Source organism: Streptomyces sp. ASQP_92, from assembly GCF_025399895.1.
GTDB lineage: Bacteria > Actinomycetota > Actinomycetes > Streptomycetales > Streptomycetaceae > Streptomyces.
The window spans coordinates 971,130-1,085,678 of sequence record NZ_JAODUA010000001.1 but is presented as its reverse complement, the minus strand read 5'-3'; the positions used below and the strand labels follow the sequence as shown (position 1 = coordinate 1,085,678).

Below are 114,549 nucleotides of genomic sequence, written 5' to 3'. Positions count from 1 at the left end.
CGCCGAGGACTCCCTGCCGGGCTCGCTGATCCGCGCCCTGCCGGCCCGCGCGGCCTTCGCCTATCTGGCGGGCGGGGGCGGCCACAGCATCCCGTACGAGCGGATCGACGCGGCGGCCGATCTCGGCATCGAGGTGTCCGCCGCCTACGAGCCCGGCGACCCCTGGCCGGCCGAGGTCCGCAACCTGCTCGCCTACGTCCTCGTGGTGCGCAGACGCTGGCCGGAGACGCTGGAGGAGTTCCGGCGCATCGGGCCGTACGCCACGTCCTTTCCCTGGCTGCATCTGGCCGCCGATCCGCTGGGCCAGTTCCTGGAACTGCGCGAGTTCGTGCGCTGCGAGGTCGCCGGGAGCACGCCCTGGGGGCGGGAGCGCCAGAAGCCAGGACGAGCTCGCTCCGGCGGCCATTACGCTTGAGCGTTGTGACCACCGCACGCCTACCACTCTTCCCGCTCAACTCGGTTCTGTTCCCCGGCCTCGTCCTGCCGCTGAACATCTTCGAGGAGCGTTATCGCGCCATGATGCGCGATCTGCTGAAGACGGGCACCGACGCATCCGGCTCCTTGGGCTCCGAGGGTGAGGCCGGCGACGAGCCGCGCCGTTTCGCCGTCGTGGCGATCCGGGACGGGCGGGAGGTGGCGCCGACCGCCCCCGGACTGCCCGACCAGACCGCCCAGCCCGAGAAGGGGCCCGCGGCCGGCTTCGGCGCCGACCCGATCCAGGCCTTCCACCGGGTGGGCTGCGTCGCGGACGCCGCCACGATCCGGGAGCGCTCGGACGGCAGCTTCGAGGTCCTGGCCACCGGCACCACCCGCATCCGCATCCTGTCGGTCGACGCGAGCGGGCCGTATCTGACCGCCGAGGTCGAGGAGCTCCCCGAGGAGCCGGGCGAGGAGGCGGGCGCGCTCGCCGAGGGCGTGCTGCGCGCCTTCCGCGCGTACCAGAAGCGGCTCGCGGGCGCCCGGGAACGCTCCCTGGCCGGCACCGCCGACCTCCCCGACGAGCCCTCCGTCGTGTCCTATCTGGTCGCGGCGGCCGCCGTCCTGGACGTCCCGGCCAAACAGCGTCTGCTCCAGGCCCCGGACACGGCGACGCGGCTGCGCGAGGAGCTGCACCTGCTGCGCGCGGAGACCGCCGTCATCCGCCATCTGCCGTCGCTGCCCGCGGTGGACCTGACCCGCACGCCCACCAGTCCCAACTGACCCAGGGCCCAACCGACCGACCGGAGGGCCGACTTGGCCAAGAAGAAGCAGCAGAGCGGGGGCACCCCGGCGACGGTGGCCCTGACCGCGGCCGGCACCGCCTTCACCGTGCACGCCTACGCGCACGACCCCGCCTCCGCCTCCTACGGCGAGGAGGCGGCGCAGGCGCTGGGGGTGAGCGCGGAGCGGGTGTTCAAGACCCTGGTCGCCGACGTGGACGGCGAGCTGACGGTGGCCGTGGTCCCGGTGGCCGGATCGCTCGACCTCAAGGCGCTGGCCTCGGCGGTCGGCGGCAAGCGGGCCACGATGGCCGACCCGGCGGCCGCCGAGCGGACCACCGGCTATGTGCGGGGCGGCATCTCGCCCCTCGGCCAGCGCAAGCGGCTGCGTACGGTCCTGGACGACTCGGCCTCGGCGCACGCCACGATCTGCGTCTCGGCGGGCCGGCGCGGCCTGGAGGTCGAGCTGTCCCCCGGGGATCTCGCGGCCCTCACCGGGGCGCTGCTCGCCCCCATCGGACGGAGCTAGCGCGGGGGGCGGGAGCCCGGCGGATTGTCGCCACCGGAGCCCACCGGAGCCCACTGGAGCCCATCGGAACCTTCGCGGGGGCTCGACGCGGGCCCCGTCCTCGACTAGACCCCGAGGACGGGAGGTACGCCCATGTCGAAGCGGACCCGCAAGCGCAAGTGGCGCGTCAGAAAGGGCCAGGCCAACCACGGAAGGCGCCCGGCCTGAGCACGGTCGTCAGTGGCCGGCCGAGTCCGGCTTTCCCAGGCCCGGGTCCAGCGGCGGCACCTGCCACACCGGATCCGGGTCCCGGGGCCCGAACAGGGCCGTGAGGCCCAGATGGACGGCCATGGCGGCGACCGGCCAGGCCAGCAGCGCGCCCTTGGCGTCGAGTTTCAGCGGTGCGTCGAAGGTGACGCCCTGTCCGGCCGCCTTGGCCGCGGCCACCACGTCCTGGTTGGGGCCCAGCCAGATGCCCAGGCGCCAGGCGAGTACGGAGGCGAGGAGCGCGCCGACCGCGAGCGCGACCACCGGGGCGATGCCGCCGTTCCTGCGGAACAGGAAGACCGCGGCTGCGCTCAGCACGCCGAGTCCGAGCGCCAGCAAGATGAACGTTCCGTCACCGCCGATCGCCTCCTCCCCCTCGGTGTCCTTGAGGAAGACGGCCTTGTCGTCGGCGATCAACGGCACCCGGGGTGCCAGCCACAGCCACAGCAGCCCCAGCGCCACCCCGGCCACCGTCACCGCGGCGGCGATGATCACCGCGTCCCGCAGTTCCTTCTTCATGGCGGCCGCCTCCTCGACGGCTGCGGGGTGCGAACCCGCGGCGTGCGTCTGCCACGGGTCGTCGCCCGGTGGCTGCTGATGGGGCGGTGTCAGAGGTGCGGTCACCCTGACATCGTGCCAGGCGTGTCCTGCGGCTGCCTCACCGGACCGCCGCCCGGCGGTAGGCCCACGCCGCCACGGCGAGGGAGACGACGCCGACGGCTGCGCAGACCCCGAGGTCGAGGCCGACCAGAGCCCAGTCGGGGTGGGTGTCGAAGCTCCGCGCCAGGGCCTCCACGCCGTAGGTGGAGGGCAGCAGATCACGGGCGTAGGCGATGGGCCCCGGCATCCGGCCGGCCGGCAGCACTCCGAGCAGCAGCGCCGCCGACATCCCCAACTGGCCGAAGAGGGTGGCGAGTTCCTGGCGGGGCGCGAGCAGCCCGAGGGCCGCGCCGAGCCCGGAAAGGGCGGCCCCGGCGAGCGGGATCACCGCCGCCAGGATCCACAGGTGCCCCATCGGAAGCCCGAACAGGACGCAGCCGAAGACGGCGGTGACGGCGGTGCCCGGCACGGTGAAGGAGGCGTACGCGGCGGCCGTGCCGAGCACCACCGACGCCGCCGGCACGGGCAGCGTCGCGTAGTGGTCGAGGCCGCCGCCGGCCCGTAGCTGGCCGAAGTACTGGGCGAGCAGATTGAGCGCGACGAAGGCGACGACGAGCACGCTCGATCCGGCGACCACCGAGCGGGCCTCGCTCCCGCCGTCCACCACCCCGCGCATGAGGATCATGATGCCGACGGACTGGAACGTGGCGACGAAGAGCAGCGGGATCCGGGCGACCCGGGCCCGCGAGAGCTGGGCCCGGTAGACGGCGGCGAGCGCGGGCAGCAGCCGGGCCCGGGGGGCCAGCGGGGCGGCGAGCGGGGCGTCAAAGTGCTGGGTGGCACCGGCCGGGGCCCGCTCGGCCACGGCTTCCATGCCGCTCTCCACAGGAATGGCGCTCACGCCTTCACCAGCCCTTCCGTGCGGCCGCCGAGGGCGAGGTAGACGTCTTCCAGGCTCGGCGTGGCCAGGGTGAAGTCGTCGAGGGCCGCGAAGGCGGGGCCGCCGGTGACGGTGGCGACGGCGGCCCTGGCCCGCTCGGGGCTGAGCCGCAGCGTCCAGCGCCGCCCCGACTCCTGGGCCGACGCGCGCAGCGCCGCGACCTCGGGGACCTCGACGGGAGCGCGGTCGCGCCACACCAGCTCGACCCGCACCTCGTCGGCGACCCGCGCCTTGAGCCCGGCGGGGGTGTCGCAGGCGATGACGCGGCCGCGCTCGATCACGGCGACCCGGTCGAGGACGGTCTCGGCCTCGATGACGTTGTGGGTGACGAGGAGCACGGTCGCGCCGCGTTCGGCCCGGCGCCGGTCGACGGCCGCCCACACGGCGCGCCGGGCGACCGGGTCCATGCCGGTGGTGGGTTCGTCCAGGACGAGGACGGGCCGCTCACCGACCAGGGCGGCGGCGACACAGGCCAGTCGGCGCTGGCCGCCCGAGAGCTTCTTGAGCGGCCGTCCGGCGATGTCGTCGAGGCCGAGTTCGGCCAGTACGGCGTCGCGTTCGGCGCGGGCTTCGCGCAGGGTGAGTCCGCGCAGCCGGCCGGTGGTCTCGGCGGCCAGCGCGACGGTGAGCTCGTCGAGCGCGGTGGACTCCTGGCCGAGGTGGGCGATGAGGCGGGCCGCGCGTTCGGGGTGGCGCACCAGGTCGTGTCCGAGCACCTCGACGGAGCCGGAGTCGGGCCGCATCAGCCCGGTGAGCTGGCGTACGAGGGTGGACTTGCCGGCGCCGTTGGGGCCGAGCAGGCCGAAGATCTCGCCGCGCCGCACCTCCAGGCTGATCCCGTCGGTGGCGCGGACCTCGGGCGTACCGGGCGCACCTCGTCGGCCCCTGGTCGCGGGGTACGTCTTGACCAGGCCCCGCACCGCGCAAACGGTGTCGGCCCGGGCCGCTGCTGTGCCGGTACTCACGGGGAACGAGCCTAAGGGGTCCGGGGACCCGTCCGGTCCCGGGGGCGGCTTAGCGCTCGGCCCGCGCCGCCCCGCGACGGCCGCGCTACTCGCCGGCGGGCTGGCGCTCGGCGGCGGCCCGTACGTCGATCTCGCGCCAGAAGCCGGCCCGGATCGCGTACCGGTCGTGCTCGTCGATCTGGTCGTCCTTGTGCGCCAGGAGGCCGAACCGGGCGGCGTAGCGCAGGAGTTCACCGTCGATGCGGTGCGGGATGCGCGGGTACATCGTGGACAGCTTCTGTACGTGCGAGGGCTCGGGGAGGCGTTCCATCCAGCGCCGCGCGAAGACCTGGCCCACTTCGTAGGGGTCCCCGCCGACCGTGGTGATGTCCTCCTCGCGGTCCGCCCAGCGCTGCTCGGCGCTGGTGAGCTGGGCCAGGGTGGGCAGCGAGGCGGTCTCGGGGGATTCGCCGAGCGCGGAGCCGGGCCGCTCCACCCAGCCCTTGTCGGAGGACCAGCGCAGGGTGGCCGAGGCGGGCACGGACGCGGCGGCCGGGGTGCTTCCGGGGCCGCGCAGGGAGGCGAGGTCCTTCGGGGTCGGCACGCCCTTGGCGCCGCCCGGGGCGGGCACGGAGGCGCCGTTCTCGCCGGGGGCCTCGGGCGCCGCCGCGGTGCCGTTGCGCGCGGCGGCGGCCTGGGCTTCGGCGGCGCGTTCGGCGGAGGCGGCGAGCGCCGATTCGGGCAGCGGCGCGGAGAGGATCGCGGCGATCTCGGGGCGGGGGGCCGGGGCGGGGGCGCAGATGCCGGTGAGGTCGCGGGCGCGGACGGCCTGGGTGATCCAGGCCCGGTCGAGCACCCGGCGCTCGTCGGCCTCGGCGACGAGGTCCTCGGACTGGTTGTAGTCGCCGTCGGCGGCCTGCACCGCCCAGAGGTGGACGGCGACGCCGTGTTCCTTGGCGGACATCAGACCCGGCAGCAGATCGCCGTCGCCGGTCACCAGGACCACGTCCGAACAGGCCCGGTTGCGGGCGAGTTCGGTCAGCTCGGCGTGCATCGCCGCGTCCACGCCCTTCTGTGCCCAGCGGCCGTCGCTGCGGGTCAGGGCACCCAGGCGGACCGTCACTCTGGGCATCACGCGCAGCCGGCGGTGCTCGGGCTGGGGCACCCGGTCGGGCGCGCCGTCGAACCAGTAGATACGCAGGAGCGGTTGCTGGGTGTCGGCCTCGGCGCGCTCGCGGAGCCCCTGGATCAGGGCGGCGTGGTCGACGGTGATGCGGGAACGGGCCGGTTCTCCGGCGAGCAGACTCGCGGCGGCACCGAGTAGGTAGCCGGCATCCACCAGGACGACGCAGCGGTCCATGCGTTCCACCCTCTTTCGGGAACGGAAAAGCCGAAGACATAAGAAATCAGGAGCGGGAAATCGGGAGATCACCGAACGGGATTCGGGTTTCCTTCGAGTCTGCCCGACCGTGCGGGGGTTGAGCACCGGAACTCGATCATCGGCGTGGCGGATTGGGGTGTCACACCCCGCTCACGCACGGTAATGATCCGAAATGCGCTCTTTGTCCGTGTGTGTGAGTCTGACAGCGGCCCTGGCCCCGAGTTCCCACAGGAGGCAGCACCATGGCCAAGAACAAGAACCGCAAGTCGGACAGTCAGCAGGACCGCTCCAGCGCCGCCGAGCGCGGCGAGCAGCAGGCGAAGTCCTCCGCGATGGAGGCCCAGGCCATGCCCCAGGCACAGGCCCAGGGCAGCCCGGCGGATGTTGCGCGTAAGCACCAGCGTCGCTTCGGTCATAACTAGCCGTCATTGCGAGCGAAAGAAGGGGCGCACCCGACGGGGTGCGCCCCTTTCTCGTACCGTCTCCCCCGCGCGGGAGGTGCCGGAGCTCAGCCGGCCAGGCAGGACGGGCCGAGCAGCACCTTCAGGTCGCCGAAGAGGGCCGGATCGGGCTGGACCCGGTGCCGGTCGAGCCGCAGCACGGTGGTCGAGCGCGGGCCCTGGAGCTTGATCCGCACCTCGGTGTTGCCCCGGTGGTGGCCCAGGATCTCGCCGAGCCTGCTGACCATGGGCGGGGTGACCTTCACGGTGGGGATGGTCAGGACGACCGGGGCGTTGGTGCCCGCGGACGACAGGTCGGGGACCATCAGCTCCATCGCGACCAGGCGCGGGATGTCCTCGCGCTTGTCGAGCCGTCCCTTGACGAACACCACCGCGTCCTCGACGAGCTGTGTCGAGACGAGCTGGTAGGTCGCCGGGAAGAACATGCACTCGATGGAGCCCGCCAGGTCCTCGACGGTGGCGATCGCCCAGGCGTTGCCCTGCTTGGTCATCTTGCGCTGGAGGCCCGAGATGATGCCGCCGATGGTGACGATCGAGCCGTCCGAGTAGTCCCCGCCGGTGAGCTGGCCGATGCCCGCGTCCGCCTTGTCGGACAGCACGTGCTCCAGGCCGAAGAGCGGGTGGTCGGAGACGTACAGGCCGAGCATCTCGCGCTCCTGGGCGAGCAGATAGGACTTCTCCCATTCGACGTCGCCGAACTCGACGTCCAGGCCGAAGCCCGGCTCGTCGCTGCCCTCGTCCATGCCTCCGAAGAGGTCGAACTGTCCCTCGGCCTCCTTGCGCTTGACCTGGACCACGTTGTCGATCATGGGCTCGAACTGGGCGGTCAGGCCCTTGCGGGTGTGGCCCATCGTGTCGAAGGCGCCCGCCTTGATGAGGGATTCCGTGGTGCGCTTGTTGCAGGCGGCGGCCTCGACCTTGTCCAGGTAGTCGGGGAAGGAGGCGAACTTCCCCTTCGCCTTGCGGGAGCGGATGATCGAATCCACCACGTTGGTACCGACGTTGCGCACGGCCTCCAGGCCGAACAGGATCACGTCGTCGCCCTGGGCGGCGAAGTTGTGCACCGACTCGTTGACGTTGGGCGGCAGCACCTTGATGCCCATGCGCCGGCACTCGTTGAGGTAGATGGCCGACTTGTCCTTGTCGTCCTTCACCGAGGTGAGCAGCGCCGCCATGTACTCGGCCGGGTAGTTGGCCTTCAGATACGCGGTCCAGTAGGTGACCAGGCCGTACGCGGAGGAGTGCGCCTTGTTGAAGGCGTATCCGGCGAACGGGACCAGGACGTCCCACAGCGCCTGGATCGCGGCGTCCGAGTAGCCGTTCTTGCGGGCGCCGGCCTGGAAGAGGACGAAGTTCTTGGCCAGCTCCTCGGGCTTCTTCTTGCCCATCACGCGGCGCAGGATGTCGGCCTCGCCCAGTGAGTACCCGGCGACGATCTGGGCGGCCTTCTGCACCTGCTCCTGGTACACGATGAGGCCGTAGGTGAGGCCCAGGGTCTCCTTGAGCGGCTCCTCCAGCTCCGGGTGGATCGGAGTGATCTCCTGGCGGCCGTTCTTGCGCTCGGCGTAGTTCGTGTGCGAGTTCATGCCCATCGGGCCCGGCCGGTACAGGGCCGAGACGGCGGAAATGTCCTCGAAGTTGTCGGGCTGCATCTGGCGCAGCAGCGAGCGCATCGGGCCGCCGTCGAACTGGAAGACGCCGAGGGTGTCACCGCGGCAGAGCAGTTCGAAGGTCTTGGGGTCGTCCAGCGGAAGCGAGAGCATCTCCAGGTCGATGCCCTTGTTGGCCTTCACCATCTTGACGGCGTCGTCCATGATGGTCAGGTTGCGCAGGCCCAGGAAGTCCATCTTCAGCAGGCCGAGCGACTCGCACTGCGGATAGTCCCACTGCGTGATGGTGACGCCGTCGGTGTGCCGCACCCAGATCGGCGCGTGGTCCACGATCGGCTCGCTGGACATGATGACGCCGGCCGCGTGCACGCCCATCTGCCGGACCAGGCCCTCGACGCCCTTGGCGGTGTCGATGACCTTCTTGACGTCCGGCTCGTTCTCGTACATCCCCCGGATCTCGCCCGCCTCGCTGTAGCGCGGGTGCTTGGGGTCGGTGATGCCGGAGAGGTCGATGCCCTTGCCCAGGACGTCGGCGGGCATCGCCTTGGTGAGGCGGTCGCCCATCGCATACGGGTAGCCGAGGACGCGCGCGGAGTCCTTGATGGCGTTCTTCGCCTTGATCTTGCCGTAGGTGCCGATCATGGCGACCTTGTCGGAGCCGTACTTCTCCGTCACATACCGGATCACCTCGACGCGCCTGCGCTCGTCGAAGTCGATGTCGACATCGGGCATGGAGACGCGCTCGGGGTTGAGGAACCGCTCGAAGATCAGGCCGTGCGTGATCGGGTCGAGGTCGGTGATGCCCATCGCGTACGCCACGATCGAGCCGGCCGCGGAGCCTCGGCCGGGGCCGACGGCGATGCCGTTGTTCTTGGCCCACATGATGAAGTCGGCGACGACCAGGAAGTACCCGGGGAACCCCATCTGGATGATGATGTCCATCTCGTACTCCGCCTGCTTCTGGCGGTCCTCGGGGACACCACCCGGGTAGCGGCGCTCCATGCCGACCCGGACTTCCTCCTGGAACCAGGTGACCTCCGTGTAGCCCTCGGGGATCTCGAACTTCGGCATGAGGTTCTTGGCCTCGAACATGCCGGCCGTGTCGATCTGTTCGGCGACCAGGAGGGTGTTGCGGCAGCCCTCCTGCCAGGCGTCCGAGGAGTCGATGGCGTACATCTCGTCGGTGGACTTGAGGTAGTAGCCGGTGCCGTCGAAGCGGAAGCGGTCCGGGTCCGAGAGGTTCTTGCCGGTCTGGATGCACAGCAGCGCGTCGTGCGCGGTCGCCTCGTGGGCGTAGGTGTAGTGCGAGTCGTTGGTGACCAGCGGCGGGATGCCGAGCTTCTTGCCGATCTCCAACAGGCCGTCGCGGACCCGGCGTTCGATCTCGATGCCGTGGTCCATCAGCTCCAGGAAGTACTTGCCCTCGCCGAAGATGTCCTTGTAGTCGGAGGCCGCCTGCATCGCCTCGTCGAACTGGCCGAGTCTGAGCCGCGTCTGGACCTCGCCCGAGGGGCAGCCGGTGGAGGCGATGAGCCCCTCGGACCACTGCGAGATCGTCTCCTTGTCCATCCGCGGCCACTTCTGGAGCCAGCCCTCGGCGTACGCGTCGGAGGAGAGCCGGAACAGGTTGTGCAGGCCGGTCTTGTTGTGCGCCCAGATCGTCTTGTGCGTATAACCACCCGAACCGGACACGTCGTCGCGCTTCTGGTGCGGCTGTCCCCACTGGATCTTGCGCTTGTTGCGCCGCGACTCGGGGGCCACGTACGCCTCGATCCCGATGATCGGCGTGACGCCCGCCTTCTTCGCGGAATGGAAGAAGTCGTAGGCCCCGTGCAGGTTGCCGTGGTCGGACATGGCGATGTGCGTCATGCCCATCTCGTTGCAGGCCTCGAACATGTCCTTGAGCCGCGCGGCACCGTCCAGCAGCGAGTACTGGGTGTGGACGTGAAGGTGCGTGAACGGTGTCTTGGACGTGCCAGTCACGGTTGGGGCCTCCAGCGGCAAGGGGGTCTCGTGGAGCGGGGGGACAGCCTCGGAGTCTACGTCGCCCCGCCGACAGTCGAGGGGGAACCGCGGCGCCGAGCACCTCGCCGAGAGGCGACGGCGGGGCGGCCCGCGGGCACTCCGGGGTACGGTCGCGCGTTGGAAGGGGCACACCCTGTCCCAACGTGACGCAGGCAGTACGTACCAGGAGGCACCCAGCGATGTCGGTCCCGCAGCTCAGCGCTGAGACGCGCGGCGAAGAGATACTCGCCGTTTTCGAGACCGCGTTCGGCGAGCTCCTGGCCGCCGACCCGGCCGCTTTCCGGGTCAAGTTCCGCAAGATGGCGGCCTCCGCGTTCGCCTTCTACCGGGGCACGGCCTGCCTGTTCTACGCCGACCTGGAGAAGGAGCGGCACGGCGGCCCCTACCTGGACGAGCGCACCGGCCGGGTATGGATCCACGGCGATCTGCACGCCGAGAACTTCGGCACCTACATGGACGCCAACGGGCGCCTGATCTTCAACGTCAACGACTTCGACGAGGCGTACGTGGGCCCCTTCACCTGGGACCTGAAGCGGCTCGCCGCCTCGCTGGCGCTGATCGGCTACACCAAGGCACTCGGCGACGAGCAGATCACCTCCCTGGTGCGCACGTTCGCCACCGCCTACCGCGAGCGCATCCACGCCCTGGCGTCCGGCGCCAAGGATGACGAGGTGCCCCCGTTCACCCTGGACACCGCCGAGGGCCCGCTGCTCGGCGCGCTGCGCGACGCCCGCGCCCGCACCCGGTTCGCGCTGCTCGACTCGATGACCGAGATCCGCGACTACGAGCGCCGGTTCACCGAGGGCGACGGCTCGATCGAGCTGGACGCGGCGACCCGCTACAAGGTCCTCGCCGCCTTCGACGGCTATCTGGAGACGCTGCCCGAGGAGAGCCTGGTGCGGCCGGACTCCTACCGCGTCAAGGACGTCGTGGGCCGGCGCGGCATCGGCATCGGCTCGGCGGGGCTGCCCTCGTACAACATCCTCCTGGAGGGGCACAGCGACGCCCTGGAGAACGACGTGGTGATCTACATCAAGCAGGCGCAGACGCCTGCGGTGTCGCGGCACATCACGGACCCGGCGGTGCGCGGCTACTTCGAGCACGAGGGGCACCGCACGGTGATCTCCCAGCGCGCGCTCCAGGCCGCCGCCGACCCGTGGCTCGGCTGGACCGAACTGGACGGCGCGGGGCAGCTCGTCGCCGAGGTCTCGCCGTACGCGGTGGACCTGGACTGGTCGGACATCGACGACCCCGACGAGATCGCGGCGGTCGTCGCCGACCTCGGCCGGGCCACCGCCACGATGCACGCGGCGGCGGACGACGAGAGCGGCCACTCCGAGCTCGTGCCGTTCTCCACCGAGCGCGCCATCGACGCGGCGATCGCCGCCGACGAGGAGGGCTTCGGCGATCTGCTCGTGGACTTCGCGCACTCCTACGGGGCGCAGGCCAGGGCGGATCACCAGATCTTCGTCGACCTGTTCCGTAACGGTCGGATCCCGGGTCTGTAGTCTCACCGAACTCTCAGGCACGGCTCACAGCCGGACATGGCACACTCACCCGCGATGGACATATCCGGGACGCAGCTCAGGGCGGCACGCGCGGCGCTTTTCACGGCGCTCGTCGTGACGCTCTCGGCCGCGTCCCATGTGCTGCTCTCGCGGGTCCCGCTGCCCCTGTCGCTGGTGTCGGCGGCGGCCGGCGCCGTGTTCGTCATCGCGTACGCGCTGGCCGGCCGCGAGCGCGGCTTCTGGGCGATCGCGGGCGCCCTCGTCCCGCTGGAACTGGCCGCCGACACTTTGTTCACCACGGGCCAGCACGTCTGTTACGGCCCGGCGGGGGGTCCCGTCGCGGGCGCCCTGCGCGCGGTCGGCTTCGACGTGCTGTGCGGCGGCGGAGCCCTGGGAGCGGTGTCCGGCCCGGCCGACGCGGCGACGATGCCGGCCCACCCGGGGCCCGCCGTGCCCTGGCTGCTGCTCGCCGCCCATCTGACGCTCGGGCTGCTCGCCGCCCTGTGGCTGCGCCGCGGTGAGGCGGCGCTGGCCCGGCTGCTGCGCGCGGTCGGCGCGTTCGCCTTCCGGCCGCTGCTTGTGGCCGTCGCCGTGGTGCGGGCCGCCGCCGATCGCCCGGGCCCGCTCGCGCGCCCGGCGCACCACCGGTCCGGCCCCTCGCCCACCCGCCTCCTGGTGCACTCCCTGGCACGAAGGGGACCGCCCCGCCGGTCGCTCGGCACCGTCTGAGCTCCGAGCACCGCAGTCCCCCGTCGTTTCCCTCTGCCATCCGGAGAAGAAGATCATGAGTTCCCGCAACAGCCAGGCCAACAAGGCTGCCGCCCGCGAGCGGCTGCGAGCGGAGCGCGAGCGCGAGGCGAAGCGGGCCAAGACCCGTCGCCAGGTCATCGTGGCCGTGTCCGTCGTCGGTGTCCTCGCCGTCGCGGGCGGCGCCGGCTACGCGATCATGCAGGCCATGAAGCCCAGCGCGTGGGAGGCCGCCAAGGACAAGGCCCTGGTGAAGCCCGCCAACTCGGGCAACGACGGCACGACCGTCGTCATCGGCAAGCCCGACGCGAAGAAGACCCTCGAAATGTACGAGGACCCGCGCTGCCCGATCTGCTCGCAGTTCGAGCAGGCCGTCGGCCCGACCGTCAAGAAGGACATCGACGCCGGCAAGTACAAGATCCAGTTCATCGGCGCCACGTTCATCGACAACGGCAGCCCGGGCACCGGTTCCAAGACCGCGCTGAGCGCGCTGGGCGCGGCCCTCAACGTCAGCCCCGAGGCGTTCCTGGAGTACAAGTCGGCGCTCTTCTCGGCGAAGTTCCACCCCGAGGAGACGCAGGACAAGTTCAAGGACCGCCAGTACCTGATCGACATCGCGGACACCGTTCCGGCGCTCAAGGGCAACGCGGCCTTCGACAAGGCGGTGAAGGACGGCACCTACGACAAGTGGGCGCTCGTCATGTCGGACAAGTTCAACAAGAGCGGCGTCCAGGGCACGCCCACCCTGAAGATGGACGGCAAGAAGGTCACCGCCGAGGGCTCGGACAACGCGCCGTCCGACCCGGCCTCCTTCACGGCCGCGATCGACAAGGCCCTCAAGGGCTGAGCCGGTCTCGTCTCCCTGAGTCACCTGCCTGACGGGCCGTCCGGACTCCCGCTCCCGGACGGCCCGTTCGGCGTTTCTACGCCGCGTCGTCGAGGCTCTCCAGGAAGCCGAGCGCGGTGCGCCAGGTCAGCTCGGCGGACGCCTCGTCGTAGTCCGGCAGTTCGGGGTCGGTGTAGAGGTGGCCGGCGCCCGGGTAGCGGTAGATCTCCACGTCGGCGCCGGCCCGCCGCATCTGGAGGTACCAGGAGTTGAGCCAGTCCGCCGACTCGAACGGGTCCGGGTCGGCGACGTGCAACTGGACCGGCAGCTCGTCCACGGCCGTGTTCTCCGCCATGTCCGAGGTGCCGTGGAGCAGCAGCAGACCGCGGGCCTTCTCGTCGCCGAGCGCCAGGGTCTGCGCGATGGATCCGCCGAGCGAGAAGCCCGCGTAGACGAGCCCGCGCTCCGAGTAGGGGGCGGCGGCGAGAATGGCCCGCTTCAGGAGCTCCTCCTTGCCGATCTCGTCCTTGAGCCGGGCCCCCTCCTCGGTGCTCTCCGCGGTGCGGCCCTCGTACAGGTCGGGGACGTGCACCTCGTGACCGGCGGCCCGCAGCCGCTCGGCGGCCTCCCGCACGGCGGGACGCAGACCGAGCACGGAGTGGAAAAGCATGATGTTCATGAGGACATCGTGCCAGCCGCGGCCCGGGAGACGAGGAGGGTGCGCGTCCGGTGATCGTCGGCGGCGCGTTACGGTCGGGGCATGGAGAACGTACTGCGTCCGTTGATCGTCATCGGCGGCTCGGTCGTGCTCACGCTCGTCGTAGGGTGGCTCGCCGACCGACTGTTGCGCCGAACCGACGCCCGTCACCGGGACACCCCGCTGTGGGGTCTGCTGCGGCGCTGCCGCATACCGCTGAACCTCGTCCTGCTCACCGCGATCCTGCGGGGCTCCTACGACGAGATCAAGTGGCGGCCGGTGCAGGAGCACAGAGCGGGCCTCGGCCAGTGTCTGACGCTGGTCCTGATCGGCGCGAGTTCCTGGCTGGTGGTGCGGATCGCGACGGCCGTCGTGGAGTCCTCGTACACCCGCTACGCGAGCTCGACGCGCGACCCCGCCCGGGTGCGCCGGGTCCGCACCCAGGTCACGCTCATCCAGCGGGTGGTCAGCGCGATCGTCATCGTGGTGGCGCTCGCGGCGATGCTGCTCACCTTCCCCGCGATGCGGGCGGCGGGCGCGTCCCTGCTGGCCTCGGCGGGCATCGTCGGCATCGTCGCCGGTGTGGCCGCCCAGTCCACCCTCGGCAACCTCTTCGCCGGGCTCCAGATCGCTTTCGGCGACATGGTGCGCATAGGCGACACCGTGGTGGTCGACGGGGAGTGGGGCGTGGTCGAGGAGATCACGCTCACCTATCTCGCCGTCCGCACCTGGGACGAGCGCCGGCTGACCATGCCGGTGTCGTACTTCACCAGCAAGCCGTTCCAGAACTGGTCGCGCGGCGGCGTCCAGATGACCGGCACGGTCTTCTTCCACCTGGACCACTCGGCGCCGCTGCCCCTGATGCGCGAGCGGCTCACGCTGATCCTGAAGGAGTGCCCGGCGTGGGACGGCCGGGACTTCTCGCTCACCGTCACCGACACCACGCCCTCCACCATCGAGGTGCGGGCCGTGGTGACCGCCAAGGACGCCGACGACATCTGGACGGTGCGCGTCACCGTCCGCGAGCAGATGGTGGCGTGGCTGTGCGCCGAGCACCCGTACGCGCTGCCCAGGATCACGACCTCCTCGGCCGGGCCGCGCACCGAGGACGGCGGCGGGCCCGAGCGGACTTCGCCGCGTCCGGCGATCGAGGACGAGCGCGGGCGGCCCTGAGGCCGGGCCGGCGCCGGGAGGTCACTTCAGGCTGCGGACGTCCAGCTGCCGCAGCACCCGGTCCACGATCTCCGGGTCCGCCCCCGGCTCGCTGCGCGCGGACAGCACCTCGTGGCGGGCGGCGGACATCATCTCGCGCTGGATGCGCTGCACGGCCCGGATCCGCTCGACCCGCTTCGCGTACGCCTCGCGCCGCTCCTCGTCGACCATGTCGGGGCTGATCTTCGCGCCCACGTCGAACGCGCGCCGGTGCAGCTGCTCCATGACCTCCTCGGGCAGCTCCTCGACGTCCTGGATCTCCTTCAGACGCCGCTTGGCGGCCTTGGCGGCCCGGATCGCCAGGTCCCGCGCCAGCACCCGCTCGACGTCCGTGTCGGCCCGTACGCCCAGCTTCCGCACCAGCCACGGCAGGGTGAGCCCCTGGAAGACCAGGGTGGTCATGATCACGGCGAAGGCGATGAAGACGATCTCGTCGCGGTCGGGGAAGGGCGAGCCGTCGGCCGTCTTCAGCGGGATGGCGAGGGCGAGGGCGACGGAGGCCACGCCCCGCATCCCGGCCCACCACATGATGATGGTCTCGCGCCAGGACGTGGGGATGTCCTCGTCGTAGTCGCGCTTGGTGTGCAGCCGCTTGGCGAGCCAGGTGGCCGGCAGCAGCCACAGCAGCCGTACGCCCACGACGACGCCCACCACGACCGCGGCCCAGCCGAACATGTGCGTCGCCTGGCCGGTCGCGGTGCCGAAGACATGGTGGAGTTCAAGACCGATCAGGCCGAACGCCACCCCGGTGACCAGGGTGTCGACGATCTCCCAGAACGTCGCCCCGGCGAGCCGGCCCTGCACGTCGTCGGCGTCCATCGTGTGCTCGGCGAGGAAGAGCGCCACGGTCAGCACGGCGAGCACCCCGGAGCCGCCGAACTCCTCGGCCAGTACGTAGCCGACGAAGGGGACCAGGAGGGTGAGGCCGATCTGGAGGGTGGGGTCGCCGAGCAGGCCCATCAGCTTGTTGGCCACCCAGCCGAGCGCGAGGCCGACGGCGACGGCCACCACGGCGGAGAGCACGAGTTCACCGGCGGCCGACGCCCACGAGAAGCTGCCGCTCACGACGGCCGCGATCGCCACGTGGTAGAGCACGATCGCGGTGACGTCGTTGAACAGGCCCTCGCCCTCCAGGATCGACACCAGCCGGCGCGGCAGCCCGAGCGAGCCGGCCACCGCGGTCGCGGCGACCGGGTCCGGCGGCGCGACGAGGGCCCCGAGCGCGACGGCGGCGCCGATCGGCAGGCCCGGCACGATGGAGTTGGCGACGGCCGCGACCGCCGCCGTGGTCACGAAGACGAGCGCCACGGCCAGCAGGAAGATCGGCCGCACATTGGCCGTGAACTGCCGCCAGGAGGTGCGCTGCACGGAGGCGTAGAGCAGCGGCGGCAGCACCAGCGGAAGGATGAGCTCCGGCTCGATGGACACATTGGGCACGAACGGGAGCAGCGCCATGACGATCCCGCCGATCGTCATCAGGACCGGCGCGGGCAGCTTGAGCCGCTCACCCAGCGGGACCGTCACCACCGCCCCGAGCAGGAGGACGAGCAGCAGGGCGAGCTGGTCCACGAGTTCCCCTCCGGGCGGTGCGGGCCTGGGCGGCCTTGACGATCAAGACCTCAAGCGTGCCACGCAACCCGCCCCAACCGCCCATCGGGGAGCAAAGGGTCCGGCGGCGGTGCCGCTGGGCCACGCCCGTCGCGAACCCGGGAAGGGGGTTACTCGCTCTCGGCGCGGATGGCGTCCAGGGCGTAGCGCAGATCGGCCGGGTAGTCGCTCTCGAACTCGACCCAGCGGCCGTCGGAGGGGTGCTCGAAGCCCAGCTTCACCGCGTGCAGCCACTGGCGGGTCAGCCGCAGCCGCTTGGCGATGGTGGGGTCGGCGCCATAGGTGAGGTCGCCGACGCAGGGGTGGCGGTGGGCCGACATGTGGACGCGGATCTGGTGGGTGCGCCCGGTCTCCAGCTTGATGTCGAGCAGCGAGGCCGCGCGGAAGGCCTCGATCAGGTCGTAGTGCGTGACCGACGGCTTGCCCTCGGCGGTCACGGCCCACTTGTAGTCGTGGGTGGGGTGGCGCCCGATCGGGGCGTCGATGGTGCCGCTCATCGGGTCCGGGTGGCCCTGGACCAGGGCGTGGTAGCGCTTGTCGACGACCCGCTCGCGGAACTGCGCCTTGAGCGAGGTGTAGGCCCGCTCGGACTTCGCGACGGCCATAAGGCCCGAGGTGCCGACGTCGAGGCGGTGCACGATGCCCTGGCGCTCGGCGGCGCCGGAGGTGGAGATGCGGTACCCGGCCGCGGCGAGGCCGCCGATGACCGTGGTGCCGGTCCAGCCGGGGCTGGGGTGGGCGGCGACGCCGACCGGCTTCATGATCACGACGATGTCGTCGTCGTCGTGGACGATCTCCATCCCCTCGACCGGCTCCGCGACGATCTGCACGGGGGCCGGCGCCTGCGGCATCTCGACCTCCAGCCAGGCCCCGCCGTGCACGCGCTCGGACTTGCCGACCACGGCGCCGTCGACCTGGACCTTCCCCGCCGCGGCGAGCTCGGCCGCCTTGGTACGGGAAAACCCGAACATGCGGGAGATGGCGGCGTCGACGCGCTCGCCTTCGAGGCCGTCGGGAACGGGCAGGGTGCGGATCTCGGGAATCGTACTCACCCGTCGAGTATGCCTTGCCGCACCGACCCCGCCCGCCGCGCGTCCGGCGGGCGGGCGCGCGACCGGGCACCGGGGGAGGTCAGTCCTTGTGGAGGGTGCCGTCCGGGTCGAGGCCGCGGAAGGAGAGGATCACGATGAGGATGCCGCCGCAGACGATCGCGGAGTCCGCCAGATTGAAGACCGCGAAGCCCTTCGGGGCGATGAAGTCGACGACCTCGCCCTTGAAGATGCCGGGCGAGCGGAAAACGCGGTCCGTGAGGTTGCCCAGCGCGCCGCCGAGCAGCAGGCCGAGGGCGATCGCCCAGGGCAGGCTGTAGAGCTTGCGCGCGAGGCGGGCGATCACCACGATCACCGTCGCCGCGATGATCGTGAAGATCACCGTGAACGCCTCGCCGATCCCGAAGGCGGCGCCCGCGTTGCGGATCGCGTTGAGCTGGAGCAGGTCACCGATCACCTCGATCGGCTCGTGGTGCTCCAGCCTGGCCACCACGAGCATCTTGCTGCCGAGGTCGAGAAGGTAGGCGACGACCGCCACCGCGAACAGCACGGCGATCTTCCGCTTGCCCTTCGGCCGGTCGGCGGGGGCCGCCTGCCCGTCGGCCCCTTCCACATCCGGCGTACCGATGATGCGCTCCGCCTCTGCCACGTGAGTCCCTCAACCGACTAGGTGCCTGACTGAGCACGAGAGTACGGCACACCTCCGCGGGGCTCAGCCCCGCCGTTCCTGCTTCTGCTTGTCCTCCACGCACAGGGTCGCGCGCGGGAACGCCTGCATCCTGGCCTTGCCGATCGGGTTCCCGCAGACCTCGCAGTACCCGTACGTCCCGGCGTCGAGCCGCTCCAGGGCGTGCTCGGTCTGCTCCAGGGTCTCGCGGGCGTTGGCGGCCAGCGCCATCTCGTGCTCGCGGGTGATGTTCTTGGTGCCGGTGTCCGCGTCGTCGTCACCGGCGCCGTCGCCGGAGTCCCGCATCAGGCCGGCCAGGGCCGCCTCCGAGGCCTCGATCTCGCTGCGCAGCCGCAGCACCTCGCTGGACAGCTCGTTGCGCGCCTCGGCGACCTCCGTCGGCGTCCAGGGGTCCTCGCCCGGCCGGACGGGAAGCTCCCCAGGGGCGGCCGTGGCGACGGCACGGGCCGCCGGCACCGCCGACGCCGCGGCGGTCCTGGCCGCCGTTGCCCCTCCCGCAGTCTTCTTCGCAACCACCTTGTTGGCTCCCGTCTGTTCCGCGGCCGCAGCCGCCCCCTGGGCCGCGGTCGCGGCCTTCTTGGCGCCCGCCCCGGCAGACTTCGCCGGAGCCGTCTTGCCGGTCGCCCTGTCGGACGCGGTCCGGGCCGTCCCGGTTGCCTTGCCGGCCGCGGTCTTCCTGGCGGCGGCCTTCTTCGCCGTCGCCTTCTTCGCGCTCGCCGCCTTCTCGGCGCCCGCTCCCCCGGCCTGCTCCGCCTCGCTGCCCGGGTCCGCGTCCTTGGCCGCGGTCTTCTTGGCGGTGGTCCTGTCTGCGGACGCCTTCCTGGCGGTGGCCTCGTTGGCGGGCGTCTTCTCGGTGGTGCTCTTCCTGGCGGAGGACTTTCTGGCGGGGGTCTTCTTCGCGGTGCTCTTCCCGCCGGTCGTCTCCTCGGCCGCCGAGCCCGTGGTGGCACCTGCGACAGCAGGGGTGGCACTGGCTCTTCCGGACGCCGTTGTGGTCTCTACGGCGGTCTTCTTCGCCACCATGGCCGCGGCCCCTTCACATATTGTGATCTTGCTCGCGAATCGTGCTGGGACGATAAATCGACCCCAGGCCCGCGGCAACGGGGCACGCCGCCGGTTCGCCCCGCCCCGGACCCGCGGAAGGACGAACCTGCCTCGGTTGTGCCCAGCTCCCGGCCCGGTAATCCGCCGGACGGGCGGCGCCGGAGTCCGCCGCGCCCCGTGTGGCCATTCGGGTCACGCGCGCCCCCGCGCCGGGGCCCGCCGAAAACCGGTCGGCCGCCTCCCGCCGGGCCCCGTACACTGGCCGCAGCGAGAGGCGTGGACGGGACGAGTAGCGGCGTACGCAGCCCAGAGCGATCCGGGGACGGTGGGAGCCCGGAGGCGAGCGCGCGGCGAAGATCACCCCCGAGCCGCCGGAAGAACGACCCCGCATCCCGGGGTCCAGTAGAACCGGCTTCGCGACCCCAATGAGGGGGCGGTGTGCGCGAGCACCACCGCCAAGGAGGGTGGTACCGCGGGAGCGCGCACAGGGCTCTCGTCCCTCCGACGGAACCGCACGACGATCCGCCGGAGGATGACCGGATGTCGCAGTACCGCCAGGTGCCCGCCCAGGTAGACCTGCCCGCCCTCGAGCACGCCGTGCTCGATTTCTGGGAGCGCTCCAAGGTCTTCGCCCAGAGCCTCGAACAGTCCGAGGGCCGCCCCGAGTGGGTCTTCTACGAGGGCCCGCCCACCGCCAACGGCATGCCGGGCGCCCACCACATCGAGGCCCGCGTCTTCAAGGACGTCTTCCCCCGCTTCCGCACGATGCAGGGGTACCACGTGGCCCGCAAGGCCGGCTGGGACTGCCACGGCCTGCCCGTCGAGCTGGCGGTCGAGAAGGAGCTCGGCTTCACCGGCAAGAAGGACATCGAGGCGTACGGCATCGCCGAGTTCAACGCCAAGTGCCGCGAATCGGTGACCCGCCACACCGACGCCTTCGCCGACCTGACGACGCGCATGGGGTACTGGGTCGACCTGGACGACGCCTACCGCACCATGGACCCGCAGTACGTCGAGTCCGTCTGGTGGTCCCTGAAGGAGATCTTCAACAAGGGCCTGCTGGTCCAGGACCACCGCGTCGCCCCCTGGTGCCCGCGCTGCGGCACCGGCCTCTCGGACCACGAGCTGGCGCAGGGCTACGAGACCGTCGTCGACCCGTCGGTCTTCGTCCGCTTCCCGCTCACCTCCGGCCCCCTCGCGGGCGAGGCGGCCCTCCTGGTGTGGACGACGACGCCGTGGACCCTGGTGTCCAACACGGCGGTCGCGGCCCATCCCGAGGTCACCTACGTCGTCGCCACCAACGGCGAGGAGAAGCTCGTCGTCGCCGAGCCGCTCCTGGAGAAGGCCCTCGGTGAGGGCTGGGAGGTCACCGGCCCCCGCTTCACCGGCGCCGAGATGGAGCGCTGGACCTACCAGCGCCCCTTCGAGCTCGTCGAGTTCCCGGCCCCGGCCCACTACGTCGTCAACGCCGAGTACGTCACGACCGAGGACGGTACGGGTCTGGTCCACCAGTCCCCCGCCTTCGGCGCCGACGACCTCCTGGTCTGCAAGGCGTACGGCCTTCCGGTCGTGAACCCGGTGCGCCCCGACGGCACCTTCGAGGAGGACGTCCCGCTGGTCGGCGGCGTCTTCTTCAAGAAGGCCGACGAGAAGCTGACCGAGGACCTCTCGGAGCGCGGCCTGCTCTTCCGCCACGTCCCGTACGAGCACAGCTATCCGCACTGCTGGCGCTGCCACACGGCGCTGCTCTACTACGCGCAGCCGTCCTGGTACATCCGCACCACCGCCGTCAAGGACGCGATGCTGCGGGAGAACGAGAAGACCAACTGGTTCCCCGACTCGGTCAAGGAAGGCCGCTTCGGCGACTGGCTGAAGAACAACATCGACTGGGCGCTGTCCCGCAACCGCTACTGGGGCACCCCGCTGCCCATCTGGCGCTGCGAGGAGGGCCACCTCACCTGCGTGGGCTCGCGCGCGGAGCTGACCGAGCTGACCGGCACCGACCAGTCCGCGCTCGACCCGCACCGCCCGTACATCGACGACGTCACGTTCACCTGCACCCACGAGGGCTGCTCCCTGGACGCGGTGCGCGTGCCCGAGGTCATCGACGCCTGGTACGACTCGGGTTCGATGCCGTTCGCGCAGTACGGCTACCCGCACCAGAACAAGGAACTGTTCGAGTCCCGCTACCCGGCGCAGTTCATCTCCGAGGCCATCGACCAGACCCGCGGCTGGTTCTACACGCTGATGGCCGTCGGCACGCTGGTCTTCGACAAGTCGTCGTACGAGAACGTGGTGTGCCTGGGTCACATCCTGGCCGAGGACGGCCGCAAGATGTCCAAGCACCTGGGCAACACCCTGGACCCGATCCCGCTGATGGACCAGCACGGCGCCGACGCGGTGCGCTGGTTCATGGCGGCCGGCGGCTCCCCCTGGGCGGCCCGCCGGGTCGGCCACGGCACCATCCAGGAAGTCGTCCGCAAGACCCTCCTGACGTACTGGAACACGGTCGCCTTCCAGGCCCTGTACGCCCGCACCAGCGGCTGGGCGCCCAGCGCCGCGGACCCGGCTCCGGCCGACCGCACGGTCCTGGACCGCTGGCTGCTCGGTGAGCTCAACTCCCTTGTGGAGGGCGTCACTTCGGCCCTGGAAGCCTACGACACCCAGCGGGCGGGCAAGCTCCTGTCCTCCTTCGTGGACGACCTGTCCAACTGGTACGTACGCCGCTCGCGCCGCCGCTTCTGGCAGGGCGACAAGGCCGCGCTGCGCACCCTGCACGACGTGGTCGAGACGGTCACCCGCCTGATGGCCCCGCTCACCCCGTTCATCACCGAGCGGGTGTGGCAGGACATGGTCGTGCCGGTGACCCCGGACGCCCCGGAGTCCATCCACCTCTCGTCCTGGCCGACGGCGGACCGGGCGGCGATCGATCCGGCCCTCTCGCGGCAGATGGCGCTGGTACGCCGCCTGGTGGAGCTGGGCCGCGCCACGCGTGCGGAGTCCGGCGTCAAGACCCGCCAGCCGCTGTCGCGCGCGCTGGTCGCGGTGGCGGGCTTCGAGACGCTCTCCCCCGAGCTGCACGCGCAGATCACGGAGGAGCTGAACGTGACGTCCCTGGCCTCGCTCTCCGAGGTGGGTGGCTCACTGGTCGACACCACGGCCAAGGCCAACTTCCGGGCCCTTGGCAAGCGGTTCGGCAAGGGCGTCCAGGACGTGGCGAAGGCCGTCGCCGCGGCCGACGCGGCGGCGCTCTCGGCCTCGCTGCGGGACACGGGCACGGCGTCGGTCGAGGTGAACGGCGAGTTGGTGGCGCTCGCCCCCGACGAGGTCATCATCACCGAGACTCCTCGTGAGGGCTGGTCGGTGGCCTCCGACTCCGGCGCCACGGTCGCCCTCGACCTGGAGATCACCCCGGAGCTGCGTCTCGCGGGTCTGGCCCGGGACGCGATCCGGCTGATCCAGGAGGCGCGCAAGAACAGCGGGCTCGATGTCGCCGACCGGATCGCGGTGCGCTGGACGTCCTCCGACCCGGAGGTCTCCTCGGCCCTGACGGCCCACGCGGGTCTCATCGCGGACGAGGTTCTGGCCACGGATTACGCGGCCGGTGAGGCGTCCGCGGGCTATGGCGAGCCCTTCACCGACGAGGGCCTCTCCCTCACGTTCCACCTCCGCAAGGCGTAGCCCCCCGGACAGGGCCCGCCCCGGCTACCCGGGGCGGGCCTTCCCCGTCCCTGCGGCGCTCTCCCACCCGCGCGCCCGTGCGGGGTGTTGGTCGGTTCCGGGGCGTTCTCCCACCCACCCACCCGTGCACCGGGGTTGGAAGGTTCCGCCCCTCCTGGGGCTCCGCCCCAGACCCCGTTCGCGCCTGAACGGCGCTCGTCCTCAATCGCCGGACGGGCTGAAGGTGCTGGCCGGCACCGAGCAGTTAAGGGGCGCGGGGAACTGCGCGAGAAGCGAGCACGGCGGCCCGCAGGACCGAGACGGGCTGGGGGCGCGGGGAACTGCGCGAAAAGCGACCACGATCCGCAGCCGACCGAGGTTTTTGGGGCGCGAGGAACTGCGCGACCAGCCACACACCGCCCGCGGACGTAAAGCGGCCCCAGGGGCGCGGGGAACTGCGCAGAAAGCGGTCGGGCCGCCGCCAGCAACCCGGTCGTCGGGGAATCCGGGGCGGGGGCGGAGCCCCCGAGGTGTTCGGGGGGTGGGGGCAGAGGACCCCGGGGGCCGGGAATGGCGAAGGGCCGGTACTGGGGGTTACCCCAGTACCGGCCCCGCAGCCTGCCGACGGCTACGCACGCGTCACGCGCGTAGACCCCGTCAGTTGTCGTCCTCGTCGATCAGAAAGCCCCGCATGGGCGACGGCGCCTGCTGCATGGGCGAGGGCCCCTGCGGCCGCACCGGCGCCATCGGCTGGGTCATCGCCGGCGACATCTGCTGCTGGCCGCCGTAGGACGGCCCGCTCGGCATGGACTGCTGGCCACCCATCGACTGCTGGCCACCCATGGGGTGCCCCATCGCACCGGCACCGGCCGACGCCATGGACCCGCTCATCTGCGGAGCCGGCGGCAGCGAGGCGGTGGCCGGAGTGCGCGGCGGCGCGAGCGAGTCGTCGGCCTGGGTCTCCAGCTGACGCAGCTGGGACTCCAGGTAGGACTTCAGACGCGTGCGGTACTCGCGCTCGAAGCCCCGCAGGTCCTCGACCTTGCGCTCGAGCGTGGCGCGGGCGGACTCCAGGGAGCCCATCGCGACACGGTGCTTCTCCTGCGCGTCCCGCTCCAGGGCGTCCGCCTTGGCACGGGCGTCGCGCTCCAGGCCCTCGGCGCGGGACCGGGCCTCGCCGACGATCTTGTTGGCCTCGGAACGGGCCTCCGCGATCGCCTGGTCGGCGGTCTGCTGCGCCAGGGAGAGCACACGGGCGGCGCTGTCGCCACCGGGAGCCGGGGCCGGCTGGCCCATCTGCTGCCCGTGGCCCATGGGGCCACCCATCTGCTGGCCCATGGGGCCCTGGCCGAGCTGGTTCTGACCCATGGGGCCCTGACCGAGCTGGTTCTGGCCCATCTGGTTCTGACCCATGGGGTTCTGGCCCATCGGACCCTGACCCATGGGGCCCTGGCCCATCGGACCCTGGCCGTGCTGGCCCTGCGGGCCGTGGCCACCGGGGCCGGCGGGCAGCTGCGGCGCGCCGCTGGGCAGCTGGGGCGGGCCGCCCATCTGCTGCTGCTGCTGAACCTGCGGCGGACCCGATATGGCGGCGGGTACGGGGGCGCCCGGGCCTCGGCCGTCCTGCGGCTCCGGCTTGCGCATGCCCTGCTGCTGCTGGTTCTGTGCGGCGGCGCGAGTGGCGGCGGCCAGCTTGGCGCGCAGATCCTCGTTCTCGCGCAGCAGTCGCGTCAGCTCCGACTCGACCTCGTCGAGGAAGGCATCGACCTCGTCCTCGTCATAGCCTTCTCGGAGGCGGACGGTCGTGAACTGCTTGTTCCGCACGTCCTCGGGGGTCAGCGGCATCTCTTCTTCACCTCTACGTAGTCGTCGGCAGTCGGCAGGACCGAATCGTTCACAACCTGACCACGATGCTGATCAGGATGTAGACGATGATCATCAGAACGAAGAAGGACAGGTCGAGTGCCACGCCCCCGAGACGCAGCGGCGGAATGAACCGCCGCAGAAGCTTGAGCGGTGGATCGGTGACAGTGTAGGTGGCCTCAAGAACGACCACCATCGCCTTACCGGGTTGCCATGAACGGGCGAACTGGAAGACGTAGTCCATGACGAGCCGGAAGATCAGCACGATGAGGAAGCACATCAGCGCGATGTAGACCACCTGTAGTGCGACGCTCATCCCGCGCTTCCCTCTCCCCTTGCCTCAAGCTCCGGCCTGGTCTCGGCCGGTTCGTTCCCGGTGTCGTGTCTCAGCTCTGGTTGAAGAATCCGCCCTCTGCGATGCGGGCCTTGTCCTCCGCCGTGACATCGACGTTAGCAGGAGACAGCAGGAACACCTTCTGCGTCACGCGTTCAATGCTGCCGTGCAGGCCGAAGACGAGACCGGCGGCAAAGTCGACAAGTCGCTTCGCGTCGGTGTCGTCCATCTCGGTGAGATTCATGATCACCGGAGTGCCCTCGCGGAAGTGTTCCCCGATGGTACGGGCCTCGTTGTAGGTCCGCGGGTGCAGCGTGGTGATGCGGTACGGCTCCCGCTCGGACACGACCTTGGGCATGATCACCGGTGCGTTCTTCTCCAGGCTCGGACGTTCAGGTGTGATGGACGCCACGGGTGCGATTCGCGCCGGTCGTCCGCTTTCAACCGATAGCTGAACCGGTTCTCTTGGCGCCGGAGGCTGTGCAACTCGTACCGGTTCGTCCCGTTCGTCCTGGAGCGAGGACTGGTGCGGGGGCTGATGCCGCCGACGGTCGCGCTCCGGTTCGGGCTCGGGTTCGAAATCGTCGTCGGGGTCGAACCCCCGGCCGTCGTACCCATCGTCCTCCACGAGGCCGAGGTAGACCGCCATCTTGCGCATCGCGCCGGCCATGCTCAGATTCCTCCGCTCTGTGGTGGATCGCTCCTGTCGCCAAGTGGCAGCGTCACCAAGGGCCCACGATCCACGCGGTCTGCCCACCGAAGAGTGGGAATGACCATATTTTCTGCTGTGGTCCGACTTCTTCGCGACGTTACCCGAGCCGGGGTCGGTCTCCGAGTACCGCCGTTCCGACGCGTACATGTGTCGCTCCGGCCGCGACGGCCTCCTCGAGGTCCGCACTCATCCCTGCTGACACCATGTTCGCAGCCGGATGGTCCGCGCGCAGGCGGGATGACAATTCCAGCAGCCGCTCGAAGGCGGCCCGTTGCCGGCCGGCGTACTCTCCGGCCAGCGGCGCCACCGTCATCAGACCGTCGAGCCGGAGCCCGGGCGCCTCGTCGAGCAGCGCGGCCAACTCCCCGATCCCGTCCGGACCGACGCCTCCGCGCTCCCCCCGCTCGCCGGACTCCGCGTCGAGGGCGACCTGGATCAGACAGCCCAGTTCGCGCTCGGCCCGGACGGCCGCGGTGGAGAGCGAGGCGATCAGTCTGGCCCGGTCGACCGACTGCACCGTATCGGCATAACTCGCCACCGAACGAACCTTGTTCGTCTGCAACTGGCCCACGAAGTGCCAGCTCAGATCGAGGTCGGCACAGGCGGCGGCCTTGGGGGCCGCGTCCTGGTCCCGGTTCTCCGCGACATGCCGTACGCCCAGTTCGTGCAGCAGGCGGACATCGCTCGCGGGGTAGGTCTTGGTGACCACGATCAGGGTCACATCCGCCCGCTCACGCCCGGCCGCGGCGCAGGCGGCGGCGATACGTTCCTCCACCTGTGCGAGGTTCGCGGCGAGTTCGGTCTTGCGATCCGTCATGAGTCGTCAGTCCAGCCAGACATATCCGGCGAGCCGCCCAGTGGTGCGGTCGCGGCGGTACGAGAAGTGGTCGGGCGATTCGAGCGTGCAGACCGGCGAGGCCTCCCGGTCGGTGACGCCGAGAGCGGCGAGCTGTGCGTGCACCCCGGCCGTGACGTCCACCGCGGGCGTGCCCCAACTGGTCTGTGACCAGGCGGCGGGCTCGATCTCTGCGACCTCGGCGCGCATCGGCTCGGGCACCTCGTAGCAGCGGCCGCAGACGGCGGGTCCGGTACGGGCCACGATCCGGGCCGGGTCGGCGCCGAGCGAGACCATCGCCTCGACGGCGGCGGGCACCACGCCCGCCACCATGCCGGGCCGGCCCGCGTGCACGGCGCCCGCGACCCCCGCCACCGGATCGGCGAGCAGGACCGGAGTGCAGTCGGCGGTCAGTACGGCGAGCGCGGTCCTGCGACGGCTGGTCACCACCGCGTCCACCGCGGCCGGGTCGCCCGGGGCGAAGGGGCCGTCGACGACGGCGACATCGCGTCCGTGCACCTGGTTCATCCAGACCACCCGGGCCGGGTCGAGCCCCAGCTTCCCGGCGGCGCGCTCGCGGTTGGCGCGTACCGAGACCGGGTCGTCGCCGACCGCACCGCCGAGGTTGAGCTCCTCGTACGGAACGGCGCTCACCCCGCCCCACCGGTCGGTGAAGGCGAAGTGCGCGCCGCTCACACTGCCCTGCTCTCGTATCACTTCAAGAGACCGCTTCGAAAGGTCACTTCGCTCACTTGAGGAAGTCCGGAACGTCCAGCTCCTCGGCCTGGCTGTCCGGGTAGGGACGGGCCGTCGGGATGGCCGAGGGGGCCGGGGCCTCGCTGACCGGCGCGGGTTCGACCGGAGTCGGGGCCGCCGGGGGCTCCTCGCGGGCCGGCACCGTGTTGAGGCCGCCGAGCGGGCGGGAGGTCTCGGCGGCACGCGAAGGGGCGGGCTCGTCGCGCTTGTTGGAGGCGGCGCCGAGCACCGTGTCCCGGCGGGCCGGCGGCTGACCGCCGTCGAAGCCGGCCGCGATGACCGTGACGCGCACCTCGTCGCCCAGCGCGTCGTCGATGACCGCGCCGAAGATGATGTTGGCCTCGGGGTGGGCGGCCTCGCTGACCAGCTGGGCCGCCTCGTTGATCTCGAAGAGACCGAGGTCCGAACCGCCGGAGATGGAGAGCAGCACACCGCGGGCGCCGTCGATGGACGCCTCCAGGAGCGGCGAGGAGATCGCCATTTCGGCGGCGGCCACCGCGCGGTCGTCGCCGCGGGCCGAGCCGATGCCCATGAGGGCCGAACCGGCCTCGGACATGACCGACTTGACGTCGGCGAAGTCGAGGTTGATGAGACCCGGCGTGGTGATCAGGTCCGTGATGCCCTGGACACCGCTGAGCAGCACCTGGTCGGCGGACTTGAACGCGTCCAGGACGCTGACCTGGCGGTCCGAGATGGAGAGCAGCCGGTCGTTGGGGATGACGATGAGGGTGTCGACCTCTTCGCGGAGTTCGGCGATGCCGTCCTCCGCCTGGTTGGCCCGGCGCCGGCCCTCGAAGGTGAACGGGCGGGTGACCACACCGATCGTCAGAGCGCCGAGCGAGCGCGCGATGTTGGCGACGACGGGTGCGCCGCCGGTGCCGGTGCCGCCGCCTTCGCCTGCGGTGACGAAGACCATGTCGGCCCCCTTGAGGACCTCCTCGATCTCCTCACGGTGGTCCTCTGCCGCCTTGCGTCCGACTGCCGGGTTGGCTCCGGCCCCGAGGCCGCGGGTGAGTTCACGGCCGACGTCGAGCTTGACGTCGGCGTCGCTCATCAACAGTGCTTGTGCGTCAGTGTTGATCGCGATGAACTCGACGCCCTTGAGACCGACCTCGATCATTCGGTTGATGGCATTGACACCACCGCCGCCGACACCGATGACCTTGATGACTGCGAGGTAGTTCTGCGGTGCTGCCACGTCGAAGGCCTCTCGCCTCGAGTTACGGGTCGTCACTTCGCGGTTGCCGCAAGGTGACGACGAATGCCGATTGGGACGGTCCATATCGCCGACCCGAACCCTAACGTTGAAGTTTAGGGTTACCAGTGTGTCTGTTCGCTGGACTCTTCCGAACAGGACACTAAGTCGACAAGTGGCGCGCGTTCAACGAACACGCCGAACCTCCCGTTTTTCTTTTCACCCTATGTGATCACCCGTGTCGCTGACCAACCAGGGTGCTGGCCAGCGCATATGTCCGTCAACTACCCGATACCGCAGGGGCGGTGGGGGCGCTCACATCGAAGCGGACCGCCTTCGGCCGCGCTTTCATCAGTGCACTGAGGGTACGTCCCTTCAGCTCACCCTCCTCGTCACTTCCCCATCGGACGCCGCGACCGCCGGTCAGCTCGAGCGTGACGGAGTCGTACGAGGAAATCCTGACGGAACGCGTCTCCTTGGCGACGGCGGGCGGGAGTTCGCCCGTGATGCGCACCGCTTCCAGGACCAGTCGGTCGGCGCCGAAGCGGCGCAGACTCGGGGACTGCGAGACCCCCAATTCGAGCTGCGGAACGCCCTTCGACGGCTGGGAGACCGTGGCGAAACGCACACCCTTCACGTCCACTTCGTCGAACTTCGCGCCGTTCTTCATGACCAGCACGGGTCGGCGTTCGGTCACCTTCAGACCGATTCCGTGCGGCCATGAACGAACGACCTCGACCGAGTCGATGCGCGGCAGTTTCTGTCGCAACCGCGCCTCGATCGCGTCCGTGTCGACGGAAATCAGCGGTGAACCGATCGGCACCGCGGCGACCGCCTCGACCTCACCGGTCGTCAGAACCCGGGTCCCGGTGGTCTTCACGTGCTCGGCGCGCAGCCACGTCGAGCCGTACAACAGCCAGATGACGCCGGCGCCGATCACGACCGCGGCGACGGCGAGGACCAGCAGACCGCGGCGGCGGGGCAGCCGGAGGCGGCGGCCGCGCGCGGGACGGGGGCCGGGCCGGCCGGACTTCGCGGATTTCGCCGACTTCTCAGCCTGTCCGCCACCGCGCTGAGCGGTCGCCTGTCCGGCCACGGTCCCTGCCCTTCCGTCGGTTGATCAGCGTCCTGCGACGGCCTCGTACACCATCTGGACGAGGAGCTGGTCGGCGTCGCGCCGCCCGAACTCGGCGGCGGCGCGCGACATCTCGTACAGCCGGTGCGGGTCGGCGAGCACCGGGAGGACGTTGCCCTGCACCCACTCGGGGGTGAGTTCGGCGTCGTCGACGAGGAGTCCGCCGCCGGCCTTCACCACCGGCTGGGCGTTCAGCCGCTGTTCGCCGTTCCCGATCGGCAACGGTACGTAGGCGGCGGGCAGCCCGACGGCGGAGAGTTCGGCGACGGTCATCGCGCCCGCACGGCAGAGCATCATGTCGGCCGCGGCGTACGCGAGGTCCATCCGGTCCACGTACGGTACCGGGACATACGGCGGCATCCCCGGCATGTTGTCGACACGCGGCAGTTCGTTCTTCGGGCCGACCGCGTGCAGGATCTGGATGCCGGAGCGCTGGAGCACCGGCGCGATCTGCTGGATCACCTCGTTGAGGCGGCGGGCGCCCTGGGAGCCGCCGGAGACGAGCAGCGTCGGCAGACCGGGGTCGAGCCCGAACGCGGCGCGTGCCTCGGGGCGGACCCGGGCCCGGTCGAGGGTCGCGATCGAGTAGCGCAACGGGATGCCGATGTAGCGGGAGTTGCGCAGTTTGCTGTCCGGCGTGGCGACGGCCACCGAGGCCGCGTACCGCGAGCCGATCTTGTTGGCGAGGCCGGGGCGTGCGTTGGCCTCGTGGACCACGATCGGCACCCCGAGCCGCTTGGCGGCGAGGTAGCCGGGCAGCGCCACATAGCCACCGAAGCCGACCACGCAGTCGGCCTTGGTGCGCTCCAGGATCTGCTCGGCGGCCTTGATGGTGCCGCGCAGCCGCCCGGGGACGGTGATCAGTTCGGGGGTGGGCCTGCGGGGCAGCGGAACGGCCGGGATGAGCGCGAGCTCATAGCCGCGTTCGGGCACGAGCCGGGTCTCCAGACCCTTCTCCGTGCCCAGTGCCGTGATCCCCACGGTGGGGTCCTGCCTGCGCAGGGCATCCGCGAGGGCGAGCGCGGGCTCGATGTGGCCGGCGGTCCCCCCACCGGCGAGTACGACATGCACCGAAATTCACCGCTCTCCGGACGGACGCTTCTTGACGCGCCGTCTCATCGACTTCCAACTCACCCGAGGCTGCCGCATGGCCAGCGCCGCCCGCGCCGCGGGGTCGTCCCGCGCGAACGCGATCAACAGCCCCACGGCGAACATGGTCGGCAGCAGCGCGGACCCTCCGTAGGAGAACAGCGGGAGGGGGACACCGGCGATCGGCAACAGGCCGAGCACCGCACCGATGTTGATCACGGCCTGAGCCACGATCCAGGTGGTCACACCTCCCGCGGCGTACCTCACGAAGGGGTCCTCCGTGCGTCCGGCCACGCGGATACCCGCATAGCCTAGAGCCGCGAAGAGGGCGACGACCGACAGCGTCCCCGCCAACCCCAGTTCCTCACCGGTGACGGCGAAGATGAAGTCGGTGTGGGGCTCGGGGAGTTGACCCCATTTCTCCACACTCGCCCCCAGGCCGGATCCGAACCAGCCGCCCGAGGCGAGCGCGTAGATTCCGTGCACGGCCTGCCAGCACTGGTCCTGCGGGCCCGGGTCGGTGGCGCCGATGCAGTTGAGCCGGCCCATCCGGTGCGGGCTGATCTTGATGAAGAGCGCGGCGAGCGTACCCGCGATCGCGAGCACCCCCGCGAACAGCCGGGTGGGGGCCCCGGCCAGCCAGAGCAGGCCGAACAGGATGGCGGTCAGGATGATCGTGGTGCCCATGTCGCCGCCGAGCATGATGAGTCCGAGCAGCACGAACGTGACCGGCACGAGCGGCACCAGCATGTGCTTCCACTCGGTCAGCAGCCGCTTGTCCTGCTTGCGGGCGAGCAGGTCGGCGCCCCACAGGAGCAGGGCCAGCTTGGCGAATTCGCTGGGCTGGAGCTGGAACGGGCCGCCCAGATAGATCCAGTTCTGGTTGCCGTTGACCGATTTCCCTATCCCGGGCACCTGCACCAGGATCAGCAGGAAGACCGTCCCGGCCAGTATCGGATAGGCCAGGGCCCGGTGCAGTTTGGCGGGCATGCGGGCCGCGACGATCATCAGGGCGCCGCCGATCAGCGCCGCGAGGAACTGCTTGCGGAAGAAGTACGAGCCCGGGAGCGACAGTTCGAGGGCCTTGATCATCGAGGCGGAGTAGACCATCACGAGGCCGAGCACGGTGATGAGCAGGGCGCTGCCGAGGATCAGGTAGTACGCCGTCAGCGGCCGGTCCCAGGCCCTCCTGGCCTGCTCCACCAGGCGCCTGGGGCCCCGTGGGCCGGAGCTGCGGGGAGTACCGGTGGAGCCGCCGCGGACGGCCGGGCCGCGCACGGGTCCCGCGGTGCGGCTGCGCAGCAGGAGACCGGCGAGTGCGGGCACCCCGCGCGCGCCGTCCCCGGAGCCGCCAAGAACATCGGCCGCCATGTGTGCAGTCCCCTCCAGTCGTGCCCGGCGCCGGCCGGTCCGTGGAACGGGTGGTCCGGCTAGGCGCGCCCTGCGGTGAGTTCACGGACCGCTTCCGCGAAGGCCTCGCCGCGCTTGTTGTAGTTCGCGTACATGTCCATCGAGGCGCAGGCCGGGGCCAACAGGACGGTGTCCCCCGGCCGGGCGAGCCCCGCCGCCTCGCGGACCGCCGCCGACATCGCCCCAGTGTCGGTCCGGTCGAGGTCGACCACCGGGACCTCGGGGGCGTGTCGCGCCAGGGCTTCGGCGATGAGGTGGCGCTCGGCGCCGATCAGGACGACGCCCCGCAGCCGCTTCGCGGAACGCTGGACGAGCTCGTCGAAGGAGGCACCCTTGGCCAGGCCCCCGGCGATCCAGACGATCGGGTCGTACGCCGCCAAGGAGGCTTCGGCGGCATGGGTGTTGGTGGCCTTGGAGTCGTCGACGTAGGCGACCTCGGCGACGTCCGCGACGTGCTCGATGCGGTGCGCGTCGGGGCGGAAGGCGCGCAGGCCGTCGCGGACGGCCCTGGGCTCGACGCCGAAGGCGCGCGCGAGGGCGGCGGCCGCGAGGGCGTTGGCGATGTTGTGCGGGGCGGGCGGGTTGACGTCCGTGACCTCGGCGAGCTCCTGGGCGTTCTTCTGCCGGTTCTGCACGAAGGCCCGGTCGACGAGGATGCCGTCGACCACGCCGAGCTGGGAGGGGCCGGGGGTGGCCAGGGTGAAGCCGATCGCGCGGCAGCCCTCCTCCACGTCGGCCTCGCGCACCAGGTGTTCGGTCGCCTTGTCCTCGGCGTTGTAGACGCAGGCCACCGTGTTGCCCTCGTAGATGCGGCCCTTGTCGGCGGCGTACGCCTCCATGGAGCCGTGCCAGTCGAGGTGGTCGGGCGCCAGGTTGAGCACGGCGGCCGAGTGGGCGCGCAGCGAGGGCGACCAGTGGAGCTGGTAGCTGGAGAGCTCGACGGCCAGGACGTCGTACTCCTGCTCGCCGAGGACCACGTCGAGCAGCGAGACACCGATGTTGCCGACGGCGGCGGTCCGCAGACCCGCGGCCTCCAGGATGGAGGCGAGCATACGGGTGGTGGTGGTCTTGCCGTTGGTGCCGGTCACCGCGAGCCAGGGGGCCGGGGTGCGGCCGTCCAGGTCGCGCAGGCGCCAGGCCAGTTCGACGTCTCCCCAGACGGGCACGCCCGCCTTCTCCGCCGCCGCGAACAGCGGCTTGTCGGGCCGCCAGCCGGGGGTGGTGACGATCAGCTCGGTGCCCTCCGGCAGGGTGGCCCCGTCGCCGAGGCGCACGGTGATGCCCTGCGCCTCAAGCTCCGCGGCCTGCGCCCGGGAGCGCTCGTCGGCGCCCTCGTTGACGGCGGTGACGACGGCGCCGAGGCCGTTGAGGACCTTGGCCACCGGCATCCCGGAGACGCCGAGTCCCGCCACCGTCACGCGCTTGCCCTGCCAGGTGGTGCTCACTTGTCGGCTGCCCATCCCGCGTAGAAGAGTCCGAGTCCCACGATCACGCACATGCCCTGGATGATCCAGAACCGGACCACGACAAGGACTTCGGACCACCCCTTGAGTTCGAAGTGGTGCTGGAGCGGCGCCATCCGGAAGACCCGCTTGCCGGTCATCTTGAACGAGCCGACCTGGATGACCACGGACATCGTGATCAGCACGAACAGGCCGCCGAGCAGCGCGATCAGGAACTCCGTGCGGGAGCAGATCGCCAGGCCCGCAAGCGCGCCGCCGAGCGCCAGCGAACCGGTGTCGCCCATGAAGATCTTGGCGGGCGAGGTGTTCCACCACAGGAAGCCGAAGCACGAGCCCATCAGGGCCGAGGCGACGACCGCGAGGTCGAGCGGATCGCGCACCTCGAAGCAGGCGTTGGGGTTGGTCAGGGTCTGCGCGTTGGCGCAGGACTCCTGGAACTGCCACAGGCCGATGAAGGTGTACGCGCCGAAGACCATCACGGAGGCGCCGGTGGCCAGGCCGTCCAGACCGTCCGTCAGGTTCACGCCGTTCGACATGGCGAGGATCATGAACAGCGCCCACACCACGAAGATGACCGGCCCGACCGACCAGCCGAAGTCGTTGATGAACGACAGCTTGGTGGAGGCGGGCGTGTTGCCCCGGGCGTCCGCGAACTGGAGGGCGAGCACCGCGAAGGCGATGCCCACGATCAGCTGTCCGGCCATCTTCGCCTTGGCCCGCAGGCCCAGCGACCGCTGCTTGACGATCTTGATGTAGTCGTCGAGGAAGCCGACCAGACCCATGCCCGCGGTGAGGAACAGCACCAGCAGACCCGAGAACGTCGGGTCCTCGCTGGTGATCACCTTGGTCAGGGCGTACGCGATCAGCGTGGCCAGGATGAAGGCGATGCCACCCATGGTGGGTGTGCCCTTCTTCCCGGCGTGGCCGCGCGGCCCGTCGTCCCGGATGAACTGGCCGTAGCCCTTGCGGGCGAGGAGCTTGATGAGCAGCGGGGTACCCACCAGGGTCAGGAACAGACCGATGGCTCCCGCGAAGAGGATCTGCCTCATCGGGCGGCGACCTCACCCTCGGCGGCGCCATCGAGCAGCGCGAACGCCACCCGCTCCAGACCGATCGACCTGGATGCCTTCACCAGCACGACGTCACCCGGGCGCAGTTCACTGCGCAGCAGGTCGACGGCCGCCTGTGCGTCGGACACGTGCACCGACTCCTCACCCCACGAACCCTCGTTATATGCGCCCAGTCGCAGCCAGGACGCCTCCCGGCCCCCGACCGCCACGAGCTTGCTGACGTTGAGCCGGACGGCGAGCCGTCCGACCGCGTCGTGCTCGGTGAGCGACTCGTCGCCGAGCTCGGCCATCGGACCGAGCACCGCCCACGTCCGGCGCCCCTTGCCCATGGCCACGAGCGCGCGAAGAGCGGCTCGCATGGATTCGGGATTCGCGTTGTAGGCGTCGTTGACGACCGTCACACCGTCCGGACGCTCGGTGACCTCCATACGCCAGCGGGAGAGGGTGCCCGCCTCGGAGAGCGCGCGGGCGATCTCGTCTGCGGACATGCCCAGCTCATGGGCGACGGCGGCCGCGGCGAGCGCGTTCGACACGTGGTGCTCACCGTACAGGCGCAACGTCACGTCGCCGCACCCGGAGGGTGTGTGAAGGCTGAAGGAGGGCTGTCCGGCGGCTGTGAGCCGGACGTTCTCGGCCCGTACGTCGGCGTCCTCGGCCTCGCCGAAGAGCAGCACCCGCGCCGTGGTGCGGGACGCCATGGCGCGTACCAGCGGGTCGTCCGCGTTCAGGACGGCGCATCCGCTCTCGGGCAGGGCCTCCACCAACTCGCCCTTGGCCAGGGCGATTTGCTCCCGGCCGCCGAACTCGCCGATGTGGGCGGACCCGACGTTCAGGACCAGCCCGATCGTGGGCGGGGTCAGGCCCGTGAGGTAGCGGATGTGGCCGACGCCGCGCGCGCCCATCTCCAGGACCAGGTGCCGGGTTTCCGGGCCCGCGGTGAGCGCGGTCAGCGGCAGGCCGATCTCGTTGTTGAGGGAGCCCGGCGTGAAGACCGTCGGCGCGTGGCGCTGGAGGACCTGCGCGATCAGGTCCTTGGTGGACGTCTTGCCGGACGAGCCGGTCAGGGCGACGACATCGGTGCCGAGCCGGCGTACGACGGCGCGGGCCAGCGCCCCGAGGGCGCCCTGCACGTCGTCGACGACGATCGCGGGCACGCCGACCGGGCGGGCCGCCAGGACCGCCACCGCGCCCGCCTCGAAGGCGCGCTGCGCGTAGTCGTGGCCGTCGACGTGTTCGCCGGCGAAGGCCACGAAGAGCGAACCGGCCGCCACCTGGCGGGAGTCGATGACGACGGGGCCGGTGACCGTGACGGACGGATCCGGTATGTCGTGCGGCTGCCCGCCGACGATTGCGGCGATCTCGGCGAGGGAGAGGGCGATCACTACTTCATCCCTGACTTTTCTGGATGGCGGCGCGGAGGACGAGGCGGTCGTCGAAGGGGCGTACCACTCCGTGGATGTCCTGGCCCTGTTCATGGCCCTTGCCCGCGACGAGCACGGTGTCGCCGGGTTCGGCGCGGGCGACGGCGGACGCGATGGCGGCGGCGCGGTCCTCGAAGACCTGGACCTCGCCGCGCTCGTGGGCCGGCACCTCGGCGGCGCCGGCCAGCATCGCGGCGAGGATCGCGAGGGGGTCCTCGGAGCGGGGGTTGTCGGAGGTCAGTACGGCGGTGTCGGCGAGCCGGGCGGCGGCGGCGCCCATCGGGGCCCGCTTGGTCTTGTCGCGGTCGCCGCCGCAGCCGAGCACGATGTGCAGCTTGCCCTCGGTGACCTTGCGCAGGGAGCGCAGGACCGATTCGACGGCGTCCGTCTTGTGCGCGTAGTCGACGACGGCGAGATAGGGCTGGCCCGCGTCCACCCGCTCCAGACGGCCGGGCACGCCGGGTACGGCGGCCACTCCGTCGGCGGCGGTCTGCGGGTCCAGACCGGCGACGGCGAGCGTGACGATGGCGGCCAGCGTGTTCGCCACGTTGAACGGGCCCGGCAGCGGGGCGGTCGCGGAGATGCGCTCGCCCCGGGGCGTCACCACGGTGAAGGTGCTGCTGTCCTGACGGACCTGGACGTCCTCGGCCCGCCAGTCGGCGTCGGGGTGGCCCTCGGCGGAGAACGTCGTGATCTCGATCCCGGCCTCCTTCACGAGCCTGCGGCCGTACTCGTCGTCGAAGTTGACGACGCCCCGCTTGGCCCGCCGGGGCGTGAACAGCTGCGCCTTGGCCTGGAAGTAGTCCTCCATGCCGGAGTGGAACTCCATGTGCTCCGGGCTGAGGTTGTTGAAGACGGCGACGTCGAAGACGCAGCCGTCGACCCGGCCGAGCACCAGGGCGTGGCTGGAGACCTCCATGGCCACCGAGTCGACGCCGCGTTCGCGCATGACCGCGAACAGCGCCTGGAGGTCGGTGGCTTCGGGGGTGGTGCGCTCGGACTTGATGCGCTCGTCGCCGATCCGCATCTCGACCGTGCCGATCAGGCCGGTCGCGTGCCCGGCGCCGCGCAGCCCGCCCTCGACGAGGTAGGCGGTCGTGGTCTTGCCGGAGGTTCCGGTGATGCCGAGCTGGAGGAGTTCGCGCCCGGGGTGTCCGTAGATCTCGGCGGCGAGTTCGCCCATGCGGCCGCGCGGGTCGCCGGACACCAGGACCGGAAGGCCGGTCGCGGCGGCCCGCTCGCGGCCGGCCGGGTCGGTCAGCACGGCGACCGCGCCGAGGCTCGCGGCCTGGGCGGCGAAGTCGGCGCCGTGGGTGTTGGCGCCCGGCAGCGCGGCGTACAGGTCTCCGGGGCGTACCGCCCGGGAGTCGTGCGTGATGCCGGTGACCTCTCCCGGTCCGGGGCTGTTCGTCCCCAGTCGCTCGGCCAGCGCGCCGAGCGGGGTCGGACGGGCCTGTTCCGGTCGGGGCGCTCCCGGCTGTTTCGCGGGGGCGTCCTGCTGGGCGGTTCGGTACTGATCAGCGTGTGGCACGGCGGTGAGCGTACCGGGCGCACCCGCCGGGTCGCCAAAAGAGGGGGGCACGGTGTCCTGGGTCCCGTCCTGGTTCCCAGGGCCGTGGGTGATGGTTGTCACTGAGGCTTCCGGATTTCAGTCGTTGCCGCCGAAGGTGACGGGCAGGTTGGGCGGCTGGGCTCCGCTCGGCGGGATCTGGAGGGTCTTGAGGGCGAACTCCATGACCTGCTTGTAGATGGGTCCGCAGATCTGGCCGCCGAAGTAGCTGCCCCTGGTGGGGTTCTGGATGGCGCAGTAGACGGTGATCTTGGGGTTGTCGGCGGGCGCGAAGCCCGCGAAGGAGGCGGTGTACCCCTTGTAGGTGCCGGTCTTGGGGTCGACCCGGTTGGCGGTGCCGGTCTTGCCCGCGACCCGGTAGCCGGGGATGGCCGCCTTGGTGCCGGTGCCCTCGGCGTCGCCGACGACCGATTCGAGCATCTGGGCCAGCGTCTTGGCGGTCTTCTCGCTGACCACCCGGGTCTGGCGGGGCGCGGGCGCCGGGGTGAACCGCCCGTCCGGCCCCTTGGTGCCGCGCACCAGGGTCGGCTCGATGCGGACCCCGCCGTTGGCGATGGTCGAGTACACCGATGCGGCCTGCATGGCGTTGAGCGAGAGGCCCTGGCCGAAGCGGACGGTGTACTGCTGCGAGGTGGACCACTTGTTCGCCGGGGCGAGGATGCCCGGGGTCTCGCCGGGGAAGCGGAGGCCGCTGGGCGAGCCGATGCCGAACTTGCGCAGATAGGAGTACAGGACGTTGTCGGCCTGGGCGTCGGTCTTGCCGAGCTGCTCGACGGCGAGGATGGTGCCGATGTTGCTGGACTTGGCGAGCACGCCGTTGAGGGTCAGGTTCCAGGTGGCGTGGTCGACGTCGTCCTTGAAGAGGCGGTCGGCGCGCTGGAGCCGGTTGGGCACCACCACATGGGTGTCGGGGGTGGCGACGCCCTCCTCCAGGACCGCGGCCATGGACATGACCTTGGCGGTGGATCCCGGCTCGAAGGCGTCCTGGAGCGCCGCGTTGCCCATCGCCGCCGCGTTGGCCTGGGCGATGTTGTTCGGGTCGAAGCCGGGCGCGTTGGCCATCGCGAGCACCTCGCCGGTGTCGGACCGCTGCACTATGACGTAGCCCCGGTCGGCGCGGGACTCGGCGACCTGGTCGGCGATGGCCTTCTGCGCCATCCACTGGATGTCCCGGTCGATGGTCAGCTCGACGTCGGAGCCGGGCACGGCCGGGGTCTCACGGGTACCGGCGGTGGGCACCCGGCGGCCGCCCGACTGGGCGTAGGAGATCTGGCCGTCGGTGCCGGCCAGCTCCTTGTTCAGGGACGACTCCAGGCCGCCGCCGCCCTTGCCCTCGGCGTTGACGTAGCCCAGTATCCCGGCGGCGAGGTCACCGTTGGGGTACACGCGCTTGGTGCTGGACTCGTTGAGGACGCCCGCCAGCACATTGGCGCCGGGACCGCCCTTGGCGCGGTCGGCGGCCGCCTTCTCGCCGAGGACCTTCCTGAGGTCCTTGATCTGGTTCCAGACCTGCGGGGTCTGCCTGCGGGCGAGCACCACATAGCGGGTCCTGGGCGTCTTGAGCTTCTTGGTGAGCTCCGCCTGGTCCTTGCCGATCAGCGGCGCGAGCAGCGCGGCCGCCTGCTCCGCGGCGTCCGGGATCCTGGCGCTCTCGGGGGTGAACAGGGTGGGGTCGGCGGTGATGTCGTAGGCGTCGACGCTGGTGGCGAGCGCGATGCCGGCCCGGTCGGTGATCTTGCCGCGCTCGGCGGGCAGCGCGTAGCTGGCGTACCGGTTCTTGTCGGCCTTGGCGGCGTACGCGCTGGCGTCGACGGCCTGCACCTGGAGCAGCCGTACGACGAAGGCCAGCATGACCAGGGTGAGCCCGAGGCTGACCAGGCGAAGGCGGGGGCGGTGACTGCCGAGCTTGAGCTTCTTGGCGGCCGGGGGGCGGCGGGCCGGCGGGCGGGGGCGCGCGGGCGGGGGCACCCGGCGGCGCGGGGGTTCCTTGGGGCTCACTGCGTCACCTGCCGGGGGTCGGGGAGGTCTTCGCCGGCCGGCCGGGCTGGGGGGCCGGGGTGTGGCGCTGCCTGGGGTGCGGTGCGGGGGCCTGGCTCGCCGCGCCGGGCAGCGGCGCGGGCTCGGCGGCCTCGGCGGGCGAGGGGTCGCCCGCGGTGCCGGGGACGCCCTTGACGGTGCCGTCGGGGCCGAGGAAGACGGGGTTGCCGCCGGGGACCATGCCGAGGTCGCCGGCCCTGCGGGACAGTGCGTCGGGGGCGGACAGATCGTCCACGTCGCGCTGGAGGGCCTGCTGTTCGTCGGTGAGTTCGGTGGTCTGCCTGCGGTACTCGCTGAGCTTGAACGAGCCTTCGTTGAGGGCCGAGTTCAGCACCAGGAGCGTGATGAGGCCGCCGCCGAGCAGGGCGACGACGAGGAGCACGAAGGGGGTGCGGGCGGCGCTGTTGGCCCCCTGCGACGGCATCAGCCTGCCGAGCCGCGCGGCCGTGCCGCGCAGCTGCCTGGCCGGTTTGCTCACACGTCCTCCCTGATCCGCTCGACCCCGCGGAGCCGGGCGGGGGCCGCGCGGCGGTTCTCGGCGACCTCCTCCTCCGTGGGGAGTTCGGCGCCGCGGGTGAGGAGCTTGAGCCGCGGCTGGTAGCGCTCGGGCACCACCGGGAGCCCGGGCGGCGCGGTGTTGGCGGCGCCGGCCGCGAACACCTGCTTGACGATGCGGTCTTCGAGGGACTGGTAGGAGAGCACCGCGACCCGGCCGCCGAGCGCGATGGCGTCGACGGCGGCGGGGATCGCCCGCTCCACGCTGGCGAGTTCGCCGTTGACCTCGATGCGCAGGGCCTGGAAGGTGCGCTTGGAGGGGTTGCCTCCGGTGCGCTTGGCGGCCTGCGGCAGCGCGTCGCGGATCAGCTCCACGAGCCGGGCGCTGTTGGTGAACGGCTCCTTCTCGCGCTCGCGCACGATCGCCGAGACGATCCGCTTGGCCTGCTTCTCCTCGCCGTACGCCCGCAGGATCCGCACGAGTTCACCGGGCGGGTAGGTGTTGAGCACCTCCGCCGCGCTCATGCCCGTCGACTGGTCCATGCGCATGTCCAGGGGCGCGTCCTGGGCGTAGGCGAAGCCGCGGTCGGCCTCGTCGAGCTGCATCGAGGAGACACCGAGGTCGAACAGGACGCCCTGGACGCGGGGGGTGCCGAGACGTTCCAGCACCTCGGGGAGCTCGTCGTAGACGGCGTGCACCAAGGTGGCGCGCTCCCCGAAGGGGGCCAGGCGCTCGCCGGACAGGCGCAGCGCCTCCTTGTCGCGGTCGAGGGCGATCAGGCGCGCCTCGGGGAACTGGGTGAGCAGGGCTTCGCTGTGGCCGCCGAGGCCGAGGGTGCAGTCGACGACGACCGCACCCGGGCGGGTCAGGGCCGGGGCCAGCATGTCCAAGCATCGCTGGAGCATTACCGGGACGTGTCGCTGGCTCAAAGCCGCCCTCTCAAGGTCCGGCGCACCGCCGCGCATACGGGCCGGTTCCCGCTCCCCCGCCAGGGGGCGAACGGCTGGCGCCGGAAAAGGGGCGTCAGCCGACCGGAGGGCGGGAGGAGGCCGAGCCGTACGCGCGCCGGGCACGCGGGTAAACGTATGGTCCGGGAGGACGTGCTTCCCGGAGGCTTGGGGTTCCGCACAGGGGGAGACCAGGTGTCACGGCTCCCGCTTCGCGTCACTTTAGTCCACCGGTCCTTCGGGTCAATCAACCCTCCAGCGCGCCGCGAGGCTCTTTAATCACTCGTTCGGGTGAAGGCCGGTGAGGCCTGTGGGTTACCTCACAGGCGCCCGAGTTGACGCTCTTTTTCCGGCTCCACGACAAGACCCGGAGATTGGCGGCGGCTACCGTCATACATATGTCGACTCCTGCGCACATACCCGCAGAGCCTCCCGCTCGCCTTCCGCGTCCGACCGTCCGCAGCGGGGGGACGGTGACGGACGGGCTGGTCGAGGCGAACCGCCAGTACGCCGCGGCCTTCACCGATCCCGGCATGGACGCCCGCCCCGTCCTGCACGTCGCCGTCGTGGCCTGCATGGACGCGCGCCTGGACCTGCACGCCGCGCTCGGTCTCGAACTCGGCGACTGCCACACCATCCGCAACGCGGGCGGCGTGGTCACCGACGACGTGATCCGCTCCCTCACCATCAGCCAGCGCGCGCTCGGCACCACCAGCGTCATGCTGGTGCACCACACGGGCTGCGGCATGGAGACCCTGACCGAGGACTTCCGGCACGCGCTGGAGGAAGAGGTGGGTCAGCGTCCGGCCTGGGCCGTGGAGTCGTTCCGCGACGCCGACCAGGACGTACGCCAGTCGATGCAGCGGGTGCGGACCTCGCCGTTCCTGCCGCACGTCGACGACGTGCGCGGCTTCGTCTTCGACGTGACGACGGGGCTGCTGCGCGAGGTCGACCCGGTCGCCTGACCGCGACGGCGCAGGCCACCCGACCACGCAGGAACGGAAATAGGGGGACAACTCACCATGAATCCCCCCCAGTTGTCCACAGGCGAGTGACACGACGCGGCAACGGCAACAAGAATGCGGATGTGACAGAGGGCCGAACCGTTCGGCCGCGCTGTCCGTACTTCGGGGTGGGCCGTGCCGTTCGCAGTGCACCGGCCCGTATGCAAGGGCCGAGGAGGGCCGGGTGACGACCTATGACGATCGAGCGAGCCTCAGCGATCTGACCGCCACGGCGGAGCGTGTCCGCGGGTCGGTGGAGCGTGTGATCGAGGGCAAGCCCGAGGTCGTACGGCTTTCGCTGACCGTACTGCTCGCCGAAGGGCACCTCCTGATCGAGGACGTGCCCGGCGTGGGCAAAACCATGCTGGCCAAGACCCTGGCCAGATCCATCGACTGCTCGGTACGACGCATCCAGTTCACGCCGGACCTGCTGCCCTCGGACATCACCGGGGTGTCGATCTACGACCAGCAGCGGCGGGACTTCGAGTTCAAGCCCGGCGCGATCTTCGCCCAGATCGTGATCGGCGACGAGATCAACCGCGCCTCGCCCAAGACCCAGTCCGCGCTCCTGGAGTCCATGGAGGAGCGCCAGGTCACCATCGACGGGCAGACCTACGAACTGCCCAGCCCGTTCATGGTCGTCGCCACCCAGAACCCGGTCGAGATGGAGGGCACCTACCCGCTGCCCGAGGCCCAGCGCGACCGGTTCATGGCCCGGGTGTCGATGGGCTATCCCACCCCCGAGGCCGAGCTCCAGATGCTCGACGTGCACGGCGCCGTCTCCCCGCTCGACGACCTCCAGCCGGTGGCGCACGCCCACGACATCGTCAAGCTGATCGACGCGGTCCGCGGCGTGCACGTCGCCGACGCGGTACGGCGCTACGCGGTGCAGCTGGTCGGCGCGACCCGCAACCACCCGGACCTCCGGCTCGGCGCCTCGCCGCGCGCCACGCTCCATCTGCTGCGCGCCGCGAAGGCGTCCGCCGCCCTGAGCGGCCGGGAGTACGCGCTGCCCGACGACGTCCAGGCCCTGGCCGTCGCCGTGCTCGCCCACCGGCTGCTGCCCACCGCGCAGGCCCAGCTCAACCGGCGCACCGCCGAGCAGGTCGTTCTGGAGATCCTCCAGCACACGCCCGTTCCGCAGGCCGGGAACCCGCTGTACGGCCAGCAGCCGCCTAGCGCCCGGCGGCTGTGATGGCGGCCGGGGGGCTCCCCGCCGAGTCCGCCGACGAACAGGCGCGGGGCGGCCTCTGGGCCGCCCTGGCCGGTCTCACCACCCGGGGCCGCTCCTTTCTGGCGGCCGGGGTCGCCGCCGCGGTCTGCGCCTTCGTCCTCGGCCAGGAGGACCTGCTGCGCGTCGGCCTGCTGCTCGCCGTGCTGCCGCTGGTCTGCACGGTGGTCCTCTACCGCACCCGCTACCGGGTCGCGGGCAGCCGCCGGCTGTCCCCCGGCCGGGTCCCGGCCGGCTCCGAGGCGCGGGTCCATCTGCGGCTCGACAACGTCTCCCGGCTGCCCACCGGCCTGCTCATGCTCCAGGACCGGGTGCCCTACGTACTCGGCCCGCGCCCGCGCTTCGTGCTCGACCGGGTCGAGGCGGGCGGCAAGCGCGAGGTGTCCTACCGGGTCCGCTCCGACCTGCGCGGACGCTATCCGCTGGGCCCCCTGCAACTGCGGCTCACCGACCCCTTCGGGATGTGCGAGCTGACCCGCGCCTTCAGCGCGTACGACACCCTGACCGTCATCCCCAGGACCGAGCCGCTGCCGCCGGTACGGCTCTCGGGCGAGGCCGCCGGGTACGGCGACGGGCGGCACCGCTCGCTCGCGCTCGCCGGCGAGGACGACGTGATTCCGCGCGGCTACCGGCACGGCGACGATCTGCGCCGGGTGCACTGGCGCTCCACCGCGCGCTACGGCGAGCTGATGGTGCGCCGCGAGGAGCAGCCGCAGCGGGCCCGCTGCACGGTGCTGCTCGACACCCGGGACATCGCGTACGCGGGCGCCGGCCCCGACTCCGCCTTCGAATGGGCGGTGTCGGGCGCGGCCTCCGCCCTGACCCACATGCTGGAACGCGGCTTCTCCGTACGTCTGTTGACCGACACGGGCAGTTCCGTACCGGGCGAGGGGGCGGGCGGGTTCGCGGGTTCGACCCAGGACTCCTCAGACTCGGCCGGGCTGATGATGGACACCCTCGCCGTCGTCGACCACTCCGACGGCGGCGGCCTCTCCCGCGCGTACGACGTGCTGCGCGGCGGCAACGAAGGACTGCTCATCGGCTTCTTCGGGGACCTCGACGAGGAGCAGGCCGCGGTCGCGGCGAAGATGCGGCGGCGCAGCGGCGCCGCCGTCGCCTTCGTGCTCGACAGCGGTCTGTGGACGCACGGCTCCCCGGAGCGCGGCCCGGTCGAAGAGCGGCTGCGGCTGCTGCGCGAGGCGGGATGGGCCGCGCTCGCGGTGAGCCCGGGCGCCTCACTGCCCGAGCTGTGGCGCCGGGCCGCCCGGGAACGAAGCGAGGCGGGGACGGCGTCCAAGGGCACGGCGGGGGGATGGTCATGAGCGGGCGCGGACGGCTGGCGCTGTGCGCCTATCTCGCCACGGTCCTGGCGGCCTGCTCGATGCTGCCGCTGGTCGACCCGGCGAGCTGGATCCTGCAAGCCGCCTTCCTGCTCGCGATCGTGGCCGGGGTCGGCGCGCTCGCCCGGCGGGTGCCGCTGGCCCGGCCGCTGACCGTGCTCGCCCAGTCCGTGGTGGCCCTGCTGCTGCTGACGCTGGTCTTTGCGCGTCATCAGGCGCTCGGCGGGGTGCTGCCGGGCCCCGATGCCGTGGAGCAGCTCAACGCGCTGCTCCAGCAAGGCACTTCGGACGTCGGGCAGTACGCGATCCCGGCGCCCGCCACCGCGGGCATCCGGCTCATGATGGTCGGCGGGGTGCTGATCATCGGACTCGCGGTGGACGCGCTCGCGGTGACGTTCCGCAGCGCCGCCCCGGCGGGCCTGCCGCTGCTCGCGCTGTACTCGGTGGCCGCCGGGCTCTCCTCCGGCGGCGCGAGCTGGCTGTGGTTCGTGCTCGCGGCCGCGGGCTATCTGCTGCTTCTGCTCGCCGAGGGCCGTGACCGGCTCTCGCAGTGGGGGCGCGTCTTCGGCGGCGCCGCGCGGGCTCCGGGCCGCGCCCAGCAGGGTGTGTTCGACAACGCGGCGCCGCTCGCCCCGGTCCGTACCGGACGGCGCATCGGGGTGCTCGCGCTCGGCATCGCGCTGGTGATCCCGGCGATGCTGCCCGCTCTCGACGGCGGGCTGCTCGGCGGGGCCGGCGGCGGTGGGGGCGGCGACGGGAGCGGCGGGACCATCTCGGCGGTCAACCCGCTGGTGTCGCTCCAGAACAGCCTGAACCAGCCCGAGGACCGCGAGGTGCTGCGGTACAACACCAACGCCGAGGACACGAAGGAGATGTATCTGCGCATCGTCGCGCTCGACGAGTTCGACGGCGCCTCCTGGAAGTCCTCGGAACGGCACATCAAGGACGTGCCCGATCCCCTGCCGCGGCCCGACGGGCTGAGCCCGGTGGTCGCCACCACCGAGGTGCAGACCAGCGTCTCCGCGGCCGGCTGGTACGCGCAGAGCTGGCTGCCGATGCCCTTCCCCGCGACCCAGGTGAAGATCAAGGGCGACTGGCGGTTCGAACCGGTCGGGCGCACCCTGGTCGGCGACCGCAAGCAGACGACCCGGGGCGCGCAGTACACGGTCGGCAGTCTCCTGATACGGCCCACGGCCGCCCAGTTGGCGAACGCCGCGCCTGCGCCCGCGGACCTGCTGAAGGAGTACACGCGCGTTCCGGACTCGCTGCCCTCGGTGGTGAGCGCCACCGCCCGGCAGGTCACCGGCGGCGCGGTGAACAACTACGAGAAGGCCGTCAAGCTCCAGGACTGGTTCTCCACCAACGGCGGCTTCACCTACAACACCCACGTCCAGTCGGGCAGCGGCACCGAGGCCATCGCCAACTTCCTTCAGGAGAAGGAGGGCTTCTGCGTCCACTTCTCCTTCTCGATGGCCGCGATGGCCCGCACCCTGGGCATCCCGGCCCGGGTCGCGGTGGGCTTCACTCCGGGCACCCCGCGCCCGGACGGCACGATGTCGGTGGGCCTGCGCGACGCGCACGCCTGGCCCGAGCTGTACTTCCAGGGCGTGGGCTGGACGCGCTTCGAGCCGACGCCGACGCGGGGCACGGCCCCCGACTACACCCGCCGTCAGACTCCGGCGGGCAACCCGAGCAGCCCGGCCGAGCCGTCCAAGCAAGCCTCCGCCGAGCCCTCGGCGGCGCCCTCCGTCTCCGACTCCTGCCCGCCGGCGGCCCGCCGTCTGGGCGACTGCGGCCCCTCCGCCGCGGCGGGCGTCGCGGCCCCGACCGACGGCGGCCCCTCGGCCTCGGCCCTGGCCGGAGCGGCCCTGGGAGCAGCCGTGCTTCTCACGCTGCCGCTGCTGCCCCTGCTGTGGCGCACGCGGATACGGGCCCGGCGCCTCGGCTCCGGCGGGCGCACCCCGGCCGACGCGGTGGCCCGCACGCTGGCCGCCTGGCAGGAGATCACCGACACGGCCTGGGACTACGGCATCCCACCGGACGATTCGCGGACCCCCCGCAAGGCGGCGGCCCGGATCGTCCGCCTGGGCGGCCTGGACGGCGCGGCGGCCGAGTCCGTGCACCGGGCGGCGAGCGCGGTGGAGCAGGTCCTGTACGCCCCGGTCCCCCAGCCCACCCCTGGCCTGGTGGACGACGTCACCCGCGTGACAACGGGCCTGCGCACCCAGGCCACCCGCCCCCAAACCCTCCGCGCGATTCTCGCCCCCCGCTCAGCCGTGCGGGTGATCTGGTCGATCACCCTCCGCTGGGACCGGGCGAAGCGGGGGGTTGCGGGGTGGGTTCGTGCGGTGGGGGCGCGGGGGCGGGCTGGGGGTGCGAGGGGGTAGGGGGTGCTCGCCTTCGGGTGCGGGGCGGCCGGGGGGGCTTCGCGTTTGGGTGCGGGATCCCCCCGGGGGGCTGCCTTTAGGGCGCGGCCCGACCCGGGCTCCCTTGGCCTTCAGGTGCGGGGCTGCCCGGGGGGCTTCGCGTTCGGGTGCGGGCCGTGCGGGGCTGCCCGGGGGGCTTCGCGTTCGGGTGCGGGCCGTACTGGGCTGGTCGCGCAGTTCCCCGCGCCCCTCAACCCGCTCTCGGCCTGCGGACCGTGGCCGCTTCTCACGCAGTTCCCCGCGCCCCCAAAACCTCGTCCGTCCGCGGACCGTGGTCGCTTCTCGCGCAGTTCCCCGCGCCCCTAACCCCTCTGGATCCTGCGGACCGTGGTCGCTTCTCGCGCAGTTCCCCGCGCCCCTGGCGGGGTCGGTGCTGGCCCGCATCGGGGCATTTCAGCCCGTCCGGCGTTTGAGGACGAGCGCCCTTAAGGCGCGAACGGGGTCTGGGGCGGAGCCCCAGGAGGGCCCGGAACCAACTGGGGGGCGAGGTGGCTCGGGGGCTGGGGCGCGGCCCCGGGGATGCCGAAGGGGCGGCCACCTCGTCAAGGTGGCCGCCCCTTCGGTGCAGGTCAGAACGGGGCGGGGCTAGCGCCCCTCATCCCGGCGCCGCTGCCAGCGCTGCTCGATCCGGTCCATCACAGACCGCCGCTGCCGCACCTGCCGAGGCCCGGCAGAGCCACCCGGACGCACCTGTTCCCCGGGACGCGGCGCCTTGCGCCAACCGGTCACCGCGAGCACCGCACATCCGAGCATGACGAGGAAACCCACCACACTGATCCAGATCTGCTGCGCGACCATTCCTGCCATGAGGAGCGCGATACCCACCAGGAAGCCGGCGACCGCCTGGTAGACCCGTCGCCGGGTGTACGTACGCAGCCCGCTTCCCTCAAGCGCTGTCGCGAACTTGGGATCTTCGGCGTACAGCGCTCGCTCCATCTGCTCGAGCATGCGCTGCTCGTGCTCCGAGAGCGGCACGGAGTCCTCCTACTCGTCGGTCGCGGGGGGCGACCGGATGCGGCCCCTTCAGGATAGGCAGGGAATCGCCCCCGTGACACCCGCCCTCTACGCCAAATCGCCAGCCCGGCCACCACGGCGGATCGCCTGTGGAGATTCAATTCCCCAAGAGTCGATCCGTCATGCCGGTCGGTGTCCCCCGATCATACGGGGCGAAGTCGCCGATCGGGGGGCCTGTGGCGTACTCCATGCGGCACAGCGTCGCTGATCAGCCCGCCGCGGGCCATCCGAGCCACACCGGGACGCGGCACCGGCCGGGGGGCGAAGGTCAGCCGCGCTTCTCGCCCAGGACATGGAGCTGGGTGGCGATGGCGTGGAAGGCGGGGAGTTCGGCGGCGGCCGCCTCCAGCTTGAGCAGCGCGTCCAGGGCGCCCGGCTCGGTGTCCACCAGGACGCCAGGGACCAGGTCGGCGAAGACCCGCACGCCGTGGACGGCCCCGGCCGTGGCCCCGGCCGCGCCGACCAGCTCGGTGAGGCGCTCGGCGGTGAACCGGTGCGGCACGGGGTCGCCGGCGCCCCAGCGCCCGGCCGGGTCGGAGAGCGCGTGCTGGGCCTCGGTGAAGTGCCCGGCGAGCGCGCGGGAGATCACCGCGCCGCCGAGACCCGCGGCGAGCAGGCTGAGCGCGCCCTCGGGCCGCAGCGCGTCCACCGCGTTGCGCACGCCTTCCGCCGGGTCCTCGACGTACTCCAGGACGCCGTGGCACAGCACCGCGTCATAGCCGCCGCGCTCGACCACGTCGAAGAGGCCGAGCACGTCGCCTTGGACGCCCTGGACCCGCTCGGCCACCCCGGCCTCGGCGGCCCGGCGCTCCAGCGCGAACAGCGCGTTGGGGCTGGGGTCGACCACGGTGACGCGGTGGCCGAGTGCGGCCAGCGGGACCGCGAAGTTGCCGGAGCCCCCGCCGGTGTCCAGGACGTCCAGGGCCGCGCGCCCGGTCGCCTGGACCCGGCGGTCGAGCGCTTCCTTGAGGACCTCCCAGACCACGGCGGTACGAAGGGAGGCGCGGGGGCGCATGGGGTCCGACACGGCAGTTGACTCCTCGGCGCGGTGCCGCCGCGGACGCGGCGTGGGAAGGGTGAAGACCCGTCCACCCTATTGCCTCCCCGGTCCGTACCCGATCAGCGCGGGCCGCCGTGCCCGGGCTCGTCGAGCCGCGGTCGGCCCGCCTCCCGTCGAGCCCCCGCCGGCCCGCCTGGCCCCCGGGCGCCTCAGCCCGCCCCCCTCTCCCCCTCCGGCTCGCGCGGCCTGGGCTGGGGCAGCACGGGCTGGAGGACGAGCAGGCGCTCGACCAGGCGCAGGAACATCGCCGCGTCGCGGAGCAGGTCGTCGGCGTCCCGGGTGGTGGCCGCGCCCGGGATGCCGGCCTCGGCGCGGGCCCGCCGGTCCGCCCCCGAGGCGAACAGGGCGCTCCACTCGGCCAGTTCGGGCGCTATCTCCGGCAGCACTTCCCAGGCGCTGCGGATGCGCCGGCGCCGGCGCGGGGTGGTCTCGGGCCGCCCACGGGCGGCGAGGACGGCGGCGGCGGTGCGCAGGGCGGCCAGATGGGCCGTGGCGTACCGCTCGTTGGGGGCGTCCAGGACGGCGGCCTCGTCGAGGCCGCCGCGGGCCTGGGCGAGCAGGTCCAGGGCGGCGGGTGGTGCGCCGGCCCGGCGCAGCACGGGGTGGACGTCGGTTGCGGCACCGTTCAGTGAGGGGGCAGGGCTGCTTGCGCGGCGCCGGGGTACAGCTGCTGCGTGGGAGCTGGCCATGACGAACCTCCTGTCGTCGTGTGACGGCACTGTGGCCGTATGTGTCCATCGTGAGGGTCACCACTGACAATCGACCCGGATGCGTCGCTGAGCTGGCGCTTTGCCTCGCATAGGGGTTCGGGCTATCTTTTGTACTGACCAGTCAGTTCAAAAGAATGGGGCCGGGGTTCCGGCCCGGGGACGCGCAGAGCAGGGGGGAATGTGGAGAGTTCGCACGCGGACGTGACCGGCGCCGCGATCCGCGCCGAGGACTTCGGGCTCAAAGGGCCGCGCGGCTGGGCCTTCAGGGGGGTCGGCGTCGACGCCGGGCCCGGTTCGCTGATCGCGGTCACGGGCCCCTCCGGCTCCGGCCGCACCTGCCTGCTGCTCGCCCTCACCGGCCGCATGAAGCCCGCCGAGGGCCGGGCCGAGGTGGCCGGCCACCCGCTGCCGCGCAAGATGGCGGCCGTGCGGCGGATCAGCGCGCTCGCCCATGTGCCCGGCGTCAGCGAGCTCGACCCGGCCTTCACGGTCGCCGAGCACCTGCGCGAGCGCGTGATGCTGAGGCATCGCTACGGCGGTTCGGTGCGGGCGCTGCTGCGCTCCCCCGCCACCCGCCGGGCCGAGTCCCGCGCCCTGATCGACCAGGCGCTCGCCGCGGCCGGCCTCGACCTCGCCTCGCTGCCCAAGCGCGAGGCCACCGCCGTGCGCGACCTCGAACGCCTGGAGGCGCTGCGGCTCACGGTGGCGCTCGCGCTGATCCAGCAGCCGCGGCTGCTCGCGGTCGACGACACCGACATGAAGCTCGCGGACGGGGAACGCGCCGCCGCCTGGGCGCTGCTGCGCTCGATCGCGGACTCGGGCATCACCGTGCTCGCGGTGTGCAGCGAGTCGCCCGCCGAGGCCGACACCACCGTACGCACGACAGGATCCGGCGCCGGGGACGGGGCCACGGACAAGGAGGGGGCGGCGGATGCGTTCGCCACGACTGGCAGCGCTTGAGCTGAAGCGGTTCGGCAGGGGGAAGCTGCCGCGGGCCGCTCTGGTCGCGCTCCTCCTGCTGCCGCTGCTGTACGGCGCGCTCTACCTGTGCTCGTTCTGGGACCCCTACAGCCGCCTGGACCGCATACCCGTGGCCCTGGTCGACGACGACAAGGGGGCCGAGGCCGCGGGGCAGAAGCTCCAGGTGGGCAGGGAGCTCAGCAAGAAGCTCCGCGACAGCAAGACCTTCGAATGGCACGAGGTCAGTGACGCCGAGGCGCGCGAGGGGCTCGAAAAGGGCACGTACTACCTGTCGTTGACGGTGCCGTCCGACTTCAGCCAGAGGATCGCGTCCAGCTCCGGGGACTCCCCCGAGACCGGCGCGCTCCAGGTGCACACCAACGACGCGAACAACTACATCGTGGGCTCGATCTCCCGCACGGTGTTCGCCGAGGTGCGCGCCGCCGCCTCCACCAAGGCCTCGCGCTCCTTCCTCGACAAGATCTTCATCTCGTTCGGCGACCTCCACGACCAGACCGAGAAGGCGGCCAAGGGCGCGGGCGACCTCAAGGACGGGCTCGGCAAGGCCAAGGACGGATCCAAGGCGCTGGCGGACGGGCTCAGTGACGCCAAGGACGGCAGCGGCAAGCTGGCCGGAGGGATCACGAAGCTCGACACCGGCGCCGGCACCCTGGCGAGCGGCGCACGGCAGGTCGCCGAGGGCACCCAGCAGCTCGCGGACGAGGCCAACGCGGTGGCCGGCCAGGCGCGTCCGTACCTCAAGGACAACGGCAAGACGGTCGGCGACGCGGCGAAGCTGCTCGCGGACTCGATCCAGCCGGTGCGCGACCACCTCCAGAGGATCATCGACCTCGCGCCCGTCGCCGCGTCCGGCACCCGCAAGGCCTCCCAGGACCTCGACGCCCTCTATCAGCACCTCTGTGTGGACAAGTCCACCGAAGGCCAGGTCTGCCCCACGCTCAAGGAGGCCAAGAAGGCGATGGCCACCGGCGCGACCCTTACCGCGGACGTCAACAACCTCGTCAAGGACCAGGGGGGTGACCTCAAGAAGCTCGAAAAGAGCCTCGCCGACCTCCAGACCAAGGCCAGGGACCTGGCCGCGAAGGCGCCGCACCTCTCGGCCGACCTCGACAAGAGGATCGCCGACATCAACAAGCTCAACAAGGGCGCGCACGACGTCGCCAAGGGCGCGGCCGACATCCACACCGGGCTCGGCACCGCCAAGAAGGGCTCCACCGACCTCGACACGGGCGTCGGCAAGCTGAAGAAGGGCGCGGGCGCGCTGGACGGCGGGATCGTCAAGCTCTCCGACGGCTCGGTCCAGCTCTCGAACGGCCTGCACGACGGCGTCGGAAAGATCCCCGACTACGACAAGCAGCAGCGCGACCAGCGCACCGAGGTGATGGCCGACCCGGTCAAGCTGGCCTCCCAGGCGATGCACAAGGCGCCCAACTACGGCACCGGCTTCGCCCCGTACTTCATCCCGCTCTCCCTGTGGGTGGGCGCGATGGTCGCGTACATGCTGATCCAGCCGCTCAACCGGCGCGCGCTCGCGGCCGGGGCCTCGGCCTGGCGGATCGCCCTCGCGGGCTGGCTGCCGGTGGCGGCCATCGGGCTGGCCCAGATCGCCGCGCTGATGTCGGTGCTGCACTTCGGGCTCGGTCTCGAAATGGAGCGGACCGCGGGGACGCTGGGCTATCTGGCGCTGGCCTCCTGCTGCTTCACCGCGATCGTGCAGTGGCTGAACGCCAAGTTCGGGGCGGCCGGACGCATCCTGGTGCTGGCCCTGCTGATGCTCCAGCTGACCTCGGCGGGCGGCACCTACCCCGTCCAGACCAGTCCGGCCTTCTTCAACGCCATCCACCCCTATCTGCCGATGAGTTACGTCGTGGACGGGCTCCGCAGGCTGATCACCGGCGGCGATCTGGGCGTGGTCTGGCAGGGCTGCGCGGTCCTCGCGGCCTTCACGGCGGGTGCCCTCGCACTCACCGCGCTGTCCGCCCGGCACAAGCAGGTCTGGTCGCTCGACCGCCTGCATCCGGAGCTGAGCCTGTGAGAATCGACGCCATGGACAGCAGCAGCACCAGACGCCAGGCGACCCGGCAGAAGCTGTACGAGGCCGCCGTGACGCTCATCGCCGAGCAGGGCTTCTCGGCCACCACCGTCGACGAGATCGCCGAGCGGGCCGGCGTCGCCAAGGGCACGGTCTACTACAACTTCAAGAGCAAGACCGAACTCTTCGAGGAGCTGCTGCGCCACGGCGTGGGTCTGCTGACCGCGTCCTTGCAGGCGGCCGCGGACGAGACCGCCGAGCGGGGCGGGACCAGGATCGAGGCCCTGGACGCGATGATCCGGGCCGGCCTCGGGTTCATCGACCGCTACCCGGCCTTCACCCAGCTCTACGTGGCCGAGCTGTGGCGCACCAACCGGGCCTGGCAGTCGACGCTCCTGGTGGTGCGCCGGGAGGCGGTGGCCGTGGTGGAGACGGTCCTTCGGGACGCGGTCGCCGAGGGCGAGCTGAGCGAGGAGATCGACATCCCGCTCACGGCGGCGGCCCTGGTCGGCATGGTCCTGGTGGCCGCGCTCGACTGGCAGGCCTTCCAGAGCGAGCGCTCCCTGGACGACGTCCACGCGGCGCTCTCCCGGCTGCTGCACGGCCGGGTCGGCGGGCGCTGACGGAGGCCCAGGAACGCGCGGACGCCGGGCCGGTGCGGTTCAATCCCCCTTGAACCACACCGGCCCGGCGCTTCCCCCGTACGTCCCCCCGGGTCTCCCCCACCCCCGTCACGTCCGGGGAGCCGCGCCGGTTCCGCCGCCCCGTGTCGGCGGTACCGGCGCCGCGCCCCTTCCGTGGCCTCCACCTTCCCTTCTGCGCAGGTGGGAGCCCATCCGTGCGGGTACTCATCTGGCCGTCTAGGTACGGATACTCAGATGTCCGTGCACAACCCCAGACCCGGCCGCGCGAATCTGGCTACGATCGCGACCGTGTCCGTACTCCCGCTCGTGTTCACCAGCGGCTGGGCGAGCGGGATCAACGCGTACGCGGTGGTCCTGCTGCTCGGCATCTTCGGCGCCACCGGACTCACCGACGAGGTGCCCGACGCGCTCCAGCGGCCCGACGTCCTGATCGTGGCCGGCGTTCTCTTCCTCTGCGAGGCGGTCGCGGACAAGATCCCGTACGTGGACTCGGTCTGGGACTCCGTGCACACGGTGATCCGGCCGATCGCGGGCGCGGTCGTCGGCGCGCTGCTCGCCGGGCAGAACGGTTCGCTGCCGGATCTCGCGGCCGGCGCCGTGGGCGGTTCGACCGCGCTGATGAGCCATCTGGTCAAGGCCGGGACGCGGATGGCGGTGAACACCTCGCCCGAGCCGTTCAGCAACATCGCGCTGAGCACGGCGGAGGACCTCGGGGTCGCCGGGATCATCAGTTTCGCGGTCTTCCATCCGCTCGCGGCGGCCGTGATCGCGGGCGCCCTGCTGCTTGTCGGCATCGTGATACTGGTCGTCCTGTGGCGGAGGATCCGCCGGTTCCGGCGGCGCAGGGCGCAGCGCCGGGAGGAGAAGCGGCTGGCTTCGGCGGGGGTTCCCCGGCCTCCGGGGTGAGGTGTCAGTGGCGGCGGATAAAGTCGCCGGCATGGCACGGATTGTGGTGATCGGCGCCGGCGCGGGCGCCATGGCGGCTGCCGCCCGGCTGGCCGTGGCAGGCCACCGGGTGACGGTGTACGAACGCTCGTCGACCTATGGCGGCGCTCTGGGGCGGTTCGAGCGTGACGGGTTCGTCTTCGACACCGGCCCCGGTCTGCTGCGGCTGCCCGCCGTCTACCGCGACCTGTTCGTGAAGACCGGCAAGGAGCCGCTGGAGAGCGTGGTGGAGCTGGCGCCGGTGGATCCGGCCGCGCGCCATGTGTTCGCCGACGCCACCGAGGTCGAGCTGCCCAACGCCTCGCGGGCGGGCGTGATGTCCGCGCTGGACGACGCGCTGGGCGCGGGCGCCGGCGAGCGGTGGGGTGCCTTCCTGGTCCGGGCCCGCGAGGCCTGGGACCGCACCCGCAGGCCGCTCCTGGAGGAGCCGCTGTGGCCCAACTGGGAGGTGCTGGCCCGCGAGCCCTACCCCGCGCTCAAGCAGCGCCGCCTGCTGCGCGCGCCCCGGCAGGCGACCACGCTGGGCGAGGTGGCCGCGTGGGAGCTGGGTGGCGGCCGACTCGGCGCGCTCCTGGAGGGTTACGCGCTGGAGTACGGCCTGGACCCGGGCACGGCTCCCGCCTCCGCGGCCGTCCTGCCGTACATGGAGCAGACCTTCGGCAGCTGGTATGTGCGCGGCGGCATGCGGGAGCTGGCGCGTGCGGTGTACGAGCGCTGTCGGGCCAGGAAGGTGGAGTTCGTCTTCGGCGCCGAGGTGCGGCTGATCCGCGAGAAGGACGGCCGGGCGGCCGGCGTCGAGCTGGCCGACGGCACCGCGATCGAGGCGGACCACGTGGTGTGCGGCGCGGATCCGCGCGGCCTCCAACGGATGCTGCCGGAGCGGGAGTTGTGGGAGGCGGGCCGGGTGCGGCCCTCGGCCGGGCTCCGGCCGAGCCGCTTCACCGTGCTGCTGGCGCTGCGCGGCGGACGCCCCGCGGACGCCGCGCACCGCACGGTGGTGCACTCTCCGGACGCCGCCGCCGAGGCCCGGACGGCCTTCGCGGGCCCGCACACCGAGCGGCCCACGGTCACGGTGCTGCGCCCCGACGACCCGGCGGTGCGCCCGGACGAGGACCACGAGGCGGTGACGCTGACGGCGACCGTCGCGCCGCACGGCCCGGTGGACTGGACGGACGATCAGCTCGTCCTGCGGTACACGGACGAGCTGATCGCGGCCGCCGAGCGGGCCGTGCCCGGCCTGCGCGAGCGGCTGCTGTGGCACGAGGCACGCACCCCGGTCGATCTCGCGCGGGTGACCGGCGCCGAGGGCGGTTCGGTCCCCGCGCCCTCCCTCGCCGGGGCCGGGGCCGCGTTCCTGCACCCGGCCAACACCACGGGACTGCCCGGGCTCTACACGGCGGGCGGCTGGGCGCACCCCGGGGGCGGGCTCGCGCACGCCGGGATGTCAGGCGCGCTGGTGGCCGGCCTGATCGTGGAGGGGGACGACTTCCGCGGCTCGCGGTGAGCCCGGCCGGGGGCCCCTCGCGAGCGGCAGGTCAGTAGCGGTAGGGCTGCTGCTCGGGGTGGTGCGGCAGGTCCGGGTGGTTCGGGTCGTACGGCGGCTGGGCCTGCTGCTGCTCGTAGGGGACGTACTCGCCGTCGCGCTGCTGGGGCACCCAGACGCCACCGGGCGGGGTGTCCGTGCCGTACTGCGCGGCGAGCGGGTCCGGGTAGGAGTGCTGGCCGCCGAAGCTGTCGTACGCGCTGTAGGTGCCGTACGCCTGGCCGCCGTTGCCGATGTACGGATCCGAGTAGGCGGCGTACTGCTGCTGCCCCGCGCCCGTCTCGTCGTACGGCGGGGCGTAGGGGTCGGCGTAGGGCTGGTGCGGGTCGTACGCGCCGTACTGCGGCTTGTCCTCGGCCTGCTGGGCGGGGCTGTAGATGCCGTACTGGCCGGTCTCGTCGGGCATCGGCAGCGGCTCGTAGACCGCATCGGCCCGCGTCGCGGGCCCGTTGGGGTCGAAGGGGCCGGCCTCGGCGGGCTCCTCGTACTGGAGGTCGGAGACTTCCAGGACCGGCTCGGGCGCGGGGGCGCCCCTGCGCCCCGCCTTGCGGCGGCGGCTCGCGCCCGGCCTGCCGCCCAGCGCCCAGCCGGTGGAGAAGCCGCGCCGGAAGGAGAGGGTGACGTACACCTGGCCGACGGCGAAGGCGATCGCGCCCACGATGATCACGAGGACGGACGGGATGAGGACGCCGAGGACCACACCGAGGAATCCGGTGAAGGCCAGCAACCTCCAGCGCAGTCGCGCCTTGTACTGCAACAGCACCTCGCCGAGCAGCCACAGTGCGACGATTCCGAACGCGATGTAGAGGACCGTCCAGCCCATGTACGCCCCTCATTCTCCTGCCCCGGGTACAGCTGTCCCCTGACCCGGGTACCGGTATCCGGCTACGCCTGCTGGTGCAGGCCGAGATTCTCGTAGATTTCGAGCGTCGCCGTGGAATTGTTGAGGGTAATGAAGTGCAACCCGGGAACGCCATCGGCGAGCAGCCGCGAGCAGAACTCGGTGGCGAACTCGATGCCAATGGAGCGTACAGCGGCCGGATCGTCCTTGACCGCAAGCATCCGGGCCCTGAGGTCCTCCGGGAAGACCGCGGTGCTGAGTTGGGGCAGCCGCTCCAGCTGCTTCACGCTGGTCACGGGCATGACCTCGGGGATGATCGGGGTCTCGCAGCCGGCCGCCGCGACCCGGTCGCGCAGCCGCAAATAGTTCTCGGGCTCGAAGAACATCTGCGTGATGGCGTAATCGGCGCCCGCGCGGCACTTGTCCACGAAGTTCCGGATGTCGGAATCCCAGTCGGTGGAGCGGGGGTGCATCTCGGGGAAGGCCGCGACGCCCACGCAGAAGTCGCCCGACTCCCGGATCAGCGAGACCAGTTCGGCCGCGTAGGTCACCCCTTGGGGGTGCTTGACCCACTCGCCCATCGGGTCGCCCTTCGGGTCGCCGCGCACCGCGAGGATGTTGCGGATCCCGGCGTCGGCGTACTGGCCCACCGTGTGGCGCAGTTCGGCGACCGAGTGCCCCACGGCGGTGAGGTGGGCGACCGGCGTGAGGGTGGTGTCCTCGGCGATCTGCTGGGTGGCCTCGACGGTTCCGGTCCGGGTCGTGCCGCCGGCGCCGTAGGTCACGGAGACGAAGTCGGGGGCGACCGCCTCGACCCGGCGCAGCGCGTTCCAGAGGTTCCGTTCGCCCTTCTCCGTCTTGGGGGCGTAGAACTCGAAGGAGTACGTGGTCTCGCCGGTCGCGAGCATGTCGCGCACGGTTCGCGCGCGATCGGTCCTGGTGGAAGCAGTGCCGTGGGCCATACCGGCAGGTTAGCCAGGGGGCGTCGGCACCCCAAGCAAACGGGGTGAATTGTCTCGATTGCCGGACTTCTGTCCACCCCTCGGACAACCGGGCCCCTACCCCGGAGTTTCCGATCACCCCGCGCGGCCGACGCCGTTGACCAGCCCTGTTGGCCGGCCCGGCGCCGATCCGGGACTCAGCCGAGCCGCTCCCGGACCCGCTTGGCGAGATCGGCGGCGGCCGCGGCCGGGTCGTCGGCCTCGGTGATCGCCCGTACGACGACGACCCGATCCGCGCCGGCGTCCAGGACCTCGTCCAGATTGCCCGCGTCGATCCCGCCGATCGCGAACCAGGGCCGCTCGGTGGCGAGCGCGGCGGTGTGGCGCACCAGGTCCAGGCCCGGCGCGTGGCGGCCCGGCTTGGTGGGGGTGGGCCAGCAGGGGCCGGTGCAGAAGTAGTCGACACCGGGCTCGGCGGCGGCCGCGGCGGCCTCGTGCGCGGCGTGTGTGGAGCGGCCGATCAGCACGTGGGGGCCCAGGATCGCGCGGGCGGCGGGGACCGGCAGGTCGCCCTGGCCCAGGTGCAGCACATCCGCGCCGATGGCGTGCGCCACATCCGCCCGGTCGTTGACCGCGAGGAGCTTGCCGTGGCGGCGGCAGGCGTCCGCGAGGACGGCCAGGTGCTCCAGCTCCTCGGCCGCCTCCATGCCCTTGTCGCGCAGCTGCACGATGTCCACGCCGGACGTCAGCACGGCGTCCAGGAACGCGGGCAGATCGCCCTGGCGCTTGCGAGCGTCGGTGCACAGATAGAGCCGGGCGTCGGCGAGCTGCTCACGGGCCGTGGGCATGGAAGGTCCCCCGTTGTGTTCGTCTTCGGCCGGGCCGCGCGGTGTACGGGGCCGGGTGGACCGGACCGTACACCGCGCGGCCGTGGCACGTTCGGGTGGGCTCTTTCGGCGTTCGGCTCAGAGGGCGAGCGCCTGGGCGCGGCGCTTCACCTCCGTGCCGCGATTCTCACTGAGGGCCTCGGCGGGGGTGCCGGGCAGGCTCGGGTCGGGCGTGAAGAGCCACTCCAGCATCTCCTCGTCGGAGAAGCCGTCGTCCCTCAGGAGCGTCAGTGTTCCCACCAGGCCCTTCACCACCTTGTCGGTGTCGATGAAGGCGGCGGGCACCTGAAGTGCCCTGTTCTCACCTCGGCGTACGGCGATGAGCTGGCCCTCCTTGACCAGCTGCCGTACCCGGGTCACCTCCACGTCCAGCATCTCCGCGATGTCGGGCAGGTAGAGCCAGGCGGGGACGAGAGCATCAATCTTTGCGTCAATCTCGGTCACGGTCCAAGCGTGCCACCTCGCGGGGGCGGTCGGTACCGGGGTGACCTTTCGGGGGCCGTGCCCCCGGTCCCCCTCAGGGGGCGCTGCCCCCCGGCCCCCGCTCCTCAAGCGCCGGAGGGGCTGGTTTTCGGCTGCGGACCGTGGGCGCTTCTCGCGCAGTTCCCCGCGCCCCTGGCAGGGTTGGTGCTGGCCCGCATCGGGGCACCTCAGCCCGTCCGGCGTTTGAGGACGAGCGCCGTTCAGGCGCGATACGGGGTCTGGGGCGGAGCCCCAGGAAATCCGCTTTCGGCTGCGGGCCGTGGGCGCTTCTCGCGCAGTTCCCCGCGCCCCCGTAGGGGACCCGGCGTTCCTAGGGCAACGTCGCCGACTTCAGTGGGATCCCGGGGTCCGCCACCTTCGCCGGGTCCATCGGGGTCGCGGATTCGATCAGTTTGCGGGCCTGGGCCAGGTCTCGGGGGCGGCCCACCGTCAGGACCGCCACCAGGGCGCCGTCCCTGAGCCAGCAGACGGACCAGGGGGTCGAGGAGGGGTCGCCGCGGTGGATCAGTTCGTCGGTGTCGGTGTGGTGGCCGGCGTACTGGACGAAGCGGCCGAACTGCTCGGACCAGAAGTACGGGACCGGGTCGTAGTCGGTGGGTGCCTCGCCCACGATGTCGGCGGCCACCGTGCGCGGGCCCTGCAACGCGTTGTCCCAGTGGTGGACCAGCAGGCGTTCACCGAAGCGCGCCGAGGGGAACGAGGCGCAGTCGCCCACCGCGTACACGTCGGGCAGCGAGGTGCGCAGCCGGGCGTCGGCGGTGATCGCCCCCTCGGGGCCCAGCGCGATGTCCGAGCCGGCCAGCCAGCCGGTCGCGGGGCGGGCGCCGATGCCGACGATCACCGCGTCGGCGGGCAGCCGCCGGCCGTCGGCGAGCAGCACCTCGCCCGGCACGACCGCCCGGACCCGGGCGCCGGTGATCAGTTCGGCGCCGGACTCGGCGTACCAGGTGGCCATGGGGGCCGCGACCTCGGCGGGGAGCACCCCGGCGAGCGGGCGGTCGGCGGCCTCCACGACGGTGACCTCGCAGCCCGCGTCGCGCGCGGCGGTGGCGAACTCGGCGCCGATCCACCCGGCGCCCACCACCACGATCCGGTGCCGCTGGTCGAGGACCGGGCGCAGCCGCCGGGCGTCGTCCAGGGTGCGCAGCAGGTGCACGCCCGGCACTCCCCCGCTGCCGGGCAGGGTGAGCGGTTCGGCTCCGGTGGCGATGACGAGGGTGTCGTAGCCGACCTCGCCCGCCTCGGTCACCACGCGGTGCTCGGCCGGCCGCACCCCGGTGACCTCAAGGCCCAGGCGCAGCTCCACGCCGAGCGCCTCGAAGTCCACCTCGAAGGCCGAGCCCTCGGACGTGCCGAGCAGCACCGCCTTGGACAGCGGGGGGCGGTCGTAGGGCTGGTGGGGTTCGGCGCCGATGAGGGTGATGGCTCCCGTGAAGCCCTGTTCGCGCAGGGCCACCGCGGTCTGGACGCCGGCCATGCCCGCGCCGACGACGACCACGTGCCGCGCTTCGGAATGCGTCTGCTGTTCGCTCACCCGATCACCATAAGCACCTGACAGATCGTCAGGTAAGGGGCCCGGGCCGCGCGCCCGCCCCCCGGCCGCGCCGACGCTCCCTTACTGCGGGCTGGGGGCTCGGGCTATGGTGGCGGGCGTAAAGCACTCGCGGGAGCCCGGACGCACCGGGCTGAGAGGGAGGCTGGGCGGCCTCCGACCGTACGAACCTGATCCGGGTCATGCCGGCGAAGGGAGGGGCTGGACGCCCATGCGTTCTTCACGAAACGGGCCCGGGAACGGGTCCGACGTCCTGGTGGTCGGCGGCGGCATCATCGGGCTGGTCACCGCCTGGCGGGCCGCGCAGCGCGGACTCGACGTCGTCCTCGTCGACCCCCAGCCGGGGGGCGGGGCCGCCCAGGTCGCGGCCGGGATGCTCGCCGCCGTCACCGAACTCCACTACGGCGAGCAGACCCTGCTCGCGCTCAACGTCGAGTCCGCCCGCCGCTACCCGGCCTTCGCGGCCGAGCTGAGCGAGGTGAGCGGCCTTGACACCGGCTACCGCGCCTGCGGCACCCTGGCCGTGGCGCTCGACTCCGACGACCGCGCCCACCTGCGGGAGCTGCACGCCCTCCAGGTCCGCTGCGGCCTGGAGTCCGAGTGGCTGTCGGGCCGTGACTGCCGGCGCCTGGAGCCGATGCTCGCGCCCGGTGTGCGCGGCGGCCTTCGCGTCGACGGCGACCACCAGATCGACCCGCGCCGCCTGGCCAAGGCCCTGGTCGCCGCCTGCGCGCGGGCCGGGGTGCGGTTCACGCACGGCTGGGCCGAGCGCCTCTCGGTCGTACGGGAGCGGGCGACGGGAGTCGTCCTGGCCGACGGCACCGCGCTCGCGGCCGACCAGGTGGTGCTCGCCGCGGGCAGCCTCAGCGGGCGCCTCGCGGGCGTACCCGCGGAGCTCCTTCCTCCCGTACGCCCCGTGAAGGGCCAGGTGCTGCGGCTGACCGTGCCGGGCGCCTACGCGCCCTTCCTGTCCCGGACCGTGCGGGCGCTGGTGCGGGGCAGCGTCGTCTATCTCGTACCGCGTGAGAACGGCGAGCTCGTCGTCGGCGCCACCAGCGAGGAACTCGGCTGGGACACCACGGTCACCGCGGGCGGCGTCTACCAACTGCTGCGCGACGCCCATGAGTTGGTGCCGGGCATCACCGAACTGCCGCTCACCGAGACCCGGGCCGGGCTGCGCCCCGCATCCCCCGACAACGCGCCGCTACTGGGTCCGACCGCGCTGCCCGGCCTGCTGCTCGCCACCGGGCACTACCGCAACGGCGTGCTGCTCACGGCCGTCACCGGAGACGTCATGGCGCAGGTCCTGGCCACCGGTGAACTGCCCGTCGAGGCACGCCCGTTCACCCCCCGACGCTTCACCTCCGCACCATGGGAGCTGACGACCGCATGACCATCTCCGTCAACGGCGAGCCGCGCGCGCTCGCCCTCGGGACCACCCTCGACGTCCTCGTCGCCACCCTCACCCCGTCCCGCTCCGGGGTCGCCGCCGCCGTCAACGAGACGGTCGTACCGCGCGGCGCCTGGCCGACGACCACACTCGGCGACGGCGACCGCGTCGAGGTCCTCACCGCCGTGCAGGGGGGCTGACCATGGCCGACGACCGCCTCACCATCGCCGGCACCACCTTCGACTCCCGGCTGATCATGGGCACCGGCGGGGCGCCCAGCCTGGACACCCTGGAGCGGGCGCTGGTGGCGTCCGGCACCGAACTCACCACGGTCGCGATGCGCCGCCTCGACCCGACCGTGCAGGGCTCGGTCCTGTCCGTGCTCGACCGGCTCGGCATCCGCGTCCTGCCCAACACCGCCGGCTGCTTCACCGCCGGGGAGGCCGTGCTCACCGCGCGCCTGGCCCGCGAGGCGCTCGGCACCCACTGGGTCAAGCTGGAGGTGGTGGCCGACGAGCGCACCCTGCTGCCCGACCCGATCGAGCTGCTCGACGCCGCCGAGGTGCTGGTCGACGACGGGTTCACGGTGCTGCCGTACACCAACGACGACCCGGTCCTCGCCCGCAAACTGGAGGACGTCGGCTGCGCGGCGATCATGCCGCTCGGCTCCCCCATCGGATCCGGGCTCGGCATCCGCAACCCGCACAACTTCGAGCTGATCGTGGACCGGGCGGGCGTCCCGGTGATCCTCGACGCGGGCGCCGGCACCGCCTCCGACGTGGCGCTCGCGATGGAGCTGGGCTGCGCCGCGGTGATGCTGGCCTCGGCGGTCACCCGGGCCCAGGAGCCGGTCCTGATGGCGGAGGCGATGCGGCACGCGGTCCAGGCGGGCCGCCTCGCCCAGCGCGCCGGCCGCATCCCGCGCCGCCACTTCGCGGAGGCGTCCTCGACGATGGAGGGGCGGGCCGCGCTCGACCCCGAGCGCCCCGCGTTCTAACGGGTCCGCGTCACAGCTCGGCTTCAGTCCGGCCCCCACCACGCCCGCGGCGTGAAGGGGGCCGGACGGCGCTCGTAAACTCTCCCCCGTGGATACGACCCTTCATGACCCCCTCGTCGGGCAGGTGCTCGACGGCCGCTACCGCGTCGACGCGCGCATCGCCGTCGGCGGTATGGCCACGGTCTACCGGGCCGTCGACACCCGTCTCGACCGCGTCCTCGCCCTCAAGGTGATGCACCCGGGCCTCGCCGCGGACGCCACGTTCGTGGAGCGCTTCATCCGGGAGGCCAAGTCGGTCGCCCGGCTCGCGCACCCCAATGTGGTCGGCGTCTTCGACCAGGGCGCCCAGGACCAGTACGTCTATCTCGCCATGGAGTACATCGCGGGCTGCACCCTGCGCGATGTGCTGCGCGAGCGCGGCGCGCTCCAGCCGCGCGCGGCCCTCGACATCCTGGAGCCCGTGCTCGCGGCCCTCGGCGCCGCCCACCGGGCCGGGTTCGTGCACCGGGACATGAAGCCCGAGAACGTCCTGATCGGGGACGACGGCCGGGTCAAGGTCGCCGACTTCGGCCTGGTGAGGGCCGTGGACGCGGTGACCAGCACCACCGGCTCGGTCCTCGGCACCGTCTCCTACCTCGCCCCCGAGCAGATCGAGCACGGCACCGCGGACACCCGCGCCGACGTGTACGCGTGCGGGGTCGTCCTGTACGAGATGCTCACCGGTGCCAAGCCGCACGGCGGGGACACCCCCGCCCAGATCCTCTACGCCCACCTCCACGAGGGGATGCCCGCGCCGTCCGCGGCCGTGCCCGGGCTCGCCCCGGAGCTGGACGAGCTGGTCGCCTCGGCGACGGCCCGTAACCCCGATGTCCGCCCCGACGACGCGGTCGGCCTGCTCGCGCTGACCCTGACCGCCCGCGCGGCACTCGACGAGGAGCAGCTCGACGCGGTCCCGCCCGGCGCGCACGCCGCCTCGGACAAGAGCGGCTCCGAGGACCGTACGCGGGTGATCCCTCGCGCCGTGACGACGCCGGTCACCCCGGCGGCCGTGCCACTGCCCGCCGAGTCCCCCCTGTCCGACTCCGTCCACCGCACCAGCCGGCTGATCATGCCGCAGCGCGTCGAGGAGGAGCCGGAGCCCGCGCCCCGCGTGCGGGGCGGGCGGCTGAACAACCGGCGCGGCCTGATCGCCCTGGTGACCGCGCTGCTGCTCGTCTTCGGCGTCGGCGCGGGCGTCTGGTACATCAACTCCGGCCAGTTCACCCACGTTCCGGCCCTCATCGGGCAGAGCGAGGACGCGGCGAAGAAGAAGCTCTCGGGTGCCGGGCTCGGCGTCGAGAAGGTCGACCGGCAGTTCAGCGACACCGTCGAGCGGGGCCAGGTCATCTCGACCGACCCGGCCACCGGCGCCCGTATCCGCGGCAACGGCTCGGTGACGCTGGTCGTCTCGCGCGGCCCCGAGACGGCTCAGGTGCCCCAACTGAACGGGATGGCGCTGGAGAAGGCCAAGGACGAGCTGCGCAAGGCGGGCTTCGCGCCCGGCGACACCTCCACCGAGTTCAGCGACGACGTCGAGCAGGGTGCGGTGATCCGCACCGACCCGCCCGCCGGCGTGAAGCGCCACACCGACACCGCCGTCGCGCTCGTCCTCAGCAAGGGCGCCCCCGTCGACGTGCCCGGGGTCGTCGGCGACTCGGTGGCCGATGCCACAGCCGCCCTCCAGGACGCGGGCCTCAAGGTCACCGTCGCCCCCGAGCAGGTCAACTCGCCGCAGGACGCGGGCAAGGTCGCGGTCCAGTCGGCCGCCGAGCACGCCCGCCTCGCCAAGGGCGACAGCGTCACCCTGACCGTGTCCAAGGGACCCCGGCCGGTGACCGTGCCCAAGGTGACCGGGCAGAAGGCGTCCGACGCCCAAAAGGCGCTGGAAGCGGCCGGGTTCAAGGTGAAGGTCGACCGCAGCTTCCCGTTCCTGAGCGACGAGGTGTCCGGGCAGTCGGTGGCCGCCGGCGCGCAGGCCCCCGAGGGCTCCACCATCACCATCACCACCAAGGGACTGTAGGTAGCCACCCCATGCGCAACCCCATCGGCGGCCATGTCCCCGTGGCCGGCGGCCTCGCCACGACCGGGCTCGCCTTCGCGCGCGACATCGGCGCCGAGACCGTCCAGGTCTTCGTGGCCAATCCGCGCGGCTGGGCCACTCCCACCGGCAACCCGGCCCAGGACGAACGGTTCCGGGCCGAGTGCGCCGAGGCCTCGATCCCGGCGTACGTCCACGCCCCGTACCTGATCAACTTCGGCTCCAGCACCGAGGCGACGGTGGAGCGGTCGGTGGAGTCGCTGCGGCACTCGCTGCGCCGGGGCCGCGAGATCGGCGCGCTCGGCGTGGTCGTGCACACCGGCTCGGCGACCGGCGGGCGCACCCGCGCGGAGGCCCTGGCCCAGGTGCGCAGGCATCTGCTGCCGCTCCTGGACGAACTCACCCACGACGACGACCCGTTCCTGCTGCTCGAGTCGACCGCCGGGCAGGGCTCGTCCCTGTGCTCGCGCACCTGGGACTTCGGCCCCTACTTCGAAGCCCTGGACGCGCACCCCAAGCTGGGGATCTGTCTGGACACCTGCCACATCTACGCGGCCGGCCACGACGTGGCGGGGCCCGGCGGGATGAAGCAGACCCTGGACCTCCTGGTGGAGACCGTCGGCGAGGGACGGCTGAAGCTGATCCACGCCAATGACTCCAAGGATGTGGCCGGCGCACACAAGGACCGCCACGAGAACATTGGCTCGGGACACATCGGCCAGGAGCCGTTCCGTGAGCTGCTCGGACATCCGGCGACCGAGGGCGTACCGCTGGTCATCGAGACGCCCGGCGGCAAGGAGGGGAACGCGGCGGACGTGGCCCGGCTGAAGTCCCTGCGGGCCTAGGGCCCGGCCGGCTCAGAGCTCGGGGCCGTCCCCGGGCTCCTCCTGGTAGGAGTAGCGCTGCTCGCGCCAGGGGTCACCGATGTTGTGGTAACCCCGCTCCTCCCAGAAGCCCCGGCGGTCGGTGGTCATGTACTCGATGCCGCGGACCCACTTGGGGCCCTTCCAGGCGTAGAGGTGCGGCACCACCAGGCGCAGCGGGAAACCGTGTTCGGCGGTGAGCAGTTCGCCGCCGTTGTGGGTGGCGAACAGGGTGCGGTCGGAGAGGAAGTCGGCCAGCCGCAGATTGGAGCTGAAGCCGTATTCGGCCCACACCATCACATGGGTGACATCGGGTGCGGGCGGCGCGAGTTCGACGATCGTGCGGGTGCTGACCCCGCCCCATTCGGCCCCGAGCATCGAGAACTTGGTGACGCAGTGCAGATCGGCGACCACGGTCTCGAACGGCAGCGCCGAGAACTCCTCGTGGTTCCAGCAGTGCTTGTCGCCGTCGGCGGTGGCCCCGAAGACGCGGAACTCCCAGCGCTCCGGCTTGAACTTGGGCACCGGGCCGTAGTGGGTCACCGGCCAGCCGCGCTGGAGGCGCTGACCCGGCGGAAGCTCCGACTGCGCTGCTCCCTGCCGCTCCCGGCTCTCCGGCTGACCCATGACTCCATGGTGACAGACCCCGGGGGGTGGTGTTGACCAGGGACGTCCCGATTCGGGCAACTCCTACTAAGCATGCACTTACTGGACGGTCCCTGATCACGGTGCAAGGATGCGCGAAACCTGCCCAGTTACCGCTTGGAAGGAGCCTCTGCGATGCAGGGCGACCCCGAGGTCATCGAATTCCTGAATGAGCAGCTGAGTGCCGAGCTGACGGCGATCAACCAGTACTGGCTGCACAGCGCGATGCAGGCCAACTTCGGCTGGACGAAGCTGGCCAAGTACACGCGTCATGAGTCGATCGACGAGATGAAGCACGCGGAGGTGCTGACCGACCGGATCCTGTTCCTGGACGGTCTGCCGAACTTCCAGCGCCTCTTCCATGTGCGCATCGGGCAGACGGTCACCGAGATGTTCCAGGCGGACCGGCAGATCGAGGTCGAGGCGATCGACCGCCTCAAGCGCGGCATCGAGGTCATGCGGGCGAAGGGCGACATCACGTCGGCGAACATCTTCGAGTCGATCCTGGCCGACGAGGAGCACCACATCGACTATCTCGACACCCAGCTGGAGCTGGTCGAGAAGCTCGGGGAGCCGCTCTACATCGCGCAGCTCATCGAGCAGCCCGAGAGCTAGACGCCCCGCGGGGCGCGGCTCAGGCGGCGGCGTCGTCGAGGGCGGGGGCGAACTCGGGCGCCACGGCCGTGAGCGCGGGCCGGCCCTGTTCCACCAGCTCGCGCCGGGGGCAGGCGCCGCGTCCGAGCAGCGACTGGATGCGGCGCACGCACGAACCGCAGTCGGTGCCGGCCTTGGAGGCGGAAGCTATCTGGCGGGGGGTGCAGGCACCGCCCTCCGCGTGCTTCTTGACCTGCTCCTCGGTGACACCGAAGCAGTTGCATACGTACACGCGGTTCACCTCCCGGGGTGATCGACGGGGGTCGAATGAGGCCCGTCCCGATCGGCCGTTTCCCGCTCCGTCGGTGAGGCAACCCTAACCTTACCTGTCGGCCCGGGTGCGCGACAGACCGGATACGCCAGTGGGGCGCGGATCACATGGATCCGCGCCCCATTGCTGTGCGTACGCCTCTGCGGGCCGGCTGGGCCTACTGGTCGCGGTACATCTCGGCGACGAGGAACGCCAGGTCCAGGGACTGGCTGCGGTTCAGGCGGGGGTCGCAGGCCGTCTCGTAGCGCTGGTGGAGGTCGTCGACGAAGATCTCGTCGCCGCCGCCCACGCACTCGGTGACGTCGTCACCGGTGAGCTCGACGTGGATGCCGCCCGGGTGCGTGCCGAGCGCCTTGTGGACCTCGAAGAAGCCCTTGACCTCGTCCAGGACGTCGTCGAAGCGGCGCGTCTTGTGGCCGGAGGCCGCCTCGAAGGTGTTGCCGTGCATCGGGTCGGTGACCCAGGCGACGACCGCCCCGGAGGCGGTGACCTTCTCGACCAGCTCGGGGAGCTTGTCGCGGACCTTGTCGGCGCCCATGCGCACGACGAAGGTCAGCCGGCCCGGCTCGCGGTCCGGGTCGAGGCGGTCCACGTAGGTGAGCGCCTCGTCGACGGAGGTCGTCGGGCCGAGCTTGATGCCGATGGGGTTGCGGATCCGGGAGGCGAACTCGATGTGCGCCCCGTCCAGCTGCCGGGTGCGCTCACCGATCCAGACCATGTGGCCCGAGGTGTCGTAGAGGCTGCCGGTGCGCGAGTCGACGCGGGTGAGCGCCGACTCGTAGTCGAGCAGCAGCGCCTCGTGCGAGGCGTAGAACTCGACGGCCTTGAACTCGGCCGGGTCGGTGCCGCAGGCCTTCATGAAGTTCAGCGCGTTGTCGATCTCGCGGGCGAGCTGCTCGTAGCGCTGGCCGGACGGCGAGGACTTCACGAAGTCCTGGTTCCAGGCGTGCACCTGGCGCAGGTCGGCGTAGCCGCCGGTGGTGAAGGCGCGCACCAGGTTGAGCGTGGAGGCGGAGGCGTTGTACATCCGCTTCAGGCGCTCGGGGTCCGGCACGCGGTCCTTCTCCGTGAAGGCGAAGCCGTTCACGGAGTCACCGCGGTAGGTGGGCAGCGTCACGCCGTCGCGCGTCTCGGTGCCCTTGGAGCGGGGCTTGGAGTACTGGCCGGCGATGCGGCCGACCTTCACCACGGGCACGGAGGCCGCGTAGGTGAGGACGGCGCTCATCTGGAGGAGGGTCTTGAGCTTGGCCCGGATCTGTTCGGCGGAGACGGCGTCGAAGGCCTCGGCGCAGTCGCCGCCCTGGAGCAGGAACGCCTCGCCCCGGGCGACGGCTCCCAGACGGGCGCGCAGCTGGTCGCACTCGCCCGCGAAGACGAGCGGCGGATACGATTCGAGGTCCGCGATCACATCGCGCAGAGCCTCGGCATCGGGGTACTCGGGCTGCTGCGCCGCGGGAAGTTCACGCCAGGTGTTTACGTTCACGGTCACCGCACCCACATTACGGGGTCGGCCAAGCCGTCCACCCGGGCGACCACCAAATGAGACGCCGCTCACGCGCCCGTGACCGAAAGGGCAGTCCTGCCGTCCGGGAGGTCCCGGACCGTGACTGTTCATGATCATCCCCTGTTAATCTCACGCCGTCATTCAATTCCGGACAAAGGTGACCAGGGGTGGGCGTGAGTCGAAGCAGGGGCAAAACCCAGCAAAAACGCGCGAAGGGGAAGGTGCTGGGCTACGGGCTGGCCGGGGCGCTGGCGCTCACGGCGCTCGGCCCGCAGGCGCTCGCCGCGCCGGGCGTCGCGGCCCGTGACGGCGGCCCGGCGCCCTCGGTCCGGCAGGCCCAATTCGCCCGCGCGGCACAGGAGTTCAGGGTTCCGCAAAGCGTGCTGATGGCGGTCTCCTACCGACAGACGCACTGGGAGGACCACGACGGGCGGCCCAGCACCTCCGGTGCGTACAACGTCATGGGCCTGACCCGGGTGCTGCCCGGGGACGTGCTGCGGCCGAGCGCCCAGGAGCGGCTCGCCCATCTCGACCTGAGCGGCGACCCGGCCGTCATGAAGAGGTTCGACGCCGCGCGGGCGCCGCTCGCCGAGCCCCCCGTGGACACCGCCGACCCGCGTCTGCACACCCTGGACGAGGCCGCGGGCCTGATCGGCGCGCCGGTGGACGCGGTCCGCGACGACGCCGGGCAGAGCATCCGGGCGGGCGCGGCCCTGCTCGCCCGCTACCAGCGCGCGGCCACCGGCTCGCTCCCGGTCGACCCGGGCGCCTGGTACCCGGCGGTGGCGCGCTACAGCCAGGCCCCCGACGCCCGGGGCGCCGGCGCCTTCGCCGAGCGCGTCTTCGACTCGGTGCGCTCCGGCGAGCGCCGGGTCACCGACGACGGCCAGTCCCTCGCGCTGCCCGCCGACCCCGGGGTGAAGCCCGCCGCGCCCGCCACCGCGGCGCCCTCGGCCGGGACGGCGACCCCGGAGTGCCCGGCCGGTCTCCCCTGCGACCTGAAGCCCGCCGACCCGAACAACTACAACGTGGCGACCCGGCCGGACGGCGGCTTCGACATCCGCCAGATCGTGCTCCACGACACCGAGGGCTCCTACGAGAGCGCGATCAAGACCTTCCAGGACCCCAAGAGCTCCGCCAGCACGCACTACGTGGTCAAGGACGACGGCAGCCTGGTCACCCAGGTGGTGGCCACGAAGGACGAGGCGTACCACGCGGGCAACAAGTCGGTGAACATGCACGCGCTCGGCGTCGAGCACGTGGGCTTCGCGATGAAGCAGGGCAGTTGGTACGGCGAGCCGCTCTACGACGCGTCCGCCCGGCTCGTGACGTACCTGGCCGAGCGGTTCTCCATCCCCCTGGACCGCGAGCACGTCCTCGGCCACGACGAGGTGCCGGGCCCGCTCGACGGCTATGTGGCCGGCCAGCACTGGGACCCGGGTCCGTTCTGGGACTGGAACCACTACATGACGCTGCTGGGCTCGCAAAACTGCCCGGGCCGGGGGATGCCCGAGGCCGGTCAGGCCGTCGAGGTCGTCCCGTCGTTCACGCCCCGTACGACGACGTACTACGACCCCGCCACCAAGGTCCGCACCACCTTCGACCAGCCCGTCAACTTCGGCTATCTGTACGCCTCCCCGTCCACCGACGCCGCCCCGCTCGCCGACCCCTACCTGGGGACGCAGATCGCGACCGAGGGCCCGAACTGGGCCAACAAGGTCGTCGCGGGCGGCCGGTACGTCGTGGCGGACCGGCAGGGCGAGTGGACGGCCATCTGGTACGGCGGGCAGAAGGCCTGGTTCCACAACCCGGGCGGCCGTTTCACCTCCCCCGTGGCGGGCTCCCCGGCCCCGGTCGTCCTGAAGGCCAGGGGCTCCGAGCCGGTCCCGGTCTACGGGCGCTCGTACCCCGAGGACGCGGCCTACGCGGGCACCGGGGTGCCGGTGCAGGGCAACAACTCCGCGGCCCTGACCAAGTACGCGATCCCGGCCGGCCAGGCCTACGTGGCCGCGGGCGGACCGGTCGCGGGCGACTACTACTACGGCGGGACCACGCTCGGCACCCTGGTCAAGGGCGACCGGACCTTCTACCCGATCCGCTACAACCACCGGATCGCCTGGGTGCGGGCCGCCGACGTCCAGCAGGTCACCCCGGCCGGCTAGGCCCTTTTCGACGGCGCCGCCGGGTGGCGGTTTCGTCGGGTAGAGTGCCCGCCATGTTCGCGCACTCGACCCAGAACTGGTGGTGGACCGCTCATCCGGCGGCCCGCTGATCTCTGCGCGTACACAGACTCGCGAAGGCCGCCCCGAGGGGCGGCCTTCAGTGTTTTCCCGGGCCGTTCCTCCCGCTCACCCCCGGAAGGAATTCCCCGACTCATGCTGATCCAGAGGCTGTTGGACGAGAACTGCCCGCCGTTCGCGCTGCTGCGCAGGCGCACCCCGGGCCGCGACCACGATGTCGTCGAGCTGTTGATCGGCGAGGTCCACGAGGTCGAGCGCCTCGCCGATCTGCCCGTCGGGGACCGGCCCGCGCTCGCCCTGGTGCCGTTCCGGCAGATCAGGGAGCGCGGCTTCGACGTCCGCGACGACGGGACCCCGCTCTCGGTGCTGATCGCCGGCGAGCGGCACGAACTGCCCCTCGCGGACGCCCTCGCCGAGCTGCCCGCGCACGAGGTGCGGGTCGAGCGAGGCGGCTTCGACGTGGGCGACGAGGAGTACGCCGGGATCGTGCGGCGGGTGATCGACGACGAGATCGGCCGCGGCGAGGGCGCCAACTTCGTCATCCGGCGCACCTTCACCGGCGAGATCCCCGGCTTCGGCCGGGCCGACGCGCTCGCCCTGTTCCGCCGGCTCCTGGCGGGCGAGCGGGGCGCGTACTGGACGTATGTGGTGCATACAGGCGACCGCACGCTGGTGGGGGCGAGCCCCGAGGTGCACGTACGGATGTCCGGCGGCACGGTCGTCATGAACCCGATCAGCGGGACCTACCGCTATCCGGCGTCCGGCCCCACTCCCGAGGGCCTGCTGGACTTCCTGGCCGACCGCAAGGAGACCGACGAGCTGTCGATGGTCGTCGACGAGGAACTCAAGATGATGTGCACCGTCGGCGACATGGGCGGCGTGGTGATCGGCCCCCGCCTCAAGGAGATGGCCCATCTCGCGCACACCGAATACGAGTTGAGGGGACGCTCCTCCCTGGACGTGCGCGAGGTCCTGAAGGAGACGATGTTCGCGGCGACGGTCACCGGCTCGCCGGTGCAGAACGCCTGCCGCGTCATCGAGCGGTACGAGGACGGCGGGCGCGGCTACTACGCGGGCGCGCTCGCCCTGCTCGGCCGGGACGCGGGCGGCGCCCAGACGCTCGACTCGCCCATCCTGATCCGCACCGCGGACATCTCCCCCGAGGGCCGTCTCAGGGTCCCGGTCGGCGCCACCCTGGTACGCCACTCGGACCCGGCGAGCGAGGTCGCCGAGACCCATGCGAAGGCCGCCGGTGTCCTCGCGGCGCTCGGGGTGCGGCCCGGCCGGCCGGCCACCGGCTCCGTACGCCCGCGACTCGCCGACGACCCGCGGGTGCGGGCCGCCCTGGACGCCCGGCGGGCCGACCTCGCGCCGTTCTGGCTGCGGATGCGGGAGCGGCCGGCCGAGCCGGGCGGATCGGCGCTGGTGGTGGACGGCGAGGACACGTTCACGGCGATGCTCGCGCATGTGCTGCGCTCGGCGGGCCTGGATGTCTCGGTGCTGCGCTACGACGCCCCCGGGCTGCGGGAGCGGGCGCTGGGCCACCGGGGCCCGGTGATCCTCGGCCCGGGGCCCGGCGACCCCTCGGACGCGGCCGACCCGAAGATGGCGCTGCTTCGCCCGCTCGCCGCGGAGCTGCTGCGCTCGCACCGGCACGGGCTGCTCGGCGTGTGCCTGGGCCATGAGCTGATCGCCGCCGAGCTGGGCTTGGACATCGTGCGCAAGCGGGAGCCGCACCAGGGTGCGCAGCGGCGGATCGACCTGTTCGGGCGGGCCGAGACGGTCGGCTTCTACAACAGCTTCGCGGCGCGGTGCGCGGGCGAGCTGCCCGGTGTGGAGATCGCGCGGGACCCGGTGACGCACGAGGTGCACGCGCTGCGCGGCCCGGGCTACGCGGGCATCCAGTTCCATCCGGAGTCGGTGCTGACCCTGCGCGGACCCGAGGTCGTCAGGGAGCTGCTCGCGGGGGTGGCGGCGGTGCGCTGAACGCGCGCCGCCTCACCAGGGGGCGGGGACCAGGACGTTCTCGGTGTGGCGGCCCTCCCCATAGGCCGCCACGTTCTCCACCGTGGCCGCGACGATCTGACCCACCGCCTCCCGGGTGTAGTACGCCTGGTGCGAGGTGACCACCACGTTGGGGAAGGTCACGAGCCGGGCCAGGGTGTCGTCCTCGACGGCCTCCAGGGACTTGTCGAGGAAGAACAGACCCGCCTCGGCCTCGTACACGTCCAGGCCCACCCCGGCGAAGCGGCCCTTGCGCAACTCGCCCACCAGGGCGTCCGTGTCGATGAGCCCGCCCCGGCTGGAGTTCACCAGGATCGCGTCGTCCTTCATCGAGGCGAGTTCCGCGCGCCCCACGAGGTGCTGGGTGGAGGGCAGCAGCGGCACGTGCAGGCTGATCACGTCGGCGCGCGCGAAGAGTTCGTCCTTGTCGACGTACGTCATGCCGAGCTCGACGCAGGACGGGTTGTGGGCCACGTCCCAGCCGAGCAGGTTCATGCCGAAGCCATGGGCGATCCGGGTGAACGCCTCGCCGATCTTCCCGGTGCCGAGCACCCCGACCGTGCGGCCCCGGAGGTCACGCCCCAGCAGCCCGTCGAGACGGAAGTCGAAGTCGCGGGTGCGGTTGGAGGCCCGCACGATGCGCCGGTTCACGGCCATCGCCAGGGTCCAGGCGAATTCGGCGACCGAGTACGGGGAGTAGTGGGAGACCCGGGCGATGGTGAGGCCGAGGCGGGCGGCCACCTCCAGGTCGATGTTGTTGAAGCCCGTGGAGCGCTGGGCGATCATCCGCGTGCCGCCGACGGCCAGGCTCTGGAGCACCCGGGCGTCCAGCCTGGCGTTGACGCTGGTGGAGATCACCTCGTACCCGGCGGCGATCGGGGCGGTGTCCTCGGTCAGGAAGACGTCCAGGCAGCGCACCGGGTGGTGGCCCGCGAAGGCCCGCTCGATCAGCGGCTTCTCGTCGGCCTGCACGCCGAACGCGAGGATGTCCACGACTCTCCCTGAAGGGGCGAAGGGGGGCGCCTTTCGACCACATCGGCCGCCGATGAGGGCCATGGGCCGGATGTCGCGAATATACGGCCCACAGCCCCGCCCCGCCCGGCCGGATCAGCCGAAGAAGACGCCCACCTCGGCGTAGAGCGCGGGGTCCACGGTCTTCAGCTTCGCGGTCGCCTCCGAGATCGGCACCCGCACGATGTCGGTGCCGCGCAGCGCGACCATCATGCCGAAGGCGCCGTCGCGCACCGCCTCGATGGCGTGCAGTCCGAAGCGGGTCGCCAGCCACCGGTCGAACGCGCTCGGGGTGCCGCCGCGCTGCACATGGCCGAGGACGGTGGTCCTGGCCTCCTTGCCGGTGCGCTTCTCGATCTCCTTGGCGAGCCATTCCCCGACGCCGGAGAGGCGTACGTGCCCGAAGGAGTCCAGGGTGCCGTCCTTCAGGACCATCTCGCCGTCCTTGGGCATGGCGCCCTCGGCGATGCAGACGATCGGGGCGTAGGAGGCCTTGAAGCGGGAGGTGACCCATGCGCAGACCTGGTCGACGTCGAAGCGCTGCTCGGGGATGAGGATGACGTTGGCGCCGCCGGCCAGGCCCGAGTGCAGCGCGATCCAGCCCGCGTGCCGCCCCATAACCTCGACGACGAGGACCCTCATGTGGGACTCGGCCGTGGTGTGCAGCCGGTCGATGGCCTCCGTCGCGATGCCGACGGCGGTGTTGAACCCGAAGGTGTAGTCGGTGGCGGACAGGTCGTTGTCGATCGTCTTGGGCACCCCGACGCAGGGGATGCCGTACTCGTCGCTGAGGCGGGCCGCGACACCGAGGGTGTCCTCGCCGCCGATCGCGATCACGGCGTCGATCTCGTACTTGGTGAGGTTCTCCTTGATGCGGCGGACCCCGTTCTCCGCCTTGAGGGGGTTGGTGCGCGAGGAGCCGAGGATGGTGCCGCCGCGCGGCAGGATGCCGCGCACCGCCGGGATGTCCAGCTTGACGGTGTCGCCCTCCAGGGGCCCGCGCCAGCCGTCCTTGAACCCGGTGAACTCGTATCCGTACTCCTGCACACCCTTGCGGACGATGCCCCGGATGACGGCGTTGAGCCCGGGGCAGTCACCGCCTCCGGTCAGTACTCCGACCCGCATGGAATGGTCCCTTCACCTGGGAGTGACGTACGCGGTCCACGCTAGTGGTGACGTACGTCACTCCGGGATGGGCCGGAAGGTCAATTCCCTTGATCCGTACGGGAGTTGACGGTCCGTCGGTCACTCGTACGGGGGATGGCCCGCTCAGGCGTCGTCGAGGCCGGCCTCGATCGCGTACCGCACCAGCTCCACCCTGTTGTGCAACTGGAGCTTGCCCAGGGTGTTCTGGACGTGGTTCTGCACGGTGCGGTGCGAGATGACCAGGCGCTCGGCTATCTGCTTGTAGCTCAGGCCCTTGGCGACCAGGCGGAGCACCTCGGTCTCGCGCTCGGTGAGCCGGGGGGCGTTCGGTTCGTCGGCGGCCGCGGGCGCGGGGTCGCGGGCGAGCCTGCGGTACTCCCCGAGGACCAGGCCGGCCAGGCCGGGGGTGAACACGGGGTCGCCGACGGCCGTGCGGCGCACCGCGTCGGTCAGCTCCTCGGTGCTGGCCGACTTGAGGAGATAGCCCAGCGCGCCCGACTTCACCGCCTCCAGGACGTCCGCGTGCTCGCCCGAGGCCGACAGGACCAGCACCCTCAACGCCGGGTTGGCGGCGACCAGTTCCTTGCAGACCTGGGCGCCCGGCATGCCCGGCAGATTGAGGTCGAGGACCAGGACGTCGGGCGCCGCGGCCCGGGCCCGGCGCACCGCCTGGGGGCCGTCACCGGCCGTGGCGACCACCTCGAACCCTGCGGCGGCGAGGTCGCGGGCGACCGCGTCGCGCCACATCGGGTGGTCGTCGACCACCATCACCCTCACCGTCGTGTCCGCCCGCGCCGTGTGCTGCTCCGTCATCCGTTCCGTCCTGCCTTCCCCCGTGGGACCTTCAGTTCGACTTCCGTGCCCTGGCCCGGCACGGAGATCAGCTCCGCCGTGCCGCCCAGGTCGCGCAGCCGGCCCCGGATCGAGAGGGCGACGCCCATGCGCCCTTCCCCCTCGGCCCGCTCCAGCCGGCCCGCCGGGATTCCGGGCCCGTCGTCCCGTACCGTCACGACCACTTCGTCCCCCCAGTCCTCGACCAGGATCCAGGCCTGGGCCGAATCCCCCGCGTGCATACGGACATTGTCCAGGGCGGCACTGACAGCGGCCGCGAGCTCCCGCGCGGCGGGGGACGCGAGGAGCACCGGGGCGCCCGGCTCCGCGAAGGAGATCCTCGATCCGGCGTGCCGCGCGAGCAGCGAGCGCAGGTCCACGTCCCCGGCGTCACCCGGCTCGTCGTCGACCTCCACCACCCGCACGACGGCGCCGTTGGCGACGTCCTCCGAGGCGCGGGTCGGCGCGACCATGCCGCTGGAGACCAGGGTGCGCAGGGCGACCTCCTGCTCACCGGCGAGCCGGCCAAGTTCCGCGGCCTCGCCGCCCAGGGCACTGCCTCGGCGCTGCACCATGGCAAGCACCTGGAGCACGCTGTCGTGGATGTCGCGGGCCAGGCGCTCGCGCTCGCGGGTGGCCGCCTCGATCTCCAGGGCCCGCGCGAGCGTGGCCTCACTGGCCCGGGCCACCTCCACGATGTAGCCGATCGCGATCGAGGCGATCCACACCAGGATCACGTTGTGGAAGGTGTCCCGGGTGGGGTGGGCGCGCTCCACGATGTTGGCGACGGCCACCAGCGAGGAGGCGAACCCGGCCCAGCGCCAGCCGCCCTTGATCGCGTAGGCGAGGACCGCGCCGGCCGTCGCTATGGTCGGCAGCGTGGGGCCGTCGACGTGCTGGGCGTCCAGGTCCGCGAGCGGGGTCAGCAGGATGCCGGCCAGCATCACGGCGAGGTCGACGGCGAGGAAGGGCCTGGTGCAGGCGGCCGCGTTCGCCACGTTCGGCAGGGTCGCGAACGTCCACACGGTGAGCACCGCGAGGTAGCCGATGCCGACCCAGGGCCGTTCGAACTTCTCGTAGCCGCTGGCGAAGATCGCCAGCGCGTAGAGCGTGGTGAGCACCCGGTAGCCGGTCAGGGCCCGCCACAGCGGCAGTTCCACCGACATCCGGACGACTCGTTCGCGCTTCGCCATCTCCCCCACCCCTGACCGGGACCCGGCCGCCCCCCCTGGAGGGACGCGGCTAGTCGCCGGGCCGTTCCGCCCGCTTGGCCTGCTCGATCTCACGGGCCTTCTCCGCCCGCTCGGCGGCCTTGTGCTCGTCGGCGACGCGCTTGGCCTCGTCGGCGATCTGCCGCTTGGCGGCCGTCGCGTAGATGTCGACGTACTCCTGGCCGGAGAGCTTCATGATCTCGTACATGACCTCGTCGGTCACCGAGCGCAGGATGAACCGGTCGTTCTCCATGCCCTGGTACCGGCTGAAGTCGAGCGGCTTGCCGATCCGGATGCCGGGGCGCATCAGCTTGGGGACGACCTTGCCCGGCGGCTGGATCTTCTCGGTGTCGATCATGGCGACCGGGATGACGGGGGCGCCGGTGGCCAGCGCGACCCGCGGCAGGCCGCCCGGCTTGCCGCGGTAGAGGCGGCCGTCGGGCGAGCGGGTGCCCTCGGGATAGATACCGAAGAGGCCGCCGGCCCTGATGACGTCGATGCCGGCCTTGATCGCGGCGTCGCCCGCCCCCCGGGCGCCGGACCGGTCCACCGGGAGCTGGCCGACGCCCTTGAAGAAGGCGGCCGTCAGCTTGCCCTTGACCCCCGGGGAGGTGAAGTACTCGGCCTTGGCGATGAAGGTCACCTTGCGGTCGAGGACGGCCGGCAGGAAGAAGGAGTCCGAGAAGGAGAGATGGTTGCTCGCGAGGATCGCGGGACCCTCGGCGGGGATGTTCTCCAGGCCCTCCACCCACGGCCTGAAGGCGAGCTTCAGCGAGCCGCCGATGGAGAACTTCATAGCGCCGTAGATCAACTCGGATGCCTTCCTGTGCTTGTCGAACAGACCTTAACCCGTGCCGGACCCGGCCTCCCGCGCGACGGCCCTGGTCGGTGTCGGTCCGGTCGCGTACCGTGAAGTACGACTCCCCCGCACGAACCCCGCCCCTGCTCATGAACAGGAGACCCCTGGTGCCGGTCCTCCCTGGAGCCGAGCCGTTCCGCCACGAGGGCGGAGAGGTCGGCGTCCTCCTCTGCCACGGTTTCACCGGTTCCCCGCAGTCGCTGCGGCCCTGGGCCGACCACCTCGCCGAGCGCGGCCTCACGGTCTCGCTGCCGCTCCTGCCCGGCCACGGCACCCGCTGGCAGGACATGCAGCTCACGGGCTGGCAGGACTGGTACGCGGAGGTGGACCGCGCCCTGAGCGAGCTCCTGGAGCGCTGCACCCAGGTGTTCGTCTTCGGGCTCTCCATGGGCGGGGCCCTCGCGCTGCGGCTCGCCGCCAAGCACGGCGACGCGGTCAGCGGTCTGGTGCTCGTCAACCCCGGCAACAAGGTGCACGGCGTCGCCGCCCGCGCCCTGCCGGTGGTCCGCCACTTCGTGCCGTCCACCAAGGGCATCGCCAGCGACATCGCGCTGGAGGGCTCCCAGGAGATCGGTTACGACCGGGTGCCGCTGCACGCGGCGCACTCGCTGCGCACCTTCTTCAGGATCGTCGACGGTGAACTGCCGCAGGTGACCCAGCCGTTGATGGTTCTGCACAGCCCGCAGGACCATGTCGTGCCGCCCGCCGACTCGGCGCGGATCCTCAGCCGGGTCTCCTCCACCGACGTCGAGGAGATCCTGCTGGAACAGAGCTACCACGTGGCGACGTTGGACCATGACGCGGAGCGGATCTTCGAGGAGAGCTACTCGTTCATCGGCCGCCTCGCTCCGAGCGTCGGGAAGAAGGGGAGCACGAGCGGTGGCTGAGCACGATGCGGACCGCGAGCCGCAGCCGATCGACGAAGAGGCGGCCTGGGCGGCGATCGTGGCGGGATACGGCGAGGAACCGGCCGACCCGCCCGGCACCAGACCCTTCAGATCGGTGGAGGATCTCGCCCTGATCGAGGACGAGACGGCCGAGGAGGGCGAGGAGCCCGACCCGGCGGTCAAGACCAAGGGGCCCGACAAGGGCCTGGACAAGCCCGCCCTGGGCAGCTCGGTGGTGTTCGCGCCGGGCGTCGGCGGGCCCCGCGACTTCACGCCGGCGGAGCCGGCCGACGAGGGTGCGGGCTCGGCCCCCTCCGACCCCTCGGATCCCTTGGACGAGGGTCACTTCGTGCCGCCGGAGCCGCCCCCGCTGCCGGAGGCCGACGCGGCGGCGAAGTTCGCCTGGCTCGGGGTGATCGGCGGCCCGCTCCTGCTGATCCTCGCCGCGATCTTCGGCTGGGACATGACGTGGTGGCTCACCCTGCTCGGCGTGGGCGGCTTCCTGGGCGGCATCGCGACGCTGTTCGCCCGTATGCGGCCGGACGAGGACGACGACGACCCGGGCCGGGGCGCGGTCGTCTAACCGGGGCTCCGCCCCGGACCCCGTTCGCGCCTGAAGGGCGCTCGTCCTCAATCTCCCCCAAGGCCTTAAGGGCCAGGGGGGACCCCCACGACGGGCTGAGGATGCTCATGCGGGCCGGCACCGGTCCTGCCAGGGGCGCGGGGTACTGCGCGAAAAGCGACCACGGCCCGCACACGAAACCAGGGTTCCCCGGGGCTCCGCCCCAGACCCCGCATCGCGCCTGAACCGCGCTCGTCCTCAAACGCCGGACAGGCTGAAAATGCCCCCATGCGGGCCGGCACCAGCACTGCCAGGGGCGCGGGGAACTGCGCGAAAAGCGAGCACGGTCCGCGGACAGAAGGGGGTCAGGGGCGCGGGGAACTGCGCGGAGAGGATCAGCGGGCCCGCACCTGATCCCGCTCACCCCCGCGGAGCGATCCGGTCGGGACGCGCACGGCCGCCAGCACCGGAAGGTGATCCGTGGCCGCGCACAGGTCGGCCGGGGCCGCGAGGTCCAACGGGACGCCGCAGCCCAGGACTTCGATGCCCCGGGTCGCGAAGATCGCGTCGATGCGCTGGTGGGGGTCGGTCGGCGTGGAGGTGAACTCCCCACCCCACGGCGCCACTTGCCGGCAGTCCTGGAGGGCCGAGGCGAGCCGGGCGAAGCCGCGTCCGTCGGGCCGTTCGTTCAGGTCGCCGCCCGCGATCGCGTGGTCCACCCCCATCCCGGCGAGCCGGTCGAGCAGCGCCCCCGTCTGCTCGTAACGCTCGGCCTCCTGGAGGCTGAGGTGGGCGCTCAGTACGCCGAGCCTCGCCCCGCCGATCCGTACCACCGCGGTAGCGAAACCGCGCCGGTGCAGGCCGGGGGTGAGCGGCAGCAGCACGTCTTCGGTGCGTTCCACGGTGGCCCGCAGGGAGCACAGCAGCATCGGGCCCGCGGCGGTGGCCCCGCCGCCGAGGATCACCAGATCGGTCGCCGCCGCGAGGCGCGCCGCGGCCTTGCGCCAGCGGAAGAAGCGGGGTGCCTCCTGGATCAGGACGAGGTCGGGCGCGCAGGCGCGGATCACCCGGGCCAGCGCCGCGTTGTCGTCGCGCATCGAGCGGATGTTGTAGCTGAGGACGCGGATCACGGCCGAGCCGCTCTCCGTCGCGGACGCGGGCAGCTCGCCGTCGGGGGTGCTCATGGTCCACAACGTATGACAGCGCCCGCCGGTCCGGCGTGGACTCGGCGGGCGCCGTCGGCGGTACGGGTCCTACAGGGTCGGGCGTCCGTATGACAGCGCGCCCGCCGGTCCGGCGTGGACCCGGCGGGCGCCGTCGGTGGTACGGGTTCTACATGATGGGGTCGGGCTGGCGCGCGAGGTCGGCCGCGCCCACCAGACCGGCCTTGTTGCCGAGCTGGGCCGCGATGACATCGGCGACCGGGCGCCAGTTCCCGCCGACCAGCCAGCGCTTGTAGGACTTGCGGATGGGGTCGAGCACCAGCTCGCCCTCGTCCGAGAGCCCGCCGCCGACGATGAAGGCGGACGGGTCGAAGAGCGAGGCCAGGTCGGCCAGGCCCGCGCCCGCCCAGCGCGCCAGCTCGCGGTAGGAGTCGACCGCCACCGGGTCACCCTGACGGGCGGCCATCGAGATGTGCTTGCCCTCGATGCCCTCGGGGGTGCCGTCGCCGAGCCCGAGCAGGAACTCGGCGCGCTCGGGGGTGGCGTTGGCGCGCTGCTTGGCGTAGCGCACCAGGGCGCGGCCTGAGGCGTACTGCTCCCAGCAGCCCTGGCTTCCGCAGCCGCACAGCAGGCCGTCCGGCACCATCCGGATGTGGCCGAACTCGGCGGCCACGCCGAAGTGGCCGCGGCGCAGCTTGTTGCCGATGATGATGCCGCCGCCGAGGCCGGTGCCCAGCGTGATGCAGATGACGTTGCGGTGGCCCTTGCCGGCGCCGAAGCGGTACTCGCCCCAGGCGGCCGCGTTGGCGTCGTTCTCGACGACGACCGGGAGGCCGACGCGCAGCTCGACCTTCTCCTTCAGCGGTTCCTGACGCCAGTCGATGTTGGGCGCGAAGTAGACGGTGGACCGCTGGCGGTTGACGTAACCGGCGGCCCCGATGCCCACGCCCACGATCTCGTGTCCGACGCGCGCGCCGTCGACGGCCGAGGCGATCGCGTCCACGATGGCATCGGGCGTGCCGGGAGTCGGCACCTTGTGGGTCGAGAGGATGTTGCCCTCCTCGTCGACCACGCCCGCCGCGATCTTCGTGCCGCCGATATCGACACCGATGGTGAGTCCCATGAATCCCTCAGTTCGGTCGAGCCCCGCTACGGCCAACCGTACCCGAGCCGGGGCGGCACCCAGCGTGCCGAGCCCGCGTTCGTCCGGGGGGTGGGACGGGGGCGGCGCTTTGTCCGTACCGGTCCGGATGTCGGGGCGGGCGGCTCGCGGGGCGGCGGGCCGGGGCGGGGGTCTCGTCGGAGGGCTCAGTCGAGGTCGATGTGCTCGGTGGGGCCGGGGCCCTCGTCGCCTTCGCGGCCGGTGCGTTCGCGGCCGGTGCCCTTGCGGTCGGCGTCGGACGTCCAGCGCCTCTCGTGGCCCTCGACGGCCGAGCGGTAGGCGGCGAGCAGTTCCCCGCCGGCCGCGGCGAGGTGGTCGAAGACCTCGGGGTTGCGCTCGATGACGGGCTCGACGGCGGCCTTCGCCTGGCTGATGAGCTGCTGCACGGCGCCCTGGGCCGCCATGCCGGACAGGCCCGAGGGGCCGTCGAAGAGCCCGGCGAACTTGTCGGTGACGGCGCCCAGCAGCTTGCGCAGCTCCTCGGCGGCGGACCCCGGCTCGGGGCCGTACTGGGCGCGCCGGCGTTCCTGCTCGGCGGCCAGGTCCTCGGCGCAGGCGTCGGCCCAGGCATCCGCGTCGGGGGCGGGGCGCTCGGTGGCTTCGCTCATGGCGGACTCCAGCCGCTGGTTTCCTACGGTGTCGTTTCTCTCGACGTTACCCGAACGGAGGTATCGCGTTCACTGTCCGCGGGGCCACAGCTCGGGATCGGGCGCGAACCGGATGTCCAGAACGCCGTCGTGCAGCCCGGCACCGGTGACGGTGCAGCGGCGCAGCGCCGAGGGCAGCGGCACGATCCGCCGGAACGGGCCGACGGTGAGCAGGAGTTCGTCACCGCGCCGCACCAGCGAGAGCCCGTCCTTGACGGCGCCGGGCAGCGGCAGGCTCCACACCAGGACGCCGTCCTCGGCGAGCCGGTCGTGGACGGCCCATCGCGGGGGCGAAGGCACGCTCTCGTCGGGCCCGTGACCGGCGTCGAGGAGGTCGAGGTCGTCGTCGCCGCGCGGATCGCGGCCGAGGTGGGCCACCTCGCGCACGGCGGGGAACTCCCCGGCCAGCTCGTCCAGGTACTTGCGCTGCTGCGCGACGAGCCCGGCGAGCCAGGGGTCGGGGGTCTCGGCGGGCAGCAGCCGGTTGGCGACCATCGTGTCGAGGGCGAGGCCGTGCACGGCGATGCCGAGCCGTGCGGTGCGCAGCGCATCGGCCGCGGCAGGACCCGGCTCCGCGACCAGGCGCACGGTGGTGCCCGGGTCCTCGATCACGGCCTGGACGGCGGCCAGTTCGCGGTCCCAGCGGGCGGCGGTCTCGTACAGCCACTGGGCGGGCATGGGCACCCCGGCGAGCTGGGCGAGGACCGGGCGCAGTGAGCGGGCGGCCTGGCGCTCGGGCGGCAGGAGGCGGCGCAGATAGCGGCGCAGTTGCTCGGGCAGCGCGAGGGCGGCGAGGGCGCGGTCGGCGGGCGGGAGGTCGACGACGAGCAGCCCGGGTTCGCCGGCCGCCGTCTCGCGCAGGGCGGCGAGCAGGGCGAGCTGTTCGGCGCCGGGGAGTTCGGTGAGTTCCTCGGCGTCCAGGCGGGAGGCGCCGAGGAGGTCGAGGGCGGCGCCCGCGCGGTCCTGGAAGGCGAGGAGTTCGGCGCGGAAGTGGGCCGCCGCCTCGACGCGCCGGACGGTGACCCCGGCGAGTTCGCCGGGCAGCCGGTCCGCGGTCAGCAGGGTGACCCGGGTGCCGCGCCGGGCGGCGGCGCGCGCGGTCGCCGCCGCGACGGTGGTGCGGCCCGCGCCGCCGGGGCCGGTGACCAGGACCGTACGCACGTCTAGAGCTTCTTGTTCCCGTCGGCGGAGCCGGCCCCGGCGCCGCCCGAACCGCTCTCGACGCGCTTCTTCAGGCCGGCGAGCGCGCGGTCGATGATGACCTTCTCGGCCTTGCGCTTGATCATGCCGAGCATGGGGATCTTGACGTCGACGGTGAGCCGGTAGGTGACCTCGGTCTTCCCGCCGGGGGCGTCCGCGAGGATGTACGAGCCGTCGAGGGTGCGCAGCATCTGGGACTTGACCAGCGTCCAGCTGACCGTGTTGCCGTTCCAGGTGTAGGCCAGGGTGTGGTCGTCCTTGATGGCGCCCGCGTCGAGCACCAGCCGCACCTTCTCGGCGTGACCGGCGGCGTCGGTGGCGAGGACCTCGGCCTGCTTCACCTCGCCGGTCCACTCCGGGTAGCGGGCGAAGTCCGCGATCACCCCCATGACGTCGGCGGGGGCTGCCTCGATGGTGATAGACGAGCTGGTGTGTTCCGCCATCGTCGTGGCTCCTCCAGTGCGCGGTCCGGTGGGTCTGGGTCTCCCCGGCCCGGCGGGGCCGTCGTTGGTGGGGAGATGTGCGTGCAGGCTATCGCGTACGGGTCGGCGCCCACTCCAGTGGCCGGATCACCACTGGAGGGCGAAGGGCCGGGAGGTGGCCGCGAAGTGGCCGACGTTCACGCACTCGGTGCGGCCGATCCGCATCCGCCGGGCCAGCGGCTGATGGACGTGGCCGAACAGGGAGTAGCGGGGCCGGGTCTTCCCGATGGCCGCGAGCAGGGCGCGCGAGCCGCGCTCGAAGCGGCGGGCGACGGTGTCGTAGACGAGCTCGGGGACCTCGGGCGGGATGTGCGAGCAGAGCACGTCGACCTCGCCGAGCGCCTCGACCTTGGCGGCGTACTCCTCGTCGGAGATCTCGTAGGGCGTGCGCATCGGTGTCCGCAGCCCGCCGCCGACGAAGCCGAAGACGCGGCCGGCTATCTCCACGCGCTGACCGTCCAGAACGGTGGTGCCCGGGCCCGCGTACTGCGGCCAGAGGCCCGGCATGTCGACGTTGCCGTACGTGGCGTACGTCGGGGTGGGGAAGGCGGCGAACAGCTCGGCGTACTGGCGCCGGACCGCGGCCTCGATCGCGGCCTCCCGGTCCAGGCCGGCCCAGAGCGAACGCCCCAGCTCACGGGCCTCCTCGAAGCGCCGGGCGGTGCGCAGGGCGACGATCCGGTCGGCGTTGTCGACGCCGAAGAGGTCGGGGAAGATGCCGCGCGAGTGGTCGGCGTAGTCGAGGAAGAGGACCAGGTCACCGAGGCAGATCAGGGCGTCCGCGCCCTCACCCGCCCTGGCCAGGCCCTCGGCGTTCCCGTGCACGTCACTGACCACATGAACTCGCATGCGGATCACCTTAGGCCGTCGACCTGCGGTTACTTCCGGGTGGTCAAAGGTGTGGACTACTGTGCGCGAAGCAGTGTCAAACATGTGTGACGCACCGAACATCTGGCCAGAACCCCCTATCCGGAACCCACTACCGGTGGGTAACGTCCGGGCAGTCCAGTCGTGCTCGTCAGTTCCGCCCCCCACGGATCCGCCGGGCACCTGCCCGATCTTGGACCGCAGCCGGTGCGTCACACAGAGCCGTGGCACCGGCGCCCGATGAGGAGCAGCAGTCTTGCGCGAGTTCAGCCTTCCGGCCCTGTACGAGGTCCCTTCGGACGGCAACCTGACGGATCTGATCCGCCGCAATGCCGCTCAGCATCCCGACGTCGCGGTGATGGGCCGCAAGATCGCGGGTGCCTGGGCCGATGTCACCGCCCGCCAGTTCCTCGCCGAGGTGCGCGCCGTCGCCAAGGGCCTGATCGCCGCGGGCGTCGAGGCGGGCGACCGCGTCGCCCTGCTCTCGCGCACCCGCTACGAGTGGGTGCTGATCGACTTCGCGATCTGGAGCGCGGGCGCCGTCACCGTGCCGGTGTACGAGACCAGCTCCCCCGAGCAGATCCAGTGGATCCTCGGCGACTCCGCCGCCACGCTCGCCATCGTCGAGTCCCCGGCGCACGAGGCGTCGGTGGAGTCGGTCCGGGCCGGCCTGCCCGCGCTCAAGGGCATCTGGCAGGTCGAGGCCGACGCCGTCGCCCGGCTCACCGCGGCCGGCGCGGACATCGCCGACGCCGTGCTCGACGCCCGGATGTCCTCGGCGCACGCCGACGATCCGGCGACCATCGTCTACACCTCGGGCACCACCGGCCGCCCCAAGGGCTGTGTGCTCACCCACCGCGCGTTCTTCGCCGAGTGCGGCAACGTGGTCGAGCGCCTCAAGCCGCTCTTCCGCACCGGCGAGTGCTCGGTCCTGCTCTTCCTGCCCGCCGCCCACGTCTTCGGGCGCCTGGTCGAGGTGGCCTCGGTGATGGCCCCGATCAAGCTCGGCTGCGTACCGGACATCAAGAACCTCACCGATGAACTCGCCTCGTTCCGGCCGACGTTGATCCTCGGTGTGCCGCGCGTCTTCGAGAAGGTCTACAACTCGGCGCGCGCCAAGGCGCAGGCCGACGGCAAGGGCAAGATCTTCGACAAGGCCGCCGGCACCGCGATCGCCTACAGCAAGGCGCTCAGCACGGACGCCGGGCCGTCCATCGGTCTGAAGCTCAAGCACAAGGTCTTCGACAAGCTCGTCTTCAGCAAGCTGCGGGCGGTGCTCGGCGGGCGCGGCGAGTACGCGATCTCCGGCGGCGCGCCGCTGGGCGAGCGGCTCGGCCACTTCTTCCGCGGCATCGGCTTCACGGTCCTGGAGGGCTACGGCCTCACCGAGTCCTGCGCCGCGACCGCCTTCAACCCGTGGGACCGGCCCAAGATCGGCACGGTCGGTCAGCCGCTGCCGGGTTCGGTGGTGCGGATCGCGGACGACGGCGAGGTGCTGCTCCACGGCGAGCACCTGTTCCAGGGCTACTGGAACAACGAGTCCGCGACCGCCGAGGCGCTGGCCGACGGCTGGTTCCACACCGGTGACATCGGCACCCTCGACGAGGACGGCTATCTCGCGATCACCGGCCGCAAGAAGGAGATCATCGTCACGGCGGGCGGCAAGAACGTCGCCCCCGCGGTGATCGAGGACCGCATCCGCGGGCACGCGCTCGTCGCCGAGTGCATGGTCGTCGGCGACGGACGGCCCTTCGTGGGCGCGCTCATCACGCTGGACGAGGAGTTCCTCGGCCGCTGGGCGGAGGAGCACGGCAAGCCCGTGGGGGCCACCGCGATCTCGCTGCGCGACGACGCGGAGCTCCTCGCGGAGGTGCAGCGGGCGGTGGACGACGGCAACGCGGCGGTCTCCAAGGCGGAGTCGGTACGCAAGTTCCGCATCCTCGGGGCGCAGTTCACGGAGGAGGCGGGGCACATCACGCCGTCGCTGAAGCTCAAGCGGAATGTTGTGGCCAAGGATTTCGCGGACGAGATCGAAGCGATCTACACCCCCTGAGCCCCAGGGGGCCCGGGGGCTCCGCCCCCGACCCCGTTCGCGCCTCAAGGCCGCTCGTCCTCAAACGCCGGACGGGCTGAGGATGCTCGACGCGGGCCCGCATCGGTCCTGCCAGGGGCGAAGGGCTTTCAGGGGCGCGGGGAACTGCGCGATCAGCCACGCACGGTCCGCGGGCGCCCTGGGGCTCCGCCCCAGACCCCGTTCGCGCCTGAACGGCGCTCGTCCTCAAACGCCGGACGGGCTGAGGATGCCCGTGCGGCCCGGCACCGAGCAGTTCAGGGGCGCGAGGAACTGCGCGAGAAGCGACCACGGTCCGCAGACCGAAGGACCTTCAGGGGCGCGAGGAACTGCGCGAGAAGCGACCACGGCCCGCGGACCGAAGGCCCTTCAGGGGCGCGAGGAACTGCGCGACCAGTCACACACGGTGGACGGACGAGAGCGGGTCGAGGGGCGCGGGGAACTGCGCACAAGGGGGCCCCGGGGCGGAGCCGGGCGCGGGCACCCCCGTTACAGGAGCTCGCGCAGCTTCGCCGCCAGCGAATCCCAGCGCCACCGCTCCTCCACCCACGCCCGCCCCCGCTCCCCCATCCGACTCCGCAGGCCCGCGTCCTGGAGCAGGGTCACGATGCGGTCCGCCGAGGACTCCGCGGAGCCGCCCGGGACGACGAAGCCCGTCTCGCCGTCCAGGACCGCGTCGGGCGCGCCGCCGGAGTCGCCGGCCACCACGGGCAGGCCGGTCGCGGAGGCCTCCAGGTAGACGATGCCGAGGCCCTCGACGTCCAGGCCGCCCCGCCGCGTGCGGCAGGGCATGGCGAAGACGTCCCCCGCCCCGTAGTGCGCGGGCAGTTCCGCCCACGGCACCGCCCCGGTGAAGCGCACCGAGGACGCGACCCCGGTGTCCGCCGCGAGCTTGCGCAGGTCGGCCTCGTAGGGGCCGCCGCCCACGATGAGCAGGACCGCGTCGGGCACCTGCGCGAGGATCGCCGGGAGGGCGAGGATCAGCGTGTCCTGGCCCTTGCGCGGCACGAGCCGCGAGACGCAGACCACCACGGGCCGGTCGGTGAGCTTGAGCCGCTCCCGTACGGCGTCGCCGCCCGAGCCGGGGTGGAAGGTCTTCTCGTCGACGCCGGGCGGCAGTTGGACCATGCGGGCCGCGGCCTGCGGGGTGAGCGCGCCCGCGATCCGGGAACGGGTGTACTCGCCGAGGTAGGTGATGGTGTCGGTGCCCTCGCCGATGCGCCTCAACAGCCCGCGCGCGACGGGGAGTTGGGCCCAGCCGGCCTCATGCCCGTGGGTGGTCGCCACGATCCGCTCCGCGCCGGCCCTGCGCAGCGCGGGCCCCATGAGGCCGAGCGGGGCGGCGGCCCCGAACCACACCGAGGAGCAGCCGTGTTCGCGCAGCAGCCCGACGGCCCGCCGGGTGACCCGGGGCGTCGGGAGCAGCATCGTGGTGCGGTCCCGTACGACGGTGAACGGCTGCTCGGCGTCGAACGCGGCGGTCGCCGCCGCGCCCTCTGGGCCGCGCTTCCACGTCGAGGCGTACACGACGACCTGCTCGGGGTCGAGCCGCAGCGCCATGTTGTGCAGAAACGCCTGGATCCCGCCCGGGCGCGGCGGGAAGTCATTGGTCACGATCAAGGTCTTGTGCATCGCCGCCGACAGTACCGAACCCGGCGCGCGCGGCGGCGGCGGGCGGGCCCGGTCGGCGCCCCGTGCCCGGGGGCTCGGCCCCGCCTGACGCCCCACGGCCCGGGGCACCCGGCATCATGGCTGGTTCCGGGCCCCCGACCCCCCGAAACAAGGACGAGACGGACATCATGAGCATCCCCCGGCGCCCCCTCGCGGTGGCGGCCACCTGGGCCGTGACCCGCTTTCTGCTGCTGCTCTGCGCCTTCAGGGTGCTGGTGCTGCCGGGCCCGGACGTCACCAGCGACGTCCACGCCATCTATCAGGGCTGGTCTCAGGTGCTCGCGACCGGCACCTATCCGCTGGACGACGTGACCTGGCAGTACCCCCCGGCCGCCGCCCTGGCGATCCTCTCCCCCGCCGCCCTGCCGTTCCTCGACTACGCGACCGCGTTCTTCGTGCTCGTCTTCCTGGCGGACGCGCTGGTGTTCTGCCTCCTGATGTACGCGGCGGACCGCCCGGGCACGTCGCTGAGCGGCGCCTGGGTGTGGACGCTCGGAGTGGCGCTGCTCGGCCCGACCGCGTACGCCCGCTACGACCTGATGGTGACGGCCGTCGCGGTCGCCGCGCTGCTGGCGGGGGTCGGCCGGCCGCGCGTCCTGGGCGCGCTCGCCGCGTTCGGGGCCCTGCTGAAGGGGTGGCCGGCCCTGCTGCTCGTCCGCGCGCCGAGGCGGGCCTGGACGGCGGCCGCGGTGACCGGCGCCGCGCTGCTGGTGGCCTGTGTGGTGGCGGCGCCGGGCGCGTTCGCCTTCCTCACCTTCCAGCGGGAGCGGGGCACGGAGGTCGAGTCGCTGGGCGCGCTGGTCTTCCATGTGGCCCGCCTTTTCGGCTGGCGGGGCCGGGTCCAGCTCAACTACGGCTCGGTGGAGTTCCTCGGGCCGTATGTGCCGCTGGTGTCCGCCGTGTCGATGGCGCTGACCGTGCTCGCCTTCGGCTGGCTGCTGCTGTGGCGCGTCAAGGCGCGCGGGCCGGTGCGCCCGAGCACCCCGGCGGACGCGGCGTTCACGGCGGTGCTGCTGTTCACGACCACCAGCCGGGTCATCAGCCCCCAGTACATGCTGTGGCTGGTGGGCCTCGCCGCGGTGTGCCTGGTGTACCGGCGCGGCCCGATGGCCCGGCCCGCGCAGCTCGTCCTGGCCGCCACGGGGGTGACGTTCCTGGAGTTCCCGATCTGGTTCTCGCACGTGGTGGCCGGCGACTGGCTGGGCCTGCTCCTGCTCGCCGTGCGCAACGGCCTGCTGGTCTGGGCGTCCCTCCTGGCCTGCCGCACCCTGTGGCGCACCACCGTCCCGGCGCGCGTCCGCCGCCCCCTCCTTCCTCAGCCCACCCGCGCGGGCGAGCCGTCGACGACGCGCTGACCGCCGATGCGCCACTGAAGCCGCGCCAGAGCCGCGCACTGCACGCCCATCGCCAGCGCCATCGCGAGACAGATCCCCGGCAGCCCGAGCCCCGACAGGGCGTGGGCGAGCCCCAGTTGAAGCACCACCCCGCACCCGGTGATCCCCACCAGACGAGCGCTGCCGCCCCCGCCCTCCACCACCCCGCCCCAGGCGATGAAACACGCGAGCAGGGTCAAGTAGGGCCCCAGGCACCGCAGTTGGAGCACCCCGGCGGACGCGACCGCGCCGTGCACGCCGAACGCCGCCATGATCCAGGGCGCGGCGGCGAACAGGACGAGGGAGCCCCCGGCCCCCAGCACGGCCGCGACGCGCAGGGCCGCGCGGCCGACGGCCCCGCGCTCGTCCCGCCCGGCCCCGAGCAGCCGCGCGGTGTGGATCGCGGCAGCCTGGCGTACGGCGTAGAAGGCCATGGTCGCCCCGTACATCGCCTTGGTCGCGATGCCGTACGCGGCGACCTCGGCGACGCCGATCCGGGCGACGACGGCGACCAGGGCGAGGGCGCCGCCCATGCGCGTGACGAAGTCGGCGGACAGGGGCAGCCCGGTGCGGACCGTGCGCCGCAGATCGGTGGTCCACGCGTACGGGACGGCCCCGGCGGTGCGCGGCACGGGAGCGCTCAGGGCGGGGATGCGGCAGAGCACCACGAGCCCCCGGGCCAGCGCGGCCGAGCGCCCGAGCACGGTGGCCAGCGCCGCCCCCCGCACACCGAGGCCGCAGCCCAGGATCAGCAGCGGGTCGAGGACGAGGACGAGTCCGTTGGCCAGCAACGCCAGGCGCATGGGGGTGCGGGTGTCGCCGGCGCCCTTGAGGATGCCGTCGACGACATTGGTGGCGAAGAGGACCGCGATCCCGGGCAGGGCGATGGAGAAGTAGCCGACGGCAAGGGGAAGGGCCGCGCCCGCGTCGGCGCCCAGCGCCAGACGTGCGATCGGCTCCCGCCCCAGGAAGGTGCCGATCGCGACGGCCGGGGCGAGCAGCGCCCACAGCGCCCAGCCGCCCCGCACGGCCGCCCGCACCGCGCCCGGCTCTCCCGCTCCCCTGGCCCGGGCGAGCAGCACGGTCGTGCCCGACCCGGCCATCAGGGCGACGCCGAGCAGCATGTTCTCGACGTTGGTCGCGACGGCGACCGCGGCCACGGCGTCCCCGCCCAGGCGGGCCACCCAGACCGTGTTGATGATCCCGGCCGCGACCCCGGCCATGAGTTCGCCGTAGACCGGAAACGCGAGCGACACCAGCCGCCTGCGGTGAGCGGTCGCCTCCATGAGCTCTCCCCCGTCGACCAATACCTCGATTCGAGGTAACTCGATAAGAGGTACCATGAGCTCCGGCAACCGGACAAGACGAGGGGCGCCATGCTGGAGCTGTCGATCCTGGGCTTCCTGTACGAGGAGCCGCTGCACGGCTATGAGCTCAAGGAGCGCATCAAGGGCCTCAGCGGCCACATCCGGCCGGTCAGCGACGGGGCGCTCTACCCGGCCCTCACACGCCTGGTGAAGGCCGGCGTCCTGGAGCAGCGCACCGAGGCGGGCAGCGGGGCCGCCCCCCGGCGGATCCTGTCCCTCACCGACGCGGGCCGGGCCGCCCTCCTGGAGCGGCTGCGGCACCCCAAGGACGTCGAGATCACCGACGGCCAGCGCTTCTTCACCCTGCTCGCCTTCCTGCGGCATCTGCCCGACCCCGCCGAACAGGCGGCCGTCCTCGTCCGGCGGCAGACCTTCCTCGAAACGCCCGCGAGCTTCTTCTACCGCGAGGGCGAGCCCGTCACGGTCGAGCGGGCGCCCGATCCATTCCGCCGGGGCATGCTGCGGATCGCGCGGGCCACCGGCGCGGAGGAGAAGGCGTGGCTGGCCGAGACGATCGAGGAACTGGGGGGCGGGCGCTGATCAGGCCAGTCGGGACCGTACGTACTCGCGCCACCGGGTCGTGAACTCCCTTGGTGACAGGCCCAGTTGGTCGCTCATGGCCTTCTCGAGGGCGCCCTCGCGGTGGGGCTGGTCGCCGACCTCGGTGTAGAAGCGGGCCAGGGCGGCCTCGCCCCAGTTCTCGGCGATCATGCGACAGGCCAGCCAGCCGCTCTCGTACGCCTTCGCCAGGCGGTCCGCGCCGCCGTCGAAGCCGAAGTCGGCGTCCGAGGGGAGGCCGGCGGGGAGGTCGCCCGCGCGGACGGCCTTGAGGAGTTCGGGGGCGGCCTGCGGCGCGGTGCGGCCGGTGTCGCGGTAGCCGACCCAGTCCGCGTATCCCTCCGAGAGCCACATCGGGGTGGCGGGCGAGGTGTGGGCGCGGGTGGCGACATGGGTGGTCTCGTGGGCGAGGACGACACGGCGGCCCAGATCGCCGAGGACCGCGTACGCGTCCGGATTCACGATCACCCGGTCCGCCGGGGCGGCCCCGGCGCCGCCCGCCTCGCCGGTGGTCACGGCCGCGATGCCCCGGTAGGAGGCGGCGGGCGCGCCGAGCAGCGCGGCCATGCCGTCCAGGGACGCCGGTACGAGGACGACGACCCGGCGCGCCCAGGTCCCCGGCCAGGCCGCCGACACCGTGGGCACGGCGGCATCCTCCGCCGCCGCGATCTCGTGCAGCTTCGCCGGTTCCTGGCCCACCCCGAGGATCAGGCTGCGGGCGCCCCGCACGACGGTGACCGGGCCCTGCTGCCACAGCGGTTGGGCGGCGCCGGGCGCGGGCCGGTCGCCGGTGACGTACCAGGTCCCGCCGCGCCGGTTCAGCGTCAGGGTGCGCGCCGCCGTCACGGGCGCGGAGTCATAGCCCTGGATCCGGTAGCGCAGATCGACCTGGGCGGTGGCGCCGGCGCCCTTGTGGTCCACCCCGGTGACCTGGTAGGCCCAGGAGGCCAGCGGTACCTGCGCGAGGTTGGTGAACTCGGCGCCCTGGGCCGCCCGCAGAGCGGAGGCCGCGGGGTCGACGGCCGCCAGATAGCCGCTCGCGTCGTGCTTCAGGACCGCGGCCGCGCGCCGGTCCAGAACCTGCTGCACCTCGCCCCGGGTGCCGTCGGACGCCGCCCCGGGCGCCGAGCAGGACGTGGCGCACAGCAGCACCACGAGCGCGCCCCCCGCCGCCCGGCCGCGCCGCGTCCCTCGCCCCAGCCCATGACCTGCCACGCCGCCGATCGTACGGTCACACGCGGGTCACCGAGGAGACGGGCATCATCCCGACGGGGTCGTAGCGCACCGGGGCGCCGGGGTACGGCGCGTGCACCACCTGGCCGTTGCCCACGTACATGGCGATGTGGCTTGCGTCGTGCCGGTAGGCGACCAGGTCCCCGGGCCTGGCCTCGGAGAGCGGCACCTGGTGGCCGGCGTACCGCTGCGCCTGCGAGGTGCGCGGCAGGCCGACGCCGGCCCGCGCGTACGACCACTGCATCAGGCCCGAACAGTCGAACCCGGACGGCCCGTTGGCGCCCCAGATGTACGGTTTGCCGATCGCCGAGCGGGCCGCCATGACGGCCGCCGCGGCGCGCGAGGAGGCGGGGGCGGAGTCGGAGACCGGGGGGAGTTCACCGCGCTCCGAGCGGGAGGCGCGGTCGAAGGCGGCCCGGTCGGTGGCGGTCAGCGCGTTCAGGGTGCGGCGCGCCTCGGCCAGCTTCGACTCCACGGTCCGCTTGTGCCGGGCCACCTCGGTGCGGCTGCGCTCCAGCTCGGCGAGCTTGCGGGTCGCCTCGGCGCGCTGCTGGGCCAGGTGCCGCTGCTCGTGCCGCAGGTCCTGGAGCGCGCCCGACTGGCGTTCGCTGAGCCGGTCGAGGGTGGCGGCCTGGTCGAGATAGGTGGCGGGGTTCGAGGAGAGCAGCAGGGCGAGCGCGGGGTCGATGCCGCCCGCGCGGTACTGGGCCCCGGCGATCGCGCCGAGCGCGCCCCGCATGCGGTTGATCTTCTCCTGGCCGCGCGCGACGCCGTCCTGTGCCTGTTTGACCTGGTCGCGCAGGTGCCTGGCGTGCTCGTCCGCCTTGTCGAACTGCTCGGTGGCCCGCTCGGCCTCCTCGAAGAGCCGGTCGACCTTGGCCTGCCCGGACGGGCTCGGCTCATGCGGGGAGGCGCTCGCCACGGGGGCCCCGAGCGCCGCCGCGGCCGTTGCCGCCGCGGCCGAAAGAACGGTGACGCGGGCGCTCTGGGTCAGGCCCGACTGCGAAGGCCGGCGATGGGACGCCACGGATGCCGTACTCCCTTGCACTGCGTGCGGCCCCTGCCGCCCGGGCGGGCGGCGAGTCACCGGGGGAACCGCACGCCGGACAGTAACGGGGCGAACACCCGTGGGCCAACGACCATGTCGCCTACGCAAAGTGACGCCCCACCGGAGAACACAGGTCACCGGCGGGGCGTCGCGTCAGCGGGAGTTGCCGCAATTCGCCCGTTTGGGCGGTGTGGACGGCTGACGAAGGGTAAGGCGGATCAGCCGATGCGCACACCGAACTGGAAGGGCATGTTGTCCATCGACTCGTAGCGGACGACCGCTCCGGTGTGCGGGGCGTGCAGCACCGTGTTGTTGCCGGCGTACAGGCCGATGTGGTGCAGGTCGCCGAAGAAGAGCACCAGGTCGCCGGGCTTGAGGTCGCCGCGGCCGATCCGGGTGCCCCGGGTGGCCTGCTCCTGCGAGGTGCGCGGCAGGTGAACACCCGCCTGTGCGTAGGCATAGCCGGTCAGACCCGAGCAGTCGAAGGTCGCCATGCCGGTCGCGCCGTAGCTGTACGGCTTGCCCAACTGGGTCTGGGCGGCGGCGAGGGCGGCGGCGCCGACTCCCGAGGCCGGCACGTCCTTGCCGAGGTTGGGCCGCTCGGTGGAGCGGTTGGCACGGGCCTCGTCGGAGGCGAGCGCGGCCTTCTCCTGCGCGGTCAGCGTGTTGAGCAGCTTCTGCGCCTCGCCGAGCTTGCCCTGGACTTCCTTCTTCTTGTCGTCGAGCACCTGGCGGGTGTCGGCGAGGTCCTTCAGCTTGTCCTGGGCCTCCTTGCGCTGCTGCGCGAGGGTGCGCTGCTTGCCCTGGATCTTCTGGAGCGCCTCGGTCTGGTTGGCGCCGAGCTGGTCGAGGGAGGACGCCTTGTCGAGGAAGTCGTCCGGGTTGGAGGAGAGGAAGAGGGCGAGCGAGGGGTCGATGCCACCGGAGCGGTACTGCGCGGAGGCCATCGAACCGAGGCCGCTGCGCAGGGTGTTGAGCTCCTGCTGGCCGCGGGCCACCTTGTCCTGGATCTCGCCGATCTGCTTCTCGAGCTGACCCTGCTTCTCCTTGGCGCCGTTGGCCGCCTCGGTCGCCTGCTCGGCCTCGTCGTAGAGCTTGTCGACCTTGCTCTTGACCTCGTCCTTGGTGGGCTTCGGGTCCGCCTGCGCGGCCTGCGACGTAAGGGCGACGACAGCGGCGGCGGTCGCGCTGAGCACGGTCACGCGCGTGCGGCTCGCGGGCTTGGGACGACGGTGGGACCCCACGAAGGCGAGCTCCTTCTTCCTCAGCCGCCGAACAGAGCAGAATCGGCGGGCCCTTCACGGACACCCCGAACGAGTGATCAACCGCATGAAGGTACGAGCCCCGACCCTAGTGACCTTCTTGTGATCAGTTCAAATCCTGATGGCAAAAAAATCGGTCACTGAGAGGATTCTTTACTGTCATCCCACGCGCAGTAGTGGACACTTGACGGAGTGCTCGTCGCCGATCACCCGAATTCGGGCATTGAACGCAGGAGTTGCAGAACGCCCTCAATGCCTCAGACGCGTGAAAGCCGCTTCAGGAGCAACAGAGAGGCGACCGGCCGGGCGCCCGCCTTGGCGACGCCGTCCGCGACCTCCTTGTCCGTGGAGGCGACCACCACCGGCCGCCCCGACGGCTCGGCCCGCACCAGCTGACGGATCAGCTCGTCCGCGGTCACCCCGGGCTTGGAGAACAGCACCCGTACGCCTCGGGGCGGAGCGAGCAGCACCGGGGCCGCCAGTTCCGCGCCGTCGAAGACACAGGTGATCTCGGCGCCGGTCTGCGCGGCCAGCACGGAGAGCCCGCCGAGCAGGCGCAGGCGCTGCTTCTCCAACGGCATCGTCGGATAGCCGGTCTTGGTGACGTTGTAGCCGTCCACCAGCAGATGCACCTGGGGCAGCGCGAGCAGCTGGTCGAGCAGCGCCGGATCGGTCTCCGACAGGGCCCGGGCCGCGATGTCCTTGGGCGTCATGGTGCCCGGCGCGACCGCGTCCACGGTGTCGGCGGGGCGTACCGAGGCGGGCGGCAGGGCGAGTTCGCGCCGCAGGCCCTGGGCGCCCTCCAGGACGGTGTCCAGCAGCAGCCGCAGGCGCATGTCCTCGACGGAACGCCCCTCGCGCGTCGCGCGCCGGCTCGCCTCCAGGCCGGACTCGGCCTCGCTGAGCCGCGTCTTGAGCCGGCGTGTCTCGCTCTCGGCGGCGGTGACGCGCGCGGCCGCCTCGGACTTGATGCCGTCGATCTCGGCGGTGGTCCTGCGCAGGGCCGCCTCGCCACGCTTCACATCGCTCTGCGCGCTGCGCAGCTTGCGCTGGAGCGTCTCGGCCTCCTTGCGGGCCGCGAGCAGTTCGGCGCGCAGGGCCTCGTTCTCGGACTTGATCCGGTCGCGCGCCTCGGCGAGTTCCTCGCGCAGGCGCTCCACCTCGCGCCGGCCCTCCTCCTCCGCACGCTCGGCGAACGCCCGCTGGGCCTCCTCGCCGGCCGCGGCCACCAGCTTCACCCAGCCGGCGGGGCGCAGCACATAGGCGGCGGCCGCCACGTCCACCGGGTCGGCGGCCGCGGGGGGCGAGCCCGCCTCGACGGCCCCGGCGAGCTCCGGCTGCGCCTCCTTGAGCCGCTCGCCGATGCGCTGACGGAAGACCGGGTCGCCCTCCAGGGCGGCGGCCATCGCGTTGCCCGCGAACTTGGCGCGCCGGGTGGGGGTGAAACGGGCGTACTGCCGCAATTGTGCGGGCAGTTCGGCGACGGTCAGGCCGCCGAACGCCTCCGACACGAAGGCGACGACCCGGCGCCGCACCCCTTCGGGCAGCGGGCGGTCGAGCACCTCGGCGGGGCCGTCACCGGCCGCAGCGGCCGGTTCAGCACCGCTTGCATGCTCCACAATCCGTCACCCCAACTGTCATCCGTACCGCGTGGGCGGCCGCCCTCAGGAGGCGGTCGCGGTACCGGTACCCGGCCGGTCCACTAGCTCGATCTGGTCCACCGCGTTGCACCAGCGGCAGCGGACCGACTCGATGGTCTCACTGACCACCTCGCGCTCCTCCACCGTGGGCTCTCCGGCGAGGTCCAGATGGACGTACTCGACCACCTTCGACGAGCGGGTGACATCGAAACGGGTGAGGTTTCCGCAGAGCGTGCAGCGCCACCGGGTCTCGGTGGTCGGCTGGGGAACGGTGGTCATCTGGTGCCGCCCTCTTTTCCACTTTCCATGGTCCAGGATCTCGCGGTGCGCCGTCGAACTGCGGGAGTACTGCCCGCAACCCTACGGCCTACCCATCGGCCCCCGGCACGGCGAGGCGGTCTGTACCGAAAGCTCCCTTTAGGCCATTCTCTCCCCATGACCAAGCGGCGGGCGGCGGCCATCCTGAGCGGCGCGGTGCACGGCCCGACCGTGACCTACGGGCTGATCGCCGCGTGCTGTCTGCTCTTCCTGGTGAGCCCGGTCTCCGGCCTGAACCCGGTGTACGGCACCGGCGACGCGATCCTGAGCGCCCAGAGCGACTACTTCGCGCGCTGGGGCGTCATTCCCGAGGAGCTGATGGGCGGCGTGCCGCACGCCCTGCTCACCCCCCTCACCGCGCTGTTCGTCCACGGCAGCTGGCTGCACCTGCTGGGCAACATGCTCTTCCTGTACGTCTTCGGCGCGATGGCCGAGGAGCGCCTGGGGTGGGCCGAGTTCGCCCTGTTCTATCTGGTGGCCGGCTATCTGGCGCTGTTCGCGTACGCGGCGGCCCACGCGGGTTCGCAGCAGACGCTGGTGGGGGCGTCCGGGGCCATCTCGGCCGTGCTCGGCGCCTTCCTCTACCTCTTCCCGCGGGCCCGGGTGACCAGCATCTTCCCGTTCCTGCTCTTCCTGCCGCTGCGCTTCCCCGCCTGGCTCGTGCTCATCTTCTGGTTCGCCCTGCAATGGCTGGCGATCCAGAGCGCCTCGACCGGGCCCGGAGTGGCCTACCTCGCCCATCTCGTCGGCTTCGGCCTGGGCTTCCTCTACGCGTGGGCCCGTTTCGGCGGGGCGGATAGAGTGAAACGCCGAAAGCCCGTGAAGACCGCGGGTCCGGCCGCCACCGAGGGAGAAAGCCAGCCGTGATCACCGCGATCGTGCTCATCAAGACCAGCGTGGACCGGATCCCCGAGATCGCGGAGTCCATCGCGGCGCTCGACAGCGTCAGCGAGGTGTACTCGGTGACCGGCACCTACGACCTGATCGCGCTGGTCAGGGTGGCCCGCCACGACGACCTCGCGGACATCATCCCCGGCAGCATCAGCAAGATCCCCGGGGTGGAGGGCACGGATACGCACGTGGCGTTCCGCACGTACTCCCAACACGACCTGGAAGCGGCCTTCGCCATCGGCCTGGACTCCTGACCCCGGCCCCTTTCCGCGCAGTTCCCCGCGCCCCCAGCCACTCGATGCCGGGGCACCGGGGCGAGGCCCCAGGGGCCCGGACACACCCTGCGGACCGTGGACGGCTGGCCGCGCAGTTCCCCGCGCCCCCAACTATCCGGTGCAGGCCCGCACCGGACACCTCAGCCCGTCCGGCGATTGAGGACGAGCGCCGTTCAGGCGCGAACCGGGGTCTGGGGCGGAGCCCCAGGAGGCCCGGACACACGGTGCGGGTCGTGCGTGGTTGCTCGCGCAGTTCCCCGCGCCCCCAGCTATCCGGTGCGGGCCCGCACGGGACACCTCAGCCCGTCCGGCGATTGAGGACGAGCGCCGTTCAGGCGCGAACCGGGGTCTGGGGCGGAGCCCCAGGGGCCCGGACACACCGTGCGGACCGTGGACGGCCGGTCGCGCAGTTCCCCGCGCCCCCAGCTACTCGGTGCCGGCCCGCACAAGCACCTTGAGCCCGTCCGGCGATTGAGGACGCGGGGGCCGGGGCGGAGCCCCGGGGAAGGGGAGCCCGGCGGGGTCAGACTGCGGGGACGCAGCGGCCCTCTTCCGTGCGGTACTCCCACTTCGCCCCCTCCACCACCAACTCCCGCACCGCCCGCACAAACCGCTCCACGTGCTCGTCCGGCGTGCCCGCCCCGAAGCTGACCCGGATCGCGTTCAGGGACCGCTCCCCCGGCTCCGCCTCGGGCGCCCCGCACTCGCCCGGGTCCTGCGGGTCGCTGCCGAGCAGGGTGCGCACCAGCGGGTGGGCGCAGAACAGGCCGTCGCGCACCCCGATCCCGTACTCCGCCGACAGCGCCGCCGCGAAGTGCGAGCTGTTCCAGCCGTCGACGACGAACGAGATGACGCCGACCCGGGGCGCGTCGTCCCCGAACAGCGACAGGACCCGCACCTCGGGAACCTCCGCCAGACCCTCGCGGACCTTCGCGATCAGGTGCCGCTCCCGCGAGACGAGCGCGTCGAAGCCCGCCTCGGTGAGCGCCTTGCAGGCGGAGGCGATGGAGTAGACGCCGATGACGTTGGGCGAACCGGCCTCGTGGCGCGTGGCCGTGGTGTGCCACTCGACGTCCACGCCGCCGTCGGTCCGCCGGGCGACCTTCTTGGAGGCGCCGCCGCCCGCGAGGTAGGGCTCGGCCTCCTGGAGCCAGTCCGCGCGCCCCGCCAGCACGCCCGAGCCGAACGGCGCGTACAGCTTGTGTCCGGAGAAGGCGATCCAGTCGACGTCCAACTCCCTTACGGATACGGGGTGATGGGGCGCGAGCTGGGCCGCGTCCAGGACGATGCGGGCGCCGTGGGCGTGCGCGGCGGCGGCGAGTTCGCCCACCGGCCACAGCTCGCCGGTGACGTTGGACGCCCCGGTGACGCAGACCAGCGCGGGGCCGTAGGGGTCGCGGTCGGCGAGCGCCCGCTCCAGCGTCTCGACGGCCTGGCGCGGGGTGCGCGGCGCATTGAGGTAGGTGACGCGGGCGCCCTGCCACGGCAGCAGCGAGGCGTGGTGCTCGGTCTCGAAGACGAAGACCTGGCAGTCGGCGGGGAGGGCCTGGGCGAGCAGGTTGAGCGAGTCGGTGGTGGAGCGGGTGAAGACGACCTGGTCGTCGGCGCGGCAGTCGAGGAACTCGGCGACCGTGGCGCGGCTGTTCTCGAAGAGGTCGGTGGAGAGCTGGGAGAGGTAGCCGGCCCCGCGGTGCACGCTGCCGTAGTAGGGGGCGTACGCGGCGACGTCGTCCCAGACCCGCTGGAGGGCGGGCGCGCTCGCCGCGTAGTCGAGGGCGGCGTACGTCACTTCGCCACCCGTGACCAGCGGCACGGTGACGTCGCGGCCGAGCACCGGCAGCGGCGCGGCACAGCAGGGGTCGGCGGACTCTACGGCGACGGAGGGGGCAGCGGCGGTGGCGGTGGGGCGTGCGGACATGGCGGTATCTCCCGGCAGAACAAGGCGAGTTGACTTCGGACCCCGGGTACGGCGGAGCGGCCCTGCATCGAGTGAGAGGGTTCGACTGCCGTGCCGTGTACGGGGGTTGACCTCGAACACGCAGCCCGAAGAAGGGTGCGCGGAGGGGGGAAGAAGGGGCGGTACGCCCTATCGCATTCGCTTGCTCACGAGACTGCTCCCTTGAGGACCAGGACCCCAGGGCTGTGACATCACGCGATGTCCAGGGGTCCGCGCTTGCCGTAGGCCTTGCTGCCTACGACCTGGTCTTCACCCGGGGCACCCCGCCACGGACGGAGGGTTGCCGGACAGCGAGCCGGGGCCTAAATCGCTGTCACTCATGACCTTGGACAGCATCCTGCCACAGCTCCCGGCGGACGCAAGGCGCAGTCCGCGATCCGGACTGCGCCCTGTGTCACATCCCGCACGCATCGGGCCCGAAGGACTCGGCGGAGGTCGGCGCGGATCCGTACCGCGCCGCCGGACGCTCAGGCGTTGCTGGCCGCGACCCAGCGCTCCAGGGTGCGCCGGGCAGCCCCGGAGTCGATCCCCTCGGCGGCCCGCGCCATCGCCGCGCCGATCTGCTCGGCGAGCGGACCGTCCCCCGGCTCCAGGGCGACGAGGGCCGCGGCGGCGTTCAGGAGCACGGCGTCCCGCACCGGCCCGCGCTCCCCCGCGAGGAGGCGGCGGGCGACATCGGCGTTGTACGAGGAGTCCGCGCCGCGCAGCGCCTCGATGGGCACGGTCTCGATGCCGACGTCCCGCGGGTCGAACGCCTCCTCGTGGACCCGGCCCCCGCGCACCACCCAGACCCGGGAGGTACCGGTCGTGGTGAGCTCGTCGAGACCGTCGTCGCCCCGGAAGACCAGCGCGGAGGAGCCCCGCTCGGCCAGCACGCCCGCGACGATGGGCGCCATGCGCGCGTCCGCGACGCCGGTCGCCTGGGCCCGTACCCGGGCCGGATTGGTCAGCGGGCCAAGGAAGTTGAAGGTGGTGCGGATGCCCATCTCGCGCCGGGCGGCGGCCACGTAACGCAGCGCCGGGTGGAACTTCACGGCGAAGCAGAAGGTGATGCCGGCTTCCTCGGCGACCTCGGCGACGCGGCGCGGCGTGAGGTCGAGGTTGACGCCGAGCTTCTCCAGGACGTCGGAGGCGCCGCTGGCCGACGATGCGGCCCGGTTGCCGTGCTTGACGACCTTGGCCCCGGTGCCGGCCACCACGATCGCCGACATGGTGGAGATGTTGACCGTCTTGGCGCCGTCGCCGCCGGTGCCGACGATGTCCACGCTGGGGCCCGGCACCTCGATGAGGTTGGCGTGCTCGTACATGGTGCGTACCAGGCCGGTGATCTCGGCGACGGTCTCGCCCTTGGCGCGCAGGGCCACGGCGAAGGCGGCGATCTGCGCGTCGGTGGCCTCGCCGCGCATGATCCGGTCCATCGCCCAGGCGGTGACGTCCGCGCTCTGGTCGGTGCCGCTGAGCAGCGCGTCCAGGACGCCCGGCCAGGTGCGGGCCGCCACGGTGTCGCCTCCGGTGGGGGTAACAGCGCTCATGCTCGCTCCTGGTGGTCACGGGTCGTGGAATACCGCCCGTCAGCCTATCGACAGCGGAGGGCGGGGCCGCGCGCGTGCCCGCAGTGCGGACGGCCGTGCGGCGCCAAAAGGCTCCGGCCCGGCCCCCGGGAAGGGGCCGGGCCGGAGCCTCGGTTGTGGCGACCGACAGGTCAGCGGTGATCAGTGGTGGCCGTGGCCGCTCGTGATCTCCTGGTACTCCTCGGCCGTCGGCTTGGGAATCTGGTTCCCCTCGCCGTAGTAGCCCTTGCTGAGCTTGGCGCGCAGCTTCTGCGTCCGCGAGATCTTGCGGGCGACACCGTTCTCGTCGGTCTCGGGACCGAGTTCGACCGGCTTGTACTGGTCGTGCGCGGTGAGCTTGTAACGCGCGGCGGCGTCCAGCGGCTCGTGGATCTCGACGAACTCACCGTGCGGCAGCCGCTTGATGATGCCGGACTCGCGTCCGTGCAGCACCTTCTCGGCGTCGCGACGCTGAAGGCCCAGGCAGATCCGCTTGGTGGCGATGAACGCGAGGACCGGAGCGACGAAGAACGAGATCCGCACGAACCAGGTGATGACGTTGATCGACAGGTGGAAGTGGGTCGCCCAGAGGTCGTTTCCACCACCGATCAGGAGCACCATGTACCAGGTGATCCACGCGACACCGAACGCGGTGCGCGTCGGCGCGTTGCGCGGCCGCTCCGCGATGTGGTGCTCGCGCTTGTCGCCGGTGACCCAGGACTCGATGAACGGGTAGACCGCGATGGTCGCCAGGACCAGCGGGAAGATCACCAGCGGGATGAACACACCCAGGACGAGCGTGTGGCCCCACAGGTTGATCTCCCAGCCCGGCATCACACGGATGAGGCCTTCGGAGAAGCCCATGTACCAGTCGGGCTGGGCGCCCGTGGAGACGTGGTCCGGCCGGTAGGGGCCCATCGCCCAGATCGGGTTGATCGAGGCGATCGCCGCGATGACCGCGATGACGCCGAAGACCAGGAAGAAGAACCCGCCCGCCTTCGCCATGTACACCGGGAGCAGCGGCATGCCGACGACGTTCTTGTTCGTCCGTCCGGCACCCGCGAACTGGGTGTGCTTGTGGTAGAAGACCAGGATCAGGTGCGCCACCATCAGGCCGAGCATGATGCCCGGCAGCAGCAGGATGTGCACCGAGTAGAACCGGGCCACGAAGTCCCCGCCGGGGAACTCGCCACCGAAGAGGAAGAACGAGAGGTACGTGCCGACGACCGGCACGGACAGGACCGCGCCTTCCATGAAGCGGACACCGGTGCCCGACAGCAGGTCGTCCGGGAGCGAGTAACCGGTGAAGCCGGTGAACATGCCGAGGACGAACAGCAGGAAGCCGAACAGCCAGTTGACCTCACGGGGCTTGCGGAACGCGCCCGTGAAGAACACGCGCATCATGTGCACGAACATGCCGGCCAGGAAGACCAGCGCCGCCCAGTGGTGGATCTGCCGGATCAGCAGACCGCCGCGCACGTCGAAGCTGATGTGCATGGTCGAGTTGAACGCCTCGGACATGTGCATGCCCTGAAGCGGCACATATGAGCCGTCGTAGACGACCTCGTTCATGCTCGGGTGGAAGAACAGCGTCAGATACACACCCGTGAGGATGATGATGATGAAGCTGTACATGCAGATCTCGCCGAGCATGAAGGACCAGTGGTCCGGGAAGATCTTGCGCATGTTGGCCTTGGCCAGGGAGTAGATCCCGAGCCGGCCGTCCGCCCAGTCCGCGATCCGCTCACCGGCGGGCGCTTCGCGCCGTGCGTCTGTCGTGGTGCTCATCCGCGCTCCCAGAAGGCAGGACCGACGGGCTCTTCGAAGTCGCCGAGCGCTTCGAGGTAACCCTCGTCATTCACACCGATCCGCAGCTGCGGAAGGGCGTGGCCGGCCGGGCCGAAGATGACGCGGGCGCCGTCGGAGAGGTCGAAGGTGGACTGGTGGCACGGGCAGAGCACGTGGTGCGTCTGCTGCTCGTACAGGGAGATCGGGCAGCCGACGTGGGTGCAGATCTTCGAGTAGGCGACGATGCCCTGGTGCGACCATTCGAGCTCGCGCTTGTCCTTGATGTCCTCCGGCTTGATCCGGACGAGCATCAGGGCGGCCTTGGCGATCTGCGTCTGGAAGTCCTCGGCGTCCTCCTCCAGGCCCTCGGGCTTGGCGAAGGTGAGGGAACCGACCAGCAGGTCCTCGGGACGCAGCGGCTCGTTGGTGTTCATGTTGATCAGGGCCTTGCCCTTGGACCACATGGTGTGCCGCAGCTTGTCCTCGGGCAGCGTGCCCAGGTCGCGCAGCAGCATCACACCGGAGAGCGGCACCATGGCCAGCGCGCCGAACATGGTGTTGCGGATCAGCTTGCGTCGGCCGAAGCCGGACTCGGCCGCACCCTGCCGGAAGTCGGCCAGGACCTGCGCCTTGACCTCCGGCGGAGCCGCGATCTCGTGCCGCTCGGCCGGCATCTCGACGTCCGACATCAGGGTGCGGGCCCAGTGGACCGCGCCCGCGCCGATGCAGAACAGCGCCACGCCCAGGGTCAGACCCAGAGCGAAGTTGAGGATGCTGACATGCCCGAACGGGAAGATGAAGACGATCTTGTCGACCGGGAAGATCACGTACGAGGCGATGAAGCCGATCGTCGCGACCATGGACAGGAAGAACAGGAACGCGACCACGCGCTCGGAGCGCTTGGCCGCCCGCTCGTCGATGTCCTGGATGCGCGGCTTGTGGGCCGGCAGTCCCGGGTCGGCGAAGGGGTCGCCCGCGTGCGCTACCGCGCCGTGCGCGGTGGCCTGCGCTTCAGGCAGGCTCTCGGAATTCTCTTGGCTACTCATGACTTCTTGGCCTTAGCGGTGTGGGCCGCGACCCAGATGGCTACTGCGATGAGGGCACCCAGACCGAAGATCCAGCCGAACAGACCCTCGCTGACCGGGCCGAGCCCGCCGAGCTTGAGACCACCGGGGCTCGCGGACTTGTCGCTGTTCACGGCGTGCAGGTACGCGATGATGTCCTGCTTCTGCTTCTGCGGCATCGTCGTGTCCGGGAAGGACGGCATGTTCTGCGGGCCGGTCTGCATGGCCTCGTAGATGTGCTTGGGGTCCACGTCCTCCAGGCTGGGGGCGAACTTGCCGTTCGTCAGGGCACCGCCCTCACCCGTGAAGTTGTGGCACTGGGCGCAGTTGGTGCGGAACAGCTCGCCACCCTTGGCGACGTCCGCACCGCTCGGGTTGTACTGCGAGTCGGTCGGCACGCTCGGACCGGCGCCCAGCGAGGCCACGTACGCGGCGAGCTGGTCGATCTCGGACTGCGAGTAGATGACCTTCTTCTTCGGCACCTGCGCGCCGGGCTGCTGCGCCGGCATACGGCCGGTGCCCACCTGGAAGTCCACCGCGGCGGCGCCGACGCCGACGAGGGAGGGGCCGTCAGAGGTTCCCTGACCGCCGGTTCCGTGGCAGCTTGCGCAGCCGACGGAGTAGAGCTTCTTGCCCTCGTCGATGGCGAGGGACTGGGCGGTTTCGTCAGCCTGAGCCTTGCCCGCGGGCGCGAACGCGGCGTACAGCCCCCCGGTGGCCGCCAGCGCGAGGAGTAGGACGACGACCGCCGCCAGCGGATGGCGTCGTCGTGCGGAGAGCTTTTTCACGGATTACCCCGGTGTCAGGATCTTCTGCGTCGATGCTGGATGTGGTGCGGACCTACTGGCCCTGGTTACTTGATCAGATAGATCGTGGCGAAGAGTCCGATCCACACAACATCGACGAAGTGCCAGTAATAGGACACGACGATGGCCGCGGTCGCCTGCTCGTGGGTGAACCTCTTGGCCGCGTACGTCCTGCCGAGAACCAGCAGGAAGGCGATCAGGCCGCCCGTCACATGCATTCCGTGGAAGCCCGTCGTCAGGTAGAACACCGAGCCGTACGGATCCGAGGAGAGCGAGAGGCCTTCCTCCTTCACTAGGGAGGTGTACTCGTAGACCTGACCACCGATGAAGATCGCACCCATCACGAACGTGATGATGAACCAGGTGCGGAGCTTCTTCACATCGCCCCGCTCCGCGGCGAAGACGCCGAGCTGGCAGGTGAGAGAAGAGAGCACCAGGATCGTGGTGTTGGTCGCCGAGAACGGAAGGTTCAGGGACGAGGCCATTTCTGACCAGTGCGCGGCACCCGTTACCGAACGCAGAGTGAAGTACATCGCGAAGAGGGCCGCGAAGAACATCAGCTCGGAACTCAACCAGATGATGGTTCCGACGCTGGTGAGGTTCGGCCGATTGACCGACGGGTGCGCGTGCCCGGTTTCTACTGTCGTTGCTGTCGCCACGACCGACATTATGTCGGTCGCTTATCCCGCCCTCACTCCGGGGGGTGCCGTTCGGTGTGTCAGCCGCGTATGCAGGGCCCGAACGGCCCATCGAAGGGCTGCCGGAACCGGTGTTGACGGGCAGTCGGACGGAGTAGCATCCGCGCATCGGTTCATGAGCCAACGTCGGCGACAAAGCCGGACCTTCGGAGGATCCATGCAGTCGAGCGCCACCGTTCTGGTCTACAGCGACGACGCGAACACCCGCGCCCAGGTGCGGCTCGCGGCCGGACGCAGGCCCGCCCTTGACGTGCCCCCCGTGGAGTTCCTGGAGTGCGCCACGCTGCCCGCGGTCCTCAAGGAGCTGGAACGCGGCGGGATCGACGTCTGTGTGCTGGACGGAGAGGCCGTCCCGGCGGGCGGCATGGGGGTCTGCCGCCAGATCAAGGACGAGGTCTTCCGGTGTCCCCCAGTGCTGCTTCTCATCGGCCGCCCGCAGGACGCCTGGCTGGCCACGTGGAGCCGGGCGGACGCCGCGGTGACCCTGCCGGTGGAACCGGTCGAGTTCGCGGACGCCCTGGCCTCCCTGCTGCGCAAGCGGCTTGCCGTGGGTGCCTGACCTCACACTCCCGGGCGCAGCCGGGCGGAGTTGACCCTGCTCTGCCCGGCCTTGGCGTCGGCCGCCAGGACGCTGCCCGTGCGCCACTTGTCCCACGACACGTTCCAGTCGCCGAACCCGTTGTCGAAGGGCGTCATGTCCTCGCCGATGCTGTTGACGACCTTGACGATGTCGCCCTCGTTGATGGTCTCGAAGAACCACGCGGCGTTGCCGGTGCTCATGCCCGTACAGCCGTGGCTGACGTTCGCGGAGCCCTGTGAGCCCACCGACCAGGGCGCGGCGTGCACGTACTCACCGCTCCAGGTGACGCGGGTCGCGTAGTAGACCGGCAGGTCGTAGGCGTCGGCGCTGCTGGACGAGATGCCGACGGTCTCCCCGCGCATACGTACGAAGTACTGCTTGCCCAGGACCACCTTGACGCCGTTGCGCGTGGAGAAGCCGGGCTTCCCGGTGGTGACCGGAATGGTGTTGATCACTTCTCCGTTGCGCTTGACCGTCATGGTGTGCCCGGCGGCGTCGGTGATGGCCTCGATGCGGTCGCCGGTGGTGATCTTCAGGGGCTTGGCCGCGCCGCCGTACAGCTTGTCGGCGATCTTCACGCCCTGGAGGTTGGAGTGGACGTTGATGGTGGCGTGGGTGGGCCAGTACTCCTTGGGGCGGTAGTGCAGGACCTTGTCGTCCACCCAGTACCAGGCGCCCTCCACCGAGGGCGTGGACTCGACCTTCAGGGCCCGCTCCACCACCGCGCGGGCGGCCTTGTCCTTGACGGGCCTGCTGAGTTGCGCGGTGATGGGCTGCCCGACGCCGTACTTGCCCGCGTCGGGGCCGAATTCGACCTCCAGGGCGTCCTTGGCCGCCTCGGTGTCGAAGGTCAGCGTGCGCAGCCCCGGCGAGCCGTCCTCGTTCTCCGTGGACACCTTGACGGTGTAGTGCGCCCCGGCCACCAGCGGGGCCGTGGAGTGCCAGCGGCTGCCGTCGGCGGCGAGTTCGCCGGCCAGATAGCGTCCGTTGCCGTCGACTGCCGTGACGTCCGTGAGACGGCCGTCCTTGCCCTTGGCGGTGATCTCCAGGGGCTTGTCGGGATCGGCCTTCTGACTGCCCGCCGGGCCGTTGTACGCGACCTGCCCGGCCGCGTCGTACGGCTTCGCCGAAAGCGGGTTGCCGTCGGACCCGCCGCACCCCGTGACCCCCACACCGAGGGACAGGACAAGGAGGGTGCAGCTCACTACGGTGCGGATGCGCGGTGCGTGGCTCATGACCACACGGTATGAAGATTCGTCAGGGACGGCGCGCGGGGTGACTGCAAACGAGGGGCCCCCCGTCCCGGAACGAGACGGAGGGCCCCTCTTGGCGCGGTGCGGCGTGCGGACCTACTGGTTCTGGTTCTCGCCGCGGTAGTACTCGAACACCCAGCCGTAGATGCCGATCAGGATGAGCGGCGCCGAGAAGTACAGCAGCCACCAGCCCATGGCGATCGCGAGGAAGGCCAGGGCACCGCCGATGCCGAGCGCGAGCGGCTGCCAGGAGTGCGGCGAGAAGAAGCCGACCTCACCGGCGTCGTCCGCGACATCGGCCTCCTTGTCGTCCTGGGCGCCCACGTCGACCCGCCGGGCCGTGAAGGCCAGGTAGAAGCCGATCATGACGCTCAGGCCGAAGGCCATGACGAGCGCGGTGGTTCCGGCCGCCTCCTTGGACCACACGCCGTACACGACGGCCATGACCAGGATGAAGGCGGACAGCCACAGGAACATCTTGCCCTGGATCTTCACTTCCCGGCCTCCTTGCCACCGGCGAGCATGTGGTCACCGTGGACGTCGCCGTGGTTCTCGAGCTGGTCGAGAGCCGCGATCTCCGGGTGGTGGAGGTCGAACGCCGGCGATTCGGAGCGAATGCGCGGCATGGTGAGGAAGTTGTGCCGCGGCGGCGGGCAGGAGGTCGCCCACTCCAGCGAACGGCCGTAGCCCCACGGGTCGTCGACCTCGATCTTCTTGCCGTACTTGGCGGTCTTCCAGACGTTGTAGAGGAACGGCAGGATCGACAGACCGAGCAGGAACGAGGAGATCGTCGAGATCGTGTTGAGGGCGGTGAAGCCGTCGGCCGCCAGGTAGTCGGCGTAACGACGCGGCATGCCCTCGACACCCAGCCAGTGCTGCACCAGGAACGTGCCGTGGAAGCCCACGAACAGCGTCCAGAAGGTGATCTTGCCGAGCCGCTCGTCCAGCATCTTTCCGGTGAACTTCGGCCACCAGAAGTGGAATCCGGAGAACATCGCGAAGACCACGGTGCCGAAGATGACGTAGTGGAAGTGCGCGACGACGAAGTACGAGTCGGAGACGTGGAAGTCCATCGGCGGCGAGGCCAGGATGACGCCGGTCAGACCACCGAAGGTGAAGGTGATCAGGAAGCCGATGGCCCACAGCATGGGCGTCTCGAAGGACAGTGAGCCCTTCCACATCGTGCCGATCCAGTTGAAGAACTTCACGCCGGTCGGAACGGCGATGAGGAACGTCATGAAGGAGAAGAACGGCAGGAGCACGCCACCGGTGACGTACATGTGGTGCGCCCACACGGTCACGGACAGACCCGCGATCGCGATGGTGGCGCCGATCAGACCGCTGTAGCCGAACATCGGCTTGCGGCTGAACACCGGGATCACTTCGGAAATGATTCCGAAGAACGGCAACGCGATGATGTACACCTCTGGATGGCCGAAGAACCAGAAGAGGTGTTGCCACAGCAGCGCGCCGCCATTACTGGCGTCGAAGATGTGCGCACCGAACTTGCGGTCCGCCTCCAGGGCGAACAGCGCGGCCGCGAGGACCGGGAAGGCCAGCAGGACCAGGACACCGGTCAGCAGGACGTTCCACACGAAGATCGGCATACGGAACATCGTCATGCCGGGGGCGCGCATGCAGATGATCGTGGTGATGAAGTTGACCGAGCCGAGGATCGTGCCGAAGCCGGAGAAGGCCAGACCCATGATCCACATGTCGGCGCCGACACCCGGCGAGCGGACCGCGTCCGACAGCGGGGAGTAGGCGAACCAGCCGAAGTCGGCCGCGCCCTGCGGGGTGAGGAAGCCACCGACCGCGATGGTCGAGCCGAACAGGTAGAGCCAGTAGGCGAACATGTTCAGCCGCGGGAACGCCACGTCGGGCGCGCCGATCTGCAGCGGCATGATCCAGTTCGCGAATCCGGCGAACAGCGGCGTCGCGAACATCAGCAGCATGATCGTGCCGTGCATCGTGAACGCCTGGTTGAACTGCTCGTTCGACATGATCTGCGTGCCGGGGCGGGCGAGTTCGGCGCGCATGAAGAGCGCCATGATGCCGCCGATGCAGAAGAACGCGAACGACGTGACCAGGTACATCGTGCCGATCGTCTTGTGATCAGTGGTGGTCAACCACTTGATGACGACGTTTCCCGGCTGCTTGCGCCGGACCGGCAGCTCGTTCTCGTACGAGTCGTCTGCTGCCGCGGCACCCTGAGATTCGTTGAGGATGCTCACAGTTTGTTCGTCTCCGCGTTCTTGGCGGGGTCGGTCTGAGCGATGCCCGCCGGCACGTAGCCGGACTGGCCCTTAGCCGCCAGCTCCTTGAGGTGCTGCTGGTAGCGCTCGGGGGAGACGACCTTCACGTTGAAAAGCATGCGCGAGTGGTCGACGCCGCAGAGTTCGGCGCACTTGCCCAGGAAGGTGCCTTCCTGGTTCGGCGTGACCTCGAAGGTGTTGGCGCGCCCGGGGAAGACGTCCTGCTTCATCAGGAACGGCACCACCCAGAAGGAGTGGATGACGTCGCGCGAGGTCAGCACGAAGCGGACCTTCTCGCCCTTCGGCAGCCACAGGGTCGGGCCCGGGTTTCCGGTCTGCGGGTTACGCGTGCCGGGGATGCCGACGTCGTAGACGCCGCCCGCGTTGGCGGGGAAGTCCTTCTTGAGCCGGTCCGGAACCGCTTCCAGGTTCTTGTCCGTCTTGGCGTCGCCCTTCACACCGGGCACGTCCTCGACGTAGTTGAAGCCCCAGCTCCACTGATAGCCGACCACGTTGACCGTGTGGGCGGGCTTCGGGGACAGAGCCAGGAGCTTCGTCTCGTCCCGTGCCGTGAAGTAGAAGAGCACGGAGACGATGATGAGCGGGACCACGGTGTACAGCGCCTCGATGGGCATGTTGTACCGGGTCTGCGCGGGTACCTCGACCTTGGTGCGGCTGCGCCGGTGGAAGATGACGCTCCACAGGATCAGGCCCCAGACCAGCACGCCCGTGGCGAGCGCAGCCGCCCACGAGCCCTGCCAGAGGGACAGGATCCTGGGAGCCTCTTCCGTCACCGGAGTGGGCATACCAAGTCGAGGGAAGTCTTTCCAGTTGTACGAGCAACCGGATGCTGTCGCCAGGACCAGGCCCGCAGTCAGCACCTGCGGCAGCTTCCGCCGCATCGGGCGCCTCGACGTGGGGGAACCACCCGCGCCTTCCAGGCAGCGGGGGAGGTCGGAGCCGTTGGGACTCACGTAGCGCCTTCCCGAGAGTCTCGCCCGCGGTGGTCGGCTACGGCCGTCTCGCTGGTCGGTCGCCGCCCTGGCACACGGGCAGGGGTTTGGATGTTTATGCGGACCAAACCCTACTGGACGCTATTTGGGGTCGCGCGGGGAGGGTGCCCAACGCGCCGTCCGAGTCCCCGAAGGGGTGGAGCCGTGGTGGAATCCCGGCCTCCGGGCGCCATCTGACGGCCCCTCGCCCCGGCCACCGCCGTGGGCACGCCGGGCCGGGGTTAGCGTGGCCGCGTGCCCTACTTCGACGCGGCCTCCTCGGCCCCCCTGCACCCCGTCGCCCGTCAAGCCCTGCAAGCCTCCTTGGACGAGGGGTGGGCGGATCCGGCCCGGCTCTACCGGGAGGGAAGGCGCGCCCGGCTGCTCCTGGACGCGGCGCGCGAGGCCGCCGCGGAGGCCGTCGGCTGCCGCCCGGACGAGCTCAGTTTCACCGGTTCGGGTACCCGTGCGGTGCACTCGGGAATTTACGGATCCTTGTCCGGGCGTCGGCGTGTCGGGCGGCATCTGGTGGTGTCCGCGGTCGAACACTCCTCGGTCCTCCATTCGGCCGCCTCCCTCGAGTCGGACGGCGGTTCGGTGACGCGGGTCGCGGTGGACCGTACGGGCCGGGTCTCCCCCGAGGCCTACGCCGAGGCGCTGCGGAGCGACACCGCGCTCGCCTGCCTCCAGTCCGCCAACCACGAGGTGGGCACGCTCCAGCCGGTCGCCGAGGTGGCCGAGGCATGCCGGGCGGCGGGGGTGCCGCTGCTCGTGGACGCGGCCCAGTCGCTGGCGTGGGGGCCCGTCGAGGGCGCGTGGTCGGTCCTGGCCGCGAGCGCCCACAAATGGGGCGGTCCGGCGGGGGTCGGGCTGCTCGCGGTGCGCAAGGGCGTCCGCTTCGCTCCCCAAGGCCCGGCGGACGAGCGGGAGTCGGGGCGGGCGCCCGGCTTCGAGAACATCCCGGCGATCGTGGCGGCGGCCGCCTCGCTGCGCGCGGTACGGGCCGAGGCGGCGGCCGAATCGGCGCGTCTGCGGGCGCTGGTGGACCGCGTCCGCTCCCGGGTCGGGGAGCTGGTGCCGGATGTGGAGGTGGTGGGCGACCCGGTGCGACGGCTGCCGCATCTGGTCACGTTCTCGTGTCTCTATGTCGATGGGGAGAGCCTGCTGCACGAGCTCGACCGGGCGGAATTCTCCGTTTCCTCCGGTTCCTCCTGCACCAGCAGCACCCTGACGCCCAGCCATGTGCTGCGCGCGATGGGGGTGCTGAGCGAGGGCAACGTCCGGGTGTCGCTGCCGCTGGGCACGGCGGAGCGGGACGTCGAGCGGTTCCTTGAGGTGCTGCCGGGCGTGGTCGCGTCCGTACGGGCCAGTCTTGGGGCACCGGCCGGGGCGACCGGACCCGCCGCCGCCGAGGAGTTCGAGGAGTTCACCGTGGACTCGCTCGGCAGGCTCTGCCCGATCCCGGTCATCGAACTCGCCAAGGCGATCGGCCAGGTGCCCGTGGGCGGGGTCGTGACGGTGCTGGCCGACGACGAGGCGGCCCGCCTGGACATTCCGGCGTGGTGCGAGATGCGGGGCCAGGAGTACCTGGGCGAACACCCGGCAGAGCGCGGAGTCGCCTACCGGGTGCGCCGTACGGCCTGAGGACTACCGCAGGTGGGCCCGCACCTCGGCGGCGGCCTCGTCGCCGTACGCCTTGGTGAACCGGTCCATGAAGTTGGCCCGGCGCAGGGTGTACTCCTGGGTGCCGAGCGTCTCGATGACCAGGGTGGCCAGCATGCAGCCGAGCTGGGCCGCGCGCTCGTGGCCCACGCCCCAGGACAGGCCGGTCAGGAAGCCGGCGCGGAAGGCGTCGCCCACGCCCGTCGGGTCGACCTTGGCCTCCTCCTCGGGGACGCCCACGACGATCGGCTCGGCGCCGACCTGCTCGATACGCACCCCGCGCGATCCGAGCGTGGTCACGCGGTGGCCGACCTTGGCGAGGATCTCCTCGTCGCTCCAGCCGGTCTTGGACTCGATGAGCCCCTTCTCGTACTCGTTGGAGAAGAGGTAGGTGGCGCCTTCGAGCAGGGTGCGGATGTCGTCGCCCGACATGCGGGCGATCTGCTGCGAGAAGTCGGCGGCGAAGGGGATGCTCCGCGCCTTGCACTCCTCGGTGTGGCGGAGCATCGCCTCGGGGTCGTCGGCGCCGATCAGCACGAGGTCGAGGCCGCCCACCCGGTCGGCGACGGACTTCAGCTCGATCTGGCGGGCCTCGCTCATCGCGCCCGTGTAGAAGGAGCCGA

The 114,549-nt window shown here is 71.6% G+C and carries 102 protein-coding genes and 2 riboswitches (2 of these 104 running past the window's edge); of the genes, 36 read left to right on the top strand and 66 right to left on the bottom strand.

All coding sequences use genetic code 11. From position 1 onward, the window contains the following. The 3 genes in view from N4G70_RS04735 to ybaK are tightly spaced (at most 33 nt apart) and all read left to right on the top strand, a layout consistent with a single transcriptional unit that may run on beyond the window. Positions 1–415, top strand: the end of a protein-coding gene (locus N4G70_RS04735) for a hypothetical protein (RefSeq protein ID WP_261711082.1). Its footprint begins 662 nt before the window's first position; only the last 415 of its 1,077 coding nucleotides appear in the window; its start codon lies off the left edge, out of view; it ends in the stop codon at positions 413–415. A 5-nt stretch (positions 416–420) separates the two neighbouring features. Then, positions 421–1,200, top strand: coding sequence for an LON peptidase substrate-binding domain-containing protein (locus N4G70_RS04730; protein WP_261711081.1), 780 nt, complete (start codon positions 421–423; stop codon positions 1,198–1,200). Between the two features lie 33 nt (positions 1,201–1,233). Then, a complete protein-coding gene (gene ybaK / locus N4G70_RS04725; protein ID WP_261711080.1) occupies positions 1,234–1,728 on the top strand; it encodes a Cys-tRNA(Pro) deacylase in 495 nt (164 codons plus the stop codon). Between the two features lie 216 nt (positions 1,729–1,944). Here the strand turns inward: ybaK and N4G70_RS04720 are convergent, their stop codons facing one another. The 4 genes from N4G70_RS04720 to N4G70_RS04705 form a co-directional block, all read right to left on the bottom strand. Further along, a complete protein-coding gene (locus N4G70_RS04720) occupies positions 1,945–2,598 on the bottom strand; it encodes an ABC transporter permease (protein WP_261711079.1) in 654 nt (217 codons plus the stop codon). Positions 2,599–2,632: 34 nt separating this feature from the next. Further along, positions 2,633–3,448: an ABC transporter permease gene (locus N4G70_RS04715; protein ID WP_261711376.1), complete on the bottom strand. Its 816-nt coding sequence runs from the start codon at positions 3,446–3,448 to the stop codon at positions 2,633–2,635. 23 nt (positions 3,449–3,471) lie between these two features. Then, the gene (locus tag N4G70_RS04710; RefSeq protein ID WP_261711078.1) at positions 3,472–4,479 is read right to left on the bottom strand and encodes an ABC transporter ATP-binding protein; all 1,008 of its coding nucleotides are present in this window, start codon (positions 4,477–4,479) and stop codon (positions 3,472–3,474) included. A gap of 85 nt (positions 4,480–4,564) precedes the next feature. Next, on the bottom strand, positions 4,565–5,818 hold the full coding sequence (locus tag N4G70_RS04705; RefSeq protein ID WP_261711077.1) for an NYN domain-containing protein: 1,254 nt from the start codon (positions 5,816–5,818) through the stop codon (positions 4,565–4,567). Between the two features lie 263 nt (positions 5,819–6,081). On the opposite strand from N4G70_RS04705, the gene N4G70_RS04700 reads away from it, so the two are divergent. Next, positions 6,082–6,261 (top strand): hypothetical protein, encoded by a 180-nt coding sequence (locus N4G70_RS04700; RefSeq protein WP_120724270.1) that lies wholly within the window; start codon positions 6,082–6,084, stop codon positions 6,259–6,261. Positions 6,262–6,347: 86 nt separating this feature from the next. On the opposite strand, the gene dnaE is transcribed toward N4G70_RS04700, so the two are convergent. Beyond that, positions 6,348–9,893 carry a DNA polymerase III subunit alpha gene (dnaE, locus tag N4G70_RS04695; protein ID WP_261711076.1) on the bottom strand — a complete coding sequence of 1,182 codons (3,546 nt, stop codon included), beginning with the start codon at positions 9,891–9,893 and terminating at the stop codon, positions 6,348–6,350. Between the two features lie 221 nt (positions 9,894–10,114). Between dnaE and N4G70_RS04690 the strand changes: the two genes are divergently transcribed. From N4G70_RS04690 to N4G70_RS04680, 3 genes are read left to right on the top strand one after another with little or no spacing between them, the layout of a single operon-like run. Then, entirely contained in the window at positions 10,115–11,443 is a 1,329-nt protein-coding gene (locus N4G70_RS04690) for a DUF2252 domain-containing protein (protein WP_261711075.1), read from the top strand. 54 nt (positions 11,444–11,497) lie between these two features. After that, positions 11,498–12,172, top strand: a complete 675-nt coding sequence (locus N4G70_RS04685; protein WP_261711074.1) for a hypothetical protein — start codon at positions 11,498–11,500, stop codon at positions 12,170–12,172. A 55-nt stretch (positions 12,173–12,227) separates the two neighbouring features. Continuing rightward, positions 12,228–13,037, top strand: coding sequence for a DsbA family protein (locus tag N4G70_RS04680; RefSeq protein ID WP_261711073.1), 810 nt, complete (start codon positions 12,228–12,230; stop codon positions 13,035–13,037). A 76-nt stretch (positions 13,038–13,113) separates the two neighbouring features. Here N4G70_RS04680 and N4G70_RS04675 read toward each other — a convergent pair whose 3' ends face one another. Beyond that, a complete protein-coding gene (locus N4G70_RS04675) occupies positions 13,114–13,695 on the bottom strand; it encodes a dienelactone hydrolase family protein (RefSeq protein WP_261711072.1) in 582 nt (193 codons plus the stop codon). An 81-nt stretch (positions 13,696–13,776) separates the two neighbouring features. On the opposite strand from N4G70_RS04675, the gene N4G70_RS04670 reads away from it, so the two are divergent. Beyond that, complete coding sequence (locus N4G70_RS04670; RefSeq protein WP_261711071.1) at positions 13,777–14,886, top strand: mechanosensitive ion channel family protein; 1,110 nt, start codon at positions 13,777–13,779, stop codon at positions 14,884–14,886. Between the two features lie 21 nt (positions 14,887–14,907). Here the strand turns inward: N4G70_RS04670 and N4G70_RS04665 are convergent, their stop codons facing one another. The 4 genes from N4G70_RS04665 to N4G70_RS04650 form a co-directional block, all read right to left on the bottom strand. Next, positions 14,908–16,494 carry a Na+/H+ antiporter gene (locus tag N4G70_RS04665; RefSeq protein ID WP_261711070.1) on the bottom strand — a complete coding sequence of 529 codons (1,587 nt, stop codon included), beginning with the start codon at positions 16,492–16,494 and terminating at the stop codon, positions 14,908–14,910. A 149-nt stretch (positions 16,495–16,643) separates the two neighbouring features. After that, on the bottom strand, positions 16,644–17,585 hold the full coding sequence (locus N4G70_RS04660; RefSeq protein ID WP_261711069.1) for an RluA family pseudouridine synthase: 942 nt from the start codon (positions 17,583–17,585) through the stop codon (positions 16,644–16,646). A gap of 79 nt (positions 17,586–17,664) precedes the next feature. Then, complete coding sequence (gene lspA / locus N4G70_RS04655; RefSeq protein ID WP_261711068.1) at positions 17,665–18,231, bottom strand: signal peptidase II; 567 nt, start codon at positions 18,229–18,231, stop codon at positions 17,665–17,667. Positions 18,232–18,294: 63 nt separating this feature from the next. Then, positions 18,295–19,293 (bottom strand): TraR/DksA C4-type zinc finger protein, encoded by a 999-nt coding sequence (locus N4G70_RS04650; protein WP_261711067.1) that lies wholly within the window; start codon positions 19,291–19,293, stop codon positions 18,295–18,297. Positions 19,294–19,854: 561 nt separating this feature from the next. Here N4G70_RS04650 and ileS point away from each other — a divergent pair. Further along, positions 19,855–22,995 (top strand): isoleucine--tRNA ligase, encoded by a 3,141-nt coding sequence (ileS, locus tag N4G70_RS04645; protein ID WP_261711066.1) that lies wholly within the window; start codon positions 19,855–19,857, stop codon positions 22,993–22,995. Positions 22,996–23,631: 636 nt separating this feature from the next. Here ileS and N4G70_RS04640 read toward each other — a convergent pair. The 16 genes from N4G70_RS04640 to rsmH all read right to left on the bottom strand — a co-directional run bounded on the left by N4G70_RS04640 (position 23,632) and on the right by rsmH (position 41,289). Then, on the bottom strand, positions 23,632–24,819 hold the full coding sequence (locus tag N4G70_RS04640) for a DivIVA domain-containing protein (RefSeq protein WP_261711065.1): 1,188 nt from the start codon (positions 24,817–24,819) through the stop codon (positions 23,632–23,634). 49 nt (positions 24,820–24,868) lie between these two features. Then, entirely contained in the window at positions 24,869–25,153 is a 285-nt protein-coding gene (locus tag N4G70_RS04635; protein ID WP_120724245.1) for a YggT family protein, read from the bottom strand. A gap of 70 nt (positions 25,154–25,223) precedes the next feature. Beyond that, positions 25,224–25,841 (bottom strand): cell division protein SepF, encoded by a 618-nt coding sequence (locus tag N4G70_RS04630; protein ID WP_261711064.1) that lies wholly within the window; start codon positions 25,839–25,841, stop codon positions 25,224–25,226. A 139-nt stretch (positions 25,842–25,980) separates the two neighbouring features. Then, positions 25,981–26,700, bottom strand: a complete 720-nt coding sequence (locus N4G70_RS04625) for a YggS family pyridoxal phosphate-dependent enzyme (RefSeq protein WP_261711063.1) — start codon at positions 26,698–26,700, stop codon at positions 25,981–25,983. A gap of 6 nt (positions 26,701–26,706) precedes the next feature. Next, positions 26,707–27,414: a peptidoglycan editing factor PgeF gene (gene pgeF, locus N4G70_RS04620; RefSeq protein WP_399034108.1), complete on the bottom strand. Its 708-nt coding sequence runs from the start codon at positions 27,412–27,414 to the stop codon at positions 26,707–26,709. 52 nt (positions 27,415–27,466) lie between these two features. After that, entirely contained in the window at positions 27,467–28,672 is a 1,206-nt protein-coding gene (gene ftsZ, locus N4G70_RS04615; protein ID WP_261711061.1) for a cell division protein FtsZ, read from the bottom strand. Positions 28,673–28,949: 277 nt separating this feature from the next. Next, positions 28,950–29,765: a cell division protein FtsQ/DivIB gene (locus tag N4G70_RS04610; RefSeq protein WP_261711060.1), complete on the bottom strand. Its 816-nt coding sequence runs from the start codon at positions 29,763–29,765 to the stop codon at positions 28,950–28,952. 24 nt (positions 29,766–29,789) lie between these two features. Then, entirely contained in the window at positions 29,790–30,875 is a 1,086-nt protein-coding gene (gene murG, locus N4G70_RS04605; RefSeq protein ID WP_261711059.1) for an undecaprenyldiphospho-muramoylpentapeptide beta-N-acetylglucosaminyltransferase, read from the bottom strand. A gap of 6 nt (positions 30,876–30,881) precedes the next feature. Beyond that, positions 30,882–32,264 (bottom strand): putative lipid II flippase FtsW, encoded by a 1,383-nt coding sequence (gene ftsW, locus N4G70_RS04600; RefSeq protein WP_261711058.1) that lies wholly within the window; start codon positions 32,262–32,264, stop codon positions 30,882–30,884. Positions 32,265–32,323: 59 nt separating this feature from the next. Next, on the bottom strand, positions 32,324–33,763 hold the full coding sequence (gene murD, locus N4G70_RS04595; RefSeq protein WP_261711057.1) for a UDP-N-acetylmuramoyl-L-alanine--D-glutamate ligase: 1,440 nt from the start codon (positions 33,761–33,763) through the stop codon (positions 32,324–32,326). After that, positions 33,745–34,815 carry a phospho-N-acetylmuramoyl-pentapeptide-transferase gene (gene mraY, locus N4G70_RS04590; protein WP_120724228.1) on the bottom strand — a complete coding sequence of 357 codons (1,071 nt, stop codon included), beginning with the start codon at positions 34,813–34,815 and terminating at the stop codon, positions 33,745–33,747. The genes murD and mraY overlap by 19 nt, the downstream gene beginning before the upstream one ends. After that, positions 34,812–36,218 carry a UDP-N-acetylmuramoyl-tripeptide--D-alanyl-D-alanine ligase gene (gene murF / locus N4G70_RS04585; protein WP_261711056.1) on the bottom strand — a complete coding sequence of 469 codons (1,407 nt, stop codon included), beginning with the start codon at positions 36,216–36,218 and terminating at the stop codon, positions 34,812–34,814. Before murF ends, mraY begins: the two co-directional genes overlap by 4 nt. A 4-nt stretch (positions 36,219–36,222) precedes the next feature. Next, complete coding sequence (locus N4G70_RS04580) at positions 36,223–37,890, bottom strand: UDP-N-acetylmuramoyl-L-alanyl-D-glutamate--2,6-diaminopimelate ligase (RefSeq protein ID WP_399034101.1); 1,668 nt, start codon at positions 37,888–37,890, stop codon at positions 36,223–36,225. Between the two features lie 15 nt (positions 37,891–37,905). After that, positions 37,906–39,825 carry a penicillin-binding protein 2 gene (locus N4G70_RS04575; RefSeq protein ID WP_261711054.1) on the bottom strand — a complete coding sequence of 640 codons (1,920 nt, stop codon included), beginning with the start codon at positions 39,823–39,825 and terminating at the stop codon, positions 37,906–37,908. A 4-nt stretch (positions 39,826–39,829) separates the two neighbouring features. Next, positions 39,830–40,342 carry a hypothetical protein gene (locus N4G70_RS04570; protein ID WP_315904222.1) on the bottom strand — a complete coding sequence of 171 codons (513 nt, stop codon included), beginning with the start codon at positions 40,340–40,342 and terminating at the stop codon, positions 39,830–39,832. After that, the gene (rsmH, locus tag N4G70_RS04565; RefSeq protein ID WP_315904221.1) at positions 40,339–41,289 is read right to left on the bottom strand and encodes a 16S rRNA (cytosine(1402)-N(4))-methyltransferase RsmH; all 951 of its coding nucleotides are present in this window, start codon (positions 41,287–41,289) and stop codon (positions 40,339–40,341) included. The genes N4G70_RS04570 and rsmH overlap by 4 nt, the downstream gene beginning before the upstream one ends. 416 nt (positions 41,290–41,705) lie before the next feature. Between rsmH and N4G70_RS04560 the strand changes: the two genes are divergently transcribed. From N4G70_RS04560 to N4G70_RS04545, 4 genes are all read left to right on the top strand, one after another. Beyond that, the gene (locus tag N4G70_RS04560; RefSeq protein WP_261711052.1) at positions 41,706–42,272 is read left to right on the top strand and encodes a carbonic anhydrase; all 567 of its coding nucleotides are present in this window, start codon (positions 41,706–41,708) and stop codon (positions 42,270–42,272) included. 223 nt (positions 42,273–42,495) lie between these two features. Further along, complete coding sequence (locus N4G70_RS04555) at positions 42,496–43,506, top strand: MoxR family ATPase (protein ID WP_261711051.1); 1,011 nt, start codon at positions 42,496–42,498, stop codon at positions 43,504–43,506. After that, positions 43,506–44,864 (top strand): DUF58 domain-containing protein, encoded by a 1,359-nt coding sequence (locus N4G70_RS04550; RefSeq protein ID WP_261711050.1) that lies wholly within the window; start codon positions 43,506–43,508, stop codon positions 44,862–44,864. Before N4G70_RS04555 ends, N4G70_RS04550 begins: the two co-directional genes overlap by 1 nt. Continuing rightward, positions 44,861–47,269: a DUF3488 and DUF4129 domain-containing transglutaminase family protein gene (locus N4G70_RS04545; protein WP_261711049.1), complete on the top strand. Its 2,409-nt coding sequence runs from the start codon at positions 44,861–44,863 to the stop codon at positions 47,267–47,269. Before N4G70_RS04550 ends, N4G70_RS04545 begins: the two co-directional genes overlap by 4 nt. A 624-nt stretch (positions 47,270–47,893) precedes the next feature. Here the strand turns inward: N4G70_RS04545 and N4G70_RS04540 are convergent. The 3 genes from N4G70_RS04540 to N4G70_RS04530 all read right to left on the bottom strand — a co-directional run bounded on the left by N4G70_RS04540 (position 47,894) and on the right by N4G70_RS04530 (position 50,071). Beyond that, complete coding sequence (locus N4G70_RS04540) at positions 47,894–48,283, bottom strand: DUF3040 domain-containing protein (RefSeq protein WP_261711048.1); 390 nt, start codon at positions 48,281–48,283, stop codon at positions 47,894–47,896. Between the two features lie 307 nt (positions 48,284–48,590). After that, a complete protein-coding gene (locus N4G70_RS04535) occupies positions 48,591–49,349 on the bottom strand; it encodes a bifunctional 2-polyprenyl-6-hydroxyphenol methylase/3-demethylubiquinol 3-O-methyltransferase UbiG (protein ID WP_261711047.1) in 759 nt (252 codons plus the stop codon). A 182-nt stretch (positions 49,350–49,531) separates the two neighbouring features. Next, entirely contained in the window at positions 49,532–50,071 is a 540-nt protein-coding gene (locus N4G70_RS04530) for an SAV_6107 family HEPN domain-containing protein (protein ID WP_261711046.1), read from the bottom strand. Positions 50,072–50,272: 201 nt separating this feature from the next. Here N4G70_RS04530 and N4G70_RS04525 point away from each other — a divergent pair, with 201 nt between their 5' ends. The 5 genes from N4G70_RS04525 (at position 50,273) to N4G70_RS04505 (ending at position 56,198) form a co-directional block, all read left to right on the top strand. After that, a complete protein-coding gene (locus tag N4G70_RS04525) occupies positions 50,273–51,052 on the top strand; it encodes an ATP-binding cassette domain-containing protein (RefSeq protein WP_261711045.1) in 780 nt (259 codons plus the stop codon). Continuing rightward, on the top strand, positions 51,024–53,108 hold the full coding sequence (locus N4G70_RS04520) for a YhgE/Pip domain-containing protein (protein WP_261711044.1): 2,085 nt from the start codon (positions 51,024–51,026) through the stop codon (positions 53,106–53,108). Before N4G70_RS04525 ends, N4G70_RS04520 begins: the two co-directional genes overlap by 29 nt. Before the next feature lie 11 nt (positions 53,109–53,119). Then, entirely contained in the window at positions 53,120–53,728 is a 609-nt protein-coding gene (locus tag N4G70_RS04515; RefSeq protein ID WP_261711043.1) for a TetR/AcrR family transcriptional regulator, read from the top strand. Positions 53,729–54,037: 309 nt separating this feature from the next. Then, a complete protein-coding gene (locus N4G70_RS04510; RefSeq protein WP_261711042.1) occupies positions 54,038–54,655 on the top strand; it encodes a DUF4126 domain-containing protein in 618 nt (205 codons plus the stop codon). A gap of 31 nt (positions 54,656–54,686) precedes the next feature. Beyond that, the gene (locus tag N4G70_RS04505) at positions 54,687–56,198 is read left to right on the top strand and encodes an NAD(P)/FAD-dependent oxidoreductase (protein WP_261711041.1); all 1,512 of its coding nucleotides are present in this window, start codon (positions 54,687–54,689) and stop codon (positions 56,196–56,198) included. Between the two features lie 31 nt (positions 56,199–56,229). Here the strand turns inward: N4G70_RS04505 and N4G70_RS04500 are convergent, their stop codons facing one another. From N4G70_RS04500 to N4G70_RS04480, 5 genes are all read right to left on the bottom strand, one after another. Beyond that, a complete protein-coding gene (locus tag N4G70_RS04500) occupies positions 56,230–57,060 on the bottom strand; it encodes a hypothetical protein (RefSeq protein ID WP_261711040.1) in 831 nt (276 codons plus the stop codon). Positions 57,061–57,122: 62 nt separating this feature from the next. Beyond that, positions 57,123–58,040, bottom strand: a complete 918-nt coding sequence (gene metF / locus N4G70_RS04495) for a methylenetetrahydrofolate reductase [NAD(P)H] (protein WP_261711039.1) — start codon at positions 58,038–58,040, stop codon at positions 57,123–57,125. 176 nt (positions 58,041–58,216) lie between these two features. Then, a complete protein-coding gene (thiE, locus tag N4G70_RS04490; protein WP_261711038.1) occupies positions 58,217–58,867 on the bottom strand; it encodes a thiamine phosphate synthase in 651 nt (216 codons plus the stop codon). 117 nt (positions 58,868–58,984) lie between these two features. Then, positions 58,985–59,350, bottom strand: coding sequence for an Rv2175c family DNA-binding protein (locus tag N4G70_RS04485; protein ID WP_120724198.1), 366 nt, complete (start codon positions 59,348–59,350; stop codon positions 58,985–58,987). 349 nt (positions 59,351–59,699) lie between these two features. Further along, complete coding sequence (locus N4G70_RS04480) at positions 59,700–60,866, bottom strand: NAD(P)/FAD-dependent oxidoreductase (RefSeq protein WP_261711375.1); 1,167 nt, start codon at positions 60,864–60,866, stop codon at positions 59,700–59,702. A 176-nt stretch (positions 60,867–61,042) separates the two neighbouring features. Then, positions 61,043–61,155, top strand: a riboswitch (TPP riboswitch). On the opposite strand from N4G70_RS04480, the gene thiO reads away from it, so the two are divergent. The 5 genes from thiO to N4G70_RS04455 all read left to right on the top strand — a co-directional run bounded on the left by thiO (position 61,153) and on the right by N4G70_RS04455 (position 66,250). After that, the gene (gene thiO, locus N4G70_RS04475) at positions 61,153–62,334 is read left to right on the top strand and encodes a glycine oxidase ThiO (RefSeq protein ID WP_261711037.1); all 1,182 of its coding nucleotides are present in this window, start codon (positions 61,153–61,155) and stop codon (positions 62,332–62,334) included. Its footprint overlaps the riboswitch before it by 3 nt. Further along, the gene (gene thiS, locus N4G70_RS04470) at positions 62,331–62,531 is read left to right on the top strand and encodes a sulfur carrier protein ThiS (RefSeq protein ID WP_261711036.1); all 201 of its coding nucleotides are present in this window, start codon (positions 62,331–62,333) and stop codon (positions 62,529–62,531) included. Before thiO ends, thiS begins: the two co-directional genes overlap by 4 nt. Positions 62,532–62,533: 2 nt before the next feature. Beyond that, the gene (locus tag N4G70_RS04465; protein ID WP_261711035.1) at positions 62,534–63,328 is read left to right on the top strand and encodes a thiazole synthase; all 795 of its coding nucleotides are present in this window, start codon (positions 62,534–62,536) and stop codon (positions 63,326–63,328) included. An 88-nt stretch (positions 63,329–63,416) separates the two neighbouring features. Next, complete coding sequence (gene pknB / locus N4G70_RS04460) at positions 63,417–65,387, top strand: Stk1 family PASTA domain-containing Ser/Thr kinase (protein ID WP_261711034.1); 1,971 nt, start codon at positions 63,417–63,419, stop codon at positions 65,385–65,387. 11 nt (positions 65,388–65,398) lie between these two features. Further along, on the top strand, positions 65,399–66,250 hold the full coding sequence (locus N4G70_RS04455) for a deoxyribonuclease IV (RefSeq protein WP_261711033.1): 852 nt from the start codon (positions 65,399–65,401) through the stop codon (positions 66,248–66,250). A gap of 12 nt (positions 66,251–66,262) precedes the next feature. Here N4G70_RS04455 and N4G70_RS04450 read toward each other — a convergent pair whose 3' ends face one another. After that, positions 66,263–66,895: a sulfite oxidase-like oxidoreductase gene (locus N4G70_RS04450; RefSeq protein ID WP_261711032.1), complete on the bottom strand. Its 633-nt coding sequence runs from the start codon at positions 66,893–66,895 to the stop codon at positions 66,263–66,265. Between the two features lie 153 nt (positions 66,896–67,048). Here N4G70_RS04450 and bfr point away from each other — a divergent pair, with 153 nt between their 5' ends. Then, entirely contained in the window at positions 67,049–67,528 is a 480-nt protein-coding gene (bfr, locus tag N4G70_RS04445; protein WP_120724184.1) for a bacterioferritin, read from the top strand. A 19-nt stretch (positions 67,529–67,547) separates the two neighbouring features. Here the strand turns inward: bfr and N4G70_RS04440 are convergent, their stop codons facing one another. Both N4G70_RS04440 and N4G70_RS04435 read right to left on the bottom strand, forming a co-directional pair. Beyond that, the gene (locus tag N4G70_RS04440; protein ID WP_261711031.1) at positions 67,548–67,808 is read right to left on the bottom strand and encodes a bacterioferritin-associated ferredoxin; all 261 of its coding nucleotides are present in this window, start codon (positions 67,806–67,808) and stop codon (positions 67,548–67,550) included. Positions 67,809–67,995: 187 nt separating this feature from the next. Then, entirely contained in the window at positions 67,996–69,327 is a 1,332-nt protein-coding gene (locus N4G70_RS04435) for a class II 3-deoxy-7-phosphoheptulonate synthase (protein ID WP_261711030.1), read from the bottom strand. 188 nt (positions 69,328–69,515) lie between these two features. On the opposite strand from N4G70_RS04435, the gene N4G70_RS04430 reads away from it, so the two are divergent. The 3 genes from N4G70_RS04430 (at position 69,516) to N4G70_RS04425 (ending at position 73,568) form a co-directional block, all read left to right on the top strand. Next, complete coding sequence (locus N4G70_RS04430) at positions 69,516–71,504, top strand: N-acetylmuramoyl-L-alanine amidase (protein ID WP_261711029.1); 1,989 nt, start codon at positions 69,516–69,518, stop codon at positions 71,502–71,504. A gap of 53 nt (positions 71,505–71,557) precedes the next feature. Continuing rightward, positions 71,558–71,614: a trp operon leader peptide gene (locus tag N4G70_RS37120; protein ID WP_078516689.1), complete on the top strand. Its 57-nt coding sequence runs from the start codon at positions 71,558–71,560 to the stop codon at positions 71,612–71,614. 103 nt (positions 71,615–71,717) lie between these two features. Next, on the top strand, positions 71,718–73,568 hold the full coding sequence (locus N4G70_RS04425) for an anthranilate synthase family protein (RefSeq protein ID WP_261711028.1): 1,851 nt from the start codon (positions 71,718–71,720) through the stop codon (positions 73,566–73,568). A gap of 12 nt (positions 73,569–73,580) precedes the next feature. Here the strand turns inward: N4G70_RS04425 and N4G70_RS04420 are convergent, their stop codons facing one another. The 5 genes from N4G70_RS04420 to N4G70_RS04400 all read right to left on the bottom strand — a co-directional run bounded on the left by N4G70_RS04420 (position 73,581) and on the right by N4G70_RS04400 (position 78,596). Further along, positions 73,581–74,579, bottom strand: coding sequence for a 2-hydroxyacid dehydrogenase (locus N4G70_RS04420; protein ID WP_261711027.1), 999 nt, complete (start codon positions 74,577–74,579; stop codon positions 73,581–73,583). A gap of 114 nt (positions 74,580–74,693) precedes the next feature. After that, complete coding sequence (locus tag N4G70_RS04415) at positions 74,694–75,722, bottom strand: 6-phosphofructokinase (RefSeq protein WP_261711026.1); 1,029 nt, start codon at positions 75,720–75,722, stop codon at positions 74,694–74,696. Between the two features lie 144 nt (positions 75,723–75,866). Beyond that, positions 75,867–76,556, bottom strand: a complete 690-nt coding sequence (locus N4G70_RS04410) for a response regulator transcription factor (protein ID WP_261711025.1) — start codon at positions 76,554–76,556, stop codon at positions 75,867–75,869. Then, entirely contained in the window at positions 76,553–77,767 is a 1,215-nt protein-coding gene (macS, locus tag N4G70_RS04405) for a MacS family sensor histidine kinase (RefSeq protein ID WP_261711024.1), read from the bottom strand. The genes N4G70_RS04410 and macS overlap by 4 nt, the downstream gene beginning before the upstream one ends. A gap of 49 nt (positions 77,768–77,816) precedes the next feature. Next, positions 77,817–78,596 (bottom strand): 1-acyl-sn-glycerol-3-phosphate acyltransferase, encoded by a 780-nt coding sequence (locus tag N4G70_RS04400; RefSeq protein ID WP_261711023.1) that lies wholly within the window; start codon positions 78,594–78,596, stop codon positions 77,817–77,819. A 155-nt stretch (positions 78,597–78,751) separates the two neighbouring features. Here N4G70_RS04400 and N4G70_RS04395 point away from each other — a divergent pair, with 155 nt between their 5' ends. Together N4G70_RS04395 and N4G70_RS04390 are read left to right on the top strand one after the other, a co-directional pair. After that, positions 78,752–79,531, top strand: a complete 780-nt coding sequence (locus N4G70_RS04395; protein WP_261711022.1) for a carboxylesterase — start codon at positions 78,752–78,754, stop codon at positions 79,529–79,531. Further along, positions 79,524–80,114 carry a hypothetical protein gene (locus tag N4G70_RS04390; RefSeq protein ID WP_261711021.1) on the top strand — a complete coding sequence of 197 codons (591 nt, stop codon included), beginning with the start codon at positions 79,524–79,526 and terminating at the stop codon, positions 80,112–80,114. The genes N4G70_RS04395 and N4G70_RS04390 overlap by 8 nt, the downstream gene beginning before the upstream one ends. A 374-nt stretch (positions 80,115–80,488) precedes the next feature. On the opposite strand, the gene N4G70_RS04385 is transcribed toward N4G70_RS04390, so the two are convergent. From N4G70_RS04385 to N4G70_RS04360, 6 genes are all read right to left on the bottom strand, one after another. Next, complete coding sequence (locus N4G70_RS04385) at positions 80,489–81,277, bottom strand: endonuclease/exonuclease/phosphatase family protein (RefSeq protein WP_261711020.1); 789 nt, start codon at positions 81,275–81,277, stop codon at positions 80,489–80,491. 148 nt (positions 81,278–81,425) lie between these two features. Then, positions 81,426–82,379 (bottom strand): ROK family glucokinase, encoded by a 954-nt coding sequence (locus N4G70_RS04380; protein WP_120724158.1) that lies wholly within the window; start codon positions 82,377–82,379, stop codon positions 81,426–81,428. A 185-nt stretch (positions 82,380–82,564) separates the two neighbouring features. Then, a complete protein-coding gene (locus N4G70_RS04375) occupies positions 82,565–83,026 on the bottom strand; it encodes a DUF5304 domain-containing protein (protein ID WP_261711019.1) in 462 nt (153 codons plus the stop codon). A 69-nt stretch (positions 83,027–83,095) separates the two neighbouring features. Further along, positions 83,096–84,226 carry an ArsA-related P-loop ATPase gene (locus tag N4G70_RS04370; protein ID WP_261711018.1) on the bottom strand — a complete coding sequence of 377 codons (1,131 nt, stop codon included), beginning with the start codon at positions 84,224–84,226 and terminating at the stop codon, positions 83,096–83,098. A 2-nt stretch (positions 84,227–84,228) separates the two neighbouring features. Further along, the gene (locus tag N4G70_RS04365) at positions 84,229–84,708 is read right to left on the bottom strand and encodes an SRPBCC family protein (RefSeq protein WP_261711017.1); all 480 of its coding nucleotides are present in this window, start codon (positions 84,706–84,708) and stop codon (positions 84,229–84,231) included. Positions 84,709–84,834: 126 nt separating this feature from the next. Continuing rightward, positions 84,835–85,596, bottom strand: a complete 762-nt coding sequence (locus tag N4G70_RS04360; RefSeq protein WP_261711016.1) for a metallophosphoesterase — start codon at positions 85,594–85,596, stop codon at positions 84,835–84,837. A gap of 274 nt (positions 85,597–85,870) precedes the next feature. Here N4G70_RS04360 and N4G70_RS04355 point away from each other — a divergent pair, with 274 nt between their 5' ends. After that, positions 85,871–87,667: a long-chain fatty acid--CoA ligase gene (locus tag N4G70_RS04355; RefSeq protein WP_261711015.1), complete on the top strand. Its 1,797-nt coding sequence runs from the start codon at positions 85,871–85,873 to the stop codon at positions 87,665–87,667. Positions 87,668–88,174: 507 nt separating this feature from the next. Here N4G70_RS04355 and N4G70_RS04350 read toward each other — a convergent pair. Continuing rightward, a complete protein-coding gene (locus tag N4G70_RS04350) occupies positions 88,175–89,317 on the bottom strand; it encodes a glycosyltransferase family 4 protein (protein WP_261711014.1) in 1,143 nt (380 codons plus the stop codon). Positions 89,318–89,484: 167 nt separating this feature from the next. Here N4G70_RS04350 and N4G70_RS04345 point away from each other — a divergent pair, with 167 nt between their 5' ends. Further along, entirely contained in the window at positions 89,485–90,711 is a 1,227-nt protein-coding gene (locus N4G70_RS04345) for a glycosyltransferase family 87 protein (protein ID WP_261711013.1), read from the top strand. On the opposite strand, the gene N4G70_RS04340 is transcribed toward N4G70_RS04345, so the two are convergent. Further along, positions 90,672–92,015 (bottom strand): MATE family efflux transporter, encoded by a 1,344-nt coding sequence (locus N4G70_RS04340; RefSeq protein WP_261711012.1) that lies wholly within the window; start codon positions 92,013–92,015, stop codon positions 90,672–90,674. The two genes, N4G70_RS04345 and N4G70_RS04340, sit on opposite strands and share 40 nt — an antisense overlap. Positions 92,016–92,105: 90 nt before the next feature. On the opposite strand from N4G70_RS04340, the gene N4G70_RS04335 reads away from it, so the two are divergent. Then, positions 92,106–92,636, top strand: a complete 531-nt coding sequence (locus tag N4G70_RS04335; RefSeq protein ID WP_261711011.1) for a PadR family transcriptional regulator — start codon at positions 92,106–92,108, stop codon at positions 92,634–92,636. Here the strand turns inward: N4G70_RS04335 and N4G70_RS04330 are convergent, their stop codons facing one another. The 5 genes from N4G70_RS04330 to N4G70_RS04310 all read right to left on the bottom strand — a co-directional run bounded on the left by N4G70_RS04330 (position 92,637) and on the right by N4G70_RS04310 (position 98,116). After that, positions 92,637–93,869 carry a hypothetical protein gene (locus N4G70_RS04330; RefSeq protein ID WP_261711010.1) on the bottom strand — a complete coding sequence of 411 codons (1,233 nt, stop codon included), beginning with the start codon at positions 93,867–93,869 and terminating at the stop codon, positions 92,637–92,639. Positions 93,870–93,885: 16 nt separating this feature from the next. After that, complete coding sequence (locus tag N4G70_RS04325) at positions 93,886–94,914, bottom strand: NlpC/P60 family protein (RefSeq protein ID WP_261711009.1); 1,029 nt, start codon at positions 94,912–94,914, stop codon at positions 93,886–93,888. A 239-nt stretch (positions 94,915–95,153) separates the two neighbouring features. Then, the gene (locus tag N4G70_RS04320; RefSeq protein WP_261711008.1) at positions 95,154–96,179 is read right to left on the bottom strand and encodes a C40 family peptidase; all 1,026 of its coding nucleotides are present in this window, start codon (positions 96,177–96,179) and stop codon (positions 95,154–95,156) included. Between the two features lie 275 nt (positions 96,180–96,454). After that, a complete protein-coding gene (locus N4G70_RS04315) occupies positions 96,455–97,816 on the bottom strand; it encodes an NYN domain-containing protein (RefSeq protein ID WP_399034066.1) in 1,362 nt (453 codons plus the stop codon). A 45-nt stretch (positions 97,817–97,861) separates the two neighbouring features. Continuing rightward, entirely contained in the window at positions 97,862–98,116 is a 255-nt protein-coding gene (locus N4G70_RS04310) for a hypothetical protein (RefSeq protein WP_261711007.1), read from the bottom strand. Positions 98,117–98,272: 156 nt separating this feature from the next. Between N4G70_RS04310 and N4G70_RS04305 the strand changes: the two genes are divergently transcribed. Both N4G70_RS04305 and N4G70_RS04300 read left to right on the top strand, forming a co-directional pair. Further along, positions 98,273–99,022 carry a rhomboid family intramembrane serine protease gene (locus N4G70_RS04305; protein ID WP_261711006.1) on the top strand — a complete coding sequence of 250 codons (750 nt, stop codon included), beginning with the start codon at positions 98,273–98,275 and terminating at the stop codon, positions 99,020–99,022. Further along, positions 99,019–99,300, top strand: a complete 282-nt coding sequence (locus tag N4G70_RS04300; protein WP_053727718.1) for an Lrp/AsnC family transcriptional regulator — start codon at positions 99,019–99,021, stop codon at positions 99,298–99,300. Before N4G70_RS04305 ends, N4G70_RS04300 begins: the two co-directional genes overlap by 4 nt. Before the next feature lie 544 nt (positions 99,301–99,844). Here the strand turns inward: N4G70_RS04300 and N4G70_RS04295 are convergent. The 6 genes from N4G70_RS04295 to N4G70_RS04270 all read right to left on the bottom strand — a co-directional run bounded on the left by N4G70_RS04295 (position 99,845) and on the right by N4G70_RS04270 (position 107,154). Further along, entirely contained in the window at positions 99,845–101,239 is a 1,395-nt protein-coding gene (locus N4G70_RS04295; protein WP_261711005.1) for an aminotransferase class V-fold PLP-dependent enzyme, read from the bottom strand. A gap of 246 nt (positions 101,240–101,485) precedes the next feature. Next, positions 101,486–101,603: riboswitch (SAM riboswitch) on the bottom strand. Positions 101,604–101,745: 142 nt separating this feature from the next. Then, the gene (gene trpD / locus N4G70_RS04290) at positions 101,746–102,810 is read right to left on the bottom strand and encodes an anthranilate phosphoribosyltransferase (RefSeq protein ID WP_261711004.1); all 1,065 of its coding nucleotides are present in this window, start codon (positions 102,808–102,810) and stop codon (positions 101,746–101,748) included. Positions 102,811–102,990: 180 nt separating this feature from the next. Next, the gene (locus N4G70_RS04285) at positions 102,991–104,616 is read right to left on the bottom strand and encodes a cytochrome bc complex cytochrome b subunit (protein ID WP_261711003.1); all 1,626 of its coding nucleotides are present in this window, start codon (positions 104,614–104,616) and stop codon (positions 102,991–102,993) included. Then, the gene (locus N4G70_RS04280; protein WP_261711002.1) at positions 104,613–105,662 is read right to left on the bottom strand and encodes a ubiquinol-cytochrome c reductase iron-sulfur subunit; all 1,050 of its coding nucleotides are present in this window, start codon (positions 105,660–105,662) and stop codon (positions 104,613–104,615) included. Before N4G70_RS04280 ends, N4G70_RS04285 begins: the two co-directional genes overlap by 4 nt. Continuing rightward, positions 105,659–106,468, bottom strand: a complete 810-nt coding sequence (locus tag N4G70_RS04275) for a c-type cytochrome (protein ID WP_261711001.1) — start codon at positions 106,466–106,468, stop codon at positions 105,659–105,661. The genes N4G70_RS04280 and N4G70_RS04275 overlap by 4 nt, the downstream gene beginning before the upstream one ends. 65 nt (positions 106,469–106,533) lie before the next feature. Beyond that, entirely contained in the window at positions 106,534–107,154 is a 621-nt protein-coding gene (locus N4G70_RS04270) for a heme-copper oxidase subunit III (protein ID WP_120724126.1), read from the bottom strand. A gap of 187 nt (positions 107,155–107,341) precedes the next feature. Between N4G70_RS04270 and N4G70_RS04265 the strand changes: the two genes are divergently transcribed. Continuing rightward, on the top strand, positions 107,342–107,743 hold the full coding sequence (locus N4G70_RS04265; RefSeq protein WP_261711000.1) for a hypothetical protein: 402 nt from the start codon (positions 107,342–107,344) through the stop codon (positions 107,741–107,743). Positions 107,744–107,745: 2 nt separating this feature from the next. On the opposite strand, the gene N4G70_RS04260 is transcribed toward N4G70_RS04265, so the two are convergent. The 4 genes from N4G70_RS04260 to coxB form a co-directional block, all read right to left on the bottom strand. Beyond that, positions 107,746–108,999, bottom strand: a complete 1,254-nt coding sequence (locus tag N4G70_RS04260) for an Ig-like domain-containing protein (protein ID WP_261710999.1) — start codon at positions 108,997–108,999, stop codon at positions 107,746–107,748. Positions 109,000–109,113: 114 nt separating this feature from the next. Next, positions 109,114–109,512 carry a cytochrome c oxidase subunit 4 gene (locus tag N4G70_RS04255; RefSeq protein WP_261710998.1) on the bottom strand — a complete coding sequence of 133 codons (399 nt, stop codon included), beginning with the start codon at positions 109,510–109,512 and terminating at the stop codon, positions 109,114–109,116. Beyond that, the gene (ctaD, locus tag N4G70_RS04250; protein WP_120724119.1) at positions 109,509–111,251 is read right to left on the bottom strand and encodes a cytochrome c oxidase subunit I; all 1,743 of its coding nucleotides are present in this window, start codon (positions 111,249–111,251) and stop codon (positions 109,509–109,511) included. Before ctaD ends, N4G70_RS04255 begins: the two co-directional genes overlap by 4 nt. Then, a complete protein-coding gene (gene coxB / locus N4G70_RS04245; protein WP_388721410.1) occupies positions 111,248–112,246 on the bottom strand; it encodes a cytochrome c oxidase subunit II in 999 nt (332 codons plus the stop codon). The genes ctaD and coxB overlap by 4 nt, the downstream gene beginning before the upstream one ends. A gap of 273 nt (positions 112,247–112,519) precedes the next feature. On the opposite strand from coxB, the gene N4G70_RS04240 reads away from it, so the two are divergent. After that, positions 112,520–113,908 carry a cysteine desulfurase/sulfurtransferase TusA family protein gene (locus N4G70_RS04240; protein WP_261710996.1) on the top strand — a complete coding sequence of 463 codons (1,389 nt, stop codon included), beginning with the start codon at positions 112,520–112,522 and terminating at the stop codon, positions 113,906–113,908. 3 nt (positions 113,909–113,911) lie between these two features. On the opposite strand, the gene N4G70_RS04235 is transcribed toward N4G70_RS04240, so the two are convergent. Next, positions 113,912–114,549, bottom strand: the 3' portion of a protein-coding gene (locus tag N4G70_RS04235; RefSeq protein ID WP_261710995.1) for a carbohydrate kinase family protein. It continues 337 nt past the right edge of the window; 638 of the gene's 975 nt are visible here — the last part of the coding sequence; its start codon lies off the right edge, out of view; it ends in the stop codon at positions 113,912–113,914.

Coding starts and splice junctions, on each gene's coding strand:
- ftsW (WP_261711058.1), bottom strand. CDS start 32,264: ATGGCGGCCGATGTTCTTGGCGGCTCCGGGGACGGCGCGCGCGGGGTG.
- N4G70_RS04450 (WP_261711032.1), bottom strand. CDS start 66,895: ATGGGTCAGCCGGAGAGCCGGGAGCGGCAGGGAGCAGCGCAGTCGGAG.
- N4G70_RS04650 (WP_261711067.1), bottom strand. CDS start 19,293: ATGGTGGCGAAGAAGACCGCCGTAGAGACCACAACGGCGTCCGGAAGA.
- N4G70_RS04335 (WP_261711011.1), top strand. CDS start 92,106: ATGCTGGAGCTGTCGATCCTGGGCTTCCTGTACGAGGAGCCGCTGCAC.
- N4G70_RS04670 (WP_261711071.1), top strand. CDS start 13,777: ATGGAGAACGTACTGCGTCCGTTGATCGTCATCGGCGGCTCGGTCGTG.
- N4G70_RS04530 (WP_261711046.1), bottom strand. CDS start 50,071: ATGGCCAGCTCCCACGCAGCAGCTGTACCCCGGCGCCGCGCAAGCAGC.
- N4G70_RS04340 (WP_261711012.1), bottom strand. CDS start 92,015: ATGGAGGCGACCGCTCACCGCAGGCGGCTGGTGTCGCTCGCGTTTCCG.
- N4G70_RS04415 (WP_261711026.1), bottom strand. CDS start 75,722: ATGCGGGTCGGAGTACTGACCGGAGGCGGTGACTGCCCCGGGCTCAAC.
- N4G70_RS04360 (WP_261711016.1), bottom strand. CDS start 85,596: ATGCGAGTTCATGTGGTCAGTGACGTGCACGGGAACGCCGAGGGCCTG.
- ileS (WP_261711066.1), top strand. CDS start 19,855: ATGTCGCAGTACCGCCAGGTGCCCGCCCAGGTAGACCTGCCCGCCCTC.
- N4G70_RS04680 (WP_261711073.1), top strand. CDS start 12,228: ATGAGTTCCCGCAACAGCCAGGCCAACAAGGCTGCCGCCCGCGAGCGG.
- N4G70_RS04545 (WP_261711049.1), top strand. CDS start 44,861: ATGAGCGGGCGCGGACGGCTGGCGCTGTGCGCCTATCTCGCCACGGTC.
- metF (WP_261711039.1), bottom strand. CDS start 58,040: ATGGCCCACGGCACTGCTTCCACCAGGACCGATCGCGCGCGAACCGTG.
- N4G70_RS04520 (WP_261711044.1), top strand. CDS start 51,024: ATGCGTTCGCCACGACTGGCAGCGCTTGAGCTGAAGCGGTTCGGCAGG.
- N4G70_RS04365 (WP_261711017.1), bottom strand. CDS start 84,708: ATGGCGGAACACACCAGCTCGTCTATCACCATCGAGGCAGCCCCCGCC.
- N4G70_RS04505 (WP_261711041.1), top strand. CDS start 54,687: ATGGCACGGATTGTGGTGATCGGCGCCGGCGCGGGCGCCATGGCGGCT.
- N4G70_RS04715 (WP_261711376.1), bottom strand. CDS start 3,448: ATGGAAGCCGTGGCCGAGCGGGCCCCGGCCGGTGCCACCCAGCACTTT.
- N4G70_RS04560 (WP_261711052.1), top strand. CDS start 41,706: ATGTCGACTCCTGCGCACATACCCGCAGAGCCTCCCGCTCGCCTTCCG.
- N4G70_RS04410 (WP_261711025.1), bottom strand. CDS start 76,556: ATGACGGAGCAGCACACGGCGCGGGCGGACACGACGGTGAGGGTGATG.
- N4G70_RS04690 (WP_261711075.1), top strand. CDS start 10,115: ATGTCGGTCCCGCAGCTCAGCGCTGAGACGCGCGGCGAAGAGATACTC.
- trpD (WP_261711004.1), bottom strand. CDS start 102,810: ATGAGCGCTGTTACCCCCACCGGAGGCGACACCGTGGCGGCCCGCACC.
- N4G70_RS04500 (WP_261711040.1), bottom strand. CDS start 57,060: ATGGGCTGGACGGTCCTCTACATCGCGTTCGGAATCGTCGCACTGTGG.
- N4G70_RS04515 (WP_261711043.1), top strand. CDS start 53,120: ATGGACAGCAGCAGCACCAGACGCCAGGCGACCCGGCAGAAGCTGTAC.
- N4G70_RS04425 (WP_261711028.1), top strand. CDS start 71,718: ATGCTGATCCAGAGGCTGTTGGACGAGAACTGCCCGCCGTTCGCGCTG.
- N4G70_RS04625 (WP_261711063.1), bottom strand. CDS start 26,700: ATGACGGATCGCAAGACCGAACTCGCCGCGAACCTCGCACAGGTGGAG.
- N4G70_RS04260 (WP_261710999.1), bottom strand. CDS start 108,999: ATGAGCCACGCACCGCGCATCCGCACCGTAGTGAGCTGCACCCTCCTT.
- N4G70_RS04465 (WP_261711035.1), top strand. CDS start 62,534: ATGGCCGACGACCGCCTCACCATCGCCGGCACCACCTTCGACTCCCGG.
- N4G70_RS04345 (WP_261711013.1), top strand. CDS start 89,485: ATGAGCATCCCCCGGCGCCCCCTCGCGGTGGCGGCCACCTGGGCCGTG.
- mraY (WP_120724228.1), bottom strand. CDS start 34,815: ATGAGGCAGATCCTCTTCGCGGGAGCCATCGGTCTGTTCCTGACCCTG.
- thiO (WP_261711037.1), top strand. CDS start 61,153: ATGCGTTCTTCACGAAACGGGCCCGGGAACGGGTCCGACGTCCTGGTG.
- N4G70_RS04265 (WP_261711000.1), top strand. CDS start 107,342: ATGCAGTCGAGCGCCACCGTTCTGGTCTACAGCGACGACGCGAACACC.
- thiE (WP_261711038.1), bottom strand. CDS start 58,867: ATGCCCACGGCCCGTGAGCAGCTCGCCGACGCCCGGCTCTATCTGTGC.
- macS (WP_261711024.1), bottom strand. CDS start 77,767: ATGGCGAAGCGCGAACGAGTCGTCCGGATGTCGGTGGAACTGCCGCTG.
- N4G70_RS04640 (WP_261711065.1), bottom strand. CDS start 24,819: ATGCCGCTGACCCCCGAGGACGTGCGGAACAAGCAGTTCACGACCGTC.
- N4G70_RS04630 (WP_261711064.1), bottom strand. CDS start 25,841: ATGGCCGGCGCGATGCGCAAGATGGCGGTCTACCTCGGCCTCGTGGAG.
- thiS (WP_261711036.1), top strand. CDS start 62,331: ATGACCATCTCCGTCAACGGCGAGCCGCGCGCGCTCGCCCTCGGGACC.
- N4G70_RS04295 (WP_261711005.1), bottom strand. CDS start 101,239: ATGTCCGCACGCCCCACCGCCACCGCCGCTGCCCCCTCCGTCGCCGTA.
- N4G70_RS04675 (WP_261711072.1), bottom strand. CDS start 13,695: ATGAACATCATGCTTTTCCACTCCGTGCTCGGTCTGCGTCCCGCCGTG.
- N4G70_RS04550 (WP_261711050.1), top strand. CDS start 43,506: ATGGCGGCCGGGGGGCTCCCCGCCGAGTCCGCCGACGAACAGGCGCGG.
- N4G70_RS04285 (WP_261711003.1), bottom strand. CDS start 104,616: ATGAGCACCACGACAGACGCACGGCGCGAAGCGCCCGCCGGTGAGCGG.
- N4G70_RS04635 (WP_120724245.1), bottom strand. CDS start 25,153: ATGAGCGTCGCACTACAGGTGGTCTACATCGCGCTGATGTGCTTCCTC.
- bfr (WP_120724184.1), top strand. CDS start 67,049: ATGCAGGGCGACCCCGAGGTCATCGAATTCCTGAATGAGCAGCTGAGT.
- N4G70_RS04380 (WP_120724158.1), bottom strand. CDS start 82,379: ATGGGACTCACCATCGGTGTCGATATCGGCGGCACGAAGATCGCGGCG.
- N4G70_RS04705 (WP_261711077.1), bottom strand. CDS start 5,818: ATGGACCGCTGCGTCGTCCTGGTGGATGCCGGCTACCTACTCGGTGCC.
- N4G70_RS04280 (WP_261711002.1), bottom strand. CDS start 105,662: ATGAGTAGCCAAGAGAATTCCGAGAGCCTGCCTGAAGCGCAGGCCACC.
- N4G70_RS04305 (WP_261711006.1), top strand. CDS start 98,273: ATGACCAAGCGGCGGGCGGCGGCCATCCTGAGCGGCGCGGTGCACGGC.
- N4G70_RS04385 (WP_261711020.1), bottom strand. CDS start 81,277: ATGAGCACCCCCGACGGCGAGCTGCCCGCGTCCGCGACGGAGAGCGGC.
- N4G70_RS04310 (WP_261711007.1), bottom strand. CDS start 98,116: ATGACCACCGTTCCCCAGCCGACCACCGAGACCCGGTGGCGCTGCACG.
- murD (WP_261711057.1), bottom strand. CDS start 33,763: ATGGGCAGCCGACAAGTGAGCACCACCTGGCAGGGCAAGCGCGTGACG.
- N4G70_RS04350 (WP_261711014.1), bottom strand. CDS start 89,317: ATGCACAAGACCTTGATCGTGACCAATGACTTCCCGCCGCGCCCGGGC.
- N4G70_RS04375 (WP_261711019.1), bottom strand. CDS start 83,026: ATGAGCGAAGCCACCGAGCGCCCCGCCCCCGACGCGGATGCCTGGGCC.
- N4G70_RS04455 (WP_261711033.1), top strand. CDS start 65,399: ATGCGCAACCCCATCGGCGGCCATGTCCCCGTGGCCGGCGGCCTCGCC.
- N4G70_RS04270 (WP_120724126.1), bottom strand. CDS start 107,154: ATGTCGGTCGTGGCGACAGCAACGACAGTAGAAACCGGGCACGCGCAC.
- N4G70_RS04685 (WP_261711074.1), top strand. CDS start 11,498: ATGGACATATCCGGGACGCAGCTCAGGGCGGCACGCGCGGCGCTTTTC.
- N4G70_RS04700 (WP_120724270.1), top strand. CDS start 6,082: ATGGCCAAGAACAAGAACCGCAAGTCGGACAGTCAGCAGGACCGCTCC.
- N4G70_RS04480 (WP_261711375.1), bottom strand. CDS start 60,866: ATGGCCGGCGTCCAGACCGCGGTGGCCCTGCGCGAACAGGGCTTCACG.